The following is a 114,184-nucleotide window of genomic DNA, read 5'->3' as shown; positions in this document are numbered from 1 at the left end:
GGCCGGGTCTGTGACGACCACGGCATTCCAAGCCGTCCGCGACGGCTCGGCGGCGACACCGGCGAGCACGTGTCGAAGAGCTCCTCGGTGGACCAGCACACGAGAGTCGAGCAGCAGTACGAGGTCCGCGGCGGCCGCCTGTATGCCCGCCCACCGCGCGAGGAATCGTCCTCGGTTCGGCTGCGTCATGACCCGAAGGTCTCCTGGGAAGGATGCCGCAGCCTGCGTGACCGCAGCGGGTGTGTCGTCCGTCGAACCGTCGTCGACGACGATCACCTCGGTGGCGACGTCGGCATCGCGGACCGCGTCGGCCAGCGCCGAGAGGGTCGACGGGAGCCATTGCGCGGAGTTGTAGGACGGGATGACGACGCTGAGCCGCGGCGCTCTCGCCCCTGGCTGCGGGGAACTCATCCGACGGGCCTCAACCTTCTGCCCGCTCTTCGTCGGCTGCTTCTGAAGCGGCGCGCTCGAGTTCGAGGACACGGAGCTCGAGCAGGGCTGTGCGTTCGGCGAGCACGCGCGTCTCGGCTTCGAGGTCGGTGAGTTCGGCGCTGTGCTGGATGCAGACCAGGACCAGGATGGCGATGCTCACGAAGAAGACGAGATTCGTGGGCAGCACGACTCCGGCGATCGAGGTCGCCCACACCAGCAGATCGGGGAAGATCCCGACGATGAGCGCGAGTCCCGATGCGAGCAGCCACCACACCGCGTGCCGCTCGCGCATGCGGCGGCGCCGCAGCAACTCGATCACGACGATCAGTGTGATGATCGCCGCGGCGATTCCGAGAATGTAGCTGGTCGGCGTCATGTCGCGACTCCGCGCTCGGTCATGGATGGGGCGGGCCGCAGGTACGCGAAGCCGAGTGCGAGGAAGGCGCGCATCAAGTAGATCGCGGCTTTGAAAGGGTTGTGCGAGGGCCGGCCGCCGGCGCGAACCCTCATCGCCACGGGAACCTGACGGATCCGGCATCCCGCACGTGCGGCGATCACCAGCGCTTCGATGGTGTCGCCCAGGTACTCGGCGGGGTAGTTGTCGGCGAACAGCGCGACCGCGCGAGGACCACACGCCTTGAACCCCGAGGTGGTGTCCGTCAGTGGGGTCTTCGCCGTCCGGCTGAGCACGCCGGCGATCATCCGCATGGCGAGCCGTCGCACGCCGTGGGCGCGATACTCCCCGACTCCGGCGAAACGCGCGCCGATCACGATGTCCGCCTCGTCGAGCTCGGCGAGGAGCCGAGGGACGGCTGCCGGATCGTGCTGGCCGTCCGAGTCGATCTGCACCACCGTGTCGTACCCGTTCTCGACCGCGAACCGGTACCCGAGACGCATCGCGCCGCCGACGCCGAGGTTGAACGGAAGGCGCAGCACATCGGCTCCGGCCGACTCGGCGGCGGCGATCGTCGCGTCCTTCGACCCGTCGTCGACCACCACCACCCGCACGTCTGGGAGAGTCGACTGCACCTCCCTGACGACGTCTCCGATCGCCTCTTCCTCGTTGAACGCCGGCATCACGATGAGCACACGCGAGGGTGAAGACGACATGGATTCGATTCTAGCCAGGGGCCCGGGCCGCACCTGCGGCAGGTCAGCCCCGCTCACGCGAGCTGGTTGTTCCACATCGACAGCGCGGCGCCGATCGCCATGTGCATGTCGAGGTACTGATAGGTGCCCAGGCGTCCACCGAAGAGGACGTCCTTCTCCCCGCCGGCGAGCTCGCGATAGGCGAGCAGACCCGCACGATCCTCGGGGGTGTTCACGGGATAGTACGGCTCGTCCTCACGCGTGGCGAACCGTGAGAACTCCCGCATGATCACCGTCTTGTCGGTGGGGTAGCGATCGGCGCGCTCGGGGTGGAAGTGCTTGAACTCGTGGATGCGGGTGTACGGGACATCCGCGTCCGCGTAGTTCATCACCGACGTTCCCTGGTAGTCCCCGACCTGCAGCACCTCCTGCTCGAAGTCCAGGGTGCGCCATGACAGCGCGCCCTCGACATAGTCGAAGTAGCGGTCGACCGGACCGGTGTAGACGATCGGCAGCTGGCCCACCGTGGCGCGCTTGTTGAGCGGCTGCGATTCGTCGAAGAAGTCGGTGTCGAGCTTGACGTCGATGTTGGGGTGATCCGCCATGCGCTCGAGCCAGGCGGTGTAGCCCTGGGTGGGCAGGCCTTCCCACGTGTCATTGAAATAGCGGTTGTCGTAGTTGTAGCGCACAGGCAGGCGACTGATCACCTCGGCCGGCAGGTCCTTCGGGTCCGTCTGCCACTGCTTGCCGGTGTAGTCGCGGATGAACGCCTCGTAGAGGGGACGGCCGATGAGGGCGATGCCCTTCTCCTCGAGGTTCGCGGCATCCTTCGAGTCGAACTCCCCGGCCAGTTCATGCACGAGTGCGCGGGCCTCGGCGGGTGAGTACGCAGCCTGGAAGAACTGGTTGATCGTGCCGAGGTTGATGGGGAGCGGGTAGACCACGTTCTTGTGGTTCGTGTACACGCGGTGCACGTAGTTCGTGAACGTGGTGAAGCGGTTGACGTACTCCCACACCGACGGATTGGAGGTGTGGAACAGGTGCGCGCCGTAGCGGTGCACCTCGATGCCGGTGGTCGGCTCGTCCTCGCTGTAGGCGTTGCCGCCGATGTGATGACGGCGGTCGATCACCGTGACCTTGCGACCCGACGCCGCGGCCCTCTCGGCGATGGTGAGTCCGAAGAATCCGGAGCCGACGATGAGAATGTCCATATTCGATGCTTTCGTTCGTTCGCGACCGGGGTTTCAGCCCTCGGCCACCGCCAATTCCTCGGTCACGATGCGTTCGAGCTGCGGGGCGAGCATCCGCACGTACCTGAGGTTCAAATGGTCCGCGTCGTAGTAGACCGGTTCGCCGCCGACCACCGCGTAACAGAGCGCGTCGTCGCAGAAGCTGGAGGTGAAGTCGGCGACCATGACGTCGGAGCTGTCGAAGCGCTCTCCTGCGAGGACGAGCGGATCCGCGGGCTGCGCCTGGGCGCGTGGGCGCGCGCAGTCGACGGGGTTCGTCGGGTTGAGCGCGACGCAGTCCGGGCTGCGCACCTCACCGTTCAGGGGCGGGTCGGCGATCGCCACCACGCGAGTGCCGGCGTCCGTCCATCGCTGCCAATCACGCGCCAGTCCGTCGACGAACTGATCGACGGGCGGCCGACCGGATCCGTCTTCGACGAGCTGCAGGCGCGATGCCATCGACGTCACCACGAGAGCCGGCCGATCGTCGGCGATACGCCGACTGACCTCGCGGCTCCACGCCCGACAGTCGGAGACCTCCGCCTGTCCCGCCGGCGTGCGGAAGCCGACGAAAGCCACGTCAGCCGCAGGACACCCGCCGAACAGGCTGATCGTCACTCGCCAGCCCTGCGCACGTGCGATCTCGAAGATCGCCCCCTGCCACTGCTCGGCATGCGAGTCGCCCACGACCCACACGTCGCTCGCGCCGTCCCGGTGATCGCTGAAGTCGCACACCCTCGTGGTGGTGCGGCCGCCGAATGTCATGTCGGGCGCGGCTGTGCACTCCTCGGGCGACATGAACGGCGAGTTCCGAGCGCTCATCACCGTCGTCTCCGGCGGACCGAACGCATCCGGGCACGACGCGACGTGCTCGAGCGCGGCAGGGCCGGCGCACGGACCCGTGGGCAGCGGACCGAACTGAGAATCGGCCGCAGTGCGCACGGTGGAGCCCGCCCAGAGTCCCCCCGCGACGACGAGGACCACCAGCATCCCGGCGCCCATCCCCACCAGCGACCGACGCACAGAGCTCGCCCATACCGGCGCCTTGATGCCCGGATCCTCGACGAGCCTCTTCGTGAGCGCGGCGAGAGCGACTGCGCAGGCGAGGACGCCGATCTTGGCGACCGTCGTGAGCTCCGCGCGAAGGGCGAACGGCGCGATGACGATGAGCGGCCAGTGCCAGAGGTAGAGCGAGTACGAGATGTTGCCGACCCATTGCACCGGGACGCTCGACGTGACAGGTGAATGCCACGTCGGGCCGGGCCGTGTTCCGGCCACGATGATCGCCGCGGTGCCCAGGACCGGCAGGAGCGCGGCGGAGCCCGGGAACGGCGTGCTCGGGCCGAACCATACGGCTGCGAGTGCGATCGCGGCGAATCCTCCCGCGCTGAGCGTCGCCGCGCCGAAGCGACCCGGCATCAGGCGCGGCGCAGCGAGAGCGATCAGACCGCCGACGGCGAACTCCCACGCCCGGGTGAAGGTCGCGAAGTAGGCCTGCTGCGGCGCCGTCATCGTGAAGATGACGCTCGCTGCGAACGACAGCACGCCCACGACACCGAGCACGCTGACGGCGCGCGCCCGCGGGCCACGCCAGTCGCCGCGCAGCCGAGCCAGCAGCCAGATCCCGCCGAGGAGGACGAGCGGCCACGCGAGGTAGAACTGCTCCTCGACGGACAGCGACCAATAGTGCTGCGCGACGCTGGCCGCGTCGTTGAGCGCCGAGTAGTTGACGGAGAGGCCCGCGAGCAGCCAGTTCTCGACGTAGAGCACGCTCGCACCGAGTTCGGCGGCATTGCGCTCCCACTGCGGATACGGCAGGAAGACCGCCACGAGGATCCCCGACACCGCAAGCACCAGGACAGCGGCCGGAAGGAGGCGCCGGATACGTCGCGCATAGAAGCGCCCGAGCCTGATCCGTCCATTCGACGTGAACTCGCCGAAGAGATGGCCCGTGATGAGGAAGCCCGAGATCACGAAGAAGACGTCGACGCCCACATAGCCACCGGTCAGCCGCGTGGGCCAGAGGTGATTGACCACGACGAGCCCGATGGCCAGGGCGCGAAGCGCCTGGATGTCGGGACGGAATCGCTGCGTCCGGTCTGGTCGCCGACTCTGCGCCGTGGAGAGGGAGGTGGGTGCAGTCATGTGGGAGCGAGGGGTGGTGCATCGAGGCGACGACGTGCTCGACGCAGGTGCGTCGGCTGACGGGAGGGCGCAGACAAGCATACGTGAGGGTCACCTGCGATCCGTCTGGGCGCCCGGGGTTCACGGATATCGGGCTGATACGATCGCTGCGACTTTGCCCCTTGCGCCCCGAGGACTCCCCCAGATGACTGCTACGTGCCAACCGCTCCTCCAGGTGCCCACGGGCGGCACTGAGTGACCGACTGGATACCCGCGGTCGCGCCGATCCTCGTCGCCGCCGCGGTACTGATCGTTCCCGGCTACGCCGCCGTACGCGTGCTCGGCTTCCGAGGCCTGCACGCGTGGGCGTTCGCGGGGCCGGTCTCGGTGACGATCCTCGCGGCGGCGTCCCTGATCTCACCTCTCATAGGCCTCCCGTGGACGCTCGTCGGACCGGCGCTGGTCACGGTGGCGGCCTGTGCGGTCGCAGCGATCCTCAGGTTCTCCTTGCGCTCGCGGTTCGCGATGCTCGGCCTCCAGCCGATCGGGCGGGGTGTGCTCGCGGCCGCGCTGGCCATCGGCGGTGCGCTGATCACGGTCCAGTTCGTGCTCATCGTCGGCGACCCTGAGAACATCTCGCAGACCTTCGACAACATCTTCCACCTCAACGCCGCGCGCTACATCCTCGACACTCAGAACGCCTCTCCGCTCAGCGTGTCGCAGCTGACCCGCACGCAGTCGACGGGCATCACGTTCTACCCCGCGGTCTGGCACGCTGCGGTCGCGCTCGTCGCGGAGGTGACCGGGGTGAGCGTCGGCGTCGCGTCCAACGCCGTGATGATCGCCGCGGGCGCACTGATCTGGCCCGCGGGCGTGATGCTTCTGGGGATCGCGCTCTTCGGCCGCTCGCGTGCCTTCACGATGGCGGTGGGGATCCTCTCGGCTGCTGCCCCGGCCTTCCCGATCCTCATGATCGACTACGGGGTCCTCTTCCCCTACTTCCTGTCGCTCTGCGCTCTTCCGGTGACCATCGCCGCGAGCCTCGCGACCCTCGGTCTGATCGATCGGTCGCCGTCGCGCGGCGTCGCACCCTGGCTCGTCGTGCTGGTTGCGACGGTGCCGGGCCTGCTGATGGTCCACCCTGCGGCGTTCATGGCGTGGCTGCTGCTCACGGCCGTCGCTGCGATCGTCGCCTACGTGCTTCTGCTGCGCCGACGTCCCGGACGCCGCACGGTGTGGCTGGCGTCCGGTTCTTTGGCTGCGGCGGGCGTCATCGGCCTGCTGCTGTGGCGGGCTCTTCGCCCGGGCATCCCGGAGGACATCTGGTACCCGTCCCAGACACCCGGCCAGGCGATCGGCGAAGCGCTGACGATGTCGATGGAACGCGGCCAGATCCCGATCGTGCTCGCGATCGCCGTCCTCGCGGGCGCGATCATCGCCTGGCGCGGGCGGAGCACACGCGGTCGTCTCGCCGTGGGATTCCTCGTGCTCCTCATGGCGCTGTTCGTCACTGCGACGTCGATGCAATGGCTGTGGCTGCGCAAGATCATCGTCGGCGCCTGGTACGTCAACTCCCCGCGGCTCGCCGCTCTCATTCCGATCATCGCCATTCCGCTCGCGGCGGTCGCGATCGTGGCCCTCTGGCGCTGGTTCGTCGGCCGCGGCCCGGGACGACGCGCCACCCCGGGCACGGCGCCGTACATCTCCCTGGCGGCCGGCGCGTCGATCGCGCTCATCCTCGCGACCCAGCTCATCGCGATCCCGGCAGCGATCGAGAAGGCGAGGTTGATGTACATCCCGACGGACGCCTCTCCGCTCTTGACCCCCGACGAGCGCGCCCTCATCGACATGCTCCCGACTCTCGTGCCCGACGACGCGGTCATCGCGGGCAACCCGGGCACGGGCACGGCGATGGCGTATGCGCTCACCGGCGTGAAGGTTCTGCATCCCGGTGTGGTGATCGAGATGACGGATGACATCACGCTCATCGACGACGAGGCGAACGATGCAGAACCCGGCAGCGCGGTGTGCGACGCCCTGGAGCGCACGGGTGTCGACTACGTACTCGACTTCGGCACCCAGGAGATCAACGGCGAATCGCACCCCTACCCGGGCTTCCAGAATCTCGGTCGATCCTCCGCGGCCGAGCTCGTCGAACGGGTCGGCGATGCGAAGCTCTTCCGGATCGTCGGGTGCGACCGCGGATAGCCCGTCACGGCGCACGCACCGCGTGCATCGATAGGATGTCCGAGGCTTCCTCCCGTGACCGGGTGGTCGAGGCTCGCTCCCGGCAAAAGATGAAAGTACATGTGCATGTCTGAAACCTCTGCGGCTGCGAATCGCCGAATCGTCCACCGACTGACCTTCCCTGCGGATGCGGATCCGATGGCGCTGCCGCTCTACGTCGACACGCGCACCTCGGTCTCGAATCCGCAGGCGAAGCACGAGGCGGGCCGCGACGATCGCGAGCGCATCGGGCAGAAGTCGAAGGACGAGCAGACCCATGGGCCGACGATGCTGGCGACCGCCCGCAAGTCGATCACCAAGGTCGAGCGGCACGCGATCTCGGTGGCTTCCCGATCCACGGTGTCGTTCGCCACGTACTTCAACGCGTTCCCGGCGGCCTATTGGCGGCAGTGGACCGAGGTGGAGTCCGTTCGCCTCACCGTCGAGGTGAAGGGGTCGGCGAACGTCAACGTCTTCCGCTCCACCGTCCGAGGGTCGTTCCGACGAGTGGCGAGCAAGCGCGACGTCGACGGCACAGCGGAGTTCGACATCTCGCTCAAGTCGTTCGGAGACGGCGGCTGGCTGTGGTTCGACCTCGACACCGGGAGCACGCCAGCCGAGATCCTCTCCGCGGTCTGGTCGGTCGACGAGAGCCTGGCGCGACGTCGCGGCACCGCGGCGGTCTCGATCACGACGTTCAACCGACCCGACGACTGCGTCGCCCAGATGCGGCTCTTCGCGGGCTCGCCCGATCTGCTCGATGTCCTCGACACCCTGATGATCGTCGACCAGGGGACGCAGCTCGTCAGCGAAGCCGCCGGCTACGACGACGCGGCCGCGGCCCTGGGCGACAAGTTCCGGATCATGCGACAGCCCAATCTCGGCGGCTCCGGCGGCTTCGCCCGTGGGATGTACGAAGGAACGCGGAGCACGGACGCGGACTACGTCATGCTGCTCGATGACGATGTCGTCGTCGAGACGGAGGGCATCGTGCGGGCGGTGACGTTCGCTGACTTCTGCCGCACCGACACGATCGTCGGCGGACACATGCTCAACCTGTACGAGCGGTCGGTGCTTCACAGCTACGGCGAGTCCGTCAACCTCTACCGCACCATGTGGCATCCCGTCGAGGAGTCGCTCGAGTCCTTCGACTTCAACGTGAAGGCGCTGCGCTCCGACGCGACGCTGCATCGGCGGGTCGACGTGGCCTACAACGGCTGGTGGATGTGTCTGATCCCGCGCGCTGCGATCGAGCGGATCGGACTCTCGCTCCCGGTCTTCATCAAGTGGGATGACGCGGAGTACGGGCTGAGGGCCTCAGCCCATGGCATCCCCACCGTCTCGCTTCCCGGCGCCGCGGTGTGGCACATGCCCTGGACGGAGAAGGACGACCGCCTGGACTGGCAGGCGTACTACCACCAGCGCAACCGCTGGCTGGTCGGGCTCCTGTACTCACCGTATCGATCGGGAGGTGCGCTTCCGCGCGAGAGCTTCCTGTCGGACCTGAAGCACCTGCTCACGCTGCAGTACTCTCCCGTGGCGATGCGGGTGCAAGCGCTGGAGGACGTGCTCAGCGGTCCCGGTCACCTTCACGACACGCTCGAGCAGCGTGCCGCCGAGATGCGCCACCTGCACGCCAGCTACTCGGATGGCCAGGTGATACGCGACATCGCTGCCTACCCGGTGGTCTTGCGCCGCAAGCCCACCCGGAAGGGCACCGTCGCCTCCGCACCGGCTTCGCGCGTGAATTGGGTGATGCGCGCCGCGGTCTCGGCCGCGCGCAACTACCTCAAGCCGTCCGGGCGATGGGATCGCCCCGAGGCGCGCGTGGCGTCCGATCAGGTCCGCTGGTGGCGGGTCGCGGGGCTCGACGCCGCCCTGGTCTCCACCGCGGACGGCACCGGCGCGACCGTCTACAAGCGTGACCGCCGTGAATACCGTCGTCTGCTTCGCCGCAGCCGCCAGCTGCACCTCGAACTCGTTCGCCGCTGGGATGACCTGGCGAAGGAGTACCGTCGCGCCCTCACGGACGTGACGTCCCCGCAGGCATGGGAGCAGACCTTCGGGATCGACCCCACCCCCCGCCCCTGAACAGTCCGCACCCTCCAGCACGAACACAGAGAGACGGGCCGCACGCAGCGCGTGCGGCCCGCTCTGTGTGCTCAGCGCATCAGCCGGGCGTGAGCACTACGGCCTGGTGACGATCGGCCCGGTCGCGGGACGCCACGTGACCGACCCTGTCTCGAACTTCTGGACGCAGCGGACATCGCCGCTCCACACGCACTGCTCGTCGCCGACCGGCACGCCGATCGGCGGGGACGCAGCAGTCCACGCCGCGTGAATCGCGCCCGCGACGTAGTGGAGGCCGTAGGCGGCGCTCCACACGATCGCGCCGCGCTGGAACTGCTGAACGCAGTTGGCGCCGGTTCCCCAGACGCAGGTCTCATTGCTCGTGGGGAGTCCGACGACGCTCCGGGCCGACTCCTTCCAGAAGGCGTGGATGCCTGCACCCAGATATCTCAAGCCACCGACGGCGCTCCACACGAGCGCTCCGCGCTGGAATTCCTGCACGCAGTTCGCGTCGCCGGTCCACACGCAGGACTCGTTGCCGATCGGAAGTCCGACGACGTTTCGGGCCGATTCCTTCCAGTACGCGTGGATGCCGGCACCCATGTACCGGAGACCGCCGACAGCGCTCCACACCAGGGCTCCACGCTGGAACTCCTGCACGCAGTTCGCATCGCCCGTCCACGAACACACCTCGCTGCCGATCGGCAGACCGACGGTGCCCCGCGCCGCTTCCTTCCAGTACGCATACAGGCCCGCGCCGATGTACTGCGCTCCGGAGTTCGGGCCCCACACGATGCCGCCGCGCTCGAACTCCTGAACACAGCTCACCTCCCCGGTCCAGACGCAGCTCTCGGGACCGATCGGCAGTCCGACCACACCCTGCGCCTGCTGCCAGGTGGCGTTGATCGCGCCGAGCATGTAGATGACGCCTCGCTGCGGCGTCCACACGATGGTTCCGTTGGCGAACCGCTGGGTGCAGTTCACGGCTCCGGTCCACTGGCAGCTCTCGCCGGAAAGGGGGACTCCGAATGTCGAGCGCATGCTCGTCCACACCGAATTGATGGCCCCGGCGATGTACTGAGAACCACCGGCCGGACTCCAGACGATGGTCCCGTTCGCGAACGTCTGACTGCAGTTGGTCGTGCCCGGGTTCCAGTCGCACGCCTCGGGCGCCATCGGCCGCCCCATGAGACCCCCCGCACCACCGTTGGCGGTCCACGTGCCCAGGATCGCGCCGAAGACGTCGATGGCGGGGTCTCCGAACCAGTCGGTGAAATACCGGAAGAAGTTCCGGTTGCCGTACGAAGAGCAGGAATCGCCGGTCCCTGACCCTGCTCTCAGTGAAGCGGCGTTCGGCTGGTAGGGCGTGTAGTAGTAGAGGTCCGACGTCGCCTGATTCTGGACGTACACGGGTGACGAACCGCAGCTCGCGTCAGGGTGGAAGCGGACGTTCCACGTCTTGCCCGGCGCATACCAGGTGAAGTACTGGCTGGTCCCGGGCGGGTTGGCGTACCGCTTCAGCTGCCATGCGGCGCCGTACACCTGGTTGAAGAATCCGTAGTAGCGCGCGTCGCAGGCCGCGGTGTCGGGGCATCCCTGGCCCATGGCGGCCGTGTAGCGCCAGTCGCTGGGCCACACGTGCGTGACCAGACCCTGCTCCTTCTGCAGGGTGGCCAGGATCACCTGCGGATTGATGCCGCACGCCTTCGCGACCTTGTAGATGATCGTCGACGCCCTCTCGCGCGCGCCACCCGGATAGGCGGCGCACATGGCGTCCGCCGGAACCGCGCGCGATGTGTCGTACCAGTCGCGCAGACACGTGTAGCCCGGTTCGCACCGCGGAACCTGGGATTCGAGGAACCACTGGATGACGCCCTCGGACATCGCGTTCGAATCGAAGAAGATCGCGTCGCTGATGATGTGGCCGGGCTGGAACCGGGAGAGGTCGGCCGCGGGCCGGATGGACGCGGCTGCCTGCGAGGCGGTCTCAAGCGCCGCAGCGGGGCGGCTCGCGGCGTCCGCCGCCGTCGAAGCCTTTGGAGATGCCGTGGCCGCGCCTCCTGCCGGCACGATCAGCAGGGCGACCAGCACGACAACGCCCACCCATGTCAGGCCGCGAGCACTCAGGAGACGACGCACGCTCCAATATTGCCCCGGACCTGAGAAAATCCCTCGAATTGAACGCGTGCGTCGCCCAGGGCGCCCTTCGCGAGGCGGGACCATCGCCGCTCCTCTGTACAATCGTCGAGGCACGCGCAGTGCCTCGAGCGATGAAGGACCTCAGCACGTATGGCAAACTCCGCGTCCGTGGGCACGTTCGTCCGCCCCGGGTCCGACACCGGACTCCTGGAGGTGTTCCGCCGACGCTACCTCCTTTCGCTGATCGTGCGAAAGGAAGTGGGCATCCGCTACCGTGGCTCGATTTTCGGATGGGCGTGGTCCTACGTCAAGCCACTCGTCCAGTTCGTCGTCTTCTTCGTCGCGCTCGGCGTCTTCCTCGGGCTGAACAAGAGCATCGAGTACTACCCGATCTACCTCCTCTCGGGGATCACGATCGTCACGTTCTTCAATGAGGCGTTCTCGAACGGGACGCGTTCACTCGTCGAGAACGCTCCGCTCATCAAGAAGATCTACCTGCCGCGCGAGATGTTCCCCATCGCGAGCGTGCTGGTTGCTGCGGTGAACACGGTTCCCCAGATCATCGTGATCGTCGCCATCGCCCTCTTCTTCGGATGGGCGCCGACTGCACTCCAGGTGATCGCCCTTCTGGTCGCGCTCATCATCATCGCGGTCCTCGCAACGGGGGTCGGGCTCCTGTTCGGCGCGATCAATGTGACGTTCCGCGATGCCCAGAGCTTCGTCGAGATCATCGTGATGATGTCGATCTGGGCGTCGCCCGTGATGTACCAGTGGCAGATGGTGGCAGCCGAAGTGCCCGACTGGGTCTTCACGCTGTACCGGCTGAACCCGCTCACGCCTGCCGTCGAGCTCTTCCACTACGGATTGTGGTATCCGCTGCAGCCGACGGGGGCGCAGCCGCTGCCCGACCTGTGGCTGTTCACGGCGATCGCCTTCGCCATCTCTGTGGCGATGCTCACCATCGGCCAGTTGGTCTTCCGCCGTCTGGAGGGTCGTTTTGCTCAAGACCTCTGATCCCGTCCGCACGTCGTCCCGCATCGTCGTGGAAGACATCCACAAGGACTTCACGCTTCGTCACACCCACTCGATCAAAGAGACGTTCGTGGCTGCGCTGCGGCGCAGGCCGCTGTCGACGCGCTTCCATGCTCTCGACGGCGTGTCCTTCGACATCGGCGAGGGCGAAGCCGTCGCACTTCTCGGGTTCAACGGCTCGGGCAAGTCGACCACCCTCAAGATGATCTCGGGCGTGCTGCGCCCCGACAGCGGACAGGTGCTGACGCGGGGCCGCGTCGCCGGACTGATCGAGGTCGGCGCCGGGTTCCATCCCGACCTCTCCGGTCGCGAGAACATCTTCCTCAACGCGGCGATCCTCGGCATGAGCAAGAAGGAGACCGAGCAGCGCTTCGACGACATCGTCGCCTTCAGCGAGATCGAGCAGTTCATCGACACCGAGGTGAAGCACTACTCGTCGGGGATGTTCCTCCGGCTCGCCTTCTCCGTCGCGATCCACACCGAGGTCGACATCCTGTTGATCGACGAGATCCTCTCGGTCGGCGACGAGCCCTTCCAGCAGAAGTGCCTCGCACGGATCCGTGAACTCCATGCTGCGGGGAAGACCCTCGTGGTCGTCAGCCACGACCTCAACATGGTTTCGGACCTCTGCGAGCGCGGCATCCTTCTCCGCAACGGCCGCGTCGAGTTCGATGGACCGAGCAAGGAAGCCGTAGCCCTGATGCGCGCCTGACGGCGGGCGCTAGAGCTCGGCGTGCAGCATCCACACCTTGTCGGCGGCCTCGCGCCACGAGAAGGCGCGGCCCCGGTCTCCGGCGAGCACCGCGAGTCGCTCGGCCGCCGCGGTCGAGCCCAGCGCCGACGCCAGCGCCGCTCCCAGACCCTCCGACAGCTCGGCCGTGCCCGACGCCGAGACGAGCGAACCACCGTCGAACACGACCTCGTCGTGCACCGTCGAAGCCGCCGCGATCACCGGCACCCCGAGGGTCAGCGCGTCGACGACCCGCCATGGGAAGGCCGCGCGCCGTGAGGGGGCGACGAACGCGACGGCCGCCCCGAAGACCGCTGCGCGGTCGGCCGTGTCGAGCACGCCCCTGACATGGAGCACGCGCTCCGGAAGACCTGCCGCGGACGCGAGATCGGCGACCGCCGGCTCGTGGCCGTCCTCGACGTCGATCACGACGACGGGAAGATCGACACCGGATGCCGCCACCGCCGAGAACCCGGCATCCAGACCCTCCGAGCCCATCGGCCCTCCCGCCAGGAGCACGAAGCCCTCCGGCAGGCTCAGCTCGCGCCGACGGCCCACTTCGTCCGTCGGCACGGAGAACCCGAGCGGCGAGGCGCCGGCGATGACGCGTATGCGGTCGCCGAACGGGGCGATCTCGAGCAGCCGCGACGCGAGCGAGTGCGTCGGCACCACCACGGCATCCGCGTGCTTGACCGCGCGCTTGAGCATCGCCTTGTGCCAGGCGACCACCGCCCGCGGCAGCTCGGCGGGAGACTCCCACGGACGGAGGTCCCAGACCGTCACGACGGTCTGGTCGTGGTCATGCACGCGGTCGTGGCGAACGAGCGGCGCGAACAGCGACGGCGAGTGGATCATGCCGCCGCCGATGCCGGTGCCCACACCGAGCTGCAGAGCGGCAGCGAGCTCTCGACGCGGCAAGGCCGTGCGGCGGACCCCGGCGAGCCCCGTCACCGCGTCCAGGGCGCCCTCGGCGCCTCCTGCCGGGGCGATCGCCTCTACCTCGCACCCGGACGGTGCACCCATGACCAGCGCCCGCGCGAGTTCGCGCGAGGCCTCGCCGAGCTCGGGCTCGGACGGTGCAACGAGCTGGTCGAGCACGACGCGGAGCGTGGCCACCACGGCTCAGCCCTCGGGGGTCGGGGTCGGCGGGTGCAGTGTGGTCTGCACGAGCTGGGCGATATAGGCGTAGTCGGGGTTGAACTCGTCGATCCCGCCGGCAGGGGTCAGCTCGATCGTCTGCACGGGCTGGTCCTTCGCCTTGAGGGCGAGGTCGACGAGGGTCGGGATCAGCGACTGCGGCAGATCCGTCTTGACGATATCGGCGCCGGCGGCGGCGACGTCCTGGAAGCGGGTCAGCACGACGTCCGGTGTGAACTGGGCGAGGATCGCCTGCTGCAGCTCACGCTGACGCTTCATGCGGTCGAAATCGCTGGTCGTGTACCGGGAACGGGCGTACCACTGTGCGGTGTCGCCGTCCATGTGCTGCTGCCCGGGCTCGATCCAGCCGATCGCCCAGCTGTCGACGTCGTGCGGATCGACGCCCTCGGGCGGTCCGCCCTTCGGCAGGCGCTCTGTGACGTTGATGTCGACGCCCCCGAGCGCGTCCACCAGCGACGCGAAGCCGTGCATGTCCACGAACACGAAGTACGGGATCTCGATCCCGAGGATGCCTTCGGCCGCGTCCTTCGTGGCCTCGATGCCCGGCTCGGAGCCATTCGCCTCGGCATCCGGGTACAGCTGATTGCCGTCCTGGCAGACCTCGACCTCGGTGCGAAGCTGGTTGATGCCGCTCCCCCACCCGCAGGTCGGGTCGGCATGCCCCTCGTGCCCGTTCGGGTACGTGTCCTGCATCGGCCCCTCCGCGAACGGGAAGTGCGGCATGTCGCGAGGGATGCCGGTGATCGTGGTCGCGCCGGTCGTCGCGTTCACCGAGACGACCGAGATGCTGTCGAACCTCATCGAGTCGCGGCCTTCGCCGCTGTCTGCGCCGAGAAGCAGGATGTTGTAGTAGCCGTCCGAGGGGGGCACGGTCGGGCCGCTCGCTCCGAAGATCGTGCTGATGGTGCTGCGCACGGTGCCCACCGCGTTCGCCGCGTACGCTGCCGTGCCGCTCGCCACGACCAGGAGACCCACCGCGACCAGAGCGATCGCGAAGCGCGCCCAGCGTCCGGTCTTGACCAGGCGCACGAGACGCAGCGTGTCGATCGTCAGCACGATCCACAGCACCGCGTACGCGAGGAGGAGTCCCTGCGCGATCAGCAGCGGCAGCGGGCGGAGCAGGCCGAGCCAGTCGGGAAGCCACGCGCTCGTCACCAGGCTCAGCCCGGCGGTCGGTGCGAGCAGGGCGAACAGCAGCGCGACCACCAGCAGCACCCACATGAGCAGGGTCGCGGCGATCCCGAAGCGGCCGAGCCGGCGATTGCCCGCCAGCACCTGCGCGGAGCCCGGAATGAGGAAGTTCAGCACGACCAGCCACCACCCGCGACGCGTCATCACGCCGCGGGATGAGGCATCCGGGTTTCTCATCGGGCGCTCCTCGACGACACCCGGTCCGTGCGGACGGGCGGTGGTGCGAGGGGCGCTCACGACACTCACAGCGACTCCTTGAGCCGCCGGTTCTTCTGCTCGACCTGCGCTTCGAGATCGCGCGCGTAGGCTTCGACGCGGTCGGCGATGCCGGCGTCCGCGGTGCCGAGGATGCGGGCGGCGAGAAGCCCGGCGTTCTTCGCGCCGTTGATCGAGACGGTGGCGACGGGGATGCCGGCGGGCATCTGCACGATGCTCAGGAGCGAGTCCAGTCCGTCCAGGGTCGCCAACTGCACCGGCACGCCGATGACCGGCAGCGCGGTGACGGATGCCAGCATCCCGGGCAGGTGCGCCGCGCCGCCGGCGCCGGCGACGATGACCCGGACGCCGCGTGCGCGCGCCTCACGCCCGTAGCGGATGAGCTTGTCGACCGTGCGATGCGCCGAGACGACCTCGACCTCGTGGGGGATGCCGAAGTCGGTGAGCGCTTGAGAGGCGTCGCTCATGACCCGCCAGTCGGAGTCGGAGCCCATGACGACGCCGACGAGCGGCGCCTCGGAGGAATGAAGGGGCGCAGTCACTCGTCAAGGCTAGGGGGCGAGGCTGGAAACTCCCCGCAACGGCGCGGGCCCTTCGACAAGCTCAACGACCGGTGGACATCAGCCCAGGAAGAAGGATGCTGCGGCCCGGGCCTGGTACGCCACGTCATCGAGCTCGTCGCCCACGACGTTGACGTGCCCGACCTTGCGACCGGGGCGCGGCGCTTTGCCGTACGTGTGGACCTTCGCCTGGGGGTGCTCGTCCATCGCCGCGGCGAAACGCGCGTCGAGCGATTCCTCGGCCGGCCCGCCCAGGATGTTGACCATCACCGCCCACCCGGCGACCGGATCGGTGTCGCCGAGCGGCAAGTCGAGCACGGCGCGCAGGTGCTGTTCGAACTGGCTCGTGACGGCACCGTCCTGGCTCCAGTGGCCGCTGTTGTGCGGGCGCATGGCGAGCTCGTTCACGAGGAGACGCTCGTCGGTCGTCTCGAAGAGTTCGACGGCCAGCATCCCGGTCACGCCCAGGCCCTCGGCGATCGAGACGCCGATCCCGGCGGCCACCTGCTGCAGGCGGTCGCTGGAGTGCGGGGCGGGGGCGATCACCTCGGCGCACACGCCGTCGCGCTGCACGGTCTCGACGACCGGGTAGGCGCGGACCGCGCCCGACGGCCGGCGAGCGACCTGCTGCGCGAGTTCGCGCGTGAAGTCGACGAGCTCCTCGACGAGAAGCGCACCGCCACGCGCGTCCTCGGCGAGGGTGGCGAACCAGTCGTCGGCCTCGGTCCCTGCCGACACGACGCGCACACCCTTGCCGTCGTAGCCGCCGCGCGGTGTCTTGACGACGGCGCGGCCGCCGTGGTCGTCGATGAAGGCCTGAAGCTCGTCGGCGTTCGTGACGGCCGCCCAGTCGGGCTGCGGCATCCCGAGCTCCTCCAGGCGCGCGCGCATGACGAGCTTGTCCTGCGCGAACTTGAGGGCATCAGGCCCCGGATGCACCGCGATCCCCTCGCCGACGAGGGTCGCCAGCACGTCCTGGGGCACGTGCTCGTGGTCGAAGGTGACGACATCGACATCGCGGGCGAAGGCGAGCACGGTGTCGGCGTCGCGGTAGTCGCCCACGGCCGTGGCGGCGAGGGATGCCGACATCCCCTCGTCTTCGGCGAGCACCCGGATCTCCACCCCGAGCTCGACCGCCGGCGCGATCATCATGCGGGCCAGCTGCCCACCCCCGACGACTCCGACTCGCAGCGCCATTCCATTCCCTCTCGTAGGCCTCCCTCCATCATCCCGCACCCGCGAGACGACGAACGCGCCGAGGTCAGACCTGCGGCAGCGGAGGCCTCGGGGGGACGGTGGGCTGCGGCCCGGGCGGAAGCGGCTGGGCGTCGCGGTGCGCGAGGATCTGGTTGACCTCGACCTGGTCGACGAGCGCCTCGTGCACGAGCTCGGCGCTCGGGATGTTCGCGAGCCGCAGCGGCTCGTCGACGCCGTTGGTGAGGGTGATCGTGCCCGCACCCCACACGCGTTGCAGCAGGCCGCGGTGCACCTTGAGGGTGTAGCCGCGGACGTGCGCCAGTTCACGGCGCTTGACAGCGAAGACCCCGCGACGCTCCATCACGCGCCGCGTGGTGATCGTGTACACGTGGCCCGCCCACGCCAGATACGGCAGCACCACGAGCAGCAGCACCACGAGCGCGGCGCCGGCGAGCAGCATCCAGTTCTCGAAAGGAGCGGGCAGGTTGCCGTAGAAGTAGCCGCACACGGCGGCCACCGCGATCAGCACGAGAGCCGACCAGGCGAGCCGCCGGGCGTGCGCGCGGAAGCGCGCGACGAGCAGCTCCGGTGTCGGCGCACCGGGGGCGGGCGTCAGCGGCCTGCCGCCGTAGCTCGTCGGCTGCGTCATGTCCCCATTGTGCGGTGCGGGACTGACAGTCCGGTGCGCACCCGCCGTTTTCCGTCATTCGGCGACGGGGCGGCTCCGCACGTGCACCACGTCTCCGGCCGAGACGACGCTCTCGAACTCGGCATCCTGCACGACGACCAGGCGCCCGTCGGGATCGATCCGCTGCGCACGGCCCCACAGCGTCTCGCCGTTCGGCAGCGACACCGCGACGTCGCTTCCGAGCGTGCTGCAGAGCGACTCGACTTCGCCGAGCACGCCCGATGCAGCGGCGTCGCCGCCGGCCGCGCCGAGAGCCTTCAGCTGCTCGTCGAGCGCGCCGAGGTAGTCGGCGAGCAGGCGGTCGTCGTCGCACACCAGTCCGGCGGCGGCGAAGGAGGTCGCCGTCGCGACGGGGAGGTCGACCGCCGCCATGCGCGTGTTCACGCCGGAGCCGATCACGACGACGTCGGGATGCTCCGGCACCACCTCCGCGAGGATGCCGCAGATCTTCGATCCGTCGAGGAGCACGTCGTTCGGCCACTTGAGCGTGGCGCTGTGCACCGAGCCGACCAGCTGGGCCGCGATCGCGCGTGTCATCGCCGCGCCCGCGATGAGCGGGATCCACCCGCGGGCCGCGACCGGAAGGGCCGAGGCGTCGACCGCCACCGACACCGCGAGCGCCGATCCGGGCGGCGTGACCCATGTGCGGTCGAGGCGTCCGCGACCGGCGCGCTGATCGTTCGTGAGCAGCAGCGACAGGTGCGGCCATTCATCCGGCGCGTCGATGACGTGCCGGATGACGTCGGCATTGGTCGAGTCCGTGGTCTCGACGACCTGGACGCGGGGACTGCGGGCGGCGGTGAGCGGGAACCCCTCGGACGAGAACGTCATGTGCCTCACGCTACGCCCCTCGCCGGACTCGCGCCCGCCGGTTCCTTCTGAGGACGAACAGCGGATGCCGCAACCCCTTGTGCGAACCCTCCAACAGATCGACCGAGCCCGCCGATAGGGTGGAATCCGTGACTCAAGCGCCAGATCAGCCCGACCTGTCGACGACCGCCGGCAAGATCGCCGACCTCCGCGCACGCTTCCAGGAGGCCGTCCTCGATCCCGAGGAGGTCGCGAAGGAGAAGCAGCACGCGAAGGGCAAGGGCACAGCGCGGGAGCGCATCGACATGCTCCTCGACACCGGCAGCTTCGTCGAGCTCGACGAGTACGTCCGTCACCGCACCACCGCCTTCGGCATGGACCGCTCGCGCCCCTACGGCGATTCGGTCGTCACCGGTGTCGGCACGATCCACGGCCGCACCGTCGCGGTGTACTCGCAGGACTTCTCGACCTTCGGCGGTTCGCTGGGCGAGGTCGCCGGCGAGAAGATCATCAAGGTCATGGAGTTCGCCCTGCGCAGCGGCATCCCCATCGTGGGAATCCTGGACTCGGGCGGCGCGCGCATCCAGGAGGGCGTGGTCGCCCTCGGCAAGTACGGCGAGATCTTCCGCCTCAACACCCGCGCATCGGGCGTCATCCCCCAGATCTCGATCATCATGGGCCCGGCCGCGGGTGGCGCGGTCTACTCCCCTGCCCTCACCGACTTCGTCGTCATGGTCGACAAGACCAGCCAGATGTTCGTCACCGGCCCCGACGTCATCAAGACCGTCACCGGCGAGGACGTCGGCATGGAGGAGCTCGGCGGCGCGCACACGCACAACACCCGCTCGGGCGTCGCGCACTACCTCGCCGAGGACGAGGACGACGCGATCGACTACGTACGCTCGATGCTGAGCTTCCTGCCCGACAACAACATGGCGGAGCTGCCGGTCTACGAGACGGGCTTCGAATTCGAGACGACGGATGCCGACCGCGCGCTGAACGCGGTCATCCCCGACTCGCCGAACCAGCCGTACGACATCCACCAGGTGATCCGCGGCATCGTCGACGCCGAGGACTTCCTCGAGGTGCAGCCCCTGTTCGCCCCGAACATCGTCATCGGCTTCGGTCGCATCGAGGGCCGCTCGGTCGGCATCATCGCCAACCAGCCGTCGCAGATGGCGGGCACGCTCAACATCGAGGCCGGCGAGAAGGCCAGCCGCTTCGTGCGGTTCTGCGACGCGTTCTCGATTCCGATCGTCACGCTCGTCGACGTGCCCGGGTACCTCCCCGGCACCGACCAGGAGTGGACCGGCGTCATCCGCCGCGGTGCGAAGCTGCTCTACGCGTACGCCGAGGCGACCGTGCCGCTCGTGACGGTGATCCTGCGCAAGGCCTACGGCGGCGCCTACATCGTGATGGGCTCCAAGCAGCTCGGGGCCGACATCAACCTCGCCTGGCCGACGGCCGAGATCGCCGTCATGGGAGGCCAGGGCGCGGTCAACATCCTGTACCGCGGCGAGATCAAGAAGGCCGAGGAGAACGGCGAGGATGTCGCCGCCGTGCGCACGCGCCTCGCGAACGAGTACACCTACAACGTGGCGTCGCCCTTCCTCGCCGCCGAGCGCGGCGAGCTCGACGGCATCATCGAGCCGGCTGCGACGCGCGTCTCGATCGCGAAGGCCCTGCGCGCCCTCCGCGGCAAGCGCGCGAGCCTGCCGCCCAAGAAGCACGGGAACATACCGCTGTGAGCATCGCAGACGGCGGGGCGACGGTCCCCTCGGCTTCTCCCCTCGGCGCTGGCGCGCCGGGGGGAGCCTCCGGCGGCGTGGGCCCGGCCGCACCCCAGGGCCCGACCATCGAGGTCCGCCGTGGCGCGCCGACGGAGGTGGAACTCGCCGCGCTCATCGCCGTCGTGAGCGAGGCATACACCGGTGAAGCCGCTGAGGCGGTCGCCGACGACCGCGCGACCCGTACCGGCTGGCAGCTCTCGCAGCGCGCGCTGCGGCAGCCGCTCGATCGCGACCTCGGCTGGGGCCGTTTCGGCTGACCGCGGTTTCGACTGCGCGGAGACGACGCAGGGCGACGACATCCCAATGCGCAGTGTTGTCCCCCGAAATACCTACAGACACACCCCTTGCAACCCCGAGATACTTGACTCGCTGGAACGCTTCTGCGTTCGGTCGATCCGACACCGCTTAGCGGATGCCCCGGATCCGGCCATGCGGATGGTTTTCGGGTAACCATCCGCGCAGGCGAGGGGCGGGCGGCTTCGCCGCCCCTCGCCTCCTTCATTTCCCGCTCTCCGCCAGGAATCCCCTCCCCCTTTCCGGCGGGGAGCGAGTCTGCCACGGAAGCGACGCCGACTCGGCGTGCCCGCCGGGCCGCCGAGCGCAGCTCGGCCCCCGTGGCCGGAGGCTCCGCCCGGCGCGCCAGCGCCGAGCGGAGGCGCCGTGGGGACCGCACCTGTCGAGACGTGAGGGTCAGGCCCTGCCCGGGTGCGGGATCTCGCGCCACAGGTCGACGGAGTCCTCGTCGCTGGGTCCGCCCACGGACGGCGAGCGGCCGACGACGGTGACCGCGACGCGCTCGTCCGGCGACGTGCGGATGTAGAGGCGGTCCGAGCTCGCCGAGCGCAGGGTCTCGGCGAGCTGCGCGCGGATGATGCCGAGGGTCTCGTCGTCGACGTCGTCGAGTCCGCCCTCGTCGAGGACGGTGACGTTGGCGCCGCGGCGGCGTGCCCGCTCGAGCTCCGCACGCACCTCGTCGTCGAGCAGCCGCGGACCGCGCATCTCGTCGCGCAGGCGGCCCTCGGCGATACGCGCCTCGAGGCGATCGTCCTCGGTGAGCACACCCGCATGGGCGACTGTGCGCGTGAGCACGGGGCCCGCCACGGCAAGCGCCCGCTGCACCTGAACGCGCCGCTCGCGCTGGCGGACCACCTGCGATGTCTGCCACCCCGTCGCGGCGCGCTGCAGCCGCGTGAGCCGCGAGGTGTCGCGCGCGGCACGGTCCATCGAGAACACCAGCAGCTGGGCGCACGTCACCCAGACGATCGAGCCGACGAGCCCGAGGGCGAGCGCATTGAGCGGGCCCATCCAGAGGAACGACGCGATCGTGAGCAGGACGATCCCCGCCCACGCCGTCCAGGGACGCCGCCGCACCATGACGATGGTCATGAGTGCGCCGATCCCCCCGAGGTACCACGTCGCGAAGGAGGCAGTGCGAGCCGTCTCGCCCACCGCGATCGGGATGGCGTTCGGCACGATCACCGCGCAGGCCAGTGCGAGGACCTGGGCTGTCACCGGCAACGGCAGCGGGCCGCGGATGCCTTCCCCGGCGGCGTGCGGCGCCGCCTGCGCCTCGAGACTCTCGAGCGACTCGTTGTCGGCCGAACCGGCGGCGCGAGGGACCGGACTCGAGCGCTGCGATGCAGGCTGCCAGAAGATGCACAGCCAGGTCACCGCGAGGTAGATCCCGACGGAGATGACGATGATGAGCGGCTGCGGGATGGGCCGCCCGGTCCACAGCAGACCTCGTGCAGCGAAGTAGGCGGTGAAGGCGACGCCGAGCACGGTGAGGACGTTCTTGACGCTGATCATGACGACGGCTCCCGCCAGGTGAGCCGCACGACGGTGCCGTGGGGTCCGGACTCCAGCTCGGCGCGGCCGCCCACCGCGGCTACTCGCGCGATGATCGACGCGCGGATGCCCAGGCGGTCATCGGGTACCGCATCCAGGTCGAAGCCCTCGCCCGCGTCGTGGACCTCGGCGCGGACCGTCCCGGACGCAGCACGCAGCACGACGCCCAGCCCAGCGCCGCCGGCGTGCTGGATCGCGTTGGCGATGGCCTGCGTCGCCGCGAGGGTGATGGCGCGAGCCACGCGTCCGGGGATGGACGCGGCGTCCGGGTCGATCTCCGTCTGCACATCGACGTCGACCCCCAGCTCGCGGGCGGCCTGGGCGATCTCCGCGGACAGCACCGCCGGCGCCCACGGCTCGTCGGGCCCCTCGTGCTCGTCCTGCTCGGTGTTGGCGAGCCTGGTGAGGGCCTCGCGCGCCATGGTCGCCGCGAGCGTGCGCTCCCGGGGCGTCGTCGCCCGCTCCGCGGCGATCAGCGCGGCCAGCACGCTGTCATGCATGAGCGCCGCCACCGCGACGCGCTCCTGCTCAGCGGCGTCTGCGGCGGCCGCCTTCGCGTACGAGGAGACGGCCTGCGCGCGGGTCTTGTCCACATTCACCGCCACCGAACGGAACAGCCACCCCAGCGTCAGGATGATGCCGCCCAGGATGAGCGCGAAGCTCACATCGAGGATCACGACGGGCCAGTACACGGGCTCGAAGCCGACCTGGATCATCCGAACGACGCCGAACAGCAGGGGCAGTGCGATCGTGAACGCGATCTGCAGCGGGAACGGGAAAGCGAGCACGGCCGCCAGCGTCGCGAGGTTGAGCAGGTACCAGATCCACGGCTCGTCCGATGTCGGAGGTTCGACACCGGCCGTGGCGATCGGCCATGTGAGAAGGACGAGGACGTACACGATCGCGAACACGCCCGCCGCCGGGCGCACACCGCGGCCGACCACGCACGCGAGCACCATCACGCCGAGCGCGCCGAACACGACGACCATGAGCGGCAGGTGCCAGCCCGGGCGTTCCGGGGCAGGACCCAGCGCGCTCAGGAACGACTGGAGTCCGAGGATCAGCGAGCCGAAGCCGCCGGCGACAAGGGAGATGATCCGCTCGACGCGGGACCGCGTGAACGACCCGATCCCGGCGGTCGACTGCGGCGAGTGCGCGATCTGCCCCCACGCCGTGTCGAGCACGCCGGTCTGTGCGTCAGCGGCCACGCGTGGCGTCTCCCGGATCCGCCGCAGGCTCGACGAGGATCCCGTCCTCGACGGCGCGGTGCAGCAGATCGATCTTCGTCGGTGCCGGCCGGCCGACCTCGACGTACTTGACGCGGATGCGCGTGATGTTCTCCTTCGCCGTCGAGTACGCGACCCCGAGGCGATCGGCGACGACCTTGAGCGGCAGCCCCGCGGCGTACAGTCGCAGCACGTCGCGCTCGCGCGCCGACAGCTGCGCGTCGGCGAAGGCGCGATCGCCCTCGACGGCGCTGGCCCACTCGACGTTGTTGAGCGGCTCGCCGCGCGCGACCGTGCGCACCGCCGCGATCACGTCGCCGATGGGCGAGGATTTGCTCACGACGCCGGCGGCACCGGCGGAGAGCGCCTCTCGCACGGCCGCCGGCCGGTCGGCGACGCTGTGGATGATGACGCTCGAACCGTCGAGCACGAGTCGCCGCACGTTCTCGGTGACGGTGGTGCCGTCGCCGAGCGTCAGATCGAGCACGACGACGTCGGCGGGAGCCTGCCGCGAGAGCGCGCGCCAGTCGACGTACTCCGTGACGGTGCTGCCCGAGAACGCGACGCTCATCATCTCGGCGCGGGCGCACGCGGCCTCGAGTCCGAGCCGGACCGATTCGTGATCGTCGATGAGGGCCACCCGCGTCATTCCGCCAGCCTAGCGACGAGCGTCACCCGCGCGTGAGCACCGCCACGGCTTCGACGTGATGCGAATTCGGAAAAAGATCCAGGCCATCGACACTTGCGACCTCGTACCCGCCGGCACGGAAGGTCGCGATGTCGCGCGCGAGGGCGACCGGGTCGCACGCGACGTAGACGACCGTGGAGGGGGCGAGGGAGGTCAGGTGGTCGACGACATCGCGGCCGGCTCCCGAGCGGGGCGGGTCGAGCAGCACGACGCCTCGCGACAGCCGCTCGCGTTCTGGGACGGATGCCTCGGCCGCGAGCCGCGCGAGCCACCGGTCGACGCGCCCGGTCTCGGCGCGAGCGCCGACCCACTCGACGAGGTTCTCCCCCGCGTGTTCGGTCGCGCGCGCATCGGATTCGATGCTCGTCACGCGGGTCGAGGACCCGCCCAGGTCGCCGAGCGTCGCGGCGAAGAGGCCGACGCCGCCGTAGAGGTCCAGGTGCCAGGCGTCGGGGTCGACGGCGGCGGGCAGCGCGCCGAGCGCGGCGGCGACGGTGGTGGTGAGGGTGTGCGCCGCGAGGCGGTGCACCTGCCAGAAGCCGCCGGCATCGACGCGGAAGTCGCGGCCGCCGACGCTCTCGAGGACGACTTCGGGAGAGGGCGCCTTGCGGGAGCCGGGGGTGGCCTGTCGGGCACCGCGGCCGCGGCGGACCGCGGCGTGCGGCTTCCGCTCCGGCCGTGGAAGGACGCGAACGCGACCATCGGCGGGCTGGACGAGATCGATGCGTCCGGGCTCGCTGCCGGCGAGAGCGAGCGCGGCGCGCTCGACCGACGGCGTGGCGAGGGGCAGGTCCTCGAGCGGGACTACGCGGTGACTGCGGGCGGCGTACTGGCCGACGTTGCCGTCCGCGTCGACGTGCAGGCTCACCCGCGTGCGCCACCCGGTGCCGTCGACCGACTCGCCGTCGGCCTCGGCGCCGTCCGGTGAGGGGATCGCCGCGACGCCGCTCATCGTGGCGACCGGCTCGGCGATGCCGCCGAACCGGTGTAGCGCGTCGAGCAGCACCTCGAGCTTGAGAGCGCGCTGGTGCTCGAGGGCGATGTGGCCGAAGTCGGCGCCGCCGGGCCGCTGCTCCGGCGGGACGTCGACGTCGGCTTGGCGCCAGACGTGAAGCTGCCGGTGCGGCGACGCCTCGAGCACCTCGAGCGTCTCGCCGCGCCAGAACGACTTCTTGGCCGTGTCGGTGAGCCGCACGCGCACGCGCTCCCCCGGGATGGTGTCGGGCACGAACACGACGCGACCTTCGTGCCGCGCGACGAAGACGCCGCCATGGGCGACGCCCGTGATATCGAGATCGAGGAGGTCGCCGGTTTCACTCACCCGACGAGCTTAAGGCCGCTCCGCGGTCCAGGACTCAGGATGGTTGATCCCCGCCCGCGTGCGCATCCGCGGGAATCCGCGGCGCGCGGCCGGGGGTTACGGCATCCATCCTGAATTGCGCACGGGCCGGCCGCGTACGGTGGGACCATGCGCGTCTGCCTCGCCTCGACCTCGCCCGCCCGGCTCATGCTGCTCGGACAGTTCGGCATCCGTCCGCTCACCGTCGCGCCGGACGTCGACGAAGAGGCCGTCATCGCGGCGGTCGAGGCCGCCGAAGCCCGCACGCTCGCGCCCGACGAGCACGTCCTGCTGCTCGCGCGGCGCAAGGCGGCAGACGTCGCGGCGCGGCTGCGCGACGACATCCCGGAGTTCGACGGCATCGTGATCGGCGGCGACTCGATGTTCGAGCTCGACGGCGAGGTGCTCGGCAAGCCCTACACGCCCGAGAACGCGGCCGCGCGCTGGCGTGCGATGCGCGGGCGCACCGGAGTGCTGCACTCGGGCCACGCCGTGGTCCGCATCGAGCCGGGCGAACCCCCGCGCGAGGTGCACGGGACGGCCGAGGCATCCGTCTCCTTCGTCGCGGATGTGACGGATGCCGAGATCGACGCGTACGTGGCGACCGGCGAGCCCCTGCACGTGGCGGGCGCGTTCACGGTCGACAGCCTCGGCGGTGCGTTCATCGAGCGCGTCGAGGGCGATCCGTCGACGGTCGTCGGCATGTCGGTGTCGACCCTGCGGCGGCTCGTGCGCGAGCTGGACGTGGAGTGGACGTCGCTGTGGAACAGCTCCGACCCGTCGCTGGGGCTCGTGGAGGGTGAAGCGCCCTAGAGGGCGCGGCCGGACGGCGCCTCGGCGCCCCTCGTCGTTGTGGAGCACGGGGCGAAGTGAGGGCGTGACCGTTGTAGTAGGAATCCCACGTTTCTCGTCGGTTCTTGTATGAACCGCTCAAAAGCCCTCGGGATGCCGTCGGTAGGCTGGCATCCATGCCTCAGATCGCCAAGGTTCTCATTGCCAACCGCGGCGAGATCGCCGTTCGCGTCATCCGCGCCGCCCGCGACGCCGGGAAGGCGTCGGTCGCCGTCTATGCCGATCAGGACCGTGACGCCATGCACGCCCGCCTCGCCGACGAGGCATATGCGCTCGAGGGGGCCACGAGCGCCGAGACGTATCTGTCGATCGACAAGATCCTCTCCGTCGCCCGCCGCTCCGGCGCCGATGCGGTGCACCCCGGCTACGGCTTCCTCGCCGAGAACGCCGAATTCGCCCGTGCGGTCATCGCGGCGGGACTGGTATGGATCGGCCCGTCGCCCGAGGCGATCGAGGCCCTCGGCGACAAGGTCACCGCCCGCGCGGTCGCCGAGAAGGTGGGCGCGCCGCTCGCCCCCGGCACCCCCGGCCCCGTGGCCGGCGCCGACGAGGTCGTCGCGTTCGCCGAAGAGGTGGGTCTGCCCATCGCGATCAAGGCCGCGTACGGCGGCGGCGGACGCGGCCTCAAGGTCGCCCGCACGATCGACGAGGTGCCCGAGCTGTTCGAGTCGGCGACCCGTGAGGCGATCACCGCCTTCGGCCGCGGCGAGTGCTTCGTCGAGAAGTACCTCGACAAGCCGCGTCACGTCGAGACGCAGTGCCTCGCCGATGCGGCCGGCAACGTCGTCGTCATCTCGACGCGCGACTGCTCGCTGCAGCGCCGGCACCAGAAGCTCGTCGAGGAGGCTCCCGCGCCGTTCCTCAGCGAGGAGCAGAACAAGACTCTGTACGAGTCGTCGAAGGCCATCCTCAAGGAGGTCGGCTACGTCGGCGCAGGCACGTGCGAGTTCCTGATCGGCGCCGACGGCACGATCTCGTTCCTCGAGGTGAACACGCGCCTGCAGGTCGAGCACCCGGTCTCCGAGGAGGTCACCGGCATCGACCTCGTGCGCGAGCAGTTCCGCCTCGCGGAGGGCGAGGAGCTCGGCTACGACGACCCGAAGCCCGAGGGCCACTCGATCGAGTTCCGCATCAACGGCGAGGATCCCGGCCGCGGCTTCCTCCCCCAGCCCGGACCGATCCACGTGTTCAAGACGTTCGGCGGCCCCGGCATCCGTCTCGACTCCGGCGTCACCGCCGGCGACAGCGTGTCGGGTGCGTTCGACTCCCTGCTCGCGAAGATCATCGTCACCGGCCGCGACCGCGCCGAGGCGCTGGAGCGCTCGCGCCGCGCGCTCGACGAGTTCGAGGTCTCGGGCCTGCCGACCGTGCTGCCGTTTCACCGCGCCGTCGTCCGCGACCCCGCGTTCATCGCGGAGGACGGCCGCTTCGGCGTCTTCACGCGGTGGATCGAGACCGAGTTCGTCAACGACATCGCCCCGTGGGACGGCGAGCTCAGCGAGCCGACCCCCGCTGAGGCGCGCCACACGGTCGTCGTCGAGGTCGCCGGCAGGCGCCTCGAGGTGAGCCTTCCCGACCGTGTCGTGGCGCCCGTCGGTGTCGCCGGACGCCCGGCGGCCGTGCCGCCGTCGCGCCGCTCGCACGCCCCCTCGGTCGTCGCCGGCGCTTCAGGCGACGCGGTGAAGTCGCCGATGCAGGCCACCGTCGTGAAGGTCGCCGTCGAGGAGGGTCAGCAGGTCGTCAAGGGCGACCTCGTCATCGTCCTCGAGGCGATGAAGATGGAGCAGCCCATCCAGGCCCACAAGGACGGCGTCATCGGCGCCATCAACGCCGACCCCGGCACGACCGTGTCGGCCGGGCACCAGCTCCTCACCATCTCCTGATCCCAGTTCCGTCGTCTCGCGTCGTCGGGCGCACCGAAACACGGGTCCGTCGCGCGACACCCCGCGCGCAGCATCCATCACCGGCGTGTCGCCGTGATCGACCCGTGTCTCGGCATCACGGAACGGGCGAACGGATGCCTCGGCCCGCGGCGGCGGCGAGGGTGTCAGGATGGCGGGATGAATGCTCCAGACGGCGATGCTCCGGAGGTGTCGGCGCTCGCGATCAACGTCGTGATCCCGCCGCAGCTGCGTTGGCGGGACTTCCGCCGCGGCGAGGAGTTCGAACTGCAGACGCTGACCGTCCGCCTGCTGCCTGACCTCTCGGTCGCGGTGAAGGCCTACGGCCGCCCGGTCGCGGGCGGACGCGGCGCCTACGTCTCCTTCGCGATGCCCGACCGTCCGCAGCTGCGGGCGCTGGTCGACGCCGCCGCGAACCGCGCCGCGGACCTCTGGCGCGGCAACACCGGTCTCGGCTGACCCGGGTTTGTCCGGCACGCTGGCGCCGAGGCATCCGTCGCCCCCCGCCCTCCACAGGTCAACCGGGCTTCCGCAGGAGAGGAAGCGCCTCGCAGGTCGTGCTGAGTCCCGGTCGACCTGTTGAACGGAAGGAAGAGCGAGTGAGGAATGCCTCGGCGCGGCCTCCGCGAACCTTGGCGCAGCAACACCGGCCTCGGATGACGCCGGGATCGCGGTCCACGGCCCCTCCACGCGCCGCCGACGCCGGATGATGGATGCTGCAGGCCGCGGCATCCCGTTCACATCACGTGATCTCGCCGAGCGCACACGACATGCGCGCGAACATCGTGTGCGCTCGGTGAGAGCACACGATCCGGACGAGGGCGTCAGCCGCCGTAGACGTTGTGGTCGACGACGTGCATCGCGCGCGCGGCATCCGTGATGCTGCCCGACAGCGACGGGTAGACCGCGAAGACGCGGGAGACCTGGTCGACCGTCAGGCGGCGCTCGACGGCGATGGCGATCGGGTAGATCAGCTCGGAGGCGCGCGGGCCGACGATGACGCCGCCGATGACCGTACCGCTGCCCTCGCGGGCGATGATCTTGACGAAGCCGTCCTTGATGCCCATCATCTTGGCGCGCGGGTTGGCCGCCAGGGGCAGCTTGTGGACGACGCCGTTGATGTGGCCGTCCTCGATGTCGTTCTCCTGCCAGCCGACGGTGGCGATCTCGGGCGCGGTGAAGATGTTCGACGTGATGCGTCGGCGCTCGAGCGGGATGACGACATCGCCGAGCGCGTGGAAGACCGCGGTGCGGCCCTGCATGGAAGCGACGGAGGCGAGCGGCACGAACGTGGTGCAGTCGCCCGCGGCGTAGATGTTCGGCACCGAGGTGCGCGCGACGCGGTTGACCTGGATGTGGCCGGACTCGGTCATCTGGACGCCGGCCTGCTCGAGACCGATGCCCTTCGTGTTCGGGATCGAGCCGACCGCCATGAGGCAGTGGCTGCCCTCGACGGTGCGGCCGTCCGAGAGCGTCACCACCACGCCGTCGCCGGTGTTCTCGACCTTGTCGGCCCGCGACTTCGACAGCAGCTTCATGCCACCGCGCTTGAAGACGCGCTCTAGCACGGCGGCGGCATCCTTGTCCTCGCCGGGAAGCACCTGGTCGCGGCTCGACACCAGGGTGACCTTCGCGCCGAGGTTCATGTAGGCACCGGCGAACTCGGCGCCGGTGACGCCGGAGCCGACAACGATGAGGTGCTCGGGAAGCGCGGTCATGTTGTAGAGCTGGGTCCACGTGAGGATGCGCTCGCCGTCGGGCTTCGCGCTGGCGAGCTCGCGGGGAGACGCCCCCACCGAGACGACGAGGGTGTCGGCCTCGATGCGGTCGAAGTCCGTGCCGCCGGGGCCGGTCGACACGACGACGGCGTTGTCACCCTCCAGGCGACCGTGGCCCGAGATGATGCGGACGCCCGCCTCTGCGAGCGAGGCGCGCATGTCGTCGGACTGCTGGCGGGCGAGGGTCAGCAGGCGCTTGTTGACGGCGGAGAGGTTGATCGCGATCTCGGGCTTGAGCGGCTTGCCGTCCTTGCCCTTGGCGAACAGCTGCACACCGAGGTCGCCGGCGCCCGCGATCGCGACAGCCGCGTCGGCGGTCGCGATGAGCGACTTCGACGGGACGACGTCGGTGATGACCGCCGAGCCGCCGATGCCGGCGCGCTCGACCACCGTCACCTCGGCTCCGAGCTGGGCGGCGGCCAGCGCCGCTTCGTAGCCTCCGGGTCCGCCGCCGAGGATGGCGACGGTCTGGGTGGTCTCGAAGCTGATCGACATGAATTCCATTCTCCCCTGCCGCGCGCCTCGCGGACGACACTGCGACACTCCCGGATGCGCCCGGATGCGGCTTCGCTGGCCCTCGTCGCCGTCCGTTCCTAAAGTGGTCCCATGTCAGACACCACCGGCAATCCTCTCGACGACCCCACGGCCGACCCGTTCGCGGTCGCCGCCGCCGCCGCGGAGGACATCGCCCGCATCACCGGCGTCGAGCGTCACGACATCGCGCTCACGCTCGGCAGCGGCTGGGGAAAGGCCGCGGAGCTCCTCGGAGAGACGACCTCGACGTTCCCCGCCACCGCGGTGACCGGCTTCAGCGCCCCGGCTCTCACCGGCCATGTCGGAACCCTTCGCAGCGTCGTCACGCCGAAGGGCCGCCGCGTGCTCGTGATCGGCGCCCGCACCCACTACTACGAGGGGTACGGCGTCCGCCGCGTGGTGCACAGTGTGCGCACCGCCGCCGCCGCCGGCGTGCAGACGATGGTGCTCACGAACGGCGCCGGCGGCATCAAGAACACCTGGCACCCGGGGCGCCCGGTTCTGATCAGCGACCACATCAACCTGACGGGCGACACCCCGCTCGAGGGCGCGACCTTCATCGATCTCACCGACCTGTATTCGCGGCGACTTCGCGACCTCGCGCGATCCATCGACGCGAGCCTCGACGAGGGCGTGTACACGCAGTTCCGCGGACCGCAGTACGAGACGCCGGCCGAAGTGCAGATGGTCAAGTCGTTCGGCGGGCACATCGTCGGCATGTCGACCGCGCTCGAGGCTATCGCCGCGCGCCAGGCCGGCATGGAGATCCTCGGCTTCTCGCTCATCACGAACATGGCCGCGGGCATCCAGAAGCACCCGCTCAGCCACGAGGAGGTGCTCGAGGCCGGCCGCAACGCCGAGCCCGTCATCTCGTCGCTGCTGGCCCGCGTGATCGGGGCGCTGTGAACGGCGGGGAAGTGCAGGAGCCGGCTCCCGACGAGGTGTCGACGGAGACGGGTGCCGCCACCGGCGTCCTCGCGCGCGCGCACGCGTGGCTCGCACAGGACCCCGACGGCGAGACGCGCGCCGAGCTGCGCGCGCTGATCGAGGCCGCCGAATCGGGCAACCCCGCCGCGATCGAGGACCTCGAGGACCGCTTCTCGGCCCGCCTCGCCTTCGGGACCGCAGGACTGCGCGGCGCCCTCGGCGCCGGCAGCAACCGCATGAACCGTGTGCTCGTCGCGCAGGCCGCCGCAGGACTGGCGGCGTACGTGCGCGAGCAGGCGGGACTCCCGCCGGTGGGCGCGGAGGCCGGGTCGCATGCGGGCACGGATGCCGCGACCGCCGCCCACGACGGCGCAGCGGACGACGCGGTCGCGGTCGCGCCTGCGGGATCGGGCGATGGTGCATCGGGAGATGACGCCCCCGCGGATCCTGGCGACGAGCCCGCGAGCCGGGTACTCGACGGCGCGGAGGCGCCGACCGACACCGGGGCCGATGCCGAGGCCGAGGCCGATGCCGATGCCGCCGACGTCGAGGCCGGAGATCGCAGCGACGATGCCGGCGCGACCTCGGACGCCGCGCAGGACGTTGAAGGCGAAGCATCCGGTGCAGCTGAACTCGCGGAGCCGTCGGCGCCCGAATTGACCCACGCGCCGTCGGCCGACGCGCTGGAGGCCGAGGGGCCCGAGGTGCCCGGAATCCTCGATGACGCCCCGATCGTCGTGATCGGCTACGACGGGCGCCGCAACTCCGACGTGTTCGCGCGCGACTCGGCCGAGATCTTCGCCGGGGCGGGGCTTCGAGCGATCCTCATGCCGCGGCTGCTGCCGACGCCGGTGCTGGCGTTCGCCGTGCGCCATTTCGGCGCCGCGGCGGGCGTCATGGTGACGGCGAGCCACAACCCGCCCGACGACAACGGCTACAAGGTGTACCTGGGTGGCGCCGACGACGGATCGCAGATCGTGTCGCCCGCCGATGCCGAGATCGCCGCGCACATCGCGCGCGTGGCGGAGGCCGGCGACATCAGCACGGTTCCGCGGTCGCTCGGGTTCGAGCTGGCCACCGAGAGCGTCGTCGACGAGTACGTCGCCGCGACCGCGGCCGTCGCGCCCGCGCCCGCCGGCGCCGAGGGCCTCACGTGGGTGTACACGGCGATGCACGGGGTCGGCTGGGAGACGCTCTCGCGCATCCTCGAGACCGCGGGCTACCCCGCGCCCGTGCCGGTCGCGGCCCAGCTCGAGCCCGACGGCGCCTTCCCGACCGTCGCGTTCCCGAACCCCGAGGAGCCCGGCGCGATGGACCTCGCGTTCGAGGCCGCGCGCGAGGCGGGTGCGGAGCTCGTCATCGCGAACGACCCCGACGCCGACCGCCTGGCCGTCGCCCTGCCGGACGAGTCCGCCGAGGGCGGCTGGCGCCGCCTCACGGGCAACGAGATCGGCCTGCTGCTCGGCTGGCGCGCCGGCCGGCTCGCGACTGCCGACGGAGCCGCCGAAGGTGCCTCGCTCGCGTGTTCGCTGGTGTCGTCGCCCGGCCTCGAAGCGGTCGCCCAGCACTACGGTCTCGACTTCCACGCGACGCTCACCGGGTTCAAGTGGATCTCGCGCGCACCGGGCATCGTCTTCGGATTCGAGGAGGCGCTCGGCTACCTCGTGAACCCCGGGACCGTGCGCGACAAGGACGGCATCTCGGCGGCCGTCGCGATGCTGGGCATGGTGGCGGAGGCCCGCGGCCGGGGCGCGACGCTGGCCGATCTGCTGACCGAGTTCGACGAGCAGTTCGGCGCGTTCGCGAGCGACCAGGTCTCGATCCGCGTCGAGGACGTGTCGCAGATCGCCCGGATCATGGCGGCGCTGCGGGAGCGGCACCCGTCATCCGTCGGCGACGTCGCGGTCGACCGCATCGACGACCTGCTCGACGGCGTCGACGACCTGCCGCCCGGCGACGTGCTGCGCCTGTGGCTCGCCGACGGCTCGCGCGTCATCGTGCGCCCGAGCGGCACCGAGCCCAAACTCAAGCTGTACCTCGACGTGCGCGGCGAGTCCCGCGAGGACGCCGCCGCGCGCATCGCCGCGCTTGCCGACGGCGCGCGCGCTCTGCTGGGCGAGTACGGCGGCTGACCTCGGTCCCCGTCTCCTCGCGTTTGGGGCCCAATTCCTCCGTCGGGGCGCACGTTCTGCGCCCCGACGGAGAATCTGCGCCCCGAACCCGGGGCGACACCGGGCAGCAACGACGACGGAAGGGGACGGATGCTGCGGGCCGCAGCATCCGTCCCCTCCTCGGTCAGCGGAGCACGAAGTGGCCGGGCGTGACCTCGGCGAGCGCGGTGCCGTCGGGCTCGAGGCCGACCGGCTCGGGGCGCGCGGAGATGCGCTCGAGGCGGCGGCGCGCCTGCGCCGGGTCGGTCGACAGCGCCGCGTCGAGCAGGTGCCGCGTGTACGGGTGGTGCGGTGAGGCGAAGACCTCCGCGGTGGGACCGAGCTCGACGATGCGCCCGCGGTTCATGACGGCGGTGCGCGTCGCGATCTCTCGTACCACGGACAGGTCGTGGGAGATGAACAGGTAGGTGAGCTCCAGCTCGCGCTGCAGCCGCAGCAGGAGGTCGGTCACCTGCGCTTGGATCGACATGTCGAGCGCCGACAGCGGCTCGTCGCAGACGACGAAGCCAGGCCGCACGGCGATCGCGCGGGCGATCACGATGCGCTGGCGCTGACCGCCCGAGAACGCGCGCGGCCGGCGGTTGACGGCGTCGCCGTCGATCCCCACGGCGGCGAGCGCCTCGATGGCGCGGGGCCGCGGATCGGAGTCAGGAGCGAGCACGGTCAGCGGCTCCATCACGTTCTGGAGTGCGGTCCGGTGCGGGTTGAGGGACGAGAACGGGTCCTGGAAGATCACCTGCATCGAGCGGTGGTACGGCGCGCGCTTCGCGCGGGGCAGCGCCGTGAGGTCGACGCCCTCGTACGTGACGGTGCCGCTCGTGGGCTCGTCCATCTGGAGGATGCAGCGCCCGAGCGTCGACTTGCCGCTGCCGGACTCCCCCACGAGCGCCAGCGTCTCGCCGCGGCGGATGGTCAGGTCGATCCCGTCGACGGCGCGAGTCGTGCCGGTCGTGCGCCCCCACGCGTTTCGCTGCGGGAAGGTCTTGACGAGCCCGCGCACGTCGACGAGATCGGCCGTGCGGGTCGGGGTCAGGTCGCTCATGCGTGCGTTCCTCCCTCGTCGCCGGTCGCGGCCGCGCCGAGCTCGGCGGGAGCGTCGGGCGCAGCATCCAGCAATTCCTTCGTGTACGGATGCCGCGGCTCGCGGAAGACGCGATCCACCTCGCCCGATTCGACGAAGCGGCCGTCCTTCATCACGAGCACGTCGTCGCAGACCGCGGCGACCACTCCGAGGTCGTGCGTCACGATGAGCACGGTGAGCGACCGCTCGGCCTGGAGGGTGCGCAGCAGCGCCAGGATCTGCGCCTGGATCGTGGCGTCGAGCGCCGTCGTCGGCTCGTCGGCGAGGAGCAGCTCGGGCTGCGCGAGCAGGGCCATCGCGATCAAGGCCCGCTGGCGCATGCCACCCGAGAGCTCGTGCGGATACCGCGACAGCACGCGACCGGGGTCGGGGATGCGCACCGCGGCGAGCGCCTCGCGTGCGAGCGCGGTCGCCTGGCGCCTTCCCACCTTCTGGAAGCGCCGCGCCACCTCGGTCAGATGCGCGCCGATCCGCACGAGCGGGTTGAACGAGGTCATCGGGTCCTGGAAGACCATGGCCGCCGGCAGGCGCCGGCTCGAAGACGTGACGTCCTCCCCGTCGAGGAGCACGCGGCGCCACTCACGGTCCGCGCCGTCGGGGAGGATCCCCATGAGCGCCCGCAGCAGCATCGTCTTGCCTGAGCCCGACTCGCCGACGATGCCCACCACGCGCCCGCGCGGGACGTCGAACGAGACGTCGTCGAGCACTGTCACGCGGCCGCCGGTGCGCCCGGGCAGGTCGACGTCGAGCCCGTCGACGCTGAGCAGCACGTCGCTCGCCGATGTCATGACGCTCCTCCTTCGCTGACCGACTGACGCAGCGCGTCGCCCAGCACGTTGAACGACAGCACGGTGAGCAGGATCAGCACACCGGGGATGAGCGCGAGGTACGGCGCGGTCTGGAGGCTTCCCTGTGCGCTCTCGAGCAGGCTCCCCCACGACGCCATCGGCGGCTGGATCCCCAGCCCGAGGAAGCTGAGCGCCGACTCGGTGAGGATCGCGGTCGAGATGCTCGCCGTCGCGGCGACGATGATCGTCGGCGCCGCATCGGGCACGACGTGGCGCCACATCACGAGCTCGCGCCGCACGCCGATGTAGCGGGCGTAGCGGACGAACGCCCGCTCGCGGAGGGTGAGGGTCTCGGCGCGCACGAGGCGTGCGGTCGCCATCCACGAGAAGACGCCGATCACGAAGATGATCGTCCACAGGCCCGGCTTGAGGAAGACGCTCGCGACGATCACGAGCACCATCCACGGGATGGAGGAGAGGAAGTCGACGAACCGCATGAGGGCGTCGTCGACGCGTCCGCCGGCGTAGCCGGCGATGAGCCCGACCATGACGCCGATGGCGGTCGCGGCGGCCATCGCGAGGATGCCCACGGTCAGCGAGATGCGCGCGCCGTAGACGACCCGTGAGAAGTAGTCGCGGCCGAGCTCGTCGGTGCCGAACCAGTGCGCGGCGCTCGGGGGCTGCCACCGGATGGCGAGGTCGGTGGTCGACGGGTCCAGCGGCAGCAGCGGCGCGAGGAGCGCGGTCAGGCCCACGACGGCCAGGAACGCGATCGCAAGCAGGGCCGAGACCGAGCGGAACGAGCGCGTGCGGTGCACGAGCGTGGTGGCGTCGACGACCGCTGCGACGTTCGGGGTGGTGGTGGGGGTGGTGGTCACGAGCCCGCTCCGATCCGGATGCGCGGGTCGACGACGACGTACAGCACGTCGGCGATGAGGTTTCCGACGATCACGAGCACCGCCGACAGCAGCAGGACCGCGAGCACGACGGGGTAGTCGAGGCTCCGCGTGGCGGTGAGGAAGTAGGGGCCGATCCCGGGCCAGCCGAAGATCGACTCGGTCACGATCGCACCGGTGACGAGGATGGGAAGGGCGAGGCCCAGCTGCGTGATGATCGGCAGCATCACGTTGCGGCCGACGTGGCGCGTCAGCACCTGGCGACGCGAGGCGCCGAACCCGCGCTGCACGAGCACGTAGTCCTGCGAGAACTGGCTGATCGTCGCCGAGCGCACGTACCGCGCGAGCTCGGGGAAGAACGCGACCACGAGCACCAGGAACGGCATGACGAAGTGCATGAGGAAGTCGACGGGGTCGCCCTGCTTGCCGACCGAGTGCATGCCGATGATCGGGAACCAGCGCAGCTGGTACCCGAAGACGTAGATCACGAGCAGTGCGAACCAGAATGACGGCGTCGCGATGCCGATCCCCGCCAGGCCGTCGATGGCCTTGTCGACGACGGTGCCGCGGCGCGAACCGGCGATGAGGCCGAGCACCACCGCGAGCAGCAGCGCCGCGAGGTATGCGGGAGCCACGAGCATGATCGTGTTGGGGATGCGCGCGGCCAGCTCCTCGGCGATCGAGTGCCGGCTCGCGAGCGAGTAGCCGAAGTCGCCCTGCAGCACGTTGGCGAGCCACAGTCCGTACTGCACCACGATGGGCTGGTCGAGGCCGTACCGCTCGCGCATGGCGGCCTTGGTCTCCTCCGACATCTGCGGTGTCGTGATGGTGTCGACGACGTCGTAAGGCGCCGCGTGCAGCAGCGCGAAGACGACGAACGTCACGAGCAGCAGCATCGGCACGACCTGCAGCAGGCGGCGGAGGATGTAGACCGCCATCGTTCTCCTTTCACGGGCTGTGTTCGGCGGATGCTGCCGCGCAGCGCCCGCCGGACACACGACGACGTCACGGGCCCCGTCGCCGGGACCCGTGACGTCGGTGACTCACTGCTCGGTGAGGAGCCCGAAGTTCTCGAACGTATAGATCGGGACCAGCTTGGCGTCCTCGACGCCGCCGATCCGCGGGTTCACGGCGAGGATCTTGAGGTTGTCGGCCAGCGGGAAGACCACCGCGTCCTCGGCGATCTGCGCCTGCAGGTCGGCGTAGATCGCCTTGCGGGCCTCGGGGTCGAGCTCGACCGCGCCCTGGTCGAACAGCGCGTCCGTGGCCGGGTTCGAGTACGAGAAGTAGTTCGCCGAGGCGCCCGTGCGGTACAGCAGGCTGTACGCGTCGGGATCCTGGCCCATGATGTAGCCGCCCAGGAACGCGTCGTACTGCGAGTCGGCGCCCTTCTGGATCTCCTCGAAGACCGCGGCGGGCTCGATGCCCGCGAGCTCCACCGTGATGCCGGCGTCCTTCAGCTGCTGCTGGATCAGGGTCGCCTCGGTCTTCTGCGCGGGGTCGGCCCCGGCGTACGCGAGCGTGAACGAGAGGTCGGAGACGCCGGCCTCCTCGAGGAGGGCTGCCGAGGCATCCGTGTCCTGCTCGTACTTCTCGACGTCCTCGGTCGCGAACGCGTTGCTCGGCGGAAGGATCGTGTACGCGTTCTCGTAGTAGTCGTCGCTGAGGAACGCGGCCGTGTTGATGTCGTCGCGGCTCAGGGCGAAGAAGATCGCCTGGCGGACCTTCGGGTCGGTGAGCTTCGCGGCGTTGAGGCCCAGGTAGGCCACGCGCCCCTCGGCGTACGGGTAGACGTTCAGGCCCGCGCCCTCGAGCTCGGTGATCTGGTCGGGCGTGGCGAACGACGCGTCGACCTCACCGGTCTGCAGCGCCGTCTTGGTCGTGTTCGAGTCCGAGACGATGCGCAGCGTCAGCTCCGGGATCTGCGGCGCCTCACCGTAGTAGTTCTCGTTCGCCTCGAACGTGAGGTACTGGCCGCGCTCGTACTCGGTGAGCGTGTACGGGCCCGAACCGACCGCGAGCGGGTCGAGCTCGGTCACCGAGAAGTCGGTCACGTCGCCGTACACGTGCTCGGGGATGATGTACGTCTCGGTCGCGATGTTGCTGAGGGCCGCGGCGCTGACGCTCGGCAGGTGGAAGACCACGGTGCGCTCGTCGGTCGCCTCGGCGGTGATGGGCTGGTCGCCGACGTACAGCAGGTCGGCGTTGCCGTTCTCGCGGACCGCCTTGTTCGTGTAGGTGAAGACGACGTCGTCGGCGGTGAGAGGCTCGCCGTCGGACCACTTCAGGCCGTCCTTCAGCGTGACGGTGACCGAGAGGCCGTCGTCTGCGGGCTCGATGGACTCGGCCAGCTCGTTGACGACGGTGCCGTCGCCCTCGACCCGCGCGAGCGGCGAGTAGACGATGTTCGTGACGGTCAGGCCCCAGCGGTCGCTGACGTTGATGGGGTTGAGCGACGACGGGTCGCTCGCGATCGCGTAGGTGAGCTGGCCGGTGGCCTCGGCACCGGACGTCTCGGGTGGGGCATCGCCCTGCGCGCAGGCGGCCAGACCGATGGTCGCCGCCAGTGCCAGTGCGATGGGGGCGATCACTCGCCTCTTCGTCTTCATCTGTTTCGAGTCCTCTTCGCTGTGCATGCGCCGGAATGGACGCACCGTTCGAGCCTAGGCGGGGCTTCGGAGGCGAGGGCCGGGCGGGGAGAACAATTGCGAAGTATGACGACGCGCGGGCGCGCATGTGGACGTCAACGCGATATGGATGCTTCGCACGTTGCCCATCCGGCAGGGTTCGAAGCACCCGCGGCCTACGCTCGAGACATGCTCCTCACCTCGCCGGTCACCCTCGAGAACGCGCACGTGCGCCTGGAACCCCTCTCCCCCGTGCACGAGGCCGACCTGGCCGCCGCGGCCGCAGGCCTGGAGCACACCTGGTACACATCGGTGCCGCGCCCGGAGGGCATCGCCGCCGACATCGCGCAGCGACTCGCGTGGCGCGACGAGGGCCACATGAATCCGTGGGCGGTGCGCCGGCTCGACACCGGGCGGGTGATCGGCACGACCACGTTCTGCAACATCGATCAGGCCAACCGGCACGTCGAGATCGGGCACACCTGGATCGGGCTCGAGGCTCAGCGCACCGCCGTCAACACCGCCGCGAAGCTGCTGCTGCTCACCCACGCGTTCGAGCAGTGCGACGCCATCGCGGTCGAGTTCCGCACGCACTGGCACAACCGTCAGTCCCGCGCCGCCATCGCCCGCCTCGGCGCCAAGCAGGACGGCGTCCTGCGCAATCACCGCCTCGGCCCCGACGGCACCCTCCGCGACACCGTGGTCTTCTCGATCCTCCCGACCGAGTGGCCCGCGGTTCGCCTCGACCTCACCGAGCGCCTCGCCCGCGGCTGACGCCGGGGCGCAGCATCCGTTCGCCCTCGTCGTTTGCCGGCCCGGCCCGCTGCATCCAGCCACTTCCGGGTTTGGGGCGCGATCTCTCCCTTGGGGCGCAGATCCTCCGCCCCAACGGAGAAGCTGCGCCCCAAACCACGTGCGGGATGGCCCAGTCCCCGCTGACGAAAGTGGGATCGGCGGCCGGTTCCTCCCCAGCCGGTCCACACCGCGCCGCACCGCCGTGTTGTCCACGGGTTGGTCACCGGCGACCACGCTCCTGTCGTCGTTGCGAAGACTCGACGTGTGACCGTCTTGAGCCTCCTTCGGCACGACGACCTGCTCCTGCGAGGGGTGAGCCCACGGCGTCTCGCTCAGGCACTGCGCGCGGGACAGCTCGTGAAGATCCGACCGGGTGTCTTCGTTCGAGGCGACGCGTGGACCGCGGCGAAACCCGAAGCTCGGGCCATCGCCCGCGCGCAGGCCCTGACCGAAGTGTCGGCGAGCTCGCCGGTCGTGTCGCACGAAACCGCGGCAGCCGCGCATGGGCTGCCCCTCTATCGCGCCGATCGCGAGCGCATCCACATCATCGCGGCGGCGCAGCGCCCTGGCGCCGCCTTCGGCGTCGTCCGTCATCGCGGTGAATTGTCCGACGAGGACGTCGTGGAAGCCGACGGCCTGCGGTTCACCTCGCTCGCACGCACGGTCGCGGATGTCGCGCGCACCGCGACGTTCGAGCAGGCGGTGACGATCGCCGATGCGGCACTGCGCAAGCAGTTCGTGGCGGGACCAGGCGAGTACGACGTGGAGGGAGCCCAAGCCTTTCGCGACAGGGTCGCCGAGATCGTCAGGCGATCTGCGCACGGTCAGACGCGCGCACGACGAGTCCTGGATTTCGCCGACGGTCGAGCGCAACTGCCTGGTGAGAGCATCAGCCGGATCCGGCTGCGAGAGCTCGGGTTCCGCATCCTCGAGCTTCAGTTGGCCGTTCCTGGACCGCGCGGACAGCCCTACTACGTGGACTTCGGAATCGAGGAGATCGCCGCGTTCGGCGAGTTCGACGGAGCAATCAAGTACGTCGACGGAAAGCTCCTCGACGGCCGGACCTCCTCCCAGACGCTCGACGAGGAGAAGCAACGCGAGGATTGGATCCGCGGCACGACCCAGCGCCGGTACGCACGATGGGGCTGGCCGCACCTGGCGACAGCGTCCGAGCTCGGTGCATGTCTCGAGGCGTTCGGCATCCGGCCTCCGCGATGACGCACGGATGAAGGGTCTTGGGGCGTGAACGCTCCGTTGGGGCGCAGAATCCGCGCCCCGACGGACAATACGCGCCCCGAACCCGTGACAGACGGCGGGCACCGGAGACGGATGCTGCGGCTCAGCCGTCGATCACAGCGACGAGCTCGTCGAGGAAGGCGTTGAAGTCTGTGCCCCGGCGGACGAGGCGCTGCACGCTGTCGCGCTCGCTGAACACCTCGACGAACTGCTCGAACACCGTCTGGAACGCCTCGCGGTCCGTCTCGGAGAACGCGACCAGCGCCACCACCTGCACGCGCCCGTCGCCCCAGGGGATCGACGGGTCGGCGATGCCGATGGCGATGGCGGTGCGGGATGCCGTCATCTCGAGCGCGTGCGGCACCGCCAGCGCGTCGGTGAACGCGGTCGAGGACAGACGCTCGCGCTCGATGGTGCGCTCGACGTACTCGGCATCGATGACCTCGCGGGCCTGCAGCAGGGCGCCCAGCCCTCGGATCACGCCCTCTTCGCCGGCGGCCTCATCGAGGCCGCGGAGGAAGGCGGACGGCTCGAAGTAGCGCTCCAGCTCGGCGCGCAGCCGCGCGAGGCGGCGCGAGCGCCGGATCCGCCCGGCCGCGGCCTGCACGCGCTCGACGTCGCTGTCGGTGAGGAACGGCTGGATGCGCACGATCCGGTCGTTCGTCGTGGGCGGGTCGATGGTCGTCAGGACGAGGTCGGTGTCGATCGAGGCCCAGTCGGGATCGGCGCGGGTCTCGACGCCCACCACCTCGATCGCCTGCCCGAGCGAGCGGTCGACGCTGGAGCGCAGCAGCTCGTGCAGGTCGTAGTAGCCCGGGCACACGATCGTCGCGGTGAGGAGCTGGTCCGCGCGGCGGCTGCGCTCGAGCCGGCCCCCGACGTGCATCGCGATGTAGGCGATCTCGTCGTCGGGGAGCGGGATGCCGAGCCTCTGCTGCAGCCGGCTCGCGATGAACACCGCGACCTCGAAGATCATCGGGTATGTCGACTTGAGCGACCGCGTCAGCGGGTTGCGCGACCACGCCTGCTCGCGGGCGCGGTGCAGCAGGTTCTGCACGTGGAGGGCGAGCCGCGCCACGAAGTCCTCGTGCGCGATGTCGACGAGGAACTCGTCCGCGGCCGCGGTCACGACCTCGCGCACCACGGCCTCGATCTCGGGATCGAGCGAGGACGTCACGGCCCCGGATGCGGCGTCCTCGTGCCCGTCGGGCGCGACGACGCGGGTGAGCACCAGCGTCGCGAGGTGCTGCAGATCGGCGCCGCCGAGCCGCACACCGAGGTGCCGTTCGGACAGTTCGGCGATGATCTCGGCGACCTGGCTCTGGGTCGGCCGCTCCCGCTGGGTGGAGCCGGCCGCATCGAGCGGGCGGTCGCGCGAGGTGCGGTCGGCCGCGATCGCGATGTGCATGACGACGTCGGCGATGCCGAACTCGTTGACGAACCAGCCCAGCTCGCCGAGGCGCGCGACGAGCTCGGCCTTGAACGGGCCGAAGGCCTGCGCACCGACCGATCCCTCGCCGAGCGTGCGGCGGAGGGCGGCGAGATCGAAGGATCCCGCATCCATCTCGTCGTGGGCGAGCTTGCTCAGCAGCCGCCGCTGCGCGGCCTCGGTGCCGCGCAACCGGGCGCGGGACGCGGAGCGCTCGAGGGTGAGCTCGGTTCCGCCGAGCAGCCCGCGGACGCGTGCGAGGTCGGCGTCGAGGGTGGCCGGCGAGACATGGAGCGCGTCGGCGGTCTCGAACACGTCGATGCCGTCGGGGGCGTCGAGAAGCGCCCGCACGAGCGTGTGCAGCCGGTCGCGGGGCGTGCCCGTGTCGCCGCCCGCACGAAGAGCCGCCGCGCCATCGGATCCGGCGCGGTAGCCCTGCGGCCCGGACTCGACAGCGACGCCCGGCGCCACCCGCGCGTTCGCGGCGGTGACGTAGGAGCGGATGCTGCGGGGGGTCACGCCCAGCGCGTCGGCGAGAGCGGATGCGGTGACCCAGTCGCCGTCGCGCAGGAGCAGTCCGAGCACACGATCTTGCCGGGCTCGGGTCACACGCCCAGTCAACCACGCGCACCGGACAGCAGGGCCGCGGCGTTTCCGCCCCCGCGGAAGAAGGAGTGGTTGTCCCCTCCCAGCGTTCTCACAAGAATGGCCACAAGAGGAGGCGGGTCGATGAGGATCCTGGTGGTCTGCGGAGCGGGTGCGTCGAGCACCTTCGTCGCTCAGCGCGTGCGTCACGCGGCCCACGCAGAGGGACTCGAGTATTCCGCCTTCGCCGGCACCGAGCAGTCGCTTCCGATCGATCTCGATGCCGCCGACGTCGTCCTCGTGGGACCGCACCTGCTCCATGCGCTCGAGCGGATAGAACGGGATGCCGCCGCGCGAGGCACGACGGTGGTGCTGCTGCCGCCCGACATCTTCGGAGACCGGGACGGCACGCGGACACTCGCACTGGTCCGCGCCGCGATCGGGAGCCCCGGGGGGCCGCTCCCGGCCGCGGATGCGGCCCCGCCACCTCAGGACTGAACAACACCGCGACGAACCAGGAACAGACAGAGAGGTCACGACATGCCACCCATCTCCCGCACCGTCCGGATCGGATCGGCGCACGGTCTGCACGCGCGTCCGGCGAAGCTGTTCGCGCAGGCCGCGAAGGATGCCGGCATCCCGATCACCATCGCGAAGGACGCGGGGAGTCCGGTCAACGCGGCGAGCATCCTCGGCGTGATCGCGCTCGGCATCGAGCAGGGCGACTACGTGACCCTCACCGCGGACGGCGACGGGGCGGAGTCGACCCTCGACACCCTCGCGGAGCTGCTCACCACCGACCACGACGCGGAGGCCTGAACCATGACCGAACTCCGCGGGGTGGGAATCGGACTCGGCGTCGCCCAGGGGCCCGTCGCACGCATGGCGGAGCCCGCACCGGCTCCCTCGGACGCGCCGAGCGAGATCAGCGCCGACGAGGAGAAGGCGCGGGTGACGGATGCCGTCGCCGCCGTCGCACGCGAGCTCGAGGCCCGTGGCGCGCAGGCGGGCGGAGCCGCGCAGGAGGTGCTCGAGGCGCAGGCCATGATGGCCGAGGACCCGACCCTCGCGGACGAGATCGGCACGAGGCTCGCGCAGGGCAAGACCGGCGAGTTCGCCGTGTTCGACGCCTTCGCGTCGTTCCGCGACCAGCTCGCGGCGATGGGCGGCTACCTCGGTGAGCGCGCCGCCGACCTGGACGACGTCGCGCAGCGCGTGATCGCGCGCCTGCGCGGCGTCGCGGCACCGGGTGTGCCGGACCCCGGGCACCCGTTCGTCCTCGTCGCGAAGGATCTCGCACCGGCGGACACGGCGCTGCTCGACCTGACCAAGGTGCTGGCCCTCGTGACCACCGAGGGCGGACCCACCTCGCACACGGCGATCCTCGCGCGCGAGAAGTCGATCGTCGCGATCGTGGGCGCCACCTCGGCGACGGCACTGCGCGACGGCGAGACGGTGATCGTGGATGCCGCCGCCGGCGTCGTGACGACCGACCCGACCGCCGACGAGCTCGAGCGGGCGCAGAACCGCGCGGACGCGCGTGCGTCCGCAGCATCCGCTCCCATCACCGACGGAGCCCTCGCGGACGGCACCTCGATCCCGCTGCTGGCGAACCTCGGCAACCCGGAGGGCGCCGCCGATGCTGTCGCGCTGGGGGCCGAGGGCGTGGGGCTGTTCCGCACCGAGTTCCTGTTCCTGAGCTCCAACCAGGCGCCCACCGTCGAGCAGCAGCGCGAGGCGTACACGAAGCTGCTCGCCGCGTTCCCGGGCAAGAAGGTCGTCGTGCGAGTGCTCGACGCCGGTGCCGACAAGCCGCTCGCGTTCCTGAACGACGCGCACGAGGAGAACCCGGCGCTCGGGCTCCGAGGCATCCGTGCCCTCCGCGCCAGCGAGGACATCCTGCGCGAGCAGCTCACGGCCCTCGCCGAAGCGGATGCCGCCACCGATGCCGACCTGTGGGTCATGGCGCCGATGGTCGCCACCGTCGAGGAGACGAACTACTTCACCGCCCTCGCCCGCGACTACGGCATCAAGACCGCCGGCGTCATGGTGGAAGTGCCCTCGTCGGCGCTTCTCGCCGACCGCATCCTGGTGGACGCGGACTTCGCCTCCATCGGCACCAACGACCTCACGCAGTACACGCTCGCCGCAGACCGGCTCCTCGGATCGGTCGCGTCGTTCCAGGATCCGTGGCACCCGGCGGTGCTGCGCCTGATCCGCGAGGTCGGCGACGCCGGCCGCGCGAACGGCAAGCCGGTCGGCATCTGCGGCGAGGCGGCCGCAGATCCGCTGCTGGCCGTCGTGCTCGTCGGCCTGGGCGCCACGAGTCTGTCCATGGCACCCACGGCTCTCGCCGACGTGCGCGCCACACTTCTCCAGCACACCATCGCCGAGGCACGCGACATCGCCACGGCAGCCCTCGCCGCGAACAGCGCGGCATCCGCCCGGTCCGCAGCCCAGCAGGCGGCCACCCGATAGGTCGCCCCGGCGGCCCGGACACCCACATACAAAGGGAGACAGCAAAATGACAACGGCGTCAGTGCCCGCCGCGGGCACCAGCAAGGCGCGGGTCGGAGTCCAGCGCTTCGGCACGTTCCTGTCCGGCATGATCATGCCGAACATCCCCGCGCTCATCGCGTGGGGCATCTTCACCGCGTTCTTCATCGCGGTCGGCTGGACCCCGGTCCCGGCGCTCGCGACGCTGGTGGGTCCCTTCATCCACTACCTCCTGCCGATCCTGATCGCGTACACCGGCGGCAACATCATCTACGGCGTGCGCGGCGGCGTGGTGGCCTCGATCGGCACGTTCGGCGCGATCGCGGGGTCGGACTACCTGATCGCGCAGATCAACGCCGACCTGCCCGCCGACAACCAGCTCGGCCAGGTCCACATGTTCATCGGCGCGATGATCATGGCCCCGATCTGCGCCTACTCCATGAGGTGGCTGGACAGCCTCTGGGAGGGCAAGATCCGCGCCGGCTTCGAGATGCTCGTGAACATGTTCTCGGCCGGCATCTGGGGCTTCGTGCTCGCGATCATCGGCTTCTACCCGATCGCGTGGGTCGTCAACGGCATCATGCAGGTGCTCAGCAACGCGGTCGACTGGCTCGTCTCGATGAACCTGCTGCCGCTCACGAGCATCATCATCGAGCCGGCGAAGGTGTTCTTCCTCAACAACGCCATCAACCACGGCGTGCTGACGCCGCTCGGCATCCAGCAGTCCGCCGAGACCGGCTCGTCGATCCTGTTCCTGCTCGAGGCCAACCCCGGTCCCGGTGTGGGCCTGCTCCTCGCGTTCACGTTCTTCGGCATCGGCGCCGCACGCGCCTCCGCGCCGGGCGCCGCGGTGATCCAGTTCTTCGGTGGCATCCACGAGGTGTACTTCCCGTACGCGCTGATGAAGCCGATGCTGATCCTCGCATTGATCGCAGGCGGCATGACCGGCGTCACGACGAACATGCTCCTCGGGGGCGCCCTGAGGGCGCCGGCCGCACCAGGCAGCATCTTCGCGGTGATCGCGCAAGTCGCGAACAACTCGTATGTCGCGGTGCTGCTCTCGGTGGTGCTCGCCGCCACCGTGACGTTCCTCATCTCGTGGGTCATCCTGCGCGCCTCGCGCAAGCGCGACCTGGAGGCGATGGCGGCGACCGACGACGCGTTCGGCGCGGCGATCACGCAGACGGCGGCGGCCAAGGGCAAGTCGTCGGCTGCGCTGGACGGCCTGCGCAGCGGCGCCGCCACGAGCGCCGACGGCGGCATCGAGCCGGCCACCATGACCGAGCGCGAGATCAAGAACATCGTGTTCGCGTGCGACGCGGGCATGGGCTCGTCGGCCATGGGTGCGAGCGTGCTGCGCAACAAGATCAAGAAGGCGGGCATCGAGAACGTCACGGTCACCAACAAGGCGATCGCGGCCCTGGACGCGTCGGCGGATCTGGTGATCACGCAGAACCAGCTCACCGACCGGGCGCGGCAGAAGACGCCGAACTCGGTGCACGTGTCGGTCGACAACTTCATGAACTCGCCGCGCTACGACGAGGTCGTGGACCTGGTCCGCGCCCAGCACGAGGATGGTGCGTAGCTGAGACCGCGGTGGGGCCGGGCGGGCGAGAAGCCCCCGGCCCCATCGCCCTCGGCACGGCCGCGCCCCGCTGCTCGGAACGGGCGGCGGGTCGCGGCATCCGTATCTCCTCCGACGACACCACAGGCGAATGACGAGAAAGGCGACAACATGGCACGCGAGGTTCTGAGCATCGGGCAGGTGCGCATCCACTCCGGGAGCGCGACGCGCGACGAGGCGATGCGGGAGGCGGCCGACATCCTCCAGTCGGCAGGCGCGGTCACCGGCGCCTACTACGACGCGATGCTCCAGCGCGAGCAGACCGTGTCGACGTACATGGGCAATGAGCTCGCGATCCCGCACGGCACCAACGAGACCAAGGGCGAGATCCTCGACTCGGCGCTGTCGGTCGTGCGCTACGACGGCGGCGTGGACTGGGACGGCAACCCGGTGACGTTCGTGGTCGGCATCGCCGGCAAGGGCGATGAGCATCTCGAGATCCTGTCGCAGATCGCGATCCTGTTCTCGGACGAGGACGAAGTTGCCCGGCTCAAGACCGCCCAGACGCCGGAGGAGCTGTTCGGCCTGGTGTCGGCGGCGGGCGTGTGATGAAGGCCGTCCACTTCGGGGCCGGCAACATCGGGCGGGGGTTCGTCGGGCTGCTGCTGCACGAGGGCGGGTATGAACTCGTCTTCTCGGATGTCGCCGCCCCGCTCGTCGACGCGATCAACCGCGTGTCCCGCTACACGGTGCACGAGGTGGGCGAGGGCGGTCGCGACACCGTGGTGACAGGCTTCACCGCCATCAACAGCGCGGAGCACCCCGACAAGGTCATCGACGAGATCGCCGGAGCCAACGTCGTCACGACGGCGGTGGGACCGACGATCCTGAAGTTCGTCGCGCCGCACATCGTCGCCGGGCTCGCACTGCGGGACCCATCGAGTCCGCCGCTGCAGATCATGGCGTGCGAGAACGCGATCAACGCCACCGACCTGCTCCGCGACGAGGTCAAGGCCCTCGCCGGCGACGCGTGGGACGCGCTCTCGTCGCGAGCGGTGTTCGCCAACACCGCCGTCGACCGCATCGTGCCGGCCCAGCCGGAGGGCGCCGGCGTCGACGTCACGGTCGAGCCGTTCTTCGAATGGGCGATCGAGCGGCCGCCGTTCGGCGACGACCCGCCTGACATCCCCGGCGCGCACTTCGTCGACGACCTGGCGCCCTACATCGAGCGCAAGCTGTTCACGGTCAACACCGGGCACGCCGCCACCGCCTACTTCGGTGCCCAGGCCGGCGTCGAGGCGATCGCCGGCGCGCTGGCGGACCCCGGCATCGCGTCGCGTGTCGAAGCTGCGCTCGAAGAGACCTCGGCGCTCCTCGAGGCCAAGCACGGGCTCGACGCCGCGTCGCTGGCGGACTACCGCGCGACGATCCTCGGCCGCTTCCGCAACAAGGCGCTTCCCGACACGGTATGGCGCGTCGGGCGGCAGCCGCTGCGCAAGCTCTCGCGCCACGAGCGGTTCGTCGGCCCCGCCGCCGAGGCCGCCGAGCGCGGGCTCGGCGTCGACGCCCTGGTCGCGGCGATGAGTGCGGCGCTCGCGTTCGACGACACCGAGGACGCCCAGTCGGTGGACCTGCAGCGGATGCTGCGGGAACAGGATGCCGCGTCCTTCACCGAGTCGGTCACGGGCCTCGAGCCGCAGCATCCGCTCTTCCCGAAGGTCGAGGCGATCGTGGCGGCCCGGCAGGCGGAACTCGGGTGACTTTCCGGGTTCGGGGCGCGCCGCGATCGTTCGGGGCGCGCTGCGATCGCCCCGAACGGGCCTCGTGCGCCCCGAACCCGCGGTGAACCGCGGCGAGCACGTACGCTGATTCGGTGAACCAGCCCGGCCCCGAATCCGAGACTTCGCCCGAAACCACTCCCGAGCCCGCGGCCGAGCCCCGCCGGCGCGGGCCGCGAGCCCTGTGGTGGATCCTCGGCTCGATCGGGGCGCTCATCGTGCTCGCCGTCGTCGGCATCCTGATCTGGAGCCAGGTCGGCGTGATGGGCGCCGAGGCGGATCCGCTCGCGGACGTGAAGGCGAACCCGGGCATCGAGATCACCGACACCGACGCGGGCATCGTGCTCTCCCCCACCGGCGAGTCCGCCGACGTGGGACTGGTGTACATCCCGGGCGCGAAGGTCGACCCGTGGGCATACGCCTACAAGGTCTCGGGCCTCGTCGCCGAGGACGGCGTCACCGTCGTCATCACCAAGCCGTGGCTCAACCTCGCGTTCTTCGACGTGAGGCCGCTGTCGACGTTCACCGGCCTCGCGCCCGACGTCGACACGTGGCTGGTGGGCGGGCACTCGCTCGGCGGCGTACGGGCGTGCCAGCTCGCGACGGATGCCGACGGCCTGGCCCTGTTCGGCTCCTACTGCTCGAACGACCTGTCGGAGTCGGGTCTGCCGGTGATCAGCGTCTCCGGCAGCGAAGACGGGCTCTCGACGCCGGAGAAGATCGCGGACGCCCGCCATCTGCTGCCCGAGGACGCCGAGATGCACGAGATCGAGGGCGCGAGCCACTCCTCGTTCGGCGACTACGGCCTGCAGGCCGGCGACAACACCCCGACGATCTCCGACGAGGACATGCGCGACCAGCTCACCGAGCTCGTCGGAGCCTTCGCGCTCGCGCAGGGCTGAGACGGTGGCCCTCACCCTGGTCCTGGCGGCGATCGCGGCCTTCGTCGCGGCGGTGATCCAGCGCATCACCGGACTCGGGTTCGTGCTGGTGCTCGTGGGGCCGATCGTCGTGCTCTACGGACCGGTCGAAGGGGTCACGATCGCGGTGCTCCTCGCCCTCGTGGCTGCCTGCACCGCGGTCCCCTTCGTCTGGAAGCACGTCGAGTGGCGGCGCACCTGGTGGCTCATCTGGCCGGGCCTCGTCGCCTCGCCGTTCGGCGTGCTGCTGGTGCACCTGCTGCCCGAGGCCGCCCTGTTGCTGCTGATCGCGGCGATGGCGTACTTCGCACTCGTGGCGAGTCACATCCCCGCGCTCTCGGCGTCGCTGTCAGGTCGTACCGGTGCGATCGTCGCCGGGTCGGCCGCCGGTTTCATGAATGCCGCGAGCGGTCTGTCCGGCCCCGCACTGGCCGCGTACGCGGTCGGCGACAAGTGGCCGCAGCGCCGTTTCGCGGCGAGCGTGCAGGTGATCTTCCTGGCCTTCGGCATCGCATCGGTTGTCCTGCGCGGACTGCCGACCAGCCCCGCCGCAGATGTGGGCACCCTCGTGGTCGCCACGATCGCGGGCATCGCGATCGGCACGATCCTGTCGCGCAACGTGTCGCCGCGGATCGCCCGGGCGGCGATGCTCGCCATCGCGTGGGCCGGTGCGACAGTGGTGCTCGTGCGGGGCATCCTGGCAGTCTTCGTGTGAGGCGACGGGGATTTCGGTTAATTCCGACTAACGCTTAGGGTTGCTCTCGAACCTGGGGTCGGCACCGTCGCGCCGACGACACGACGACGTGTGGAGACGGAATGAAGGACGCATGAGCGCGCATCGCTATGCCATCATCGGCGCCGGGCCATCGGGCCTCTCCGCCGCTCGGGCGCTGCAGAAGACCGGGATCGAGTTCGACGGCTTCGAGGCGTCACGGGGGGTCGGCGGCCTCTGGGACATCGAGAACCCGCGCTCCACGATGTACGAGTCGGCGCACCTCATCTCATCGCGCACGACCACCGAGTTCACCGAGTTCCCGATGCGCACCAAGGCCGACTACCCGAGCCACCGCGAGCTCATCGCGTACTTCCGCGACTTCGCCGACCACTTCGGGCTGACCGGCCGATTCCGATTCGACACGAAGGTCACCTCGCTCGAGCCCACGGACGACGGCGGTTGGATGCTGCGCGCCGAAGGCCCTTCGGCAGGCTCGGGGAACGCGTCGGTCGAGCAGCGCTATGACGGGGTGATCCTCGCGAACGGCACCCTCGCCGAGCCGAACGTCCCGGCGTTCCGCGGCGAGTTCACGGGTGAGCTCCTCCACACCAACGCCTACAAGTCCGCGACGCAGCTCACCGGCAAGCGGGTGCTCATCATCGGCGCCGGCAACTCCGGCTGCGACATCGCGGTCGACGCCGTGCACCACGCGGCAGCCGTGGACATGAGCGTGCGCCGCGGCTACTACTTCGTGCCGCGGTACCTGTTCGGCAGACCCTCCGACACCCTCAACCAGGGCAAGCCGCTCCCGGCGCGCATCAAGCAGTTCGTCGACACGCGGGTGCTGCGCGCCTTCACCGGGGACCCCGTGCGGTTCGGGTTCCCCAAGCCCGACTACAAGATCTACGAGTCGCACCCCATCGTCAACACGCTCATCCTGAACCACCTGGGCCAGGGCGACCTGCGGATCGTGCCCGATATCGACCGTTTCGACGGACGCACCGTGCACTTCCGCGACGGGTCGTCGGCCGAGTACGACACCGTGCTCCTCGCCACCGGCTACAAGCTCGACTACCCGTTCGTCGACCGCGCCGCGCTGGACTGGTCGGGCATGGCCCCACGCCTGTTCCTCAACACCTTCACCCCGTCCTTCAACGGGCTCTACGTGATGGGCATGATCGAGGCATCCGGAATCGGCTGGCAGGGACGCTACGAGCAGGCCGAGCTGATCGCCGCGTACCTCGCGGCGATCGAGCGCCACCCCGATCGCGCGGCCGCGTTCCGCGCGCGGGTGACGGGCGAGCCGTGGCCGGATCTGACGGGCGGCTACAACTACCTCGGCCTCGAGCGCATGTCGTACTACGTGAACAAGGACGCGTACCGCGGCGCTGTCCGCACCGCCACGCAGGCCCTCAGGACGGATGCCGCATCCGGTGGCCCGCGACGGGCGCGCGGTGCCGCCCGGCGGGAGGTGACGGCGTGAACCCCGACGACGTCGTGCTCAACTTCAACCCGGGCACGCTCGTGATCCTCAATGTCGTCCTCGGGCTGATCATGTTCGGCATCGCGCTCGACACGACGGTGGAGGACTTCAAGGTCGTCGCGCGCAAGCCGAAGCCCTTCGTCATCGCGATCCTCGCGCAGCTCGTCGTGCTGCCCGCCGTGACGTTCGCGCTGACCCTCATCCTGCCGGTGACGCCGTCCATGGCGCTGGGGATGATCCTCGTGGCCTGCTGCCCGCCGGGCAACATCTCGCAGGTGCTCACGCATCGCTCCGGCGGCAATGTGGCGCTCTCGGTGTCGATGACCGCGGTCTCGAACATCATCTACATCTTCGTGCTGCCGCTGTCGATCGCATTCTGGGGGTCGCTGCACCCGACCGCACGCACCCTGCTCGAGGCGGTGTCGCTCGACGCCTGGGCGATGCTCGGCGACATCCTTCTGATCATCGGTCTGCCGTTCGCCTTGGGTCTGTTCATCCGCCACCGCTTCCCCGCGTTCGCGAAGCGCGTGCAGCCGTTCGTCAAGTGGTTCTCGCTGCTGGCGCTCGTCGGCTTCATCGTCGCCGCGCTCGCGGGCAACTGGGCCTACTTCGTCGCGTTCCTCGGCATCATCATCCTGGTCGTCACGATCCACGACGCCGTCGCATTGGCGATCGGCTACAGCACCGCGGTCGTCGGGGGCCTCGGCACCCGCGAGCGCAAGGCGATGACGTTCGAGGTCGGCATCCGCAACGCCGGGCTCGGCCTCGGACTGGTGTTCGCCTTCTTCGGCGGCCTCGGCGGCATGGCGATCGTCGCCGGCTGGTGGGGCGTCTGGGACATCATCGCCGGGCTCCTGGTCGCCGCGCTCTGGGCGCGGCACACGAAGAGGCGCACGGGATCTGTCAAGGGCGACGCGTCGCGCCACGCGCTGCGGGCGGCATCGGACGGCGGAACGGGATCACCGGCGACGGGCGCGTCCGGTCCTTCGGAGCCGGTCGCATGAGCCGCCGCGTCCTCGTCACCGGCGGCGCCGGTTTCCTCGGATCCCACGTGGCCGCGGCTCTCGCGGGCCGCCCCGACGTCGAACTGGTCGTGGCGGGCGACGTGCGGCGGCCGCAGCATCCCGTCGACGGCGTCGTCTACGACGACTGCGACGTCACCCGTCCCGACGGCCTCGTGCCGCTGCTGCGCCGCCACCGGATCGATGTCGTCGTGCACCTCGCCGCCATCGTCAACCCCGGCCGCGACCACGGTCTCGAGTACCGGGTGGATGTGGACGGCTCGCGGCACGTGCTCGAGGCGTGCGTCGAGGCCGGCGTGAAGCGGATCGTGGTGTCGTCCTCGGGAGCCGCCTACGGCTACCACGCCGACAACCCCGAGTGGCTTCGCGAGAGCGACCCCGTGCGGGGCAACGACGAGTTCCCGTATTCGAAGCACAAGCGCCTCGTCGAGCAGCTGCTCGCCGGATACCGCGAGGCGCACCCCGAGCTCGAGCAGGTCGTGTTCCGCATCGGCACGATCCTGGGGCCGACCGTGGAGAACCAGATCACGGCGCTCTGGGACGGCCCCGCACTCCTCAAGGTGCGCGGTTCGGAGGCACCCTTCGTCTTCGTGTGGGTGGACGACGTCGCCGCCGCGATGGCACGCGCCGCCACCGACGGCCCGCCCGGCATCTACAACGTCGCCGGCGACGGCCGCGTGACCGTGCCCGAGATCGCCCGACGCCTCGGCAAGCCCGTCCTGACCGTGCCCGCCGGGTTGCTGGGCTTCGGCCTGCGGGTGGGTCGGAGACTGCACCTCACCGTCCACGGCCCGGAACAGGTGGGCTTCCTCCGCTATCGCCCCGTCCTGGCCAACGCACGCCTGAAGGACGAGTTCGGCTTCACCCCCGCCAAGACGTCGTCCGAGGCCTTCGAGGCGTACCTGGCGTCACATCCCGGCGTAGCCCGCCGCTGACCGCGGCAGCTCTCCGGTCGCTCTGCGAAACTCCACGGAATTGCGCCGGCTGCGCCCTCGAAGGACTCGAACGGGCCGAGACGCACGCGGATCCGTGGAGTTCTGCCACCCGCGGCTTCTCCCCAGCCCGCGATCCGCGGAGATTGTCCCCGGATCCCTCGGGCCGACCACCCCGCTCGGCGCGCGACCGATTCGCTGGGTGACGTGTCCGAACTCGAGTAGCGCGCCGCCGCGCACCGCATACTCTCGGCGACGTTCCTCAGTCCCCAGGCGCTCGCCGAGCACGGCATGAGCCGGCACCGCATCGCATGTCTCGTAGCCGACGGGCGCCTCGTCCGCACCCGGAACGGCCGCTACCTCCGCGCCGACGCCCGTCCGCGACTGCTGGAGGCGAGCCGCCTCGGTGGTCGGCTCGACTGTGTCTCTCTTCTTGCGGAGATCGGTGTGTTCGTGAGGGACCGGCACCCCCTGCATCTGCAGTTCACGCCCGCAACCACACGTCTACCCGTGCGGCCCGAGCAGGTCGTCGCCCATTGGCGCGACTCCGAATGCGAGAGAACAGCTCTGGCGGTCGACCTGGTCAGCGCACTCGTTCAGGCGTGTCGGTGTCAGCCTCCGCGTGATGCGGTGGCCACCCTGGACAGCGCCTGGCACTCCGGGCTCGTGGACGAGGCGGAAATCGCCGAAATCTTCCGCCGTCTGCCGCGGCGCTATCGAATACTGCGGGACCTGCTTGACCCTCGCTGCGAATCGGGGGCAGAGACGCTCATGCGCCTGCTCTTCCGGGCGCTGGGGTGCCATGTCGACGTTCAGGTCGAGCTTCCCGGCGTCGGGCGCGTCGACCTGATCATCGACGGGTGGCTCGTCGTCGAGTGCGACAGCAAGGCTCACCACGAAGACTGGAAGTCGCAGCTGCGTGACCGCCGACGTGATATCGCCGCGGCAGGGCTGGGCTACACCACGATCCGACCCGTGGCAGAGGATATCTACTACCGTTCGGAAGAGACCCTCACGGCGATGAAGGCGATCCTCGGCGCCCACGCCAGGCGCCAGGATCCGCAGAACTCCACAACACAGACTCGGTTGAGGGACCGCAAGGCCTCATAGCCCGTCGAAAGTCGGTGATCCGTGGAGTTCTGCAGACGACGCACGAAGAGAGCAGATGCCGCGGGCCGCGGCATCCGCTCTCCCCAGCAGCCTGCGGGCTACGCGTCGAAGCCGTCGGCGATGAGGTCGATGAGTTCCTCGCGCTCCTCCACCGGGAGGAAGGCGCCGGCCGCGGCGTTCAGCTGGAAGGCCTCGAGATCGTCGAGGCCGTACTCGAACGTCTCGGCGAGCAGCGCGAGCTCGCGCGTGAGCGACGTGCGGCTCATGGTGCGGTTGTCGACGTTCACGGTGACCGCGAAGCCGAGCTGGTAGAGCAGGTCGAAGGGGTGGTCCTCGATCGTCGTGCCCCAGCGCTCGATGGCGCCGGTCTGCAGGTTCGACGACGGCGACAGCTCGAGCGGGATCTCGCGGTCGCGCACCCAGCGCGCCAGGTCGCCGAACTGGACGAGCACCTCTTCACCGGCGCGCGAGACGACCTCGAGGTCTTCGGCGAGGCGCACGCCGTGGCCGAGACGCAGCGCGCGGCCGTCGATCAGCGCCGAGCGGATCGAGTCCAGGCCGGCGGCCTCACCCGCGTGCACGGTGGCGGGGAAGAACTCCGACGCCAGATAGTCGAACGCCTCCCGCAGGCGCGAGGGCGGGAACCCGTCCTCGGGACCGGCGATGTCGAACCCGACCGCGCCCCGGTTGCGCCAGTCCACGGCCAGCCGTGCGATCTCGAGCGAGCGGTCGCTGTGGCGCATGGCCGAGATCAGCTGGCCGACACGGATGTCGTGGCCGCGGCTCTCCGCCGCGTCCTCACCCTCCTCGATGCCCTCCTGCACCGCCGCGACGACCTCGTCGAGCGACAGCCCGCCGCCCAGGTGCTGCTCGGGCGCCCAGCGCACCTCGCCGTAGATGACGCCGTCCGCGGCGAGGTCCTCGACGAACTCGCGGGCGACCCGCGTGAGGCCCTCGCGCGTCTGCATGACGCCGATCGTCAGGTCGAAGGTCTTGAGGTACTCGACGAGCGAGCCCGAGTCGCTCTTCTCGGCGAACCAGTCCGCGAGGTCGTCCGGGTCGGACTCGGGGACCTCGAACCCGATCGCGTCGGCCAGTTCGATGATCGTCGCGGGGCGCACGCCGCCGTCGAGGTGATCGTGCAGCGAGACCTTGGGGAGGCTCCGGAGCGAAACTCCGTCGAGGATGGCGTCGCCGTGCTGGTCGATGGGCATTGGGGGTTCTCCTCGGTTGCGATCGCGAGTCGGGGGTGCGGACGGATGCTGCGGCCCGGGCGCCGCGTCGGGCCCGCCGCGGGACTGACTCAGCCTAGGCGGTGATGCGTTCCAGGACGAGAGGACGGCGCTGCGGTGCGTCCGGGCCGATCTCCCACGCCCCGTCGAGGGCGTCGAGGGCGCGGTCGAACCGGGAGGCATCCTCGCCGAGAAGGGTGAACAGCGGCTGGCCGGCGGTCACCTGATCGCCGGGCTTCACGTGAAGATCGATCCCCGCCGCGTGCAGCACCGGGTCCTGCGCGCGGGCGCGTCCCGCACCCAGGCGCCACGCGGCGACGCCGAACGGGAGCGCCTCCATGCCGGTGACGTAGCCGCCCTCGGTCGCGGTGACGGTGTGCGTCTCGTTGGGCGCGGGCAGCGCAGCATCCGGATCGCCGTCCTGCGCGAGGATCATCGCGCGCCACGCGTCCATCGCGCGGCCGTCCTGCAGCGCCGCTTCGACGTCGGCGTCCGGCCGGCCCGCAAGCGCGAGCATCTCGCGGGCCAGGGCGATCGTCAGCTCGACGACGTCGGCGGGACCGCCGCCGGCGAGCACCTCCACCGACTCGCGCACCTCGTTGGCGTTGCCGATGGCGAGGCCGAGCGGGGTGTTCATGTCGGTGAGGAGCGCCGTCGTCGAGACGCCCGAGTCGGTGCCGAGGGCGACCATCGTGCGGGCGAGCTCGCGCGCCCGGTCGACGTCTCGCATGAAGGCGCCCGAGCCGAACTTCACGTCGAGCACGAGCGCGTCGGTGCCTTCCGCGATCTTCTTCGACATGATGCTCGACGCGATGAGCGGAATGGCCTCGACGGTGCCGGTGACGTCACGCAGCGCGTACAGCTTCTTGTCGGCCGGTGCGAGGCCGGAGCCGGCGGCGCAGATGACCGCGCCGACACCCTGCAGCTGCGCGAACATCTCGTCGTTCGACAGCGCGGCGCGCCAACCCGGGATCGACTCGAGCTTGTCGAGCGTGCCGCCGGTGTGGCCGAGCCCGCGGCCCGACAGCTGCGGCACCGCGACACCGAACGAGGCGACGAGCGGGGCCAGCGGCAGGGTGATCTTGTCGCCGACGCCGCCGGTCGAGTGCTTGTCGACCGTGGACTTGCCGAGCCCCGAGAAGCTCATCCGCTCCCCCGACGCGATCATCGCGTCGGTCATGACGCGGATCTCGTCGCGCGTCATCCCGTTGAGAAGGACCGCCATCGCGAAGGCGGCCATCTGCGAGTCGGCGACGTAGCCGCGGGTGTACGCGTCCACCATCCAGCGCAGCGCCTGCTCCGGCACCGCACCGCCGTCGCGCTTGGCGCGGATCACGTCGACCGCGTCGAACGGCTCGACGCCCGTCGCGTCGCTCATCGCGTCGCCTCCTCGAGGTCGCGGGGTCCGAACGCGTCGGGCAGCACCTCGTCGATGGTTCTGATGCCGGACACCGTCTCGAGCAGCATGCCGGGGATCGCGAATTCGAAGAGCAGCTGCCGGCAGCGGCCGCACGGCATGATCGTGTCGCCATGGCCGTTGACGCAGACGAAGGCGACGAGGCTCCCTCCGCCCGAGTTCGCGAGTTCACTGACGAGACCGCACTCGGCGCAGAGGGTGATGCCGTACGACGCGTTCTCGACGTTGCAGCCGGTCACGATGCGCCCGTCGGTCACGAGGGCGGCGGCGCCGACCTTGTAGCGCGAGTAGGGGGCGTACGCCCGCCGCATCGCGTCGGTCGCCGCGGCGCGCAGCTCATCCCAGTCGATATCGGTCATGCGCGCGCTCCGTTCGCGTCGGGTCGGGTATCAGGAGGGTCGACGGATGCCGCGGCCCGGCATCCGTCGCCCTTCACACGCGCGGCAGGCACCGCGTCATCCCTTGATGTATGGCTTGCCGGCGGCGGCGGGGCCGCGGATCTGACCCGCGAAGCCGGCGACGGCGATGATCGTCACGAGGTACGGCAGCATCAACATGAACTCGCTGGGGATCGGCGTACGCAGCACGGTCAGCAGGTTCTGCAGGTTCGTCGCGAACCCGAACAGCAGCGCCGCGAGGGTTGCGCGGATCGGGTCCCAGCGGCCGAAGATGACCGCCGCCAGGGCGATGAAGCCGAGGCCCGCCGTCATCTCCTTGGTGAACTGGCCCACCGAGACGAGCGTGAAGTACGCGCCGCCGATACCGGCGATCGCTCCGGCGAGCGAGACGTTCCAGAACCGGCTGGTGTTCACCTTGATGCCCACCGTGTCGGCCGCCTGCGGGTGCTCGCCGACCGCGCGCAGCCGCAGGCCCCAGCGGGTGCGGTAGAGGCCCCAGGCGACGAGCGCGACCGTGATGTACATGAGGTAGACGATGAACGTCTGGTTGAACAGCACGGGTCCGATGATCGGGATGTCGCTGAGCAGCGGGATCTCCCACCGCGTGAAGCGCACCGGGCGGTTGAGGTCCGCCTCGTTGGGCACGAGGAGCGCGCCGTAGAGGAAGCCCGTCAGGCCGGTCACGAGGACGTTGAGCACGACGCCGACGATCACCTGGTCGACGAGGTATTTGATGGAGAACGCCGCCAGGACGAACGCCACGAGCACGCCGCCCACCATCGCCCCGACGAGTCCGACGAAGGGGTTGTGGGTGATGCTCGCAAGCAGCGCGGCGCTGAACGCGCCGAACAGGAACTGGCCCTCGATCGCCACGTTGACGACGCCGACCCGCTCGCCGATCACGCCTCCGAGCGCACCGAAGATCAGCGGGACCGACAGCGACAGCGCACCGAACAGCAGACCGGTGACAGGCACGAGCCCGCCGGCGGCGGCCCACACGAGGAACGCGAACACGGCGAGGAGGCTGAACACGATCGGCAGCCAGAGGCCGGTGCGGCGGTAGCTCGCCGAGTCCCAGAACGCCCAGAGCGTCAGGAGCACGAGGAGGCCGATGAGGACCCAGCAGGTCACCGCGGTCGGGAAGCTCACGTTCGGCAGGCCGATCGACGAGCTCGGATCGCTCAGCCGGAACGTGCTGATGCCGTTGCGGGGGACGAACAGGAACAGGAGCGCCAGCAGAACCGTCGCGATCGCGAGGGTCACCGGCAGCTTCAGGTGGCGCACCTTCACGGTGGCCAGCTGGATCGTCCCGTCGGGAGCAGGAGCGAGCGCGGTCATGCGGACACCGCCTTCTTCGCAGCCTTGGCTCTCGCCTTGGCGGCCTTCTCGGCATCGGTCTTCGGCAGGAAGAAGATCGTGCGGATGAGCGGCGGCGCCGCGATGAACAGGACGATGAGCGACTGCACCACGAGCACGATGTCGACGGGGATGCCCTGCGAGGCCTGCATCGTGAACGAACCGGCCTTCAGCGCGCCGAACAGGATGCCGGCGGCGAACACGCCCCATGCCCGGCTGCGACCGAGGAGGGCGACGGTGATGGCGTCGAAGCCGATGCCCGCGTCGATGTACCCGTCGAAGCCGGTGGTCACCGAGCCCTGGATCTGGTTCATGCCGGCCAGACCCGCGAGGCCACCGGCGAAGAGCATCGCGTAGATGTACATCCGCTGCACGGAGATGCCGGACGCCCGGGCCGCGTGCGGGTTCTCGCCGACGGCGCGGAGCCGGAATCCGAGGCTCGAGCGCTCGACCAGCCACCACACGAACACGGTGGCCGCGATGACGATCACGAAGCCCCAGTCGAGCAGGGGGAAGCGAGGTCCGAGGAGGTCGGGGAACTGCGCGTTCGACGGCGTGGCCGACGAGATCGGCTGGTCGCCCGCCGGGCGCTGCAGGATGCCGGGCGTGCGCACCATCCACGTCACGAGATAGAACGCGACGTAGTTGAGCATGATGGTGAGGATCACCTCGTGGGCGCCGGTGCGCGCCTTCAGCACACCGACGATGCCACCCCAGATCGCACCGCCGGCGATGCCCGCCGCGAGGGTCAGAGGCAGCTGGAGGAACATCGGCAGGTTCAGGTTGAAGGTGAACAGCGCCGCCGTCGCACATGCGATGAGGATCTGGCCGCGGCCACCGATGTTGAACAGGCCCACGCGGAACGCCAGCGCCACACCGAGGCCCGCGGCGATCAGCGGGGCGGCGAAGCCGAGCGTGTTGGTGAGCGGCCGGATCTGCGTCGCGAAGTCGTTCGCCCGGGGGTTGTAGATCGCCCCGCGGAAGAGCGCCTCGTACCCGCCGTACACGGCGTTCCAGACGGCGCCGAGGGTGTCGCCGGGTCGCGCGAAGAAGTAGCCGGACGCCGCCTGGACCTCCTCGTTCGTGATCGCCATCAGGATGCCGCCCACGACCATCGCCACGACGATCGCGAGCACGGTGGTCACCCAGTTGCTGCGCAGCAGCTCCTTGATGAAGACGTTCTGACGCGGCGGCGCGGGCACCTCGCCGTCGACGGCGCCGGGCGCGTCGGGCGTGGGTCCCGGGAGGTCCGGCGAACCTGTGAGCGGGCCCGAAACGGGCGGGAGCTGATCTGCCGGCAGCCCCTTGAGCGGGTCGCCGCTCGCAGCGGGGTTCTGGTCGTTCACGCGACGGCCTCCTCGGGCTTCTCGCCGGCCATCATGAGGCCGAGAACGTCTCGGGGGGTGTCGCCGGGCACGATGCCGACGATCGCTCCGCGGTACATCACCGCGATGCGGTCGGCGAGGGCCGCGACCTCGTCGAGCTCGGTCGAGACGACCACGACCGGGATGCCGGCGTCCCGCGTCTCGACGATGCGCTTGTGGATGAACTCGATCGAGCCGACGTCGACGCCGCGCGTCGGCTGCGCCGCGACGAGCAGCTTCAGCTCGCGGCTCATCTCGCGCGCGATCACGACCTTCTGCTGGTTTCCGCCGGACAGTGTCCCGGCGGGGACGTAAGGGCCCTGCGTGCGGATGTCGTACTCGGTGATGCGCGCCTTGGCGAAGTCGTCGAGCACGCCGCGGCGGATCGTGCCGCCCGATACGAAGGCCTTGTCGCCGGACCGGTCGAGGATGAGGTTCTCGGCGACCGTGAAGGTGCCCACGAGGCCGTCCTCGGTGCGATCCTCGGGCACGAACCCGACACCCTCGTCGAGGATGCCGCGCACGCTCTTGCCCACCAGCTCGACGCCGCTGAGCTCGATCGACCCGCTCACGCGCTCCCCGAGGCCCACCATGGCCTCGATGAGCTCGGTCTGGCCGTTGCCCTGAACGCCCGCGACAGCGAGGATCTCGCCGGGGCGGACGTCGAAGCTCACGTCGTCGACGACGACGGTGCCGTTCGCGGTGACGACGCGGAGATCGCGCACCTCGAGTCCGCCCTCGCCGGGCTGGGGCGGGCCCTTGTGGACGGTGAGCTCGACCGCGCGGCCGACCATGAGAGAAGCGAGCTCCGCGTTGGACGCGGTCGGTGAGGCCTCGCCGACGACCTTGCCGAGGCGGATGACGGTGATGCGATCGGCGACCGCGCGCACCTCGCGCAGCTTGTGGGTGATGAAGACGATCGAGGTGCCCTCATCGCGCAGCTGCTTCATGATCGTCATCAGCTCGTCGGTCTCCTGCGGCGTGAGCACGGCGGTCGGCTCGTCGAACACGAGCACCTTCGCGTCGCGCGACAACGCTTTGATGATCTCGACCCGCTGCTGCACGCCGACGGGGAGATCGCCGACGATGGCGTCCGGATCGACCTCGAACCCGAAGCGGTCGGCGACCGCGCGCACGTGCTGGCGGGCCTTGGCGAGGTCGAGGGCGCCGAGCGCCTTCGTGTTCTCGTGCCCCAGCATCACGTTCTCGGCGACGGTGAAGACCGGGATGAGCATGAAGTGCTGGTGCACCATGCCGATGCCCGAGTTCATCGCGTCGCCGGGGCCCCGGAAGTGCTGGACGACGTCGTCCAGCAGGATCTCGCCCTCATCGGCCTGGTAGAGGCCGTAGAGCACGTTCATGAGTGTCGATTTGCCGGCGCCGTTCTCGCCGAGAAGGGCATGGATCTCTCCCGGCTGGACCACGAGATCGATGTGGTCGTTCGCGACGAGGGACCCGAAACGCTTCGTGATCCCACGGAGCTCGAGCTTCATATGTGCACCCTATATATGCTGTCGGCCGCGGCGCCATCCATCTGACGGCGGCGGGAAGAACGCGGCCGGGTGGAATCGTCCACCCGGCCGCGTTCCGCTGTTCCTGCTGCCTTACGGCGAGCTGGGCGAGGTCACCTCGAGGTCGCCCGAGATGATCTGCTCCTGGAGGGCGGCGAGCTCATCGAGCAGGCCCTCCGGCAGCTGCGACTCGAACGAGCCGAAGCCCGACAGGCCCACGCCCTCGTTCTCGAGCGTGCCGATGTAGGTCGCGGGGTCGAAGTCACCGGACGAGGCCTCCATCGTCGCCTGGTAGACGGCCTCGTCGATGCGCTTCATGATCGAGACGAGCACCATGTCGGCGACCGAGGGGTCGGCCTTGGCGAGGTCGGAGTCGACACCGAGCATGACGGTGCCGCTGCCCGCGTCGGTGATGGCGTCGCGCGCGCTCTGGTAGATCGGGCCGCCGACCGGGAGGATCACGTCGACGCCCTGGTCGAGGATGCCCTGCGCGGTCTGCTTGGCGGTGTCGTTCGCGGCGAAGCCGCCGGTCATCGAGCCTTCCTGCGCGTCGACGTCCCAGCCGTAGGTCTCGACCGCGGCGCCCTTGTCCTCGTTGTACTTCTCGACGCCGTCGATGAAGCCGTCCATGAAGATGGTGACGGGCGGGATCGGGATACCGCCGAACGTGCCGACCTTGTTGACGCCGGCCTGCGCCGACCACGCGGCCGCGGCGTAGCCGCCGAGGTACGCAGCCTGGACCGTGTCGAACAGGAGCGGCTTGATGTTCGGCGCGTCGGTGGTGCCGTCGCCGGTCTCCTTGCCGTCGTCACCCGTCTTGCCGCTGTTGTCGGCCCGGTCGTCGATGATCGCGTAGTTCACGTCGGGGTTCGCGAGCGCGGAGGCGACCGTGTCGGCCGAGAGCTTGAAGCCGACCGAGATGATGAACGTGCAGCCCTCGGCGATGAGGTTCTCGAGGTTCGGGGCGTAGTCGTTGGCCGAGCTGGACTCGACCTCGATGGGCTTGACGCCGAGCTCCTCTGCGGCGCGGTCCATGCCTTCCTTCGCGGACTGGTTGAACGACTTGTCGTTGAAGCCGCCGTCGTCCGACACGAGGCAGGGGGTGAAGCCCTCGACGACGTTTCCGGCGTCTCCCGTGGATTCGGTCTCCTCAGGGGCGGAGCCGCAGCCGGCGAGGGCGATCAGCATGCCCGCGGCGACGGTGACGCCGACGAGCTTCTTGGTGCGTGAGATGGTCAACTCAGCCTCCACTACGTTCCCCCGCGTCCTTCACGGGGACTGCACAAAGTTACCCACTGTGACGGCGCGGTTGCATGCATCGTGAGGCGTCGTTCGCGAAAGGTTACAAAGACGCAATATCCCGCTCAGATGAGCAGAGGATCGGGGAAAACGGATGCCGCGGGCCGCGGCATCCGATTTCACAGCACTTCGCCGCGACCGCTGAGCTTGAGCGCGTCCACGACGCCCTTCACGCGCTGCGCGTGCTCGCTCGTGGTGACCAGCAGCGCATCCTCGGTGTCGACCACGACGATGTCCCGGACCCCGATGAGGCTGATGACCCGCCGGGTCTGGCTCACGACGATGCCGCTGGCGGCATCCGACAGGATGCGGGCGTTCTCGCCGAGGATGGCGAGGTCGTTCTTGCGGCCGTGTGAGTTGAGCTTGGCGAGACTCGCGAAGTCACCCACGTCGTCCCAGTCGAAGTGGCCGGGGATGACGGCGAGGCGCCCCTTCGCGGCGGCGGGCTCGGCGACGGTGTAGTCGATCGCGACCTTCTTGAGCGTCGGCCAGACCCGGTCGACCACCGGTCCGCGCTCATCCCGGTCGTCCCAGGCCTCGGCGAGATCCATGAGTCCCGCATAGAGGTGAGGCTCATTCTCGGCGATCTCGCCGAGCAGCACGTCGGCCCGCGAGATGAACATGCCGGCGTTCCACAGGTAGTTGCGGTCCGCGAAGTACTCCTTCGCCGTCTCGAGGTCGGGCTTCTCGACGAAGCTCTCGACCAGGGCTGCCTCGGGCGCCCCCTCGACCTTCAGCGCGGTGCTCTTCTTGATGTAGCCGAAGCCGACGGACGGCTCGGAGGGCTGGATGCCGATGGTGCAGATGTAGCCCTCGCGCGCGGTGGCGACCGCCTGGTTCACCGCCCACTCGAACAGCTGCGGCACGCGGATGACGTGGTCGGCGGCGAAGGAGCCGATGATCACGTCGGGCTCGCGGCGCGAGAGGATCGCGGCGGCCAGGCCGATGGCGGCCGTCGAGTCGCGAGGCTCCGACTCGAGGAAGACGTTCTTGTCCGGGATCCCGGGGAGCTCCCTCTCCACGGCGGCACGGTGTGCTCGGCCGGTCACGACGGCGATGCGATCGGGCCCGGCGAGCGGCTCGAGGCGGTCCCATGTATCGCGCAGCAGCGTGCGGCCAGAGCCGGTGAGGTCGTGGAGGAACTTCGGCGCATCGGCGCGCGACAGCGGCCACAGCCTGCTGCCGATGCCGCCGGCGGGGATCACGGCGTAGAAATCGTCGATGGGTCCGGGCATGGCACCAGGCTAGCGGGATCGGCGAAACAACCGGGGTTCTTTCCCGTCGTGAAGATCCCTCCGGATGGAGGGGGCGTAAGGGTCGCCTTCGTCGCCTGTCCGCGAAATGCGGGAATAGGATGGTCGCAGCGCCCGCGTGACGCCGACGGCCCGAAGCCCACGGTTCCGGGCCCTCTTCGGGGGCCGTCCTCGCAGTCCGAGGCCAGCCCCATCGTGTTTCGATCCAAGGAGGACGGACGTGTCTGCACCAGCACGCGTCACACCGTCGGTATCCGAGACCACCTCCCGAGTTCCCCGCGGCACGCTCTACCGCGGGAACGAAGGCATGTGGTCGTGGGTGCTGCACCGCATCACCGGCGTCGCCATCTTCTTCTTCCTGCTCGTCCACATCCTCGACACGGCGCTCATCCGGGTGTCGCCCGAGGCGTACGACGCGGTGATCGGCACCTACAAGAACCCGGTGATGGCCCTCGGCGAGGTCGCCCTCGTCGGCGCCATCGCGTACCACGCGTACAACGGCCTGCGCATCATCCTGGTCGACATGTGGTCGTGGGCCACACGCCACCAGCGCCAGCTGTGGTGGGGCGTGCTGGGCCTGTGGGCCGTGACGATGCTGGGCTTCGTGCCGCGTCACCTCATGCTCGCCTTCGCTCCGGGAGGGGGCCACTGATGACCGCCATCGCCGAACCGCGCGCTCCGCGCGCCGCCGTCCGCCGTCGGGGCGCCAACCTCGAGAAGTGGGGCTGGGTCTACATGCGCGCCTCGGGCGTGCTGCTCGTGGTCCTCATCTTCGGCCACCTCTTCGTGAACCTGATGGTGGGCGAGGGCATCCACGGCATCGACTTCGCGTTCGTCGCCGGCAAGTACGCCACGCCGTTCTGGCAGTGGTGGGACGTCCTCATGCTGTGGCTCGCGCTGATCCACGGCGCGAACGGCATGCGCACGATCGTCAACGACTACGTGACCCACGCCGGCACCCGCCGCGTGCTGGTCTGGGCGCTCGGCCTGGCTGCCGCGTTCCTGATCGTGCTCGGCACGCTCGTCGTCTTCACGTTCGACCCGTGCATCGGCTTCGACGCCGAGACCGCGTCCGACACCATCATCAGCATCTGCGGCTAAGCATTCGGGCGACCCCCGAGCATCGACCATCGAAAGCACCCAGCGTGAGCACTGAGACCACCGACAGCTACGTCAAGGACGGCGTCCACTACCACCAGTTCGACATCGTCATCGTGGGCGCCGGCGGCGCCGGCATGCGCGCCGCGATCGAGGCCGGCCCCGGGGCGAAGACGGCCGTCATCTCGAAGCTGTACCCCACCCGATCGCACACCGGCGCGGCGCAGGGCGGCATGGCGGCGGCCCTGGCCAACGTCGAAGAGGACTCGTGGGAGTGGCACACCTTCGACACCGTCAAGGGCGGCGACTACCTCGTCGACCAGGACGCGGCCGAGATCCTGGCGAAGGAGGCCATCGACGCGGTCATCGACCTCGAGAACATGGGTCTGCCGTTCAACCGCACGCCCGAGGGCAAGATCGACCAGCGTCGCTTCGGCGGCCACACCGCCGACCACGGCAAGACCCCCGTGCGCCGCGCCTGCTACGCGGCCGACCGCACCGGCCACATGATCCTGCAGACGCTGTTCCAGAACTGCGTCAAGCTCGGCATCAACTTCTTCAACGAGTTCTACGTGCTCGACCTGATCACGGTCGGCGAGGGCACGGACAAGCAGATCGCAGGCGTCGTCGCCTACGAGCTCGCCACGGGCGACCTGCACGTCTTCCAGTCGAAGGCCGTCATCTTCGCGACGGGCGGCTTCGGCAAGATCTTCAAGACGACCTCGAACGCGCACACCCTCACCGGTGACGGCGTCGGCATCATCTGGCGCAAGGGCCTGCCGCTGGAGGACATGGAGTTCTTCCAGTTCCACCCGACCGGCCTCGCCGGGCTCGGCATCCTCCTCACCGAAGGCGCCCGCGGCGAAGGCGCGATCCTGCGCAACGTGAGCGGCGAGCGGTTCATGGAGCGGTACGCCCCGACCATCAAGGACCTCGCCCCGCGCGACATCGTCAGCCGATGCATGGTGCAGGAGGTCGCAGAGGGCCGCGGCGCCGGACCCCACCGCGACTACGTGCTGCTGGACTGCACGCACCTGGGCGCCGAGGTCCTCGAGACGAAGCTCCCCGACATCACCGAGTTCGCCCGCACCTACCTGGGCGTCGACCCCGTGGTCGAGCCGGTGCCCGTCATGCCCACCGCGCACTACGCGATGGGCGGCATCCCGACGAACAACGACGCGCAGGTGCTGAGCGACAACACGACGGTCGTGCCCGGCCTCTACGCCGCGGGCGAGTGCGCGTGCGTCTCGGTGCACGGCTCGAACCGCCTCGGCACCAACTCGCTGCTCGACATCAACGTCTTCGGCAAGCGCGCCGGCCGCAACGCCGTCGAGTACGTGCAGACCGCCGACTTCGTGCCGCTCCCCGAAGACCCCGCGGCCGAGGTGCGCAACCTCATCGAGGGCCTGCGCAACAACCCGGGCACCGAGCGCATCGCGGTCCTGCGCAAGACGCTGCAGGACGAGATGGACCGCAAGGCCCAGGTGTTCCGCACCGACGAGTCGCTGGGCGAGGTGCTCCTCACGATCGAAGAGCTGCGCGAGCGGTACAAGAACGTGCACGTCGACGACAAGGGCAAGCGGTTCAACACCGACCTGCTCGAGGCCGTCGAGCTCGGCTTCCTCCTCGACATCGCCGAGGTCGTCGTCGTCACCGCGAAGAACCGTCAGGAGAGCCGCGGCGGCCACATGCGCGACGACTTCCCGAAGCGCGACGATGAGAACTACATGCAGCACACGATGGCGTACCTGTCGGGCGACCCGCACTCGTCGAACGCCGAAGACCACATCCGCCTGGGCTGGAAGCCGGTCGTCTTCACGAAGAACGAAAAGGGCGAATTGAACTACCCGCCGATGGAGAGGAAGTACTGATGGCGACCTCGGTCACCGACGTCATCGAGCGCACCGACGCCGACGCGCCCGTCCGCGCAGAGGAGTCCGCGAACGACACCGGCATCCAGTCGTTCCTCGTCACCTTCATCATCCGGCGCTTCGACCCCGAGGTCGACGAGGAGCCGCGCTGGGTCGACTACGACGTCGAGCTCTACTCGACGGACCGCGTGCTCGACGCCCTGCACAAGATCAAGTGGGAGGTCGACGGCTCGCTGACCTTCCGCCGCTCGTGCGCCCACGGCATCTGCGGCTCCGACGCGATGCGCATCAACGGCCGCAACCGGCTCGCGTGCAAGACGCTCATCAAGGACCTCGACATCTCGCAGCCGATCTACGTCGAGGCCATCAAGGGCCTGCCGCTGGAGAAGGACCTCGTCGTCGACATGGAGCCCTTCTTCGCGTCGTACCGCGAGGTTCAGCCGTTCCTCATCGCGAACTCGACCCCCGAGAAGGGCAAGGAGCGCATCCAGTCGATCGTCGACCGCGAGGTCTTCGACGACACCACCAAGTGCATCCTCTGCGCCGCCTGCACGTCGTCGTGCCCCGTCTTCTGGACCGACGGACAGTACTTCGGCCCCGCGGCCATCGTCAACGCGCACCGCTTCATCTTCGACTCGCGCGACGACGCGGGCGATGTGCGCCTCGACATCCTCAACGACAAGGAGGGCGTCTGGCGCTGCCGCACGACCTTCAACTGCACCGAGGCGTGCCCTCGCGGCATCGAGGTGACCAAGGCGATCGCCGAGGTCAAGCAGGCGGTCCTCCGCGGGCGCCCGTAACCCCGTTTCTCCTTCAGACAGACGGATGCCGCATCGCTGAGCGATGCGGCATCCGTCTGTCGCTAATCTGAACACCGTGACGCACACTCCCCCGCCCGACGCCCGTGCGGCGGCGGACGCCGCGCAGCGCGAGGAGGAATCCCTCCGGGAGCGCTGGGAGGCGACGGAGCACAGCCTCAGGCAGCGGTTCGACACGCCGATCAGCCGGGCCACGCGACTCACGCAGGCGACGATGGCGTGGTTCCCCGTGCGGGTGTGGCGGCACTTCCTCATCGAGAACGGGTTCCTGCTCGCGGCGGGCGTCAGCTACGTCGCGCTCTTCGCCTGCTTCGCCGCGATCTACCTCGTGTTCGCGATCGCCGGGATCTGGCTGGGCGGAAGCCCGGACGCCGTCAACGCCCTCATCGAGCTGATCAACGTCTATATCCCGGGGCTGATCGCGCCGTCCGGAGGCCTGTTCACCAACGAGCAGGTGCAGGAGATCGCGTCGCAGAACTCCGGCGTCCTGGGCTGGACGGGGATCATCGCCCTGGGCGCCCTCATCTGGACGGCGATCGACTGGGTCACCTACTCCCGCCGCGCCGTGCGCGAGCTGTTCGCCATCCCCCCGGATCGACGCAGCTACTTCCTGCTCAAGGCGCGCGACTTCCTCGCGGCGCTCATCTTCGGCGCTGCGCTCATTCTGGGCGCCGCTCTGAGCACGGTGGGAACGCTGGCGATGAACTGGATCTTCTCACTGATCGGGTGGAAGGACACCAGCGCGCTCACCACGATCAGCGTGAGCATCGGCTCCCTGCTGATCGGCTTCGCGGTGACCTCTACTGCGCTGGTCGGCTTCTTCCGCTTCCTCACCGGCACGAAGCTGCCGTGGCGGCGCATCTGGCCCGGAGCCATGCTCGGCGGACTCGGGATCTCCGTGCTCCAGCTCGGCGCGGGTCTGCTGCTCAGCTACACCCCTTCCAACCCGCTGCTGGCGACCTTCGCGATCTTCATCGGGATGCTGCTGTGGTTCCGGCTGCTCGGGATCGTCATGCTCGTCGCGGCCGCCTGGATCGCCGTCGCGGCGAAGGACCGCGATGTCGTGCTGCTGCCGCAGACCGATGCCGAGCGTGTCGCCGCGGAGCATGCCGCCCTCCTGCTGGCAGCGCGCGTGCGCCTGCGCACGGCCCAGGACGCCCGTGACCAGGCGCCGTGGTATCGCGTATGGATCGCGGACCGCGCGGTGCGCGACGCCGAGGAGGAGCTGAGCCAGGTCGAGGCCGCCACGCCGGGGCGCCCGCACGCGTCCGCGGTGACGGCGAGACCGGATGCGAACGCGTCGGGACCGACCTCGGCGCCGAAGGCCGGTCCGTCGAAGCCCGCGGCGTCGCAGGCTGCGATGCCGCGGGCGGCGGGTCCGACTGCGGCCGAGGACCAGGGACCCGAGACGAAAGCGGCGGCGCCGAGGCGGAAGCGCTCCAGGTCGTCGAGGGCCACAGCGCGCAACGGCGACGGCACCGGCTGACGGGTCCTCCGGTGTCGGTGGCCCCGGATAGTCTTGCCGTCGTGTCTCGCCGTGTTCGCATCGCCTCTGTCAACGTCAACGGAATCCGCGCGGCGACGCGCAAGGGCATGCTCGAGTGGCTCGACGCCGCCGACATCGACGTGATGGCCCTCCAGGAGGTCCGCGCCACCGAAGACGAGCTGCGCGCGGCGCTCCCGGGCTGGGAGATCGTCAACGACGAGGCTCTCGCGAAGGGCCGCGCCGGCGTGGCCGTGGCCAGCCGCATTCCGTCGGTCGAGGTGCGCCGTGTGCTCGGCCCCGCCGCCGAGGATGCGGCCGAGGTGCTCGACAGCGCCGGCCGCTGGATCGAGGCCGACTTCGACATCGACGGCGAGCGCCTCATCGTCGTCAGCGCGTACGTGCACACGGGCGAGGCCGACACTCCCAAGCAGGACGCGAAGTGGGCCTTCCTCGACGCGATGGAGAAGCGGATGCCGGAGCTCAAGGCCGCATCCCCGCTCGCGCTCGTCATGGGCGACCTCAATGTCGGTCACCGCGAGTTCGACATCCGCAACTGGAAGGGCAACGTCAAGAAGGCCGGGTTCCTCCCTCGCGAACGCGCGTACTTCGACCGGTTCTTCGGCGAGCAAGGGGCGGAGGTCACCGGCGCCGACGGCTCGGCCGGCCCCGGCCTCGGCTGGGTCGACATCGGCCGCCGCTTCCACGGCGACGTCGACGGCCCCTACACCTGGTGGTCCATGCGCGGACGCGCGTTCGACAACGACACCGGGTGGCGCATCGACTACCACCTCGCGACGCCCGAGCTCGGTGCCCGGGTCGCCGACTACCGCGTGGTGCGAGCGCCCTCGTGGGACACGCGCTGGAGCGACCACTCCCCCGTCGTCGCCGACTACTCGATCGGGCGCTGAGGCGCAGCATCCGCTTTATAGACTTGTCGGATGAGTAGATCGCGCCTGTACTCCGGCATGCAGCCCTCCGCCGACTCGCTCCAGATCGGCAACTACATCGGGGCCCTCATGCAGTGGCGCGAGCTGCAGGAGTCGTACGACGCGTTCTTCTCGGTGGTCGACCTGCACGCGATCACCGTCGCGCAGGACCCCGAGCACCTGCGTGAGAAGACGCGCCGCACCGCCGCCCAGTACATCGCCGCGGGCATCGAGCCCTCGAAGTCGACGCTGTACGTGCAGTCGCACGTGCCCGCGCACGCCGAGCTGGCATGGATCCTGTCGACGATCACCGGCTTCGGCGAGGCCGGGCGCATGACGCAGTTCAAGGACAAGTCCTCGCGCTACGGCTCCGATGCCACGTCGGTCGGGCTCTTCACCTATCCCGTGCTGATGGCCGCCGACATCCTGCTGTACCGGACCGACATCGTGCCCGTCGGCGACGACCAGAAGCAGCACGTCGAGCTGACCCGCGATCTGGCGGAGCGCTTCAACAGCCGCTTCGGCGAGACGTTCACGGTGCCGATGCCGGTCATCCAGCAGGAGACGGCCCGCATCTACGATCTGCAGAACCCCACCGCGAAGATGTCGAAGTCGGCGGAGTCCGATGCCGGCGTGCTGTGGCTGCTCGACGACCCGGCAGTCTCGGCGAAGAAGATCATGCGCGCCGTCACCGACTCCGAGGGCTCCGTCCGCTACGACCGCGAGGCGAAGCCCGGCGTCTCGAACCTGCTCGTGATCTACGCGGCCCTGACCGGTCGCCAGATCCCCTCGATCGAGGACGAGTACGCGGGCCGCGGCTACGGCGACTTCAAGAAGGGCCTCGCCGAGGTCGTCGTCAACGAGTTCGGCCCGGTGCGCGAGCGCGCGCTGCAGATGCTCGACGACACCGCGGAGCTCGACCGCGTCCTCGCCGTCAACGCCGGCAGGGCCGAAGAGGTCGCCAACCGCACCCTCACCGACGTCTACGACAAGGTCGGCCTCCTCCGCCGCTCCCGCTGACCGGACCGGATGCTGCGGCCCCCGGCCGAGTGTCGCCCGGCCGGGTGTCGCGGCCCCGGCCGGGTGTCGCGGCCCCGGCCGGGTGTCGCGGCCCCCGGCCGGGTGTCGGGGTCTCGGGCCACAGCATCCGTTCTCTCCTGTTCCCGATTCAGGATCGGCATCCCTTCGCTCTTCGTTGCCGCCCGAGTTCTCGGCCCCACGCCCGGACATGGTGCGCGCATCTCCTGAACACGGAACGTTCTGAGCTGGAGACCGCAGACAGGGCGGTGTGCTGGTCAGCGACCGTTGCGGGCAGTCAGCCCCGCGATCGCCTGCATGACCTCGTCCGGCCGGTGCATGATGTCCTGCGCCGTCAGCCGCAGCACCGCGTATCCCCGGCGCGCGAGCGCGAGGTCGCGGCGGTAGTCCTTGAGTTGCTGCGCCCAGTCGCTGTGGTGTTGCCTGCTGTCGCATTCGATGACGAGCCATCCGTCGACCACGAGGTCCACGAACCCGACGTCGTCGAACTCGACCTGTAGGTCGAAGGTGCAGCCGAGAGCCCTCAGAATGAGGCGGACGAAGGTCTCGGGTCCCGACTGCGAGCGACCGTCGATGAGCGGGCGAAGCGCCGAGTACCGCGCGGGAACCAGTGCGAAGACCTCGGGCACCTGCGCCTCGGTGAGCAGCTTCTTATTGAGCGCGCTGTCGAGCGAAGCAACCGCTGCACGGGGACTCTGGCAGATCATGGCCTGCGCGAGGGCGACGACGATGTCGACGCAGGTCGCATTGCCCGGATCCTCAGGCAGCACCTCCCAGTGGAGTCGTGTGCCATGCGGCTTCGACAGGTCCAGACGTTTCTTGCGGTTGTGCGGCGAGCGCATACGGCTGGAGCTCGGCGTGAGGTGCACATGCAGCCGGGAATTCTCCAGCACGAAGACCCCGAGCATCTCCAGCAACGACAGGCACGTCAGACGGCCTCCGACTCGCACGGCGCGCACAACGGCATCCGGGGCATCGGCGGGCAAGTAGTGGTCTCGACGGGCGCGTATGAGCTCCCCGGCGCGGACGAGCGCCGTGATCTGCCGCCGCGTCATGCCAGCGTGGAACATCTCCGCGCGTGTTCTGTGCGTCTCCCACATTCGACCGAGGCTCGCGCAGGGGGACGGCGCGTTCGGGCATTCTTCCGGTTCTGGGGAGGACCGATGTCCGCCGCCGCCTGTGGAGGAGCCGCCGCCCGCACCGCTTCCTCGCCCGGCTCTGTTCCGAACTCAGGATCCGCAGGCGCCAGACGGCCGGTGCCCCTGGATTCTCGGCCCTCACGGGCCGGCATCCCGCAGACCATCCTGAGTAGGGAACCGGGCGGGATCTCAGCCGAGCGCACGGCGAGCTGACGCCCGTGGAATTCGGGGAGGTGATGGTGGAGAGTCGCCCCGGGCCATGTTCCCAACTCAGGATGGGCGTACGCAGATCTGCGGGGGGACCGCGGAATGACACGATCCTGGTCCCCCCAAGCACTTCCAATCCTGAATTCGGAACTGGGGCGCCGGGTTCTCGGAACTGGGGCTCCGGGTTCTCGGAACTGGGGCGCCGGTTCTCGGACCTGTGTCGCAGATGCGCGACATGCACGTTGGCCGCTGGACGCACGGGACGCGGGCAGGCTTGCTGCGAGCACCCCATAGGGTGGGCGGATGGAGCCCGTGACCCTGCGCACCACGCGCCTGGAGCTGTCCGCGCCGCGTGTGGAGGACGTCGACGCCGTCTACGTGGCGTGCCAGGACCCCGGTATCCAGCGGTACACGCGGGTGCCCTCGCCGTACGCGCGCGAGGACGCCGAGAAGTTCATCGACGCGGTCGCCGAGCAGTGGGCGGGCGAGCTGCATCGCACGTGGGTGATCCGCGACGGCGCGACGCTCGTCGGAACCATCGGCTTCTACCGCCTCGACGGGCAGGGCAACGGTGAGATCGGGTACTGGATCGCCCCGGACCAGCGCGGCGGCGGACGCCTGCGCGAAGCCGCGAACGCGGTGATCGACTGGGCCTTCTCGACCGACGGCGCAGGCCTCACCCGCATCGAGTGGCGCGCCGTCGTCGGCAACGAGCCGTCGGCGCGCGTCGCCCGCGCGCTGGGCTTCCGCTTCGAGGGCACTCTGCGCCAGGCGCTCGTGAGCGCGAAGCATCGCGACGACGGCTGGATCGCGGGACTCCTGAAGACGGACGAGCGGATGCCTCAGCCCTGGCCCGTCCTCGACGACTGACGACCGGCCCGACCGAGTCGCGTGGCCGCGTCCTCCCGACCTCTCACGGCCGGCCCGCGTGTCGCCGCGGCATGGCAGGATGAGCGCATGCCCGAGATGCCCGAGGTGCAGGGACTCGTCGACTTCCTCCGCGAGCGGCTCACCGGCGTGCAGATCACGCGGGCGACCGTCGCGAACATCGCGGCGCTGAAGACGTACGACCCGCCGATCGACGCGCTCCAGGGGCAGGAGATCACGGGGGCCTCGCGCCACGGCAAGTTCATCGACCTCGCCACGACCGGCCCGCACCTGGTGTTCCACCTCGCCAAGGCCGGGTGGCTGCGCTGGTACGACGAGCTGCCCAAGACGATCATCCGCCCGGGCAAGACGCCGATCGCGCTGCGCGTCGCGCTCTCCGACGGCGCCGGGTTCGATCTCACCGAGGCGGGCACGAAGAAGTCCCTCGCGGTCTACGTCGTGCGCGAACCGTCGGACGTCCCCGGTGTCGCACGGCTCGGCCCCGATCCCCTCGACCCCTCCTTCTCGCGCGACACCTTCGCCGAGCTGCTCGCCGGCCGCCGCACCCAGATCAAGGGGGTGCTGCGCGACCAGATGATCATCGCGGGGGTCGGCAACGCCTACTCCGACGAGATCCTGCACGCGGCCAAGATGTCGCCGTACGCGCTGGCCTCCTCACTGTCCGACGACGACGTCACGCGCCTGTTCGACGCGATGACCGAGACGTTGACGGATGCTGTCGCCGAGGCATCCGGAAAGCCACCGGCCGAGCTGAAGGACGCGAAACGCCGGGGTATGCAGGTCCACGGGCGCCGCGGTGAGACGTGCCCTGTCTGCGGCGATGAGGTGCGCAGCGTCTTCTTCGCCGACAACTCGCTCGAGTACTGTCCCACCTGCCAGACCGGCGGCAAGATCCTCGCCGACCGCCGCCTCTCGCGCCTTCTGAAGTAGCCTCAGTCGCCGGTCGTGCCCATGAGCACGCGGGCGTCCTCGTCGACCCAGTCGAGCGACTTCGACACCGCTTTGCGCCACTGACGGTAGCGGCGCTCGCGCTCGTCCTCGCGCATCCGCGGCTCGAAGCGGACGTCCTCCCGCCAGTGCGATCGGAGCTCGTCGAGGTCGCTCCATACGCCGGTCGCGAGACCAGCGGCGTACGCGGCGCCGAGGGCGGTCGTCTCGACGACCTTCGGGCGGACGACGGGGATGCCGAGGATGTCGGCCTGGAATTGCATCAGGAGGTCGTCGCGCGTCATGCCGCCGTCGACGCGCAGCTCGTCGAGCGTGCGGCCGGTGTCGGCGACGACGGCGTCGATCACGTCGCGCGTCTGGAACGCCGTCGACTCGAGGGCCGCGCGCGCGATGTGCGCCTTGTTGACGTAGCGCGTGAGTCCGACGAGCGCGCCGCGCGCGTCGGGGCGCCAGTACGGCGCGAAGAGCCCGGAGAACGCCGGCACGAAGTAGGCGCCGCCGTTGTCGTCGACGCTCGCGGCGAGAGTCTCGACGTCCTCCGAACGCTGGATGATGCCCAGGTTGTCGCGCAGCCATTGCACGAGCGAGCCGGTCACCGCGATGGATCCCTCGAGCGCGTAGCGGGCGGGCTCGTCGCCGATCCGGTAGCCGACCGTGGTGATGAGGCCACTGCCTGATCGCACGATCTCGGTGCCGGTGTTCACGAGCAGGAAGTTGCCGGTGCCATAGGTGTTCTTCGACTCCCCCGCGTCGAAGGCCGCCTGCCCGAAGGTCGCCGCCTGCTGATCGCCGAGGATCCCGGCGATCGGGACGCCGTCGAGCACCGAGGGCAGCGAGGAGTGTCCGACCACCTCGGATGACGAGCGGATCTCGGGCATCATCGCGCGCGGGATGCCCCACACGGCGAGCAGGTCGTCCGCCCAGTCGAGCGTGCGCAGGTCCATGAGCAGCGTGCGGGACGCGTTGGTGACATCCGTGACGTGGATGCCGCCGCGCGCGCCGCCGGTGAGGTTCCACACCACCCAGGTGTCGGGTGTGCCGAACAGGAGCTCCCCCGCTTCGGCGGCGGCCCGCGCTCCGTCCACATTGTCGAGGATCCACGCGACCTTCGACGCGGAGAAGTACGTGGCGAGCGGCAGCCCGGTGGCCTCGGCGAACCGATCCGCACCCCCCTCGGCCGCCATCTCGTCGATACGGGGCTGGGTGCGGGTGTCCTGCCACACGAGCGCGTTGTGAACCGGACGCCCGGTGCGCTTCTCCCACACGATCGCCGTCTCGCGCTGATTCGTCACGCCGATCGCGGCGACCGCGGATGCCGCGAGCCCGGCGCGCGACAGACACGACGCGATGACCCATTCGGTGTTGGTCCAGATCTCGACCGGGTCGTGCTCCACTCGACCGGCACGGGGAAAGATCTGCTCGTGCTCACGCTGCGATACAGAGACCACGGCACCGGCGGCGTCGAACACGATGGCACGCGTCGAGGTCGTGCCCTGGTCGATGGACAGCACGTGGTCGGGCAACGTCGTCTCCTTGCTCGGCGGGCGACATCGCCCGCGCGGTCGGCCGCGCGCCGGGCGCGCGTGCGGTCAGGCTATCGCGCGGCGGCGGGGATCCAGGACGGGTCGGCGGCGTGGATCCGCTCCAGCGCACGTCCGACCTCGAGCGCGGTGCGTGCGGGGTCCCAGTCGAGCACGGGGGCGACCGCGTCGGCCGCCTCGGCGACCGCCGCCGCGCTCGCCTCGCCGACGAACGCGACGCTGGTGCGCCGCAGCAGCAGGTCGTCGAGATGCGTGACGTCCTCCGTCGCGGCGAGGTGGCGCAGTTCGCCCGAGCTGTAGTCCGGCAGGTGCTCGAGCAGGGCGTCGTCGGCATCCGCGGCGATCGCGTCCACGACGGCGGCGGCGATGGTGCCGTAGCGGTCGAGCAGCACCGCGACGCGGCCGGCCGGCACGTGGGCGGCATGAGCCGCGATCCACTGCCGGCGAGCGCGCTCGGTCATCGGGTATCCGCGGCCCCCGCCGATCGGCACTCCACGGGTCGAGCCGCGGCGCGGGCGGGCCAGCAGCTCGAGGGCGCGGTCGGCGAGATGCTCGGCCGACGCACGGAAGGTGGTCCACTTTCCGCCGATGAGGCTCAGGACCGTCGCATCCCCACCGGTCAGCGGTGCGGATTCGATGCGATAGTCACGCGAGACGAACCCGGGCGAGACATCGTCGTGGCCGGGCAGCGGCCGCACGCCGGCGAACCGGTAGACGATCTGAGAACGCTCGACCGGGATCGTCGGCAGCACCTGGCTGATGAGCTCGATGAAGTAGTCGACCTCCGCCTCGGTGCACACGATCGGGTCGGCCATGTCGTGCTCGAGGTCGGTGGTGCCGACGAGAACGCGGCCCTTCAGGGGGTAGATGAGAACGATGCGCCCGTCCTCGTTCTCGAAGAACAGCTCCCGCCCGCCGGTCGCGGCGAGCAGCCCGGGGTGGTCGAGCACGACGTGCGAGCCCTTCGTTCCGCCCATGTACCGGGTCGGGTCGCCGAGGACGAGATTGGTGAGGTCCGTCCACGGACCACTGGCGTTCACGACGACGGATGCCGAGAACCGCGTCTCCTCGCCGGTCAGCGTGTCGCGCAGCACGACCCGCCCGTCGTCGACCCCGACCGCCGCGGTGTAGTTGGCCGCTCGCGCCCGATCGCCGCCCGCGGCGCGGCCGTCGCGCAGCACGTCGATGGCGAGGCGCTCCGGGTCGTGGAGGGACGCGTCCCAGTAGGTCGCGGTGTACTTCACGTCGGGGTTCAGCTGAGGCAGCTGCGCGAGCGAGCGCTTGCGCCCGTGAAAGGTGTGACGAGGGACGGTGCCCTTGCCGAACACGCCGCCCCCGCGGGAGAAGGAGTCGTAGATGACGAGCCCGATCTTGATGAGCGCGGCCCCGCGCTCATGGTGCTTCCCGCCGCCGTGTCGCAGGAACCGCAGCGGCGCCGAAAGGACTCCCGAGAACGTCGAGAAGATCGGGATGGTCGTCTGCAGCGGCCTGACGTAGTGCGGGGCGGTGCGCAGCAGCGCGTTGCGCTCGGTCACGGCCTCGTGCACCAGCCGGAACTCGCCGTTCTCGAGGTAGCGGATGCCGCCGTGGATCATGTGCGACGACGCTGCCGACGCGCCGCTGATGAAGTCGTCGCGCTCGACGAGGGCGACGTCCACGCCCTGCATCGCGAGGTCGCGGAACGTCGCGAGACCGTTGATGCCGCCGCCGATGATCAGCACATCGGCGTACGGCCGCGCGGCGAGAGTCGCCCATCCTCGTTCCGCTGCCCGCACCGCCATCGCATCCCCCATCGTCGTGGTGTCGTCCCATCATGACACCGGCGGACGTCCTTGCAGACGATATGCACATACGTGCACGATGGATCGATGGACCAGATCGGCGACGCCCGCACGATGCAGCGCGCGCTCACGGCCGCGCACCTCTACTACGTGCAGGACCGCACCATGGATGCGATCGCGCAGGAGCTCGGCACGTCGCGTTCGACGGTGTCGCGGCTGCTCACGCACGCCCGGGCGACGGGCATCGTCGACATCCGCATCCGGTCGCCCTTCGCCGCGCCGCAACGGCTCGAGGAGCGACTGGCCGAGCGCTTCGGCGTCCTCACCCAAGTCGTTCCCGTTCCCGACGAGACCACCGAGGTCGACCGGCTGCAGCGCGTCGCCGTCGCCGCCGCGCACGCGCTCCTCGACCTCGTCCAGGACGACATGATCGTGGGCGTCGCCTGGGGATCGACGACCGCTGCCGTGAGCCGTCATCTCGTGCCCAAGTCAGTGCACGGCGCGACATTCGTGCAGCTGAACGGCTCGGGCAACACCCACTCGACGGGTCTCCTCTACGCGAGCGAGATCCTCAGCCGGTTCGCCGCCGCCTACGACGGGAGCGCGCAGCAGTTCCCCGTGCCGGCGTTCTTCGACGACCCGGCCACGAAGGACGCGATGTGGCGCGAGCGCAGCACGCGGCGCATCCTCGACATGCTCCCCGCGATGGACCTCGTGCTCTTCAGCACCGGCTCCGCGGGATCGCGCGTACCGAGCCACGTCTACAGCGGCGGCTACCTCGAGCCGGCTGAACTCGATCAGCTCGCCGACGAGGGGGTCGTTGGCGACGTGGCCACGGTCTTCTACCGCGCGGACGGCTCGAGCGACGGGATCGCCCTCAACGACCGTGCCACCGGCCCGAGCCTGGGCCTCCTGCGAGGCATCCCACGGCGCCTCTGCATCGTGTCGGGAGTCTCCAAGCTCGCGAGCCTCCGTGGCGCCCTCGCCGCGGGCATCGCGACGGACCTCATCGTCGACGAGGCCACCGCGCGGGCGCTCCTGGAGTGAGCCGCAGCGGCAGGAGTCGGGTGCGGACTTCATTCGAAGACATGGAATGAATGCACGGATGCCGCGTTGACTACACTCGAGAGCATCAACGTGCTCCGGGGTCGGTGAGAATCCGAACCGGCGGTGACAGTCCGCGAGCCTAGGCATCAGCATCCGTTTCGGATGCCGCCACGGCCGATCCGGTGGAATTCCGGAACCGACGGTGATGCGACAGGTCCCCTCAGGGAGCAGGTCGCTAGTCCGGATGGGAGGCAGCACAGAGGCGTCGCCATGCGCGCCTCCGCTTCCTATGCCCCGGGGCGTCGAGAACGACGAGACGAGGGGCCGGATGGCGAGCACAGTGGAACACGACGCGATGCGTCGGGCGCTGACGATCGCCCGACGAGGTCCGCGCGGAGTGAACCCTCAGGTGGGCGCGCTCCTGCTGTCGCCGGACGGCGACGTGATCGCCGAGGGCTGGCACCGCGGTGCGGGCACCCCGCACGCCGAGGTGGACGCGCTGTCGAGGCTCGCGCCCGGCGCCGCGCGCGGCGCGACCGCGATCGTGACCCTCGAGCCCTGCAACCACACCGGTCGCACCGGACCATGCTCCGAGGCCCTCATCGCCGCGGGCGTCGCCCGGGTCGTCTACGCGATCGCGGATCCCGGCGACCACTCCTCCGGCGGCGGCACGCGGCTGCGCGCAGCCGGCGTCGAGGTCGAGGCCGGCCTGCTCGCCGACGAGGCGACCGCGCTCCTCGACTCGTGGCTGACGGTCCAGCGCCTGCGCCGGCCGCACGTGACGGTGAAGTGGGCCCAGAGCCTCGACGGCCGGGCCGCGGCATCCGACGGCACCAGCACGTGGATCACCGGGCCGCAGGCTCGCGCCGACGTCCACCGCCGCCGCGCCGAAGCCGACGCGATCGTCGCCGGCACCGGCACGGTGCTCGCCGACGACCCGGCGCTCACCGCCCGCGCCGACGACGGCTCGCTGCTGCCCCACCAGCCGGTCCCGGTCGTCGTGGGCGCGCGTGCCGTGCCCGAGGCGGCGCGCGTACGGCAGCATCCGCACGCGTTCCTCCAGTACCCCGGCGACGAGGCCTCGGGCGGTCTGCGAGCACTGCTCGAAGATCTGCGCACCCGAGGCGTGCAGCGCGTGTTCGTCGAGGGCGGGCCCGCCGTCGCGGCGTCGTTCCTGCGCGAGCGCCTCGCCGACGAGCTGCTCGTGTACGTCGCTCCGGTGCTGCTCGGCGGTGACCGGCTCGCGGTGCAGGACATCGGGGTGACCACCATCGGCGAGGCGCGGCGCCTGGCCGTGGCATCCGTCACCCCTCTCGGCGACGATCTGCTGTTCGTCGCCCACCCCGCTTCGGAAGGAGACGAGTGATGTTCACCGGAATCATCGAGGAGATCGGCGAGGTCACCGCTGTCGAGCCGTCGGGAGACGGCGTGCGCGTCACGGTGCGAGGGCCGAAGGCGGTGTCGGATGCCGCGCACGGCGACTCCATCTCCGTCAGCGGCGTGTGCCTCACGGTCGTCGACCAGGGCTCCGACTGGTTCACCGCCGACGTGATGAAGCAGACGCTCGACATGTCGACCCTCGAGGGCGTCTCCGCCGGTCGCGTGGTCAACCTCGAGCGCGCGACGGCTGCGCACGGCCGCCTCGGCGGGCACATCGTGCAGGGCCACATCGACGGCACCGGCGAGGTGCTCGAGGTGCGACCCGGCGAACAGTGGCAGGTGCTGCGCATCTCGGTCCCCGGCGAGCTCGCCCCGCTCGTGGTCGACAAGGGCTCGATCGCCGTCGACGGCGTCTCGCTCACCGTGAGCGGTGCAAGCGCCGCCGCCCCCGGGGAGGGGTGGTTCGAGGTCTCGCTCATCCCCGAGACCCTCGCCGCGACCACGCTCGGCGCTCGCGTGCCGGGCGATCGCGTCAACCTCGAGACCGACATCCTGGCGCGCCACGTGCAACGCCTGCTGGCTTTTTCCACGGAAGGAGGCTCGAAATGAGCCTTGCCACGATCCCCGAGGCCCTGGAGGCGCTGCGCGCCGGCCGGCCGGTCATCGTCGCGGACGATGAGAACCGCGAGAACGAGGGCGACGTCATCCTGTCGGCCCAGCTCGCCACTCCCGAGTGGGTCGCGTGGACGGTCCGCTGGACGAGCGGCTTCCTGTGCGCGCCGATGCCCGCGGACTGGGCCGACCGCCTCGACCTTCCGCCGATGGTCGAGAACAACGAGGACGCCCGCGGCACCGCGTACACGGTGAGCGTGGACGCCGCCGACCGTGTGTCGACCGGCATCAGCGCCGCGGACCGCGCGCACACGCTCAACGTGCTCGCGAACCCCGAATCGACGCCCACCAGCGTGATCCGCCCCGGCCACATCCTGCCGCTGCGCGCCGTCGACGGCGGCGTGCGCGAGCGCGCCGGCCACACCGAAGCCGCCGTCGAGCTCATGAAGCTCGCCGGACTCGCACCGGTCGGTGTCATCGGCGAGGTGGTCGCGGAGGACGGCAGCATGATGCGCCTGCCCGGGCTGCAGGAGCTGGGCGCCGAGTACGGCATCCCGGTCATCACGATCGAGCAGCTCGCCGCCCACCTCGATGAGAACTTCCCGTGCGATCCCGCGATCCGCAACGCCCACAAGCGCCGCGTGAGCCTGCGCGCGGAGGCGCACGTGCCCACCGGGCACGGCGAGTTCCGCTTCCTCGCGTACAAGGACCGCGTCACCGGCACCGACCACATAGCGGTCGTCTCGGGCGAGCTCTCGGACGCGCCTCTCGTGCGCGTGCACTCGGAGTGCCTGACGGGCGAGGCGTTCGGATCGCTCAAGTGCGAGTGCGGCCCGCAGCTCGAGGCCGCCCTCGACGCCATCGAACAGGACGGCGGCGTGGTCATCTACATGCGCGGCCACGAGGGTCGCGGCATCGGCCTCATCAACAAGCTGCGCGCCTACTCGCTGCAGGAGCGCGGCCTCGACACCGTCGACGCCAACCTCGCGCTGGGCCTGCCGGCCGACGCCCGCGACTACGCGGCGGCCGCGGGCATCCTCACCGACCTGGGTATCGAGAAGGTGCGCCTGCTGACCAACAACACCGACAAGGTGAAGCAGCTGCGCGAGCTCGGCCTCGACATCGTCGAGCAGGTGCCGCTGCTGGTCGGCGTCGGCCCGAACAACCACCAGTACCTGGAGACCAAGCGCGATCGCATGGGTCACATCATCAACGAGGCGGACCTCGCGGACGCCATCGCACACATGCACGAAGGAGCAGAACGATGAGCGGCAAGGGCGCACCCGAGGCCACGGCACCTGTCGACGGCAGCGGACTCGACCTGGTCGTCGTCGCGGGCACGTGGCACGAGACGATCACCGACGGCCTCATCGCGGGCGCCGCACGCGCCGCCGATGCCGCGGGCGCCTCGCACCGGCTCGTTCGCGTGCCCGGCTCGTTCGAGCTCCCCGTCGTGGCGAAGGCGGCTCTGGAGGCCGGAGCCGACGCGGTCGTGGCGCTGGGCGTCATCATCCGCGGCGGCACTCCCCACTTCGAGTTCGTCTCGAACGCGGCGACCGACGGCCTGACCCGCGTCGCGCTCGACACCGGCAAGCCTGTCGGCTTCGGCGTGCTGACGCTCGACGACGAGGCCCAGGGCATCGCCCGCGCCGGCCTCGAGGGCTCCGTCGAAGACAAGGGGTTCGAGGCGGCCGACGCGGCCATCCGCACCGCCGTGGTGCTCCGCGACCTGCGCGCCTGAACGGCGCGAGCGCGGGACGAATCGGACGGGTCACGACGACAACCTTCAGCTAGACTGATGGCATGGAAATCCTCCGTCACGTCGTCGTGCTCGTCCACCTCGTGGGCTTCGCCATCCTCTTCGGCGCCTGGGTCGTCGAAGCGGTGAACGGAAAGCACCAGATCACGCGCCTCATGAACTGGGGCCTCGCGATCGCCGGTCTCGCCGGCCTCATCCTCGCCGCCCCGTGGGGCATCGACTACGACCTCAACTACGCCAAGATCGGCGTGAAGCTGGTCATCCTCGTCATCATCGGCGCACTCCTGGGCATCGGCGCCGGCCGACAGCGCAAGACCGGCTCGGTGCCCGGCGCCATCTTCTGGTCGATCGGCGTCCTCACCTTCGCCAACGCCGCGATCGCCGTGCTCTGGCGCTGACCGACTGACACACGGAACGGATGCCGCGGGCCCTGGGCCGCGGCATCCGTTCTCCGCCTCTGCGGCCGGGGCGGAATCCCGGGAGTAGGCTGGTCCTTCGTACCGGGCGACAACGCCCGCACCCACGGTGATCCAGTGCAGTGCCGCCCGACGCGTCACCCTGCGCCCGGCGTCCGCCCACCGCAGCATCCCATCCGGATGACTCGCTCCGCGTATGCCCCAGGTGAATATGTCCTCCCCCAGCACGACCGCCGCGACCCCCGCGGCACCCGCAAACCCCCGCTCCCGTGTCATCCTCGCGAGCCTCGTCGGCACCACGATCGAGTTCTACGACTTCTACGTCTACGCGACCGCCGCCGTCCTCGTCTTCCCCATCCTCTTCTTCCCGACCGGCAACGACACCACATCGCTCCTGCTGTCGTTCAGCGTCTTCGGCGCCGCGATGATCGCGCGTCCGCTGGGCGCGATCGTGTTCGGGCACTTCGGCGATCGGTTCGGCCGCAAGGCGACGCTCGTCGCGTCCCTGCTCACGATGGGCATCGCGACGTTCCTCATCGGGTGCCTGCCGACATTCAACGAGATCGGCGTGTGGGCGGCCGTGCTGCTGCTCGTGCTGCGCCTCGCCCAGGGCTTCGCGCTCGGCGGCGAGTGGTCGGGCGCCGCGCTCGTCGCGACCGAGAACGCCCCGAAGGGCAAGCGCGCCTGGTACGGCACGTTCCCGCAGCTCGGCGCGCCGCTCGGCTTCATCATCGCGAACTCGGTGTTCCTCGCGATCAACTTCCTGCTCCCCCACCCCGACGGCGCGGGCCAGCGCTCGGCCGACTTCCTCGCGTGGGGCTGGCGCGTGCCGTTCCTGTTCTCCGCCGTCATGGTGATCATCGGCCTCTGGGTGCGTCTGCGTCTCGTCGAGTCCGACACGTTCGTCAAGGCCGAGGAGAAGGGTGCGATCCGCAAGTTCCCGCTCGCCACGGTCCTGCGTCACCATTGGTGGCACCTGATCCTCGGCACGTTCATCATGCTGGCGACCTACGTGCTGTTCTACCTGATGACGAACTTCACGCTCTCGTACGGCACGAAGGCCGCCGACCTGGAGGTCGCGTCCGCGGCCGCGCAGAAGGCGGCCGAGGCCGCGGGCACCGCGTTCGACCCGGCGGCCTTCGCCGCGCAGTTCTACCCGGGCCTCGGCTTCGGCTACACCGACTTCGTCGTGATGCAGATCATCGGCGTCGTGTTCTTCGGCATCTTCACGCTGCTGTCGGGCCCGATCGCCGACACGATCGGACGCCGCCGCCTGCTGCTGTGGGTGACGGGTCTGATCATCGTGTTCGGCCTCACGTTCAACCTGTTCCTGTCGCCGCAGCTCGACCCGAAGTTCACGGGTGCGCTGACGCAGGCGTTCCTCATCTTCGGCTTCATGCTGATGGGCTCGACGTTCGGACCGATGGGCGCCGTCCTGCCGGAGCTCTTCCCGACGAATGTCCGCTACTCGGGCTCTGCCATCTCGTACAACGTGTCGTCGATCCTGGGCGCCGCGCTCGCCCCGATCGTGGCGGTGGCGCTGTGGGCCTCGGCGGACGGCAGCCCCTGGCTCGTCGGCGTGTACCTCTCGGCGATGGGAGTGCTGACCTTCATCGCGCTTCTCCTGTCCCCCGAGACGAAGGACGTCGACTACGACGCCGACCTGGGCGTCGGAGCCACCGGCTCGCTCTAGCCCTGGTTCTGCAGGACGATGGGATGCCTCGACCCGGCCGGGTCGAGGCATCCCATCGTCTTCACTCACGTCCGACGCTCGTGCCTGACGGGTTTCGCATGCAGGGGCGCGTCGGTCGCGTGCGGGAACTCGCACCGGAACTCGCCCTGGTATCCGAAGAGGAATCCGAAGAGCCGGTTGCGCACCTCGAGGCGGATGCGGAAGACCTGTGCGCGGTCGTCGTAGCTCTCGCGGAGCTCGGCACGGCCGCTGAAGAGCATGGGAAAACGGAAGCCGAACGGGCCCTCGTAGAAGCGCTGCCGGTCGGATCGCAGCAGGAGGCTGCCGTCGGGCTCCGCTGTCAGCTGGAGGTCGACCGCGAGGTGCTGATGGCTGCCGAGGTAGTCGATGACGCGGCCGTCGTCGCCGAGGATCATCGTGGCGTCGAAGCGGCGCACGGCACGAGGCATCCGGAAGTGGCGCACGAAGGTGACCGTCTCGCGTCCGAACGGGTCGCGGTAGGGATAGTTCTCGATCGTGAACGCGATGTCGCGGCCCGTCTCGGGGATGAGGATGTTGCGGAAGCGCCCGATCTGAAGGAACGGGATCGTCCACCAGGGGCCTCGGCGAATCGTGGTCATGGTGCCGCGGCCGACGCACGCGTAGCCGGGCGCGAGGCCGACACCGAAACGCCGTTGCAGCATCGGGTGGAGACGGGCGAAGTCATCGCCCATGGCCCGCGCGAAGACGGACGTCGCGATCGCGGTCTCGGCCCTCACGGGTGCACCAGCGAGTGCAGGGTCGTCGGGGCGTCCTCCATGACGCGGCGGTTCGCGGGACGGCGCTCACACCGCGCGGCCCGAGGCCGCTGCGATCGCCAGAAACGCAGCACCGACCAGAGCGGCCACCGCTCGGGCGGGATGCCGGTCTCGGCCCAGATCCGCAGCCGATCGAAGCTCCAGGCGGTCGCCCATCCCATCAGCGGTCGAACGATGAGATCCAGCGCGCGGCCCCACTGCGGGCTGTAGTCGTACCCGGTCGTGAAGACGACGTCGTCACCGTCCGGGCGGTAGCGCCAGTAGCCTCGACCGGTGCCGAGCGGTGAGAGCCGGCTGTCGCTGTCGAAGCGGAGCACAGAGGTGCGCGTTCCATCGGGACGCGCGCGTTCGCCGATCGTCGTGCCGTTGCCCGTGATCGTGCATCCGGGCAGGCGGCGTTCGTACGCGAAGCGCGTGCCGCCGCCGGCCAGGGGTTCGGTCGGAATGATGCGGCTGAAGCGCACGTCCCAGCGCTCATGCAGAGCGGGGTCCTGGGTGAGCCGCCACACCCGCTCCATCGGCGCAACGATGCGGATGCTGACGTAGATCGCACGCCCGCTCACCGCAGCGAGCCGATCGCCGCGACGAAGATCCACACCGCCGCGAACGCCACCGGCGCGCCGAGGGCGATGGTGCCCCACACCGTCATGGCGCGGAGGAAGCGCCGGCCCTTCTGCCTCTCGCCGAACATGTTCAGCGCGGACAGGGCCGCAGCCGACCCGACGATGACCACCGAGACGGCCGGCATCGCGACGGTGGCAGGAACGACAGGCACCGCGAACATCAGCCACGACGCCGCCATGGGCAGCGCGCCACTCAGTGACGCAGCCCAGACGCACGCCGACGCGATGACGATGGCGACGTTCACCAGCGTGAGAACGCGGAACCACCGCTCACTCCAGAGCCCCACGTCCGCGGGGGCCGGGGACTCCTCGGATGCGGTCGACGCGGCTTCGCCGTGGTTCGTCACGCCTGCACCTCGGCGATGAGGTCGAGCAGTTCGCGCAGCGGCTTGCGGAGCACGCGCAGCCGAACCAGAGGGAGCGAGAGCCTGAGGAGCCGCAGGCCCCGTTCGAGCAGCCTGCTCGTGCGCTCGCGACCCTCGGAGGTGTCGTAGACCCAGAACAGAGCGAGGAGCAGGTGGCCCAGCATCAGCGCCGACGGCAGACCCTCATCGAACTCGGGCGGGAGCTTGTCCGCGGCGCCGGTGATCGCCTCGCGGAAGAGGCCGACCACGATCTCGCGCGACTCCGAGGAGTCGCTCGACAGCGGGTTGATCGACGAGCGTGGCGAGACCGCCGCGGAGAGGAACTCCGGGGCGAAGCGGTGGTACGGCTCCAGCTGCGCGAGGCCCGTGCGGAACACGATGCCGAGCCGCTCGATGAGATCGGCACTCGTCGCCAGCAGTGGCTGCGCGGCCGCACGGTGCTGCTGCTGGACGTCGAGGTACAGCTCCTGGACCAGGTCGTTCTTCGACGCGAAGTGGTAATTGGTCGTGCCCACCGAGACGCCGGCTTCGGCCGCGATGAGCCTGATCGTGGTCTGGTCGTACCCGCGCTCCCGGAACGAACGCAGTGCGATGTCGCGGATGAGCGCCCGCGTGCGCTCGCTCTTGGTTGCTGCCACCATGGAACTGGACATGTTCAGAAACGTATCGCCATTTCTGAACATGTTCAAGAGTGACTCGCCGACGAGGCGCATCGCAGACACGCCGAGATGCGAAGACGCGGATGCCGCAGCCCGCGTGGGCTGCCGCATCCGCGTCAGCCGGGAATCAGTCGAGGAACAGCGCGCGCAGACGCTTCGTCGTGAACACCAGACCGATGGCGATCATGACGACGTAGTAGAGGACGTGCCACCACATCTCGGGTGTGAGGATGCCGGTGGTGAGTCCGCGAACGAGCTCGACGCCGTGCCACAGCGGGAACGCCATGATGATGTGCTGGATCCACTCGGGATAGATCGTGATCGGGTACAGCGTCGCCGAGAACAGGAACATCGGCAGCAGCACGAAATTGATCCAGTCCATCTGCTGGAACGTCTTCATGTAGCTCGTGACGGCCATGCCGAGGCTCGCGAACCCGAAGGCGATGAGCAGCACCGCCGGCAGCGCCAGGATCGCGGTCCACGCCAGGTTGAGGCCGAGGATCTGCATGATGATCATGAAGCCGGTCGCGTACAGCAGGCCGCGCAGCAGCGCGTAGAGGATCTCGCCCAGCGCGACGTCGAGCGGCCCGAGCGACGTCGCGAGCATGCCCTCGTAGAGCTTGCCGTAGTTGAGCTTGAAGAAGACGTTCCACGTCGAGTCGTAGATCGCGCCGTTCATCGCCGAGACGGCGAGCAGCGCGGGGGCGATGAACGCGGCGTAAGGCACCTCGACGCCGCTGGAGGTCTGCACGTCGCCGATGAGCGAGCCGAGGCCGATGCCCATCGAGGCGAGATAGAACACCGGCTCGAAGAAGCCCGACAGCACGACGGCCCAGCTCGACGAGCGCGCGGCGATGAGGCCGCGCTGCACGACCGACTGCGGGTTGCCCGCCCACAGCGCGCGCACTCCGCCGGCACGGATCGCGCCGGTCTCGGTTCCGGTCGCGACGGTCATGCGCCGAGCCTCCTCTGGAAGATGCGGCGGCCGATCACGTAGCCGCCGATCGACAGCAGGAGCAGGTAGCCCACGTGCACGACGATCGCGAACGGGTCCATGGGCAGGCCGTAGGTGGCGACGCGGCCGAGCTCGGTCGCGTGCCACAGCGGTGACACCCAGCCGATCCACTGCAGCCAGAGCGGCAGCGTGGCCAGCGGGTAGAACGTGCCCGAGAAGAGGAACATCGGCATGAAGATGAAGCGCTGCACCAGCGCGACCTGGCCTTTGTCGTCGGTGATCGACGCGGCGTACGCCATGTACGGGATGCCGAACGCGAGGCCCGCGAGCAGGCCGATCGGAATGGTGAGCCACCCGGTCTCGGGGTTCGGCACAGCCTGGAACAGCCATAGGAACAGGTAGTACGCGACCACGACGACGATGATGCGCGCTGATGCGCCGGCGATGACGCCACCGGCGATCTGACCCGGCGACAGCCCTGTCGCGCTGAACCCGAAGAAGTAGCGCCGCCACTTGAAGCCGGCCATGACCGGATAGGAGAACTCCTCCGACGCGACCGAGATCGCGGCCGTCATCAGAAGCGCCGGCGCGACGAACACGAGGTACGAGACCTCGACGCCGTTCTGCGTGATCGGGGCGTCGATGAGCGCGGCGAGGCCGACGGCGAGCCCCAGCAGGTAGAGGATGGGCTGGCCGAGCGCGCCGACGATGATGGTCCAGCCGTACGCGCGCATCGCGCGCACCATGTGCTCGGTGACGTACCAGGTGCCCAGTGCCCGGGGCTTGCGACCCCACTGCATCGCCTCGGCGCGCAGCTCGTCGAGCGTGGGCTGCACGCGAGTCGTGGCGTCTTCGGAAGGAAGGCTCATTCGATCAGCGACCTTCCGGTGAGCCGGAGGAAGACGTCCTCGAGGCTGGAGCGACGCACGAGCGATGTGATCGGGGTGAGCCCCCGGTGCGTCACCGTCTCGAGCGCCGCCTCGCCGTCGTTCGCGTAGACGAGGATGCGGTCGGGCAGCACCTCGACGCGGTCGCCGATGCCCTCGAGCTGCGGAGCCACCTGCTCGTTGCGGTCGGACCCGAAGCGCACCTCGAGCACCTCGCGGCTGGAGTGCTCGCGGATGAGCGAGGCCGGCGTGCCCTCGGCCATGATGCGGCCCTTGTCGACGACGATGAGCCGGTCGCAGAGCTGCTCGGCCTCGTCCATGTAGTGCGTGGTCAGCACGAGGGTGGTGCCGCGCTCCTTGAGGCGGAACAAGCGGTCCCACAGCACGTGGCGCGCCTGCGGGTCGAGACCCGTCGTCGGCTCGTCGAGCAGCAGGATGCGCGGGTCGTTGATGAGGCCGCGCGCGATCGTGAGCCGCCGCTTCATGCCGCCCGAGAGCTGCTCGACCTTGCTCTTCGCCTTGTCTTCGAGCTGCGCGAACGCGAGCAGCTCGTCGGCCTTCTGGTGGCAGACCTTGCCCGGCAATCCGAAGTAGCGGCCGTAGATGTAGAGGTTCTCACGCGCGTTGAGCTCGCCGTCGAGGTTGTCCTGCTGGGGCACGACGCCCAGGCGCGATCGGATCTCGGGGCCGTAGCGGTCGGGATCGAGCCCGAGGATCGACAGGTCTCCGCTGGTGCGCGTCGATACCGCGCCCACCATCTTCATCGTCGTGGACTTGCCCGCACCGTTCGGGCCGAGCAGGCCGAACGACTCGCCCGGCGCGACCTCGAACGACAGTCCGTCGACGGCGAGGAAGTCGGGCTTGCCTTTGACCTTGTAGGCCTTGACGAGGTTGTCAGCGGTGATCACGGGGGCAGGCACCGGACTACCCTAACGCCCCGCTCCGACACCGCCCAGTGCCGGGCTGGACGACCCGCCGTCAACATGAGTTGACGCCTGCCCCGCTGTCAACTACGGTTGACACGATGCCGCGGTCCGCAGCATCCGTGTCTGCCGAGTGAGAGGCTGCCCCATGAGCGGCGACGAACTGACCACCCTGATCGGGGCGGCAGGCGGTCGCGAGCCGATCGCGGAGCTGCACCGTCTCGCCGAGGTCCGCCGCGAGCTCGCACGTGCCGAGGAGGTGCAGGTGCGCAAGGCGCGCAACCTCGGCTTCTCGTGGCAGGCGATCGCCGGCGCCCTCGGCGTGAGCCGGCAGGCCGTCCACAAGAAGTACGGTCGAAGGTAAGCCCCCTTCACGAACGAGGTACACCCATGCCCTCCGCCGATCTCGACGAAGCCCCCGCCATCCCCGCGCCTGCGGAGTCGCCCCGCGTCCGGCGCGGACGATCTCGGCGCGGCAAGCCCGAAGACGGGCCGCGCGCGACCTTCTCGCAGCTGCTCCCCTATCTCTTCGAGCACAAGCGCACGCTCGCCGTCGTCGTGGTGCTGAGCATCCTGAGCGCGGGCGCGTCGCTCATCCAGCCGCTGCTGGTCGGCCAGGTCATCACACGCGTGCAGGAGAACCTCGACCTGGGCATGCTCATCTGGGCGCTCGTCGGCTTCGTGCTGCTCGCGTCGCTCATCTCGGGCTGGCAGCACTACCTGCTGCAGCGCACCGGCACCGCCGTCGTGTACTCGAGCCGACGCCGCCTCATCGCCCGCATCCTGCACCTGCCCATCAGCGAGTTCGACGCACGCCGCACCGGCGACATCGTCTCTCGCGTCGGCAGCGACACCACGCTCCTCTACGCCGCGCTCACCCAGGGCCTCGCCGACTCCATCGGCAACGGGCTCCTGTTCGCCGGCGCGCTCATCGCCATGGCGATCATCGACCCGGTGCTGCTCACGATCATCGTGCTCGTGATCGGGGTCTCGGTGCTCGGCGTGGTGCTGCTGAGCGGCCGCATCCGCACCGCGTCCACCGAGCAGCAGGAGAAGGTGGGAGCGCTCGCGTCGGGCGTCGAGCGCGCGGCCGGCTCGATCCGCACGGTCCGCGCATCCGGCGCCACCCAGCGCGAGGTCGACGCCGTCACGGCGCAGGCGACGGATGCCTACAACGTCGGCGTGCGCATCGCGAAGGTGTCGGCGCTCGTGGTGCCGATCGCGAACGTCGCGCTGCAGGTGTCGCTGCTGGTGGTCATCGGGCTCGGCGGCTTCCGCGTCGCCACCGGCGCGCTGTCGATCGCGAGCCTGGTGACCTTCATCATGTTCCTGTTCATGCTCATCGCACCGCTGGGATCCTTCTTCGGCGCGATCACCTCGGTGAGCCAGGCTCTCGGCGCCCTGGGCCGCATCCAGGAGGTGCTCGATCTCCCGACCGAGTCGCAGGACGACGCCGAGGTCGCCGCGCGGGCCGTCGCGGCCTCGGCACCGGCCGCGGCGCCGCGCGAGGCGGCCGCGATCGAGTTCCGAGACGTGCGCTTCCGCTACCCCGAGAACGTCGTCGAGGCGCGCCGCAAGGCTGAGTCCGAGGCGCTGGCGGTGCTCGAGAGCGCCCACGTCGACACGTCGACGATCGTGCTCGGCGACGGGTCCGGCGACTCCGGCCTCGAGGGGCCGGCGGATGCCGCGGCATCCGTCTCCGCCGACACCGAGGTGCTGCGGGGCGTGTCGTTCTCGGTCCCGCGGGGGGCGCGCGTCGCCCTCGTGGGCCCGTCGGGCGCCGGCAAGAGCACGACCCTCGCGCTGATCGAGCGCTTCTACGACCCGACCGACGGTGCGATCCTCCTCGACGGCACGGACGTTCGCACGCTCGATCGCGACGCACTGCGCGCGCAGCTCGGCTACGTCGAGCAGGACGCACCGACGCTGGCCGGGACGATCGGCGACAACCTCCGACTCGCCTCGCCCGAGGCATCCGATTCCGAGTGCGAGGCCGTGCTGCGCGCGGTGAACCTCGGCGAAGTGCTCGACCGCAACCCCCTCGGCATCGACGCGCCCGTGGGCGAGTCGGGCGTGATGCTCTCGGGCGGCGAGCGCCAGCGGCTCGCGATCGCGCGGGCCCTGCTGGCCGCTCCCCCGATCCTGCTGCTCGACGAGTCGACATCATCGCTCGACGGGCTCAACGAGCAGCGCATGCGCGAGGCGATCGACGCCGTCGCGGCCGGCCGCACGCTCATCGTGATCGCGCACCGCCTGTCGACCGTCGTCGACAGCGACCACATCGTGGTCATGGAGCACGGCCGCGTCGTCGGCCAGGGCACGCACTCCGAGCTCGTGCAGACCACGCCGCTGTACCGCGACCTCGCGAAGCACCAGCTGCTGGTCTGATCCTCCTCGCCCCCGCCCGACCGAATCCCCACTGTTCCGCAGTCGCGTTGTGCGCTCGGCGGGGCCGCGCACCCGCCGGAAGCGACTGCGGAACAGCCCGAGTCGGAGAAGGAATAGGCGCCCGGCCCCTCTGCCAAGAAGAGGGCCGGGCGCCGGTCTGTGTGCGACTGTCGCCGGTCGCAACCGAGACCGAAGCCTCGACCCCTCGCACAGGCAGGGCCGAGGCTTCGGAACCGGGTCAGGCGCGCTGCAGGCGGTAGCGGAGCGCGGCGAGCTCGGCCCAGAGCGGAGCGGGGACGCGGCCGTCGAAGGTTCGGTAGAACTCCTCGGTCAGGTCGGCCTCGCGCAGCCACAGCTGCGCGTCGACCGCGAACAGCTCGTCGAGGTCGGCCTGCGACACCTCGATGCCGTCGAGGTCGAGGTCGGCGCTGTGCGGCAGGCGGCCGATCGGGCTCTCGACGGCACCGACCTCGCCCTCGATGCGACGGATGATCCAGTCGATGACGCGCGAGTTGTCGCCGAAGCCCGGCCACAGGAAGCGTCCGTCCGTGCCCTTGCGGAACCAGTTCACCTGGAACACCCGCGGTGCGCGATCGAAGCGCAGCTGCTGCCCGACCTTGAGCCAGTGCCCGAAGTAGTCGGCCATGTTGTAGCCGCAGAACGGGAGCATCGCGAACGGGTCGCGCCGCAGCTCTCCGACGGTGCCCTCCTGGGCCGCGGTCTTCTCCGACGAGATGTTCGAGCCCATGAACACGCCGTGCGTCCAGTCCGTCGCCTCGACGACGAGCGGCACGTTGGTGGCGCGACGGCCGCCGAACAGGATCGCGTCGATCGGCACGCCCTGCGGGGCGTCCCAGTCGTCGGCGATCTGCGGGCACTGGGCCGCGGCGACGGTGAAGCGAGAATTCGGGTGGGCGGCGGGACGACCGGAGTCCGGCGTCCACGGTTTGCCCTCCCAGTCGGTGAGCTGTGCCGGCGGCTCGTCGGTGAGGCCCTCCCACCACACGTCGCCGTCGGGGCGCAGCGCGACGTTCGTGAAGATCGTGTTGCCCCACAGCGTCTCGACCGCTGTGACGTTGGTGGACTGGCCGGTGCCGGGCGCGACGCCGAAGAAGCCGGCCTCGGGGTTGATGGCCCAGAGGCGGCCGTCCTCACCGGGGCGCAGCCACGCGATGTCGTCGCCGAGGGTCTCGACCCGCCAGCCCGGAATCGTCGGGCGGAGCATCGCGAGGTTGGTCTTGCCGCACGCCGACGGGAACGCGGCGGCGATGTGGTAGGCGCGACCCGCGGGGTCGATGACGCGGATGAGCAGCATGTGCTCGGCGAGCCAGCCCTCGTCGCGGCCGATCACCGAGGCGATCCGCAGCGCGAAGCACTTCTTGGCGAGGATCGCGTTGCCGCCGTAGCCCGAGCCGTACGACCAGACCTCGAGGGTGTCGGGGAAGTGGACGATGTACTTCTCGTCGTTGCACGGCCACGCGACATCGGCCTGGCCCGGCTGCAGCGGGGCGCCGACGGAGTGCACGGTCTTGACCCAGTGCGCGCCGCCAGCGATCTCGCGCAGCACGTCGGTGCCGACGCGCGTCATGATGCCGATCGAGGTGACGGCGTACGCGCTGTCGGTCACCTGCACGCCGATGTGCGACAGGGGGCCGCCGACCGGACCCATCGAGAACGGCACGACGTACATCGTGCGGCCCTTCATCGAGCCCGCGAACAGCGGAGTGATGGTGGCGCGGATCTCCTCGGGCGCGGCCCAGTTGTTGGTCGGACCGGCGTCCTCCTCGCGCTCCGAGGCGATGAATGTGCGCGCCTCGGTGCGCGCCACGTCGCTCGGGTGGGAGCGGGCGAGGTAGGAGCCCGGGCGCCACTCGGGGTTGAGCTTGATGAGCTTGCCCTCGTCGACCATCTCGCGAAGGAGCATGTCGTTCTCGGCGCGGGAGCCGTCGACCCAGTGGATGCGCGCCGGCCGGGTGAGGGCGGCGATCTCGTCGACCCATGCGCGCAGAGCGACCATGCCTTCGCCCTGAACGGTCGGCAGTTCGCCATACGTCCGGGTGAGGGTGGGACGGGCGGCGGCGGAGCCTTCGGTTCGGGGGAAGATGTCGGCAAGGGCCATGGTGTCGCTCCTCGTTGATTCAACCGTCAGATGGTTTCGACGATGCAGATTCGTGCTCTTCCTCTACTTTCGGGCGTAACGGGCCGCTCTTCCGGCGAAATCTGGTGTCAAGAGTTGCGATTCTTTCGCTAGCATCAAGGAATGCCCCCCACGTCACTCGAACTGTCGACCCTGGGCCACCGCATCCGTCATCAGCGTCTCGCCCACGGGTACACGCTCGACGAGCTGGGCGCACTGGTCGGGGTCGCCGGAAGCCAGCTCAGCCTCATCGAGAACGGCAAGCGCGAGCCGAAGCTGTCGCTGCTGCAGGCGATCGCCTCGACGACGGGTGTCGATGTCGGCGACCTCCTCTCGGCTGAGCCGCCGAACCGGCGCGCGGCGCTCGAGATCGAGCTCGAACGCGCGCAGTCGGGATCGGTCTTCCGCCAGCTCGGCGTCACGCCGATCAAGGTGACCAAGGGCATGTCCGACGACACGATCGAATCGATCCTGGGCCTGCACCGCGAGCTGCAGCGTCGCGAGCGCGAGGCCATCGCGACGCCCGAGGAGGCGCGCCGCGCCAACACCGAGCTGCGCCTCATGATGCGCGAGCGCGACAACTACCTCCCCGACATCGAGAAGCTCGCCGAGAAGCAGCTCAAGGCAGCGGGGCACGTGTCAGGCGCCCTCACGCACCGCACCGTGAGCATCATGGCCGAGAAGCTCGGCTTCGAGCTGATCTACGTGAACGACCTGCCGCACTCGACGCGCTCGGTGACCGACCTCGAGCACGGGCGCATCTACCTGCCACCCGCCTCCATCCCCGGCGGCCACGGCCTGCGGTCGATGGCGCTGCAGGCGATGGCGCACCGCCTGCTCGGCCACAAGAGGCCGACCGACTACGCCGACTTCCTGCAGCAGCGGCTCGAGATCAACTACTACGCCGCGTGCTGTCTGATGCCCGAGACGGCGTCGGTCGCGTTCCTGCAGCAGGCGAAGAAGGACCGCAACCTCGCCGTCGAGGACTTCCGCGACGCGTTCGGCGTGACGCACGAGGCGGCCGGCATGCGGCTCACCAATCTCGCGACGCACCACCTGGGGATCAAGCTGCACTTCCTGCGCGTCGACGGCTCAGGGGCGATCTCGCGTGTCTACGAGAACGATGACCTGCCGCTCCCGATGGACGTCACCGGCGCCGTCGACGGCCAGATCGCGTGCCGCAAGTTCTCGGCGCGCGCCGCCTTCTCCGAGCAGAACCGCACCACCGAGCACTATCAGTACACGGACACCCCGGCCGGCACCTACTGGTGCTCGACGCAGACCGGCACCACCGCGGAGGGCGAGTTCTCGATCACGGTGGGCGTGCCCTTCGACGACGCGCGGTGGTTCCGCGGACGCGAGACGCAGAAGCGCGCGACCTCGACGTGCCCTGACGAGTCGTGCTGCCGCCGCGTCGCCTCCGGAGTCTCGGAGCGCTGGGCGGGAAAGGCCTGGCCGAGCGCGCGTGTGCACATGCAGATGTTCTCGCCGCTCCCCCGCGGCGCTTTCCCCGGCGTCGACGACAACGAGGTGTACGACTTCCTCGACCGCCACGCCTGAGCCCGTGCCACTCGGCGCGGGGCGTCTGCTGCCGAAACACGGGTCGGTAACGCCGACACGCCGGGAACGGATGGTGCGCCCCGGCGTGTTCGGTGACGAACCCGTGTTTCGGCAGGTGTGCGCGGGCTTCGGCGGCCAGACCCGGGGCTATGCCGTGATGAAGTCGCGGTAGCGGTCGAGCGCGGCGGCGATCTCCTCGTCGGTCGCCGCCCCAGGGGTGAACAGCTCGGGCACCGGGGATTCCGCGTGGCGGCCCACGGCCAGCGAGTGCGTCCACACGCCGACCGCCTCGCCGCGCGCGACGAGGATAGGACGGACGATGCCGTTCATGCTCGGGCCGATCGCACTCAGGAACTCCGGCGCGCAGGGCACGGTGCGGTCGGCGTACGACAGGTAGTACTCCTCGAACGGCGGCAGCGCCACCACTTCGGGCGCCCCGGCGCTGCGCCGAGGTGCGGCACCGGCGACCACGTACTGCGGCTCGGGTTCGTCGGCGACGGGACGCAGGCGATCGGATGCCGCCTCCGCCGCCGCACGCGAGACCCCGAGCGGGAGCCCGCTCCACCACGCGAAGTCCCGCGCGCCGGCGGGACCGTGCGAGGCGATGTAGCGGACGAAGAACTCGGCCATCGGATCGGCCGGGGTCACGGCATCCGTGATCCACTCGTCGGCGAGCACGAAGAACTGCTCGCGGGTCGGCCCCTTCTCCCGTGGCACGACCGGGCCCTGGCACAGCACGGCGCGCAGCGACAGGGCGACGAGCAGGTGGTAGCCCCGTTGCCGGAACGTCGACACCCCTCCCTGTTCCCACACCTCGAACAGCTCCTTGCGCGTGAGGCGGTTGCCCCCGCCGAGCGCTGCCCGCGCGAGGCGCTCGGCGCGGTCGGCCTCGTCGGCGTCGATCCCTTCGTTGCGGTGCACGGCCGCCGCCTGGCGGCGCTGGCGCTCTGCGGTCAGCGACAGCACCCACTCCATGTCGGCGGTGGGGATCGTGTGGATCGTCCCGCGCATGGTCCAGGTGCGCACGATCTCGCCGCGGCCGTAGGCGGCGTCCACGTCGCGCACCGTCGTTCGGCCGCGCACGCGCGTCGCAAGCGCCCAGCGCCCGCCCCAGAACTCCTGGCTCTGCGTCGCGAGCATGTGCCGCGCGGCGTCGGCGACCGTCGCCGCGGGGGCGCTCAAGCGGTGCGACCGGAGCCGCTCGGACCGAATGGTCGAGGCTGGGCCCACGCGCCCGGAGGCTCCGGGCGACGCGCCAGCGGCGTCTGAAGAAGGAGTGGGGACCACCCGCCCATCATGGCCCAGGCTGCGGACGCCCGGTGTCCGCGATCGTCAGCGCTGGTGTGCGGCGTCGTAGGCGGCGCGCGAGTCCTCGATGCGCGGGTGGTTCTCGATCGCCCAGTCGGCGAGGGCCATCGCCAGCTGGATGAGCGTGCCGCCGAGGGGTGTCAGCTCGTACTCGACGCGCGGCGGCACCTCGGCGTGGACGGTCCGGGTGATGAGCCCGTCGCGCTCGAGCTGGCGGAGCGTCAGCGTCAGCATGCGCTGCGAGATCCCCGGGATGTGACGCTGCAGTTCGGTGAAGCGCAGCCGCTCCCGCCGCAGCGTGCCGACCACGAGCAGCGACCACTTGTCGCCGATGCGGTCGAGCACGTCGCGGATGGCGCGGCCGTGGTCGGAGCCGGGAGAGGCCTCCTCGCACGAGCGCTCGTAGCCGGTCGGCGTGGGCTCGCCGGGGAGCTCGATCGTGAGGGTGGTCGCCATCGCGTGTCACCTACTTACATCCGTGTGCCTTTTGAACGCGTCTTCGAGGTGACGCATCATGGGGTTGCTTACAAACAGTAACAGACCCCACGACCTCTCCCTGGAGTACTCGCATGACCATCGCCCTCTGGATCCTCAACGGCCTGCTCGCCCTCGCCTTCGTCGCGGCCGGCGCCATGAAGGTCGCCCGTCCCAAGTCCGCTCTCGTCGCGAGCGGCATGGGCTGGGCCGACGACTTCGCCGACCCGACCGTGAAGCTCATCGGCGCCGCCGAGGTGATCGGCGGTATCGGCCTGATCCTGCCGCTCCTGACCGGCATCGCGCCGATCCTCACCCCGATCGCCGCTGCCGCCCTGACCGTCGTCATGATCGGCGCTGTCGCCGTGCACGTGCGCCGCAAGGAGAACGCGACCCCGTCGATCGTGCTCGCCGTGCTGTCCGCGGTGAGCGCCGTGGTCGGCTTCCTGGTCGTGCTCTGACCCCACGGACCCCGGACGAGAGCGGATGTTCCCCACGCACTCAGGCATCCGCTCTCCTCAGGACTCCCGGCACACGAGCCGGTTCCCTAAGCTGACGGCATGAGGGTGAACGACGCGGATCCGCGGATCTGCCCTACATGCGGAGACGCTCTGACCTTCGAGATCCTCGACGATGAGCGCTTCCTGGTCGCCTGGTCGTGCGTGAACTGCGGTCTGATCCGCACGACCGAACCGGTGTAGGAGACCTCGATGGATGAAACGGCGAACGGCTCGGACGCGATCTCGGCGGCGGGGTTCCATCAGGCGTCTGGCGTCTCCGATTGGCGGGTCACCGGCACGGGACCGCAGGCCGTCTTCACTGCGACCTCCCTCTCCCATGCCGCTGGGCTCGTCGCCCCGATCGTCGCGGCCGCCGAGCGATTCGGCCTCCGGCCGGACATCGACGTGCGTCCCGAGGGAGTCGTCGTGCGCGTCCCGTACGCCGGCCCGGAGGGCATCCCCGCCGCAGCCGTGGACTTCGCCGCCGCCGTGTCGGTGGCCGCCGCCGCGCAGCGCCTGATCCCCGACCCCTCGCGCGCACAGTCGATCGGCATCTACGTCGCTCAGCATTCCGGGGCCGACGTGCGCCCCTTCTTCACCGCGGCGCTCGGCTATGAGGACGTGGGCGACACGGATGCCGCGGATCCGATGCGCTGCGGACCGCAGCTCGCCTTCAACCCGATCACCGGGGACTCGCCGTCGAGGGGCCGGACGCACTTCGACGTCTTCGTGCCGGCCGACCAGGCCCGGGCCCGCGTCGACGCCGCACTCGCGGCCGGCGGCCGACTCGCCGACGACTCGCACGCTCCGGCGTGGTGGTCGCTCGCCTCGCCCGACAACCACGGCGTGGACATCGCGTCGTGGACCGATACCTACGACTGATCCGCGTCGCCGACACCTCGGTCCTCGTCTGCTTGACGAGAGCGGAGGGCGAAGAGCACCCTGAGCACATGACCCGTGAGCTCGCGGATGAGGATCAGGCCCTCTCCGACGTCGTGGACCGGCTGGAAGGGCGGTTCCCCTCGAGAGATCGTTCCGAGATCGAGCGCGCCGTCGCCGACGCGCGCTCGCACTTCGCGCGCGCGAAGGTGCGCGACTTCGTCCCCGTGCTGGTCGAGCGCGAAGCACGCGCGCGGCTCGAGCATCCGATCCAGTAGTCCGCCCGCGCGGCGTCCTCTCGCCGACTCCGCCCGCGCGAACCTGCGTCAGGCGCCGGCCGGCGGGACCGTCTTGCGCACCACGGTCTTGTTCTTGCCGATGTGACGCTCGAACGTGAACCCGGCCTTCTCGAACATGGCCCTCGTGCCGTTGTGGAGGAAAGACGACGACGTCTTCTTGCCGGGCGGGAGCTCGTTGGGGAACGAGATCACCTCGCCGCCGCCCGCCTGCGCGATCAGTTCCAGCGCACCGTCCAGTGCCTCCCGCGCGACGCCAGAACGCCGGTGGTCGCGGTCGACGAAGAAGCAGGTGATGCGCCAGGGCGCCGGGTTCGTCTCGCCCGCGTCGTACTCCTTGCGGTGGTAGATGCCCGGCAGCTCGGCCGGACTGCCGAACTCGCACCACGCGATCGCGTCGTCGCCGTCGAAGACGAGCGCGGCGTGCGCGACGCCCTCATCCACAAGCCGCTGTTTGAACGTCGCGCGGTCGTACTCGCTCTTCACGGTGTGCTCGGTGTCACCGTGGAAGTACGAGCAGTAGCACCCGCCCCACACCCCGTTGTGCTTCTGCGCGAGCGCCAGCCACGCGGGAAACGTCTCGGGAGTGAGCGGCTTGATCACGTGCGACGTCGCAAGGACCACGTCCTACCTCCGACCCGACCTCACCGCGGTGATGATCCGCGCCAGCGCCCAGCCGGCGGCGGACACGAGCGGGACGCTCACCACGATCATGGCCACCGGGTTCGGCTGGAACTTCGGCCCGTTCGGACCGTTCACATACGCGCCGATGGGCAGCACGTAGCCGCCGCCACCCCCGCCGCTTCCTTCGCCCTCACCCTCGGGCAGCCCGCCGCGCGCGGGCCACTTGCCGGAACCGCCGCCGCCGCCGAACCCGAAGACGACCAGGGCCGCCGGGGTCACCTGTCGCCCGCCGACATCGATCGTCTCGCCGAACGCCATCTTCGCGCCCCATGACGGCGCGGACTTCGTCAGACTCTCGACCGGTGACTCCATCGACGACTCCTCCGCTTCGGTCCGCACGCGCTGACACCCAACATAGAGAGCCCGGCGCGACGCCACCAGAGGCGTTGCGACGGGTCACTCCGGCGCGTACTTGAACGACAGCTGGATCCGCGCACGGAACAGCAGCGCGCCGTCGTCGCCGACGACGACGTCCTGCTTCGTCACTTCGGCGATGCGCAGATCATGCAGCGATCCCGCGGCGGTGTCGATGGCTTCTCGAGCGGCCTCCTCCCAGGACGAGGCACTCGTGCCGATGACGTCGATCACTCGGTAAACGCTCATCTCAACCCCACATCGCTCGATGCCGACACGACCATAGTGATCGCGCTCCCGCTCGTTGGGAAGGGGGTGCGCGAGCGCCTCCCCGTCGGTCAGAACGGGTTCGGGGTGAGGGTGTACTTGGTCTGAAGGTATTCGTGGATGCCCTCGGCGCCGCCCTCGCGGCCCAGGCCCGACATCTTCCAGCCGCCGAACGGGGCCGCCGCGTTGGAGACGACCCCCATGTTCAGGCCCATCATGCCGGTCTCGAGGCGCTCGATCATGCGCTGCCCGCGGGCGAGGCTCTCGGTGAACACGTACGAGACGAGCCCGTACTCGGTGTCGTTGGCGAGGCGCACGGCGTCGTCCTCGGTGTCGAACGGGATGATCGCGAGCACCGGTCCGAAGATCTCCTCACGAAGGATCTCAGAGCCCGGCTGCACGTCGGTGACGACGGTGGGCTCGTAGAACGTGCCGGGGCCGTCGACCTCGTTGCCGCCGGTGGTGACCTTCGCGCCGCGGTTCACGGCATCCTGCACCAGCTGCGACGCCTTCGCGACGGCACGGTCGTCGATGAGCGGACCGATGTTCACGCCCTCCTCGGTGCCGCGGCCGATGGTGAAGCCGTTGACGCGCTCGGTGACCCGGCGCGCGAACTCGTCGGCGACCGAGCGGTGCACGATGAACCGGTTCGCGGCGGTGCAGGCCTGGCCGATGTTGCGGAACTTGGCCGCGATCGCCCCGTCGACCGCCTTGTCGAGGTCGGCGTCGTCGAACACCACGAACGGCGCGTTGCCGCCGAGCTCCATCGAGGTGCGCAGCACCCCCTGCGCGGCCTGCTCCAGCAGCCGCTGCCCGACCTGCGTCGACCCGGTGAACGACAGCTTCCGCAGCCGCGGGTCGCGGATGATCGGCTCGGACACCGCGCCCGACGTCGAGGTCGTGAACACGTTGACGACACCGGCCGGCACGCCCGCGTCCTCCAGCAGCTGCGCGAACGCGAGGGTGGTCAGCGGCGTCAGCTCGGCGGGCTTGATCACCACGGTGCAGCCGGCGGCCAGCGCCGGAGCGATCTTGCGGGTCGCCATCGCGAGCGGGAAGTTCCACGGCGTGATGAGGAAGCAGGGACCCACCGGGTGCTGCGACACGATCATCCGGCCGGTGCCCTCGGGGTTCGCGCCGTAGCGGCCCTGCACGCGGGAGGTCTCCTCGCTGAACCACCGCAGGAACTCGCCGCCGTACGCGACCTCGCCGCGCGCCTCGGCCAGGGGCTTGCCCATCTCGATCGTCATCAGCAGCGCGAAGTCCTCCTTGCGCTCCTGCAGCAGATCGAACGCGCGCCGCAGGATCTCCGCCCGCTCACGCGCCGGCGTCGCCGCCCACGCCGGGAACGCGTCGACCGCCGCGTCGAGAGCGGCCTTGCCGTCCTCCGGCGACGCGTTCGCGATCTCCTTGACGACCTCGCCGTTGGACGGGTCGTAGACCTTCAGCGTCTTGCCGCCGGATGCCTCACGCCACTGCCCGCCGATGAACAGCCCATCGGGCACGGACGCCAGCAGCTCGGACTCACGGGTTTCGGTGATCGTCGTGGTCACGGGGACTCCCTTGTCGGTGGACGGATGCCGCGGCACCCGCTTCGGTCGTTGGTCTGGGGCTATTCTGCCCGCGGCCGCTCTTGCCGGCCGATGTACATCTTGTACAGTTCGCTGTCATGATTCGCCCGCCTGCACAACGGGTGAACCGATCACCTGCTTCCTCATTCGAGGTCGAGGGCCGAGATGAGGAGAGGACTCGGGCCGCTGCTCCTCAACTCGGCTCTGCTCCTCAATTGAGGGCGTGCGCGAGCGCCGGAGCGTGCTGGTCGACGAATGCGCCGGCGAGGAACGCCGCGAGCTCGTCGGTCGCGTCGAGCGGGAGCACGGCCGCGACGTACTGGTCGGGGCGCACGACGACGACCACGCCGTCGCGCGACAGGCTGCGCTCCTCGAAGATGTCGGCGCTCGTCCACGCGCTCGGCGCGGCCGCGTAGACCTTCTCCCAGTCGGTGAGCCCGAGGGGTCCGGTCTTCGGCAGGAACGGCTCGGGCACGCGGGCGATGTCGACGTCCTCGTGCGGCTGCTGGTAGATCACCTTGACGTCGAACACGGCGTCGACGTCGGCGCCTTCCGGAGTGAAGCGCTGCACCGGGGACTCGGGCGAGGCGATGAACGCGGCCCAGTCGGCGAGGACGGATTCCTCCCCCGCCGCAGGCGCGTCGGCGAAGGCGTAGATCCGCCAGCGGCCGTCGGCCTTCGCGTGATGGCCGAGGTGGACCGGGTTGCCGTCGCACACGCGGACGACCTCCGCGGACTTGAACCGCTTGCCCAGCGGGAACCCCTCGGCGAGCGCCTGGTGCGCAGCATCCGTCACGATCATCGACGCGCCGTACTGCGTCATGAATCCCGACGGGAACTCGGCCGTGCCGAGGTAGAAAGTGGCGAGCTCCTGCGGGTCGGAGATCTCCTCGGGCTTGCGGGCCATGAGGGCCGACCACTCCCGGTCGAAGTCGATGAGCTGCTGGGCGACGGGCTGGCGCTCGGCGGAGTACGTCGAGAGGAGGGAGGCGGGGCTGAGCCCGGTGAGGACCTGCCCGAGCTTCCACCCGAGGTTGAAGCCGTCCTGCATCGAGACGTTCATGCCCTGACCCGCCTTCGCGCTGTGCGTGTGGCACGCATCGCCGGTGAGGAAGACGCGCGGGTCGTGACCCTGGTCGACGTCGACGTCGTCGAACTTGTCGGTGACACGATGGCCGACCTCGTAGACGCTGTGCCAGGCGACCTGCTTCACGTCGAGCGAGTACGGGTGGAGGATGTCGTTCGCCTTGGCGATGACCGCCTCGATCGGCGTCCGACGTACGCGGTGGTCGTCGTCCTTCGCGACCTCGCCGAGGTCGACGTAGACGCGGCAGAGGTAGCCGCCCTCGCGCGGGATCAGGAGGATGTTGCCGGCCTCGGAGTTGATCGCGCACTTGGTGCGCCAGTCGGGGAAGTCGGTGTTGACGAGCACGTCCATCACACCCCAGGCGTGGGCCGAGAACGCGCCGACGTGCTTGCGGCCGATGGCCTCGCGCACGCCGCTGCGCGCGCCGTCGCAGCCGACGACGTACTTCGCGCGGACGGTTCGCTCCTCACCGGCGCGCTCCCCCGCGACATGCCGCACGCGGACCTCGACCGGGAACTCGCCGTCGTCGTGCACCGTGAGGCCGACGAACTCGATCCCGTAGTCGGGCAGGATGCGGCCCGGGCCATGGGCGGCGGCCTCGGCGAAGTAGTCGAGCACGCGCGCCTGGTTCACGATGAGGTGCGGGAACTCGCTGATCTTGAGGGCGTAGTCCTCGGTGCGGGCCGTGCGGATGATGTTGTCGGGGTTCTCGGGGTCGGGACCCCAGAAGTTCATCCAGGCGATGTTGTAGGCCTCGGCGACGATGCGCTCGGCGAACCCGAACGCCTGGAACGTCTCGACGCTCCGCGGCTGGATCCCGTCGGCCTGGCCCAGCACGAGGCGCCCGTCGCGCCGCTCGATCATGCGCGTGGTCAGGCTGGGGAACTGCGACATCTGGGCAGCCAGGAGCATGCCCGCCGGCCCCGAGCCCACGATCAGGATGTCCATCTCGTCGGGCAGTTCGGCAGGCCTGTCGATGCCGGTGCCGGCGGCGTCCTGCACGCGCGGGTCTGCCGAGACGTAGCCGTGGTGGTGGAACTGCATCGGTGTCCTCCTCGGACGACGGTGTCGAGGGCTCGCGGCCTGGGGCTTGCTGACGAGCTGGGCGTGTTCTATATTCGAACACACCGTTCTACTATTGAACAGATCGTATACGAAGGGATGCGGCATGACAAGGTCCGACGCCACGACGGCGCCCGCGTCGCAGACGCTGAGCCGCGGCATCCGGATCCTCGAGGTGCTCGCCGACGCACGTGGTCCCCTCTCCATCGACGAGATCGCGGCCAGGCTCGCGGTGCATCGGTCGGTGGCCTACCGGCTCCTGCGCACGCTCGAAGACCACGGACTCGTCGAGCGCGACGCCGCCGGCCGCATCGAGCTGGGCGCGCGCCTCGCGGCCCTCGCTGCGGGCATCGCGCACGACCTCCAGGCAGAGGCGCTCCCCGAGCTCACCGCGGTGGCAGGCGACCTCGGGGTCACCTGCTTCCTCGCGGTGCTCGACCACGAGGAGTGCGTCACGCTGTCGAGCGTCGAGCCGCGCCACGCCGTGAACCCCGTCGCGCAGCGGCCGGGCACGCGGCATCCGATCACGCGCGGCGCACCGGGCAAGGCGATCCTGTCACTGCTGCCGACGTCGTCGTGGCCGGCCGGCGTGTCACCGGAGCTGGCGACGGAGGTCGCGGATGCCGCCACCCGCGGCTTCGCGACGAGCCACGACGAGGTCATCCCGAGCCTGCGGGCGGTCGCCGTGCCGCTCGTCGTGCGCGGGCGCGGGCCCGCGGCGATCGCGGTCGTGTTCGTCGCGAGCGCGCACTCGGACGAGGAGATCGCCGCGCGCCTCACCCGGTCGGCGAGCGCGATCCGCGACGCGCTGGGCGGCTGACCCCGGGGCCGGTTCGTCAGGCGGTGGTCGGGTAGTCGGTCACGAGACGGATGTTGTATTCCGCGACGCGCTGCGGCACGCCGGCGAACGCCTCTGCGCGCGCCTCGGACGCCAGGTACTCCTTCTCGAGGGCGACGAACGCATCTTCGTCGCCGGGGGCGCTCACGGCCCACACGAACTCGTTCGTCTCGGGAAGGCCGTAGGCGAACTCGATGGTGAAGCCGGCGGCGGGCCGTACCCGCGGCATCCACTCGTTCCACCACGCGACGAAGGCGTCGTACTCCCCGTCGACGAGCGTGTACCGGCGGAGCTGAGTCGTCTTCATGACTCCCATCCTGCCCGAAGACCTATACTCGTCACGTCCGGTGGCACCGTCGCCCGCCGGTGCTCGAAAAATGGGCACGCAGCGCGCACGCGCGAGACACATACGGCTCTCGATCCGTTCCGTCTCGAAAGGCATCGCCATGTCTCCCGCCATGAGCACCGTCTCGGCCCACGTCGCCCTCACGCTCGCCCGCCACATCGATCACGTCTTCGGCGTGATGGGCAACGGCAACGCGTACTTCCTCGACGCGCTCAAGCGCTCCACCGACGTGCACTTCACCGCCGTGCGCCACGAGGCCGGCGGCGTCGTGGCCGCCGACGCGTACCACCGGGCCTCCGGCCGGCTGGCCGCCGCGACTGCGACCTACGGCGCCGGCTTCACGAACACGATCACCGCCCTCGCCGAGGCCGTGCAGGCGCACGTGCCCCTCGTGCTCGTCGTCGGCGACGAGCCGACGTCCGGCCCGCGCCCCTGGGACGTGGACCAAATCGCCCTCGCATCGGCCGTCGGCGCGCGCACGTACACCGTCGGGCGAGCGGATGCTGCGGCGACCACGATCATCGCCATCGAGCACGCGCTCACCTACCGGGTGCCGACGGTGCTGGCGATCCCCTACGACGTCGCCGCGCGTGACGCCGGCCCGCTTCCCGAGGCTCCGGAGCCGCGACTTCCCGCTCCTCTCGTGCCCGCGGGGCCCTTCGCCGAGGGCGCGGTCGAGGGACTCGTCGAAGCGCTGGCTTCGGCGGAGCGGCCGTTCCTCCTCGCCGGTCGCGGAGCCTGGATCTCGGGTGCCGGCGAGGCCCTCGGCGACGTCGCCGACGCGGTCGGCGCCATCACCGCCACCACCGCGCTCGGCCGCGGAGTCTTCCCCCGCGGCGAGTTCGACCTCGGCGTGACCGGTGGTTTCGGCGCCGAGGGCGCCATGGAGCTGGTGCGCCAGGCCGACGTCGCCGTCGTCTTCGGGGCGTCGCTCAACCAGTTCACGATGCGCTTCGGCGAGCTGTTCGCACCGGGCACCCGCGTGTTCCAGGTCGACGTCGCGCCCGCCGCGACCCACCCGCACGTGGGCGGCTACGTGCGCGGCGATGCCGCGGTGGTGGCCCGCGCCCTCGCCGACGGTCTGCAGGCACGAGGCGGCGCGCCGAGCGGCTGGCGCGAGTCCGTCGACCTCATGCCGTTGCGGGCATATGAGCAAGGACACGGCGTCGCGCCCGACGGTCGCCTCGACCCGCGGACCGTCGCCGCGCGCATCGGCGCGCTGCTGCCGGAGGACCGGGTCGTCGTGTCCGACGGCGGCCATTTCATCGGCTGGGCCAACATGTACTGGCCGGTCGCCTCCCCCGATCGCATGACCATGGTGGGCACGGCGTTCCAGTCGATCGGGCTCGGCTGGCCGTCGGTGCCCGGCGCTGCGCTCGCGAAGCCCTCGGCGACCGTCGTGCTGACGACGGGCGACGGCGGCGGGCTCATGGCCCTCGCCGACCTCGAGACAGCCGTCCGGGTCGCCGGCGGCCGCGGGATCGCGGTGGTGTGGAACGACGCGGCGTACGGCGCCGAGATCAACCTCTACGGCCTCAAGGGGCTCGCGAGGGAGCCCATGCTCATCCCCGAGGTCGACTTCGCCGCCCTCGCGGCCGGCGTCGGCGCCGAGGGCGTCGTCGTGCGCACCCTGGCGGACCTGGACCGGCTCGCGGACTGGGCGGCCGAGCCCGCAGCATCCCGTCCCTTCCTCGTGCTCGACTGCCGCATCTCGGGCGAGGTGATCGCGCCCTATCAGCGCGAGATCATCCGCGTGAACTCCTAGCCCCGGCGGACTCGTCGCGGATCCGGAGTTCGCAGACTCGCGCCGTTTCCGGATCGAGAGCGGGCCATACCTGCGGAAACACGAAGTTTCTCCGAACTCCGGATCGGCGTCCTGCGCCGCGATCGTACGCGACGCCACCCCTCACCGGGACAGGCTGCGGGGGCTCACTCCCCCGTGAAGTCGGGCTTGCGCTTCTGCTGGAACGCGGCGAAGCCCTCGCGGTAGTCGGCAGTGCTGCGCAGCGCTTCCTGGCCGCGCGCCTCTTCGGCCAGAGCGTCCCACAATCGCTCGCCGCGCAGGCGAGCGATCAGTCGCTTCGAGGCGACGAAGGCAGCAGTCGGTCCGGCCGCGGCGAGCGCTGCGCGCTGCATCGTGAAGTCGAAGACCTCCTCGACGGGCATCGCGCGGCTGAACAGGCCGGCCGCCACAGCCTCGGCACCCGACATCATCGCGCCGGTGTAGATGAGGTCGAGCGCCCGGTGCGCACCCAGCCTCTCGTACAGCAGGGCGTGGCCGCCCGAGTCGAGCATCGCGCCCAGGCTCGCGAACGGCGAGCCGATCTTCGCGTCGTCGGCGACGTAGACGACGTCGGTCGCGATGGCGAGGCCGAGCCCCACGCCCAGGCACGCGCCGTGGACGGCCGCGAAGGTGGGCGCCGGGAACGCGGCGATCCGCCGCATCAGCGTCTCCACGCCCGCGAGGTACTCGGGCACGTCGTCGGTCACCGGATCCACGCCGGCGATGTCGCGACCGGCACAGAACGCCCGGCCCTCGGCGCGCAGCACGAGCGCACGCACCCCGGACTCCTCGGCGCTGCGGTAGGCGGCATCCATCTCCCCCAGTTCGCGCAGCGACAGCGCATTGAGCTTCGCCGGTGCGTTGAGGACGACTTCGGCGACGTCGCCGGTGATGGACAGCTCGATCATTCGTTCCTCCTAGACGTCGTAGTCGATGACGACGGTATCGGTGGTCGGATGCGACTGACAGGTGAGCACGTAGCCGCGCTCGAGCTCGTCGGGCTCGAGCGCGTAGTTCTCCGTCATGGTGACCGACCCCTGCAGCAGGCGCGCACGACAGGTGCCGCACACACCGCCGGCACACGCGAACGGCGCATCGGGGCGCACGCGCAGCGCGGCGTTGAGGATCGACTCGTGCGCGGCGACCGGGGTGTCGACGGACTGCGACTGCCCGTCGAGTGTGAACTCGATGCGACGCACCGGCTCGTCCTCCGCGACGACCACCGGGCGCCCGGCCGACGGCTCGGCCCGCTCCCCCTCGCCCGTCGTGAAGAGCTCGTAACGCACGTGGGCGGGGTCGACCCCGATGTCGGCGAGGGTGTCGCGGCACAGCTGCACGAGTTCGAACGGTCCGCACAGGAACCACTCGTCGACGGTGTCGGGGAGCACGAGATCGCCGAGGATCCGCCGCAGCCGCGGCTCGTCGATGCGGCCCGACAGCAGCGGCGCGGTGCGCTGTTCGCGCGAGAGCACGTGGTGCAGCGCGAGCCGCGTCGGGTAGCGGTCCTTGAGGTCGGAGAGCTCGTCGAGGAACATGACGTCGAGGCTCGAGCGGTTCGTGTACACGAGCGTGAACCGCGAGGTGCGCGACCGCGCCAGCACGGTCGCGGCGAGCGCCATCAGCGGCGTGATGCCCGACCCCGCGGCGATCCCCGCCACGTGCGCGTCGTCGAGGTCGGCGAGCTTGGAGGTGAAGGTGCCCTGCGGGCTCATCACGTCGATCTCGTCGCCGACCTTCAGCTCGGTCTGCGCCCAGGTCGAGAACCGACCGCCCGAGTCTCGCTTGATCGCGACACTGATGGTGCGCGGGCCATCGCCCCCGCCGCCCGCGTCCTCGGCGCGGCACAGCGAGTACGAGCGACGCACCTCGTGGCCGTCGAGGACCTTCCGCAGCGCGACGTGCTGACCCGCGAGGTAGTCGAACGCGTCCCGCGACTCCTCGGGGATCGCGAAGGTCACCTCCACCGAGGCGTCTGTGAGCGGCCGCACCGCGGCGACCCGCAGCGTGTGGAACCGTGCGCGATGCTTGGCGCCGCGCGGGCCGCCGACCGCGGTCGTGAGCAGCGTCTCGGCGATCCGCTCGTTCTCGCTCGGCGTCCCCGGTCCCTGAGCCTGTCGAACGGCGTCGGGCCGCATCAGTGCACCTTGAAGTGGTCGAAGGGCTCGAGGCACGCGCGGCACTCGTACAGCGCCTTGCACGACGTCGACCCGAATCGCGCGAGCTCGCGCGTGTCGAGCGACCCGCAGCGAGGGCAGCGCACCGAGAGCTGCAGCCGGATCGGCCCGCTCATCGCGGCGCGCCCGGTGGGCGGAGCGATGCCGTACTCGACGAGCTTGTGCTTGCCGGCATCCGTCATCCAGTCGGTGGTCCATGCGGGGGCGAGCACCAGTCGCACGTCGACGTCGTCGAAGCCCGCCGAGGTGAGGGCGAGCACGACGTCGTCGCGGATCGCGTCCATCGCGGGGCAGCCCGAGTACGTGGGCGTGATCGTGACCGTCACGCGCCCGGCGTCGACCGCGACGTCGCGCAGCACGCCGAGATCCTCGATCGTGAGGACGGGAACCTCGGGATCGAGAACGGACGCCGCCACCTCCCACGCGCGCTCGGCCTCGCCCACCGGTCGCTGAACCTGTCGAAGCGTCACCATGTCGCCCCCGGGTGCTGTCGGGCGAGCACCTGCATCTCGGCGAGCAGGTAGCCCATCGTCGGGAAATGCGAGCCGCGGCGTCCGCCGGCCGACGACATCGGCGTGGTCGGCACCTCGAGCTCGGCCTCCCTGAACACGGCGGCGATGACGGCGTCGAACGCCGGCCGCAGCGTCGACGGCCACACGGCGACGCCGTCGAGTCGGTCGGTCAGCGGCTCGTCACGGAACAGCTCGCCCACGTACGGCCACACATCCCCGATGGCCCGGATCATGCGCCGACGCGACTCCTCGGTGCCGCCCGCGAGGCGCAGCGTCCATTGCACGGCATGGTCGCGGTGGTACTCGACCTCCTTGACCGCCTTCGCGGCGATCGCGGCCAACGTCTCGTCGGACGACTCGCTGAGCGCCGCGTACAGCTGGAAGAGATACACGGATGCCGCGAGCTGGCGCGCGATCGTCTGCGCGAAGTCTCCGTTCGGCTGCTCGAACAGCCATGCGCTGCGGAACCCCGGCTCGTCGCGCCAGTATGCGAGGTCGTCTTCGGTGCGGTCGTCGTACGTTGCGGCGTAGCGGAGGAACGAGCGCGCGTGCCCGAGCAGATCGAGCGCGATGTTGGCGAGCGCGACATCCTCCTCGAGCTCGGGCGCGCGGGCGATCCACCAGCCGAGCTGCTGCGACAGCACGAGCGCGTCGTCGCCGAGCCACAACGCGTATTCGGCGACGTCGGCCGTCGCCGCGCGGCCTCCACCCCCGGCCAGTTCGGCCGACAGCTCGAGCTGCTCGACGGTCACGTCACCGTGCGTGGGTTCTTCCCCGGTTTGGGGCGCGTTCTCTCCGTCGGGGCGGACATTCTCCGCCCCGACGGAGGAATCGCGCCCCAAATCCGTGTGGCCGATGGTGCTCACAGGTGAGGCACCCCCTCCGACGCCGTGTAGTACGTGGCGTGTCGGTAGTTCTTGCCGGCGGGGCTCTCGAAGAACGCCCCCTTCGAGTCGGGGTCGCTCGTCGTGATCGCGTCGGCGGGGACGACCCAGATCGACGTGCCCTCCCCTCGGCGGGTGTACAGGTCACGGGCGTTTCGCAGCGCGAGCTCGGCATCCGGCGCGTGGAGTGAGCCGGCGTGCACATGGCTGAGCCCGCGGTTCGCGCGCACGAACACCTCCCACAGCGGCCAGGTCTCGCGCTCGGATGCGCCGGGAGTGGTCATGCCGCCACCGCCTTCTCGTTCTGCTTGCGGGCGTACTCCGCGGCGGCCTCACGCACCCAGGCGCCGTCGTCGTGGGCATTGCGGCGGTTGCGGATGCGCTCGACGTTCATCGGCCCGCGGCCGGCGAGCACCTCGTGGAACTCCGTCCAGTCGATCTCGCTCGTGTGCCACCGCTGCGCCTCGTCGTCCCACCGCAGCTCGGGGTCGGGAAGGGTCACGCCCAGCACCTCGGCCTGGGGCACCAGCATCCCGATGAACCGCTGCCGGAGGTCGTCGTTGGAGAAGCGCTTGATCTTCCACGCCATCGACTGCGCCGAGTTCGGCGACTCGTCGTCAGGAGGCCCGAACATCATGAGCGACGGCCAGTACCAGCGGTTCACCGCATCCTGAGCCATCTCGCGCTGCGCGGGCGAGCCCTGCATGAGGGTCAGCAGGATCTCGAACCCCTGCCGCTGGTGGAACGACTCCTCTTTGCAGACGCGCACCATCGCCCGACCGTACGGACCGTACGACGCCCGGCACAGCGGCACCTGGTTGCAGATCGCGGCGCCGTCGACGAGCCAGCCGATCGCGCCCATGTCGGCCCACGTCGGCGTCGGGTAGTTGAAGATCGACGAGTACCGCGCACGGCCCTCGATGAGCTGCTCGGTCATCTCGTCGCGCGTGATGCCGAGGGTCTGCGCAGCGGAGTACAGGTACAGGCCGTGGCCGGCTTCATCCTGCACCTTCGCCATCAGGATCGCCTTGCGCTTGAGGCTGGGTGCGCGAGAGATCCAGTTGCCCTCGGGCTGCATCCCGATGATCTCGGAATGCGCGTGCTGCGAGATCTGGCGGATCAGCGTCTTGCGATACGCCGCCGGCATCCAGTCCCGCGGCTCGATGCGCGAGTCGGCCTCGATGATCGCGCCGAACGCCGCCTGCTCGGCGGCCTCGTCGATCAGCACCTCGGTCGTCATCATCGACTCCTTATTTACAGACCGTTCGTTCAGTAAAGTCTACCCGGTGACGGATGCTTCGGCACCGCGGCCGCCCGCATCGTCGGGGTGGGTGCGGCGCGTGATGACGGACCGGCCGCGGAACTCGGCGACCACGTCGCCGGTCTCGTCGGTCACCGTGACGTCGTAGAGGCCGTTGCGGCCCGAGAGGATGCGGCGCCGCGCATGCGCGGTGAGGGTCTGGCCGGCGTGGGTGGCCTTGAGGAACGAGATGTCCGCGCCGGCGGCAACCGTCACGTCGTCGTCCTCGTTGCAGGCCATCGCGAACGCCGTGTCGGCGAGCGCGAACACCATCCCGCCGTGCGTGATGGCGAACCCGTTCGTCATGTCGTCGCGCACCGGCATCGACACGACGGCGTCGCCGGGCTCGTCGCGCTCGACGACCATGCCGAGCGCGGCCGACGCACGGTCGCGCTGCAGCATGCGGCGCTGCCCGACGAAGTGCGCGGCGGGATCGCTCACGCGCCCACCTCCGCAGACTCGACGGTCACGGATGCCGCAGCCACAGCATCCGGCTGCTCCAGCGTCTTCGCGACCAGGGTGAGGACGTCGTAGATCGCGACGATCTCCTCGCGCTGGTTGAGGATGACCGCGTCCCACCGCACCTCGCCGTACTCGTCGGTCTCGCGCGGGGTGATCTGCTTCGCCGTGAGCACCACGCGGATCTCGTCGCCGGGCGAGACGGGCGTCATGAACCGCAGGTTCTCGAGGC

General features: G+C 70.0%; 108 protein-coding genes and 1 riboswitch (2 of these 109 cut by a window edge). Of the genes, 50 read left to right on the top strand and 58 right to left on the bottom strand.

Going from position 1 to position 114,184, the window contains the following annotated elements; genetic code table 11:
- The 5 genes in view from RS82_RS15545 to RS82_RS15525 are tightly spaced (at most 53 nt apart) and all read right to left on the bottom strand, a layout consistent with a single transcriptional unit that may run on beyond the window.
- Positions 1–411, bottom strand: the 5' portion of a protein-coding gene (locus RS82_RS15545) for a glycosyltransferase family 2 protein (protein WP_045301029.1). It extends 684 nt beyond the left edge of the window; only the first 411 of its 1,095 coding nucleotides appear in the window; it begins with the start codon at positions 409–411; its stop codon lies off the left edge, out of view.
- A gap of 10 nt (positions 412–421) precedes the next feature.
- Positions 422–808, bottom strand: a complete 387-nt coding sequence (locus RS82_RS15540; protein WP_045301027.1) for a DUF2304 domain-containing protein — start codon at positions 806–808, stop codon at positions 422–424.
- Entirely contained in the window at positions 805–1,542 is a 738-nt protein-coding gene (locus tag RS82_RS15535) for a glycosyltransferase family 2 protein (protein WP_045301025.1), read from the bottom strand. Before RS82_RS15535 ends, RS82_RS15540 begins: the two co-directional genes overlap by 4 nt.
- A gap of 53 nt (positions 1,543–1,595) precedes the next feature.
- The gene (gene glf, locus RS82_RS15530; protein WP_045301023.1) at positions 1,596–2,732 is read right to left on the bottom strand and encodes a UDP-galactopyranose mutase; all 1,137 of its coding nucleotides are present in this window, start codon (positions 2,730–2,732) and stop codon (positions 1,596–1,598) included.
- A 33-nt stretch (positions 2,733–2,765) separates the two neighbouring features.
- Positions 2,766–4,895 (bottom strand): acyltransferase family protein, encoded by a 2,130-nt coding sequence (locus tag RS82_RS15525; RefSeq protein WP_052676869.1) that lies wholly within the window; start codon positions 4,893–4,895, stop codon positions 2,766–2,768.
- Between the two features lie 234 nt (positions 4,896–5,129).
- Here RS82_RS15525 and RS82_RS15520 point away from each other — a divergent pair, with 234 nt between their 5' ends.
- Entirely contained in the window at positions 5,130–7,082 is a 1,953-nt protein-coding gene (locus RS82_RS15520; protein ID WP_045301021.1) for a DUF6541 family protein, read from the top strand.
- Positions 7,083–7,259: 177 nt separating this feature from the next.
- Complete coding sequence (locus tag RS82_RS15515) at positions 7,260–9,191, top strand: glycosyltransferase (protein WP_052676868.1); 1,932 nt, start codon at positions 7,260–7,262, stop codon at positions 9,189–9,191.
- Between the two features lie 96 nt (positions 9,192–9,287).
- On the opposite strand, the gene RS82_RS20785 is transcribed toward RS82_RS15515, so the two are convergent.
- On the bottom strand, positions 9,288–11,309 hold the full coding sequence (locus RS82_RS20785; protein ID WP_052676867.1) for an LGFP repeat-containing protein: 2,022 nt from the start codon (positions 11,307–11,309) through the stop codon (positions 9,288–9,290).
- A gap of 150 nt (positions 11,310–11,459) precedes the next feature.
- On the opposite strand from RS82_RS20785, the gene RS82_RS15505 reads away from it, so the two are divergent.
- Both RS82_RS15505 and RS82_RS15500 read left to right on the top strand, forming a co-directional pair.
- Positions 11,460–12,323: an ABC transporter permease gene (locus RS82_RS15505; RefSeq protein ID WP_045301018.1), complete on the top strand. Its 864-nt coding sequence runs from the start codon at positions 11,460–11,462 to the stop codon at positions 12,321–12,323.
- A complete protein-coding gene (locus RS82_RS15500; RefSeq protein ID WP_045301017.1) occupies positions 12,307–13,053 on the top strand; it encodes an ABC transporter ATP-binding protein in 747 nt (248 codons plus the stop codon). Before RS82_RS15505 ends, RS82_RS15500 begins: the two co-directional genes overlap by 17 nt.
- A gap of 9 nt (positions 13,054–13,062) precedes the next feature.
- On the opposite strand, the gene RS82_RS15495 is transcribed toward RS82_RS15500, so the two are convergent.
- The 6 genes from RS82_RS15495 to RS82_RS15470 all read right to left on the bottom strand — a co-directional run bounded on the left by RS82_RS15495 (position 13,063) and on the right by RS82_RS15470 (position 18,912).
- Positions 13,063–14,190, bottom strand: coding sequence for a glycosyltransferase (locus RS82_RS15495; RefSeq protein ID WP_045301015.1), 1,128 nt, complete (start codon positions 14,188–14,190; stop codon positions 13,063–13,065).
- 3 nt (positions 14,191–14,193) lie between these two features.
- Positions 14,194–15,666, bottom strand: a complete 1,473-nt coding sequence (locus RS82_RS15490; RefSeq protein ID WP_045301014.1) for an LCP family protein — start codon at positions 15,664–15,666, stop codon at positions 14,194–14,196.
- The gene (purE, locus tag RS82_RS15485) at positions 15,663–16,130 is read right to left on the bottom strand and encodes a 5-(carboxyamino)imidazole ribonucleotide mutase (protein WP_045301160.1); all 468 of its coding nucleotides are present in this window, start codon (positions 16,128–16,130) and stop codon (positions 15,663–15,665) included. The genes RS82_RS15490 and purE overlap by 4 nt, the downstream gene beginning before the upstream one ends.
- 126 nt (positions 16,131–16,256) lie before the next feature.
- Complete coding sequence (locus RS82_RS15480; protein ID WP_045301013.1) at positions 16,257–17,393, bottom strand: 5-(carboxyamino)imidazole ribonucleotide synthase; 1,137 nt, start codon at positions 17,391–17,393, stop codon at positions 16,257–16,259.
- A 64-nt stretch (positions 17,394–17,457) separates the two neighbouring features.
- Positions 17,458–18,042 (bottom strand): PH domain-containing protein, encoded by a 585-nt coding sequence (locus RS82_RS15475; protein ID WP_045301012.1) that lies wholly within the window; start codon positions 18,040–18,042, stop codon positions 17,458–17,460.
- 54 nt (positions 18,043–18,096) lie between these two features.
- Positions 18,097–18,912 (bottom strand): biotin--[acetyl-CoA-carboxylase] ligase, encoded by an 816-nt coding sequence (locus RS82_RS15470; RefSeq protein WP_045301011.1) that lies wholly within the window; start codon positions 18,910–18,912, stop codon positions 18,097–18,099.
- Between the two features lie 119 nt (positions 18,913–19,031).
- On the opposite strand from RS82_RS15470, the gene RS82_RS15465 reads away from it, so the two are divergent.
- A complete protein-coding gene (locus tag RS82_RS15465; protein ID WP_045301009.1) occupies positions 19,032–20,639 on the top strand; it encodes an acyl-CoA carboxylase subunit beta in 1,608 nt (535 codons plus the stop codon).
- Complete coding sequence (locus tag RS82_RS15460; protein WP_245619630.1) at positions 20,636–20,938, top strand: acyl-CoA carboxylase subunit epsilon; 303 nt, start codon at positions 20,636–20,638, stop codon at positions 20,936–20,938. The genes RS82_RS15465 and RS82_RS15460 overlap by 4 nt, the downstream gene beginning before the upstream one ends.
- 433 nt (positions 20,939–21,371) lie before the next feature.
- Here the strand turns inward: RS82_RS15460 and RS82_RS15455 are convergent, their stop codons facing one another.
- From RS82_RS15455 to RS82_RS15440, 4 genes are read right to left on the bottom strand one after another with little or no spacing between them, the layout of a single operon-like run.
- Positions 21,372–22,490 (bottom strand): hypothetical protein, encoded by a 1,119-nt coding sequence (locus RS82_RS15455; RefSeq protein WP_045301007.1) that lies wholly within the window; start codon positions 22,488–22,490, stop codon positions 21,372–21,374.
- Entirely contained in the window at positions 22,487–23,737 is a 1,251-nt protein-coding gene (locus RS82_RS15450) for a sensor histidine kinase (RefSeq protein ID WP_211255947.1), read from the bottom strand. The genes RS82_RS15455 and RS82_RS15450 overlap by 4 nt, the downstream gene beginning before the upstream one ends.
- Positions 23,727–24,404, bottom strand: a complete 678-nt coding sequence (locus tag RS82_RS15445) for a response regulator transcription factor (protein ID WP_045301005.1) — start codon at positions 24,402–24,404, stop codon at positions 23,727–23,729. Before RS82_RS15445 ends, RS82_RS15450 begins: the two co-directional genes overlap by 11 nt.
- A 22-nt stretch (positions 24,405–24,426) precedes the next feature.
- A complete protein-coding gene (locus tag RS82_RS15440; protein WP_045301003.1) occupies positions 24,427–25,764 on the bottom strand; it encodes a class I SAM-dependent RNA methyltransferase in 1,338 nt (445 codons plus the stop codon).
- 147 nt (positions 25,765–25,911) lie between these two features.
- On the opposite strand from RS82_RS15440, the gene RS82_RS15435 reads away from it, so the two are divergent.
- From RS82_RS15435 to RS82_RS15425, 3 genes are all read left to right on the top strand, one after another.
- Positions 25,912–26,595 carry a Maf family protein gene (locus RS82_RS15435; protein ID WP_045301001.1) on the top strand — a complete coding sequence of 228 codons (684 nt, stop codon included), beginning with the start codon at positions 25,912–25,914 and terminating at the stop codon, positions 26,593–26,595.
- Between the two features lie 155 nt (positions 26,596–26,750).
- The gene (locus RS82_RS15430) at positions 26,751–28,517 is read left to right on the top strand and encodes an acetyl/propionyl/methylcrotonyl-CoA carboxylase subunit alpha (RefSeq protein WP_045300999.1); all 1,767 of its coding nucleotides are present in this window, start codon (positions 26,751–26,753) and stop codon (positions 28,515–28,517) included.
- Positions 28,518–28,694: 177 nt separating this feature from the next.
- Positions 28,695–28,994: a hypothetical protein gene (locus RS82_RS15425; protein ID WP_045300997.1), complete on the top strand. Its 300-nt coding sequence runs from the start codon at positions 28,695–28,697 to the stop codon at positions 28,992–28,994.
- Between the two features lie 365 nt (positions 28,995–29,359).
- Here RS82_RS15425 and RS82_RS15420 read toward each other — a convergent pair whose 3' ends face one another.
- Positions 29,360–30,817 carry an NAD(P)H-quinone dehydrogenase gene (locus RS82_RS15420; protein ID WP_045300995.1) on the bottom strand — a complete coding sequence of 486 codons (1,458 nt, stop codon included), beginning with the start codon at positions 30,815–30,817 and terminating at the stop codon, positions 29,360–29,362.
- A 102-nt stretch (positions 30,818–30,919) separates the two neighbouring features.
- Here RS82_RS15420 and RS82_RS15415 point away from each other — a divergent pair, with 102 nt between their 5' ends.
- Both RS82_RS15415 and RS82_RS15410 read left to right on the top strand, forming a co-directional pair.
- Complete coding sequence (locus RS82_RS15415; RefSeq protein WP_045300994.1) at positions 30,920–31,753, top strand: purine-nucleoside phosphorylase; 834 nt, start codon at positions 30,920–30,922, stop codon at positions 31,751–31,753.
- Positions 31,754–32,010: 257 nt separating this feature from the next.
- A complete protein-coding gene (locus RS82_RS15410) occupies positions 32,011–33,906 on the top strand; it encodes a phospho-sugar mutase (RefSeq protein ID WP_425411896.1) in 1,896 nt (631 codons plus the stop codon).
- Positions 33,907–34,069: 163 nt separating this feature from the next.
- Here RS82_RS15410 and RS82_RS15405 read toward each other — a convergent pair whose 3' ends face one another.
- From RS82_RS15405 to RS82_RS15385, 5 genes are all read right to left on the bottom strand, one after another.
- Positions 34,070–34,987: an ATP-binding cassette domain-containing protein gene (locus RS82_RS15405; protein ID WP_045300993.1), complete on the bottom strand. Its 918-nt coding sequence runs from the start codon at positions 34,985–34,987 to the stop codon at positions 34,070–34,072.
- The gene (locus tag RS82_RS15400) at positions 34,984–35,814 is read right to left on the bottom strand and encodes an ABC transporter ATP-binding protein (protein ID WP_045300991.1); all 831 of its coding nucleotides are present in this window, start codon (positions 35,812–35,814) and stop codon (positions 34,984–34,986) included. Before RS82_RS15400 ends, RS82_RS15405 begins: the two co-directional genes overlap by 4 nt.
- Positions 35,811–36,692 carry an ABC transporter permease gene (locus RS82_RS15395; protein ID WP_211255946.1) on the bottom strand — a complete coding sequence of 294 codons (882 nt, stop codon included), beginning with the start codon at positions 36,690–36,692 and terminating at the stop codon, positions 35,811–35,813. The genes RS82_RS15400 and RS82_RS15395 overlap by 4 nt, the downstream gene beginning before the upstream one ends.
- Positions 36,689–37,648 carry an ABC transporter permease gene (locus RS82_RS15390; protein WP_045300989.1) on the bottom strand — a complete coding sequence of 320 codons (960 nt, stop codon included), beginning with the start codon at positions 37,646–37,648 and terminating at the stop codon, positions 36,689–36,691. The genes RS82_RS15395 and RS82_RS15390 overlap by 4 nt, the downstream gene beginning before the upstream one ends.
- Before the next feature lie 105 nt (positions 37,649–37,753).
- Positions 37,754–39,301 carry an ABC transporter substrate-binding protein gene (locus RS82_RS15385; RefSeq protein WP_245619629.1) on the bottom strand — a complete coding sequence of 516 codons (1,548 nt, stop codon included), beginning with the start codon at positions 39,299–39,301 and terminating at the stop codon, positions 37,754–37,756.
- 225 nt (positions 39,302–39,526) lie between these two features.
- On the opposite strand from RS82_RS15385, the gene RS82_RS15380 reads away from it, so the two are divergent.
- A complete protein-coding gene (locus RS82_RS15380; RefSeq protein WP_045300987.1) occupies positions 39,527–40,111 on the top strand; it encodes a GNAT family N-acetyltransferase in 585 nt (194 codons plus the stop codon).
- A gap of 285 nt (positions 40,112–40,396) precedes the next feature.
- Positions 40,397–41,350 (top strand): hypothetical protein, encoded by a 954-nt coding sequence (locus RS82_RS15375; RefSeq protein ID WP_052676866.1) that lies wholly within the window; start codon positions 40,397–40,399, stop codon positions 41,348–41,350.
- A 121-nt stretch (positions 41,351–41,471) separates the two neighbouring features.
- Here the strand turns inward: RS82_RS15375 and RS82_RS15370 are convergent, their stop codons facing one another.
- Positions 41,472–43,406 carry a BglG family transcription antiterminator gene (locus tag RS82_RS15370; protein ID WP_045300985.1) on the bottom strand — a complete coding sequence of 645 codons (1,935 nt, stop codon included), beginning with the start codon at positions 43,404–43,406 and terminating at the stop codon, positions 41,472–41,474.
- A 120-nt stretch (positions 43,407–43,526) separates the two neighbouring features.
- Here RS82_RS15370 and RS82_RS15365 point away from each other — a divergent pair, with 120 nt between their 5' ends.
- From RS82_RS15365 to RS82_RS15310, 12 genes are all read left to right on the top strand, one after another.
- Entirely contained in the window at positions 43,527–43,880 is a 354-nt protein-coding gene (locus tag RS82_RS15365; RefSeq protein ID WP_045300984.1) for a PTS sugar transporter subunit IIB, read from the top strand.
- Positions 43,881–43,922: 42 nt separating this feature from the next.
- Complete coding sequence (locus tag RS82_RS15360) at positions 43,923–44,201, top strand: HPr family phosphocarrier protein (RefSeq protein WP_045300983.1); 279 nt, start codon at positions 43,923–43,925, stop codon at positions 44,199–44,201.
- A 3-nt stretch (positions 44,202–44,204) separates the two neighbouring features.
- Complete coding sequence (gene ptsP, locus RS82_RS15355; protein ID WP_045300981.1) at positions 44,205–45,860, top strand: phosphoenolpyruvate--protein phosphotransferase; 1,656 nt, start codon at positions 44,205–44,207, stop codon at positions 45,858–45,860.
- Between the two features lie 46 nt (positions 45,861–45,906).
- Positions 45,907–47,463 (top strand): PTS mannitol transporter subunit IIBC, encoded by a 1,557-nt coding sequence (locus RS82_RS15350; protein ID WP_045300979.1) that lies wholly within the window; start codon positions 45,907–45,909, stop codon positions 47,461–47,463.
- A 150-nt stretch (positions 47,464–47,613) separates the two neighbouring features.
- Positions 47,614–48,051, top strand: coding sequence for a PTS mannitol transporter subunit IIA (locus tag RS82_RS21890; protein ID WP_045300977.1), 438 nt, complete (start codon positions 47,614–47,616; stop codon positions 48,049–48,051).
- Positions 48,051–49,202, top strand: a complete 1,152-nt coding sequence (locus RS82_RS15340; protein WP_045300975.1) for a mannitol-1-phosphate 5-dehydrogenase — start codon at positions 48,051–48,053, stop codon at positions 49,200–49,202. Before RS82_RS21890 ends, RS82_RS15340 begins: the two co-directional genes overlap by 1 nt.
- A 113-nt stretch (positions 49,203–49,315) precedes the next feature.
- Positions 49,316–50,122, top strand: coding sequence for an alpha/beta hydrolase (locus tag RS82_RS15335; RefSeq protein WP_084695688.1), 807 nt, complete (start codon positions 49,316–49,318; stop codon positions 50,120–50,122).
- A 4-nt stretch (positions 50,123–50,126) separates the two neighbouring features.
- A complete protein-coding gene (locus RS82_RS15330; RefSeq protein ID WP_052676865.1) occupies positions 50,127–50,855 on the top strand; it encodes a TSUP family transporter in 729 nt (242 codons plus the stop codon).
- Between the two features lie 112 nt (positions 50,856–50,967).
- A complete protein-coding gene (locus tag RS82_RS15325; protein ID WP_045300974.1) occupies positions 50,968–52,338 on the top strand; it encodes a flavin-containing monooxygenase in 1,371 nt (456 codons plus the stop codon).
- Positions 52,335–53,342, top strand: coding sequence for a bile acid:sodium symporter family protein (locus RS82_RS15320; RefSeq protein WP_045300973.1), 1,008 nt, complete (start codon positions 52,335–52,337; stop codon positions 53,340–53,342). Before RS82_RS15325 ends, RS82_RS15320 begins: the two co-directional genes overlap by 4 nt.
- Positions 53,339–54,295 (top strand): SDR family oxidoreductase, encoded by a 957-nt coding sequence (locus tag RS82_RS15315; RefSeq protein WP_045300972.1) that lies wholly within the window; start codon positions 53,339–53,341, stop codon positions 54,293–54,295. The genes RS82_RS15320 and RS82_RS15315 overlap by 4 nt, the downstream gene beginning before the upstream one ends.
- A gap of 288 nt (positions 54,296–54,583) precedes the next feature.
- The gene (locus RS82_RS15310) at positions 54,584–55,402 is read left to right on the top strand and encodes a PDDEXK family nuclease (RefSeq protein ID WP_045300971.1); all 819 of its coding nucleotides are present in this window, start codon (positions 54,584–54,586) and stop codon (positions 55,400–55,402) included.
- A 98-nt stretch (positions 55,403–55,500) separates the two neighbouring features.
- Here the strand turns inward: RS82_RS15310 and RS82_RS15305 are convergent, their stop codons facing one another.
- The 8 genes from RS82_RS15305 to RS82_RS15270 form a co-directional block, all read right to left on the bottom strand.
- Entirely contained in the window at positions 55,501–56,616 is a 1,116-nt protein-coding gene (locus RS82_RS15305) for an adenosine deaminase (protein WP_045300970.1), read from the bottom strand.
- 94 nt (positions 56,617–56,710) lie between these two features.
- Complete coding sequence (locus RS82_RS15300) at positions 56,711–58,012, bottom strand: thymidine phosphorylase (protein WP_045300968.1); 1,302 nt, start codon at positions 58,010–58,012, stop codon at positions 56,711–56,713.
- Positions 58,009–58,410 (bottom strand): cytidine deaminase, encoded by a 402-nt coding sequence (locus RS82_RS15295; RefSeq protein WP_045300966.1) that lies wholly within the window; start codon positions 58,408–58,410, stop codon positions 58,009–58,011. The genes RS82_RS15300 and RS82_RS15295 overlap by 4 nt, the downstream gene beginning before the upstream one ends.
- Before the next feature lie 96 nt (positions 58,411–58,506).
- Entirely contained in the window at positions 58,507–59,787 is a 1,281-nt protein-coding gene (locus RS82_RS15290; RefSeq protein ID WP_045300964.1) for an ABC transporter permease, read from the bottom strand.
- Positions 59,784–61,151, bottom strand: a complete 1,368-nt coding sequence (locus RS82_RS15285; protein WP_045300962.1) for an ABC transporter permease — start codon at positions 61,149–61,151, stop codon at positions 59,784–59,786. The genes RS82_RS15290 and RS82_RS15285 overlap by 4 nt, the downstream gene beginning before the upstream one ends.
- Positions 61,148–62,662 carry an ABC transporter ATP-binding protein gene (locus RS82_RS15280; protein WP_045300960.1) on the bottom strand — a complete coding sequence of 505 codons (1,515 nt, stop codon included), beginning with the start codon at positions 62,660–62,662 and terminating at the stop codon, positions 61,148–61,150. Before RS82_RS15280 ends, RS82_RS15285 begins: the two co-directional genes overlap by 4 nt.
- A 111-nt stretch (positions 62,663–62,773) precedes the next feature.
- Positions 62,774–63,919 carry a BMP family lipoprotein gene (locus RS82_RS15275; protein WP_045300959.1) on the bottom strand — a complete coding sequence of 382 codons (1,146 nt, stop codon included), beginning with the start codon at positions 63,917–63,919 and terminating at the stop codon, positions 62,774–62,776.
- A gap of 179 nt (positions 63,920–64,098) precedes the next feature.
- Positions 64,099–65,214 (bottom strand): mannose-1-phosphate guanylyltransferase, encoded by a 1,116-nt coding sequence (locus RS82_RS15270; RefSeq protein ID WP_045300957.1) that lies wholly within the window; start codon positions 65,212–65,214, stop codon positions 64,099–64,101.
- 238 nt (positions 65,215–65,452) lie between these two features.
- Between RS82_RS15270 and sdhC the strand changes: the two genes are divergently transcribed.
- The 7 genes from sdhC to trpS all read left to right on the top strand — a co-directional run bounded on the left by sdhC (position 65,453) and on the right by trpS (position 72,451).
- The gene (gene sdhC, locus RS82_RS15265) at positions 65,453–65,884 is read left to right on the top strand and encodes a succinate dehydrogenase, cytochrome b556 subunit (protein ID WP_082497100.1); all 432 of its coding nucleotides are present in this window, start codon (positions 65,453–65,455) and stop codon (positions 65,882–65,884) included.
- Positions 65,884–66,333: a succinate dehydrogenase hydrophobic membrane anchor subunit gene (locus tag RS82_RS15260; RefSeq protein ID WP_045300952.1), complete on the top strand. Its 450-nt coding sequence runs from the start codon at positions 65,884–65,886 to the stop codon at positions 66,331–66,333. The genes sdhC and RS82_RS15260 overlap by 1 nt, the downstream gene beginning before the upstream one ends.
- Positions 66,334–66,377: 44 nt before the next feature.
- Positions 66,378–68,201: a succinate dehydrogenase flavoprotein subunit gene (sdhA, locus tag RS82_RS15255; protein ID WP_045300950.1), complete on the top strand. Its 1,824-nt coding sequence runs from the start codon at positions 66,378–66,380 to the stop codon at positions 68,199–68,201.
- On the top strand, positions 68,201–69,001 hold the full coding sequence (locus RS82_RS15250; protein WP_045300948.1) for a succinate dehydrogenase iron-sulfur subunit: 801 nt from the start codon (positions 68,201–68,203) through the stop codon (positions 68,999–69,001). The genes sdhA and RS82_RS15250 overlap by 1 nt, the downstream gene beginning before the upstream one ends.
- Before the next feature lie 76 nt (positions 69,002–69,077).
- The gene (locus RS82_RS15245; RefSeq protein WP_245619628.1) at positions 69,078–70,505 is read left to right on the top strand and encodes a YhjD/YihY/BrkB family envelope integrity protein; all 1,428 of its coding nucleotides are present in this window, start codon (positions 69,078–69,080) and stop codon (positions 70,503–70,505) included.
- Between the two features lie 41 nt (positions 70,506–70,546).
- Entirely contained in the window at positions 70,547–71,413 is an 867-nt protein-coding gene (locus RS82_RS15240) for an exodeoxyribonuclease III (protein WP_211255945.1), read from the top strand.
- 30 nt (positions 71,414–71,443) lie between these two features.
- Complete coding sequence (trpS, locus tag RS82_RS15235; protein ID WP_084695687.1) at positions 71,444–72,451, top strand: tryptophan--tRNA ligase; 1,008 nt, start codon at positions 71,444–71,446, stop codon at positions 72,449–72,451.
- 275 nt (positions 72,452–72,726) lie between these two features.
- Here the strand turns inward: trpS and RS82_RS15230 are convergent, their stop codons facing one another.
- A complete protein-coding gene (locus tag RS82_RS15230; RefSeq protein WP_245619627.1) occupies positions 72,727–73,524 on the bottom strand; it encodes an endonuclease domain-containing protein in 798 nt (265 codons plus the stop codon).
- A gap of 594 nt (positions 73,525–74,118) precedes the next feature.
- Here RS82_RS15230 and RS82_RS15225 point away from each other — a divergent pair.
- Both RS82_RS15225 and RS82_RS15220 read left to right on the top strand, forming a co-directional pair.
- Positions 74,119–74,685, top strand: a complete 567-nt coding sequence (locus RS82_RS15225; protein ID WP_045300940.1) for a GNAT family N-acetyltransferase — start codon at positions 74,119–74,121, stop codon at positions 74,683–74,685.
- 87 nt (positions 74,686–74,772) lie between these two features.
- The gene (locus RS82_RS15220; RefSeq protein ID WP_045300938.1) at positions 74,773–75,633 is read left to right on the top strand and encodes an Fpg/Nei family DNA glycosylase; all 861 of its coding nucleotides are present in this window, start codon (positions 74,773–74,775) and stop codon (positions 75,631–75,633) included.
- A gap of 2 nt (positions 75,634–75,635) precedes the next feature.
- Here the strand turns inward: RS82_RS15220 and glpK are convergent, their stop codons facing one another.
- Together glpK and RS82_RS15210 are read right to left on the bottom strand one after the other, a co-directional pair.
- On the bottom strand, positions 75,636–77,174 hold the full coding sequence (gene glpK, locus RS82_RS15215) for a glycerol kinase GlpK (protein WP_045300936.1): 1,539 nt from the start codon (positions 77,172–77,174) through the stop codon (positions 75,636–75,638).
- A 71-nt stretch (positions 77,175–77,245) separates the two neighbouring features.
- Positions 77,246–78,985: a glycerol-3-phosphate dehydrogenase/oxidase gene (locus RS82_RS15210; protein WP_245619626.1), complete on the bottom strand. Its 1,740-nt coding sequence runs from the start codon at positions 78,983–78,985 to the stop codon at positions 77,246–77,248.
- Between the two features lie 75 nt (positions 78,986–79,060).
- On the opposite strand from RS82_RS15210, the gene RS82_RS15205 reads away from it, so the two are divergent.
- From RS82_RS15205 to RS82_RS15175, 7 genes are all read left to right on the top strand, one after another.
- Positions 79,061–80,020 carry a sugar-binding transcriptional regulator gene (locus RS82_RS15205; protein ID WP_045300932.1) on the top strand — a complete coding sequence of 320 codons (960 nt, stop codon included), beginning with the start codon at positions 79,061–79,063 and terminating at the stop codon, positions 80,018–80,020.
- Positions 80,021–80,108: 88 nt separating this feature from the next.
- A riboswitch (FMN riboswitch) is annotated at positions 80,109–80,280 on the top strand.
- Positions 80,281–80,348: 68 nt separating this feature from the next.
- On the top strand, positions 80,349–81,386 hold the full coding sequence (ribD, locus tag RS82_RS15200; protein ID WP_045300930.1) for a bifunctional diaminohydroxyphosphoribosylaminopyrimidine deaminase/5-amino-6-(5-phosphoribosylamino)uracil reductase RibD: 1,038 nt from the start codon (positions 80,349–80,351) through the stop codon (positions 81,384–81,386).
- Positions 81,386–82,009: a riboflavin synthase gene (locus RS82_RS15195; protein WP_045300927.1), complete on the top strand. Its 624-nt coding sequence runs from the start codon at positions 81,386–81,388 to the stop codon at positions 82,007–82,009. The genes ribD and RS82_RS15195 overlap by 1 nt, the downstream gene beginning before the upstream one ends.
- A complete protein-coding gene (locus tag RS82_RS15190) occupies positions 82,006–83,280 on the top strand; it encodes a bifunctional 3,4-dihydroxy-2-butanone-4-phosphate synthase/GTP cyclohydrolase II (RefSeq protein ID WP_045300925.1) in 1,275 nt (424 codons plus the stop codon). The genes RS82_RS15195 and RS82_RS15190 overlap by 4 nt, the downstream gene beginning before the upstream one ends.
- Positions 83,277–83,753 (top strand): 6,7-dimethyl-8-ribityllumazine synthase, encoded by a 477-nt coding sequence (ribH, locus tag RS82_RS15185; protein ID WP_045300923.1) that lies wholly within the window; start codon positions 83,277–83,279, stop codon positions 83,751–83,753. Before RS82_RS15190 ends, ribH begins: the two co-directional genes overlap by 4 nt.
- Positions 83,754–83,815: 62 nt before the next feature.
- Positions 83,816–84,169 carry a hypothetical protein gene (locus RS82_RS15180; protein WP_045300921.1) on the top strand — a complete coding sequence of 118 codons (354 nt, stop codon included), beginning with the start codon at positions 83,816–83,818 and terminating at the stop codon, positions 84,167–84,169.
- A gap of 229 nt (positions 84,170–84,398) precedes the next feature.
- On the top strand, positions 84,399–85,880 hold the full coding sequence (locus RS82_RS15175; protein ID WP_045300919.1) for an MFS transporter: 1,482 nt from the start codon (positions 84,399–84,401) through the stop codon (positions 85,878–85,880).
- Between the two features lie 65 nt (positions 85,881–85,945).
- On the opposite strand, the gene RS82_RS15170 is transcribed toward RS82_RS15175, so the two are convergent.
- The 7 genes from RS82_RS15170 to RS82_RS15140 form a co-directional block, all read right to left on the bottom strand.
- Positions 85,946–86,638, bottom strand: a complete 693-nt coding sequence (locus RS82_RS15170) for a DUF4166 domain-containing protein (RefSeq protein ID WP_245619625.1) — start codon at positions 86,636–86,638, stop codon at positions 85,946–85,948.
- Positions 86,635–87,240, bottom strand: a complete 606-nt coding sequence (locus tag RS82_RS15165) for an SRPBCC family protein (RefSeq protein ID WP_245619624.1) — start codon at positions 87,238–87,240, stop codon at positions 86,635–86,637. The genes RS82_RS15170 and RS82_RS15165 overlap by 4 nt, the downstream gene beginning before the upstream one ends.
- Positions 87,237–87,647, bottom strand: coding sequence for a hypothetical protein (locus RS82_RS15160; protein ID WP_045300917.1), 411 nt, complete (start codon positions 87,645–87,647; stop codon positions 87,237–87,239). The genes RS82_RS15165 and RS82_RS15160 overlap by 4 nt, the downstream gene beginning before the upstream one ends.
- Entirely contained in the window at positions 87,644–88,318 is a 675-nt protein-coding gene (locus RS82_RS15155; RefSeq protein ID WP_045300915.1) for a TetR/AcrR family transcriptional regulator, read from the bottom strand. The genes RS82_RS15160 and RS82_RS15155 overlap by 4 nt, the downstream gene beginning before the upstream one ends.
- A 133-nt stretch (positions 88,319–88,451) precedes the next feature.
- Entirely contained in the window at positions 88,452–89,279 is an 828-nt protein-coding gene (locus RS82_RS15150) for an ABC transporter permease (RefSeq protein WP_045300913.1), read from the bottom strand.
- A complete protein-coding gene (locus tag RS82_RS15145; protein WP_084695686.1) occupies positions 89,276–90,148 on the bottom strand; it encodes an ABC transporter permease in 873 nt (290 codons plus the stop codon). The genes RS82_RS15150 and RS82_RS15145 overlap by 4 nt, the downstream gene beginning before the upstream one ends.
- Complete coding sequence (locus RS82_RS15140; protein ID WP_045300912.1) at positions 90,145–91,086, bottom strand: ABC transporter ATP-binding protein; 942 nt, start codon at positions 91,084–91,086, stop codon at positions 90,145–90,147. Before RS82_RS15140 ends, RS82_RS15145 begins: the two co-directional genes overlap by 4 nt.
- 151 nt (positions 91,087–91,237) lie before the next feature.
- Between RS82_RS15140 and RS82_RS15135 the strand changes: the two genes are divergently transcribed.
- Positions 91,238–91,453 carry a transcriptional regulator gene (locus RS82_RS15135; RefSeq protein ID WP_045300911.1) on the top strand — a complete coding sequence of 72 codons (216 nt, stop codon included), beginning with the start codon at positions 91,238–91,240 and terminating at the stop codon, positions 91,451–91,453.
- Positions 91,454–91,479: 26 nt separating this feature from the next.
- Positions 91,480–93,477 (top strand): ABC transporter ATP-binding protein, encoded by a 1,998-nt coding sequence (locus RS82_RS15130; RefSeq protein WP_084695685.1) that lies wholly within the window; start codon positions 91,480–91,482, stop codon positions 93,475–93,477.
- A gap of 238 nt (positions 93,478–93,715) precedes the next feature.
- Here the strand turns inward: RS82_RS15130 and RS82_RS15125 are convergent, their stop codons facing one another.
- Positions 93,716–95,596 (bottom strand): phosphoenolpyruvate carboxykinase (GTP), encoded by a 1,881-nt coding sequence (locus tag RS82_RS15125; RefSeq protein WP_045300910.1) that lies wholly within the window; start codon positions 95,594–95,596, stop codon positions 93,716–93,718.
- Positions 95,597–95,737: 141 nt separating this feature from the next.
- On the opposite strand from RS82_RS15125, the gene RS82_RS15120 reads away from it, so the two are divergent.
- Positions 95,738–97,174, top strand: a complete 1,437-nt coding sequence (locus RS82_RS15120) for an XRE family transcriptional regulator (RefSeq protein ID WP_045300909.1) — start codon at positions 95,738–95,740, stop codon at positions 97,172–97,174.
- Positions 97,175–97,321: 147 nt separating this feature from the next.
- Here RS82_RS15120 and RS82_RS15115 read toward each other — a convergent pair whose 3' ends face one another.
- Positions 97,322–98,356 (bottom strand): winged helix DNA-binding domain-containing protein, encoded by a 1,035-nt coding sequence (locus tag RS82_RS15115; RefSeq protein ID WP_245619623.1) that lies wholly within the window; start codon positions 98,354–98,356, stop codon positions 97,322–97,324.
- 150 nt (positions 98,357–98,506) lie between these two features.
- Positions 98,507–98,938 (bottom strand): winged helix-turn-helix transcriptional regulator, encoded by a 432-nt coding sequence (locus tag RS82_RS15110; protein WP_084695684.1) that lies wholly within the window; start codon positions 98,936–98,938, stop codon positions 98,507–98,509.
- Between the two features lie 113 nt (positions 98,939–99,051).
- Between RS82_RS15110 and RS82_RS15105 the strand changes: the two genes are divergently transcribed.
- From RS82_RS15105 to RS82_RS15095, 4 genes are all read left to right on the top strand, one after another.
- The gene (locus tag RS82_RS15105) at positions 99,052–99,417 is read left to right on the top strand and encodes a DoxX family protein (RefSeq protein ID WP_045300903.1); all 366 of its coding nucleotides are present in this window, start codon (positions 99,052–99,054) and stop codon (positions 99,415–99,417) included.
- A gap of 99 nt (positions 99,418–99,516) precedes the next feature.
- The gene (locus RS82_RS21555) at positions 99,517–99,657 is read left to right on the top strand and encodes a hypothetical protein (RefSeq protein WP_169748710.1); all 141 of its coding nucleotides are present in this window, start codon (positions 99,517–99,519) and stop codon (positions 99,655–99,657) included.
- Positions 99,658–99,666: 9 nt separating this feature from the next.
- A complete protein-coding gene (locus tag RS82_RS15100) occupies positions 99,667–100,338 on the top strand; it encodes a VOC family protein (RefSeq protein ID WP_045300901.1) in 672 nt (223 codons plus the stop codon).
- A gap of 68 nt (positions 100,339–100,406) precedes the next feature.
- On the top strand, positions 100,407–100,613 hold the full coding sequence (locus RS82_RS15095) for a three-helix bundle dimerization domain-containing protein (protein WP_045300899.1): 207 nt from the start codon (positions 100,407–100,409) through the stop codon (positions 100,611–100,613).
- Between the two features lie 48 nt (positions 100,614–100,661).
- Here the strand turns inward: RS82_RS15095 and RS82_RS15090 are convergent, their stop codons facing one another.
- The 5 genes from RS82_RS15090 to RS82_RS15070 form a co-directional block, all read right to left on the bottom strand.
- Positions 100,662–101,255: a GNAT family N-acetyltransferase gene (locus RS82_RS15090; RefSeq protein ID WP_045300897.1), complete on the bottom strand. Its 594-nt coding sequence runs from the start codon at positions 101,253–101,255 to the stop codon at positions 100,662–100,664.
- A gap of 3 nt (positions 101,256–101,258) precedes the next feature.
- Entirely contained in the window at positions 101,259–101,627 is a 369-nt protein-coding gene (locus RS82_RS15085) for a hypothetical protein (protein ID WP_045300895.1), read from the bottom strand.
- A gap of 84 nt (positions 101,628–101,711) precedes the next feature.
- Positions 101,712–101,918: a dodecin family protein gene (locus RS82_RS15080; RefSeq protein WP_045300893.1), complete on the bottom strand. Its 207-nt coding sequence runs from the start codon at positions 101,916–101,918 to the stop codon at positions 101,712–101,714.
- A gap of 89 nt (positions 101,919–102,007) precedes the next feature.
- Entirely contained in the window at positions 102,008–103,477 is a 1,470-nt protein-coding gene (locus tag RS82_RS15075; protein ID WP_045301134.1) for an NAD-dependent succinate-semialdehyde dehydrogenase, read from the bottom strand.
- 241 nt (positions 103,478–103,718) lie between these two features.
- Entirely contained in the window at positions 103,719–105,638 is a 1,920-nt protein-coding gene (locus RS82_RS15070) for an FAD-binding monooxygenase (protein ID WP_045300890.1), read from the bottom strand.
- Positions 105,639–105,762: 124 nt separating this feature from the next.
- On the opposite strand from RS82_RS15070, the gene RS82_RS15065 reads away from it, so the two are divergent.
- The gene (locus RS82_RS15065) at positions 105,763–106,476 is read left to right on the top strand and encodes an IclR family transcriptional regulator (protein ID WP_045300888.1); all 714 of its coding nucleotides are present in this window, start codon (positions 105,763–105,765) and stop codon (positions 106,474–106,476) included.
- A 16-nt stretch (positions 106,477–106,492) separates the two neighbouring features.
- Here the strand turns inward: RS82_RS15065 and RS82_RS15060 are convergent, their stop codons facing one another.
- Complete coding sequence (locus tag RS82_RS15060; protein ID WP_045300886.1) at positions 106,493–106,801, bottom strand: hypothetical protein; 309 nt, start codon at positions 106,799–106,801, stop codon at positions 106,493–106,495.
- Positions 106,802–106,952: 151 nt separating this feature from the next.
- On the opposite strand from RS82_RS15060, the gene RS82_RS15055 reads away from it, so the two are divergent.
- On the top strand, positions 106,953–108,605 hold the full coding sequence (locus RS82_RS15055; RefSeq protein WP_045301133.1) for a thiamine pyrophosphate-binding protein: 1,653 nt from the start codon (positions 106,953–106,955) through the stop codon (positions 108,603–108,605).
- A 164-nt stretch (positions 108,606–108,769) separates the two neighbouring features.
- Here RS82_RS15055 and RS82_RS15050 read toward each other — a convergent pair whose 3' ends face one another.
- From RS82_RS15050 to paaZ, 8 genes are all read right to left on the bottom strand, one after another.
- Entirely contained in the window at positions 108,770–109,531 is a 762-nt protein-coding gene (locus RS82_RS15050; RefSeq protein ID WP_045300884.1) for an enoyl-CoA hydratase/isomerase family protein, read from the bottom strand.
- A gap of 9 nt (positions 109,532–109,540) precedes the next feature.
- The gene (paaE, locus tag RS82_RS15045) at positions 109,541–110,758 is read right to left on the bottom strand and encodes a 1,2-phenylacetyl-CoA epoxidase subunit PaaE (RefSeq protein WP_084695683.1); all 1,218 of its coding nucleotides are present in this window, start codon (positions 110,756–110,758) and stop codon (positions 109,541–109,543) included.
- Positions 110,758–111,270 carry a 1,2-phenylacetyl-CoA epoxidase subunit PaaD gene (gene paaD / locus RS82_RS15040; protein ID WP_045300882.1) on the bottom strand — a complete coding sequence of 171 codons (513 nt, stop codon included), beginning with the start codon at positions 111,268–111,270 and terminating at the stop codon, positions 110,758–110,760. The genes paaE and paaD overlap by 1 nt, the downstream gene beginning before the upstream one ends.
- Positions 111,264–112,061 (bottom strand): 1,2-phenylacetyl-CoA epoxidase subunit PaaC, encoded by a 798-nt coding sequence (gene paaC, locus RS82_RS15035; protein WP_045300879.1) that lies wholly within the window; start codon positions 112,059–112,061, stop codon positions 111,264–111,266. Before paaC ends, paaD begins: the two co-directional genes overlap by 7 nt.
- Before the next feature lie 110 nt (positions 112,062–112,171).
- Entirely contained in the window at positions 112,172–112,477 is a 306-nt protein-coding gene (gene paaB / locus RS82_RS15030; protein WP_045300876.1) for a 1,2-phenylacetyl-CoA epoxidase subunit PaaB, read from the bottom strand.
- Positions 112,474–113,436 (bottom strand): 1,2-phenylacetyl-CoA epoxidase subunit PaaA, encoded by a 963-nt coding sequence (gene paaA / locus RS82_RS15025; protein WP_045300874.1) that lies wholly within the window; start codon positions 113,434–113,436, stop codon positions 112,474–112,476. The genes paaB and paaA overlap by 4 nt, the downstream gene beginning before the upstream one ends.
- Positions 113,437–113,472: 36 nt before the next feature.
- A complete protein-coding gene (gene paaI / locus RS82_RS15020) occupies positions 113,473–113,895 on the bottom strand; it encodes a hydroxyphenylacetyl-CoA thioesterase PaaI (protein ID WP_045301129.1) in 423 nt (140 codons plus the stop codon).
- A gap of 35 nt (positions 113,896–113,930) precedes the next feature.
- Positions 113,931–114,184, bottom strand: the end of a protein-coding gene (gene paaZ, locus RS82_RS15015; protein WP_045300872.1) for a phenylacetic acid degradation bifunctional protein PaaZ. Its footprint extends 1,879 nt past the window's final position; only the last 254 of its 2,133 coding nucleotides appear in the window; its start codon lies beyond the right edge, outside the window; the stop codon is at positions 113,931–113,933.

It is taken from the genome of Microbacterium trichothecenolyticum (assembly GCF_000956465.1).
Lineage (GTDB): Bacteria > Actinomycetota > Actinomycetes > Actinomycetales > Microbacteriaceae > Microbacterium > Microbacterium trichothecenolyticum.
The sequence above is the reverse complement of the archived record's forward strand: the minus strand, read 5'-3'. Positions and strand labels throughout refer to the sequence as shown.

Coding starts and splice junctions, on each gene's coding strand:
- RS82_RS15540 (WP_045301027.1), bottom strand. CDS start 808: ATGACGCCGACCAGCTACATTCTCGGAATCGCCGCGGCGATCATCACA.
- RS82_RS15535 (WP_045301025.1), bottom strand. CDS start 1,542: ATGTCGTCTTCACCCTCGCGTGTGCTCATCGTGATGCCGGCGTTCAAC.
- glf (WP_045301023.1), bottom strand. CDS start 2,732: ATGGACATTCTCATCGTCGGCTCCGGATTCTTCGGACTCACCATCGCC.
- RS82_RS15525 (WP_052676869.1), bottom strand. CDS start 4,895: ATGACTGCACCCACCTCCCTCTCCACGGCGCAGAGTCGGCGACCAGAC.
- RS82_RS15515 (WP_052676868.1), top strand. CDS start 7,260: ATGGCGCTGCCGCTCTACGTCGACACGCGCACCTCGGTCTCGAATCCG.
- RS82_RS15505 (WP_045301018.1), top strand. CDS start 11,460: ATGGCAAACTCCGCGTCCGTGGGCACGTTCGTCCGCCCCGGGTCCGAC.
- purE (WP_045301160.1), bottom strand. CDS start 16,130: ATGGGCTCCGACTCCGACTGGCGGGTCATGAGCGACGCCTCTCAAGCG.
- RS82_RS15480 (WP_045301013.1), bottom strand. CDS start 17,393: ATGGCGCTGCGAGTCGGAGTCGTCGGGGGTGGGCAGCTGGCCCGCATG.
- RS82_RS15475 (WP_045301012.1), bottom strand. CDS start 18,042: ATGACGCAGCCGACGAGCTACGGCGGCAGGCCGCTGACGCCCGCCCCC.
- RS82_RS15470 (WP_045301011.1), bottom strand. CDS start 18,912: ATGACGTTCTCGTCCGAGGGGTTCCCGCTCACCGCCGCCCGCAGTCCC.
- RS82_RS15455 (WP_045301007.1), bottom strand. CDS start 22,490: ATGATCAGCGTCAAGAACGTCCTCACCGTGCTCGGCGTCGCCTTCACC.
- RS82_RS15445 (WP_045301005.1), bottom strand. CDS start 24,404: ATGACGCGGGTGGCCCTCATCGACGATCACGAATCGGTCCGGCTCGGA.
- RS82_RS15435 (WP_045301001.1), top strand. CDS start 25,912: ATGCGCGTCTGCCTCGCCTCGACCTCGCCCGCCCGGCTCATGCTGCTC.
- RS82_RS15430 (WP_045300999.1), top strand. CDS start 26,751: ATGCCTCAGATCGCCAAGGTTCTCATTGCCAACCGCGGCGAGATCGCC.
- RS82_RS15425 (WP_045300997.1), top strand. CDS start 28,695: ATGAATGCTCCAGACGGCGATGCTCCGGAGGTGTCGGCGCTCGCGATC.
- RS82_RS15420 (WP_045300995.1), bottom strand. CDS start 30,817: ATGGAATTCATGTCGATCAGCTTCGAGACCACCCAGACCGTCGCCATC.
- RS82_RS15415 (WP_045300994.1), top strand. CDS start 30,920: ATGTCAGACACCACCGGCAATCCTCTCGACGACCCCACGGCCGACCCG.
- RS82_RS15410 (WP_425411896.1), top strand. CDS start 32,011: ATGAACCGTGTGCTCGTCGCGCAGGCCGCCGCAGGACTGGCGGCGTAC.
- RS82_RS15405 (WP_045300993.1), bottom strand. CDS start 34,987: ATGAGCGACCTGACCCCGACCCGCACGGCCGATCTCGTCGACGTGCGC.
- RS82_RS15400 (WP_045300991.1), bottom strand. CDS start 35,814: ATGACATCGGCGAGCGACGTGCTGCTCAGCGTCGACGGGCTCGACGTC.
- RS82_RS15390 (WP_045300989.1), bottom strand. CDS start 37,648: ATGGCGGTCTACATCCTCCGCCGCCTGCTGCAGGTCGTGCCGATGCTG.
- RS82_RS15380 (WP_045300987.1), top strand. CDS start 39,527: ATGCTCCTCACCTCGCCGGTCACCCTCGAGAACGCGCACGTGCGCCTG.
- RS82_RS15365 (WP_045300984.1), top strand. CDS start 43,527: ATGAGGATCCTGGTGGTCTGCGGAGCGGGTGCGTCGAGCACCTTCGTC.
- RS82_RS15360 (WP_045300983.1), top strand. CDS start 43,923: ATGCCACCCATCTCCCGCACCGTCCGGATCGGATCGGCGCACGGTCTG.
- ptsP (WP_045300981.1), top strand. CDS start 44,205: ATGACCGAACTCCGCGGGGTGGGAATCGGACTCGGCGTCGCCCAGGGG.
- RS82_RS15350 (WP_045300979.1), top strand. CDS start 45,907: ATGACAACGGCGTCAGTGCCCGCCGCGGGCACCAGCAAGGCGCGGGTC.
- RS82_RS21890 (WP_045300977.1), top strand. CDS start 47,614: ATGGCACGCGAGGTTCTGAGCATCGGGCAGGTGCGCATCCACTCCGGG.
- RS82_RS15340 (WP_045300975.1), top strand. CDS start 48,051: ATGAAGGCCGTCCACTTCGGGGCCGGCAACATCGGGCGGGGGTTCGTC.
- RS82_RS15325 (WP_045300974.1), top strand. CDS start 50,968: ATGAGCGCGCATCGCTATGCCATCATCGGCGCCGGGCCATCGGGCCTC.
- RS82_RS15315 (WP_045300972.1), top strand. CDS start 53,339: ATGAGCCGCCGCGTCCTCGTCACCGGCGGCGCCGGTTTCCTCGGATCC.
- RS82_RS15310 (WP_045300971.1), top strand. CDS start 54,584: ATGAGCCGGCACCGCATCGCATGTCTCGTAGCCGACGGGCGCCTCGTC.
- RS82_RS15305 (WP_045300970.1), bottom strand. CDS start 56,616: ATGCCCATCGACCAGCACGGCGACGCCATCCTCGACGGAGTTTCGCTC.
- RS82_RS15300 (WP_045300968.1), bottom strand. CDS start 58,012: ATGAGCGACGCGACGGGCGTCGAGCCGTTCGACGCGGTCGACGTGATC.
- RS82_RS15295 (WP_045300966.1), bottom strand. CDS start 58,410: ATGACCGATATCGACTGGGATGAGCTGCGCGCCGCGGCGACCGACGCG.
- RS82_RS15290 (WP_045300964.1), bottom strand. CDS start 59,787: ATGACCGCGCTCGCTCCTGCTCCCGACGGGACGATCCAGCTGGCCACC.
- RS82_RS15280 (WP_045300960.1), bottom strand. CDS start 62,662: ATGAAGCTCGAGCTCCGTGGGATCACGAAGCGTTTCGGGTCCCTCGTC.
- RS82_RS15270 (WP_045300957.1), bottom strand. CDS start 65,214: ATGCCCGGACCCATCGACGATTTCTACGCCGTGATCCCCGCCGGCGGC.
- RS82_RS15260 (WP_045300952.1), top strand. CDS start 65,884: ATGACCGCCATCGCCGAACCGCGCGCTCCGCGCGCCGCCGTCCGCCGT.
- RS82_RS15250 (WP_045300948.1), top strand. CDS start 68,201: ATGGCGACCTCGGTCACCGACGTCATCGAGCGCACCGACGCCGACGCG.
- trpS (WP_084695687.1), top strand. CDS start 71,444: ATGAGTAGATCGCGCCTGTACTCCGGCATGCAGCCCTCCGCCGACTCG.
- RS82_RS15230 (WP_245619627.1), bottom strand. CDS start 73,524: ATGACGCGGCGGCAGATCACGGCGCTCGTCCGCGCCGGGGAGCTCATA.
- RS82_RS15225 (WP_045300940.1), top strand. CDS start 74,119: ATGGAGCCCGTGACCCTGCGCACCACGCGCCTGGAGCTGTCCGCGCCG.
- RS82_RS15220 (WP_045300938.1), top strand. CDS start 74,773: ATGCCCGAGATGCCCGAGGTGCAGGGACTCGTCGACTTCCTCCGCGAG.
- RS82_RS15210 (WP_245619626.1), bottom strand. CDS start 78,985: ATGGGGGATGCGATGGCGGTGCGGGCAGCGGAACGAGGATGGGCGACT.
- RS82_RS15205 (WP_045300932.1), top strand. CDS start 79,061: ATGGACCAGATCGGCGACGCCCGCACGATGCAGCGCGCGCTCACGGCC.
- ribD (WP_045300930.1), top strand. CDS start 80,349: ATGGCGAGCACAGTGGAACACGACGCGATGCGTCGGGCGCTGACGATC.
- RS82_RS15195 (WP_045300927.1), top strand. CDS start 81,386: ATGTTCACCGGAATCATCGAGGAGATCGGCGAGGTCACCGCTGTCGAG.
- RS82_RS15190 (WP_045300925.1), top strand. CDS start 82,006: ATGAGCCTTGCCACGATCCCCGAGGCCCTGGAGGCGCTGCGCGCCGGC.
- ribH (WP_045300923.1), top strand. CDS start 83,277: ATGAGCGGCAAGGGCGCACCCGAGGCCACGGCACCTGTCGACGGCAGC.
- RS82_RS15180 (WP_045300921.1), top strand. CDS start 83,816: ATGGAAATCCTCCGTCACGTCGTCGTGCTCGTCCACCTCGTGGGCTTC.
- RS82_RS15175 (WP_045300919.1), top strand. CDS start 84,399: ATGTCCTCCCCCAGCACGACCGCCGCGACCCCCGCGGCACCCGCAAAC.
- RS82_RS15155 (WP_045300915.1), bottom strand. CDS start 88,318: ATGTCCAGTTCCATGGTGGCAGCAACCAAGAGCGAGCGCACGCGGGCG.
- RS82_RS15150 (WP_045300913.1), bottom strand. CDS start 89,279: ATGACCGTCGCGACCGGAACCGAGACCGGCGCGATCCGTGCCGGCGGA.
- RS82_RS15145 (WP_084695686.1), bottom strand. CDS start 90,148: ATGAGCCTTCCTTCCGAAGACGCCACGACTCGCGTGCAGCCCACGCTC.
- RS82_RS15135 (WP_045300911.1), top strand. CDS start 91,238: ATGAGCGGCGACGAACTGACCACCCTGATCGGGGCGGCAGGCGGTCGC.
- RS82_RS15130 (WP_084695685.1), top strand. CDS start 91,480: ATGCCCTCCGCCGATCTCGACGAAGCCCCCGCCATCCCCGCGCCTGCG.
- RS82_RS15125 (WP_045300910.1), bottom strand. CDS start 95,596: ATGGCCCTTGCCGACATCTTCCCCCGAACCGAAGGCTCCGCCGCCGCC.
- RS82_RS15120 (WP_045300909.1), top strand. CDS start 95,738: ATGCCCCCCACGTCACTCGAACTGTCGACCCTGGGCCACCGCATCCGT.
- RS82_RS15110 (WP_084695684.1), bottom strand. CDS start 98,938: ATGGCGACCACCCTCACGATCGAGCTCCCCGGCGAGCCCACGCCGACC.
- RS82_RS15105 (WP_045300903.1), top strand. CDS start 99,052: ATGACCATCGCCCTCTGGATCCTCAACGGCCTGCTCGCCCTCGCCTTC.
- RS82_RS21555 (WP_169748710.1), top strand. CDS start 99,517: ATGAGGGTGAACGACGCGGATCCGCGGATCTGCCCTACATGCGGAGAC.
- RS82_RS15100 (WP_045300901.1), top strand. CDS start 99,667: ATGGATGAAACGGCGAACGGCTCGGACGCGATCTCGGCGGCGGGGTTC.
- RS82_RS15095 (WP_045300899.1), top strand. CDS start 100,407: ATGACCCGTGAGCTCGCGGATGAGGATCAGGCCCTCTCCGACGTCGTG.
- RS82_RS15085 (WP_045300895.1), bottom strand. CDS start 101,627: ATGGAGTCACCGGTCGAGAGTCTGACGAAGTCCGCGCCGTCATGGGGC.
- RS82_RS15080 (WP_045300893.1), bottom strand. CDS start 101,918: ATGAGCGTTTACCGAGTGATCGACGTCATCGGCACGAGTGCCTCGTCC.
- RS82_RS15070 (WP_045300890.1), bottom strand. CDS start 105,638: ATGCAGTTCCACCACCACGGCTACGTCTCGGCAGACCCGCGCGTGCAG.
- RS82_RS15065 (WP_045300888.1), top strand. CDS start 105,763: ATGACAAGGTCCGACGCCACGACGGCGCCCGCGTCGCAGACGCTGAGC.
- RS82_RS15060 (WP_045300886.1), bottom strand. CDS start 106,801: ATGAAGACGACTCAGCTCCGCCGGTACACGCTCGTCGACGGGGAGTAC.
- RS82_RS15055 (WP_045301133.1), top strand. CDS start 106,953: ATGAGCACCGTCTCGGCCCACGTCGCCCTCACGCTCGCCCGCCACATC.
- RS82_RS15050 (WP_045300884.1), bottom strand. CDS start 109,531: ATGATCGAGCTGTCCATCACCGGCGACGTCGCCGAAGTCGTCCTCAAC.
- paaE (WP_084695683.1), bottom strand. CDS start 110,758: ATGCGGCCCGACGCCGTTCGACAGGCTCAGGGACCGGGGACGCCGAGC.
- paaD (WP_045300882.1), bottom strand. CDS start 111,270: ATGGTGACGCTTCGACAGGTTCAGCGACCGGTGGGCGAGGCCGAGCGC.
- paaB (WP_045300876.1), bottom strand. CDS start 112,477: ATGACCACTCCCGGCGCATCCGAGCGCGAGACCTGGCCGCTGTGGGAG.
- paaA (WP_045300874.1), bottom strand. CDS start 113,436: ATGATGACGACCGAGGTGCTGATCGACGAGGCCGCCGAGCAGGCGGCG.
- paaI (WP_045301129.1), bottom strand. CDS start 113,895: ATGCTGCAGCGCGACCGTGCGTCGGCCGCGCTCGGCATGGTCGTCGAG.